The 115343-nt window shown below is 70.3% G+C and carries 98 protein-coding genes, 3 rRNA genes and 2 pseudogenes (2 of these 103 only partly in view); 82 read left to right on the top strand and 21 right to left on the bottom strand.

Annotation, left to right across the window (positions count from 1 at the left end):
• The 43 genes from rplA to truA all read left to right on the top strand — a co-directional run.
• On the top strand, positions 1–299 hold the 3' end of the coding sequence (gene rplA / locus HDA32_RS24655) for a 50S ribosomal protein L1 (protein ID WP_179645448.1). 400 nt of this gene lie to the left of the window's left edge; only the last 299 of its 699 coding nucleotides appear in the window; its start codon lies beyond the left edge, outside the window; the stop codon is at positions 297–299.
• A gap of 248 nt (positions 300–547) precedes the next feature.
• A complete protein-coding gene (locus HDA32_RS24650; RefSeq protein ID WP_246334474.1) occupies positions 548–1315 on the top strand; it encodes an SCO4651 family lipoprotein in 768 nt (255 codons plus the stop codon).
• A 329-nt stretch (positions 1316–1644) separates the two neighbouring features.
• Positions 1645–2166, top strand: coding sequence for a 50S ribosomal protein L10 (gene rplJ / locus HDA32_RS24645; RefSeq protein WP_179645447.1), 522 nt, complete (start codon positions 1645–1647; stop codon positions 2164–2166).
• A gap of 102 nt (positions 2167–2268) precedes the next feature.
• Positions 2269–2655, top strand: coding sequence for a 50S ribosomal protein L7/L12 (gene rplL, locus HDA32_RS24640; RefSeq protein ID WP_179645446.1), 387 nt, complete (start codon positions 2269–2271; stop codon positions 2653–2655).
• 768 nt (positions 2656–3423) lie between these two features.
• Positions 3424–6891, top strand: a complete 3468-nt coding sequence (gene rpoB / locus HDA32_RS24635) for a DNA-directed RNA polymerase subunit beta (protein WP_179645445.1) — start codon at positions 3424–3426, stop codon at positions 6889–6891.
• Positions 6892–6922: 31 nt separating this feature from the next.
• Positions 6923–10798 (top strand): DNA-directed RNA polymerase subunit beta', encoded by a 3876-nt coding sequence (locus HDA32_RS24630; protein WP_179645444.1) that lies wholly within the window; start codon positions 6923–6925, stop codon positions 10796–10798.
• Positions 10799–10954: 156 nt separating this feature from the next.
• Complete coding sequence (locus HDA32_RS24625; protein WP_179645443.1) at positions 10955–14209, top strand: hypothetical protein; 3255 nt, start codon at positions 10955–10957, stop codon at positions 14207–14209.
• 1039 nt (positions 14210–15248) lie between these two features.
• Complete coding sequence (gene rpsL, locus HDA32_RS24620; RefSeq protein WP_179645442.1) at positions 15249–15620, top strand: 30S ribosomal protein S12; 372 nt, start codon at positions 15249–15251, stop codon at positions 15618–15620.
• Positions 15621–15622: 2 nt separating this feature from the next.
• Entirely contained in the window at positions 15623–16093 is a 471-nt protein-coding gene (gene rpsG / locus HDA32_RS24615) for a 30S ribosomal protein S7 (RefSeq protein ID WP_179645441.1), read from the top strand.
• A 46-nt stretch (positions 16094–16139) separates the two neighbouring features.
• On the top strand, positions 16140–18254 hold the full coding sequence (gene fusA / locus HDA32_RS24610; RefSeq protein WP_179645440.1) for an elongation factor G: 2115 nt from the start codon (positions 16140–16142) through the stop codon (positions 18252–18254).
• A gap of 48 nt (positions 18255–18302) precedes the next feature.
• Entirely contained in the window at positions 18303–19496 is a 1194-nt protein-coding gene (gene tuf / locus HDA32_RS24605; protein ID WP_179645439.1) for an elongation factor Tu, read from the top strand.
• 221 nt (positions 19497–19717) lie between these two features.
• Positions 19718–20026: a 30S ribosomal protein S10 gene (gene rpsJ / locus HDA32_RS24600; protein WP_014908366.1), complete on the top strand. Its 309-nt coding sequence runs from the start codon at positions 19718–19720 to the stop codon at positions 20024–20026.
• Positions 20027–20039: 13 nt separating this feature from the next.
• Positions 20040–20690, top strand: a complete 651-nt coding sequence (rplC, locus tag HDA32_RS24595; protein WP_179645438.1) for a 50S ribosomal protein L3 — start codon at positions 20040–20042, stop codon at positions 20688–20690.
• A gap of 3 nt (positions 20691–20693) precedes the next feature.
• Positions 20694–21365, top strand: a complete 672-nt coding sequence (gene rplD, locus HDA32_RS24590; RefSeq protein WP_179645437.1) for a 50S ribosomal protein L4 — start codon at positions 20694–20696, stop codon at positions 21363–21365.
• Entirely contained in the window at positions 21362–21652 is a 291-nt protein-coding gene (gene rplW / locus HDA32_RS24585; protein ID WP_179645436.1) for a 50S ribosomal protein L23, read from the top strand. The genes rplD and rplW overlap by 4 nt, the downstream gene beginning before the upstream one ends.
• Before the next feature lie 55 nt (positions 21653–21707).
• A complete protein-coding gene (rplB, locus tag HDA32_RS24580) occupies positions 21708–22541 on the top strand; it encodes a 50S ribosomal protein L2 (protein ID WP_179645435.1) in 834 nt (277 codons plus the stop codon).
• Between the two features lie 12 nt (positions 22542–22553).
• On the top strand, positions 22554–22832 hold the full coding sequence (gene rpsS, locus HDA32_RS24575) for a 30S ribosomal protein S19 (protein WP_179645434.1): 279 nt from the start codon (positions 22554–22556) through the stop codon (positions 22830–22832).
• 68 nt (positions 22833–22900) lie between these two features.
• Positions 22901–23281 carry a 50S ribosomal protein L22 gene (rplV, locus tag HDA32_RS24570; RefSeq protein WP_179646930.1) on the top strand — a complete coding sequence of 127 codons (381 nt, stop codon included), beginning with the start codon at positions 22901–22903 and terminating at the stop codon, positions 23279–23281.
• Entirely contained in the window at positions 23281–24135 is an 855-nt protein-coding gene (gene rpsC, locus HDA32_RS24565) for a 30S ribosomal protein S3 (RefSeq protein WP_179645433.1), read from the top strand. Before rplV ends, rpsC begins: the two co-directional genes overlap by 1 nt.
• A 3-nt stretch (positions 24136–24138) precedes the next feature.
• On the top strand, positions 24139–24555 hold the full coding sequence (rplP, locus tag HDA32_RS24560; protein ID WP_179645432.1) for a 50S ribosomal protein L16: 417 nt from the start codon (positions 24139–24141) through the stop codon (positions 24553–24555).
• Positions 24555–24809, top strand: coding sequence for a 50S ribosomal protein L29 (rpmC, locus tag HDA32_RS24555; protein WP_179645431.1), 255 nt, complete (start codon positions 24555–24557; stop codon positions 24807–24809). Before rplP ends, rpmC begins: the two co-directional genes overlap by 1 nt.
• A complete protein-coding gene (gene rpsQ / locus HDA32_RS24550) occupies positions 24806–25090 on the top strand; it encodes a 30S ribosomal protein S17 (RefSeq protein ID WP_179645430.1) in 285 nt (94 codons plus the stop codon). Before rpmC ends, rpsQ begins: the two co-directional genes overlap by 4 nt.
• Positions 25091–25189: 99 nt before the next feature.
• Complete coding sequence (gene rplN, locus HDA32_RS24545) at positions 25190–25558, top strand: 50S ribosomal protein L14 (RefSeq protein ID WP_179645429.1); 369 nt, start codon at positions 25190–25192, stop codon at positions 25556–25558.
• A gap of 3 nt (positions 25559–25561) precedes the next feature.
• Entirely contained in the window at positions 25562–25867 is a 306-nt protein-coding gene (gene rplX, locus HDA32_RS24540; protein ID WP_179645428.1) for a 50S ribosomal protein L24, read from the top strand.
• On the top strand, positions 25867–26436 hold the full coding sequence (rplE, locus tag HDA32_RS24535; protein ID WP_179645427.1) for a 50S ribosomal protein L5: 570 nt from the start codon (positions 25867–25869) through the stop codon (positions 26434–26436). The genes rplX and rplE overlap by 1 nt, the downstream gene beginning before the upstream one ends.
• Positions 26437–26448: 12 nt before the next feature.
• The gene (locus HDA32_RS24530) at positions 26449–26634 is read left to right on the top strand and encodes a type Z 30S ribosomal protein S14 (protein WP_067964592.1); all 186 of its coding nucleotides are present in this window, start codon (positions 26449–26451) and stop codon (positions 26632–26634) included.
• 350 nt (positions 26635–26984) lie between these two features.
• Positions 26985–27383 carry a 30S ribosomal protein S8 gene (gene rpsH, locus HDA32_RS24525; RefSeq protein ID WP_179645426.1) on the top strand — a complete coding sequence of 133 codons (399 nt, stop codon included), beginning with the start codon at positions 26985–26987 and terminating at the stop codon, positions 27381–27383.
• A gap of 16 nt (positions 27384–27399) precedes the next feature.
• Positions 27400–27936 carry a 50S ribosomal protein L6 gene (gene rplF / locus HDA32_RS24520; protein ID WP_179645425.1) on the top strand — a complete coding sequence of 179 codons (537 nt, stop codon included), beginning with the start codon at positions 27400–27402 and terminating at the stop codon, positions 27934–27936.
• Between the two features lie 2 nt (positions 27937–27938).
• Positions 27939–28325 (top strand): 50S ribosomal protein L18, encoded by a 387-nt coding sequence (rplR, locus tag HDA32_RS24515; RefSeq protein WP_281370410.1) that lies wholly within the window; start codon positions 27939–27941, stop codon positions 28323–28325.
• A gap of 51 nt (positions 28326–28376) precedes the next feature.
• Positions 28377–28979, top strand: coding sequence for a 30S ribosomal protein S5 (rpsE, locus tag HDA32_RS24510; RefSeq protein ID WP_179645424.1), 603 nt, complete (start codon positions 28377–28379; stop codon positions 28977–28979).
• A gap of 4 nt (positions 28980–28983) precedes the next feature.
• Entirely contained in the window at positions 28984–29169 is a 186-nt protein-coding gene (gene rpmD / locus HDA32_RS24505; protein ID WP_179645423.1) for a 50S ribosomal protein L30, read from the top strand.
• Complete coding sequence (gene rplO, locus HDA32_RS24500; protein WP_179645422.1) at positions 29166–29630, top strand: 50S ribosomal protein L15; 465 nt, start codon at positions 29166–29168, stop codon at positions 29628–29630. The genes rpmD and rplO overlap by 4 nt, the downstream gene beginning before the upstream one ends.
• Before the next feature lie 301 nt (positions 29631–29931).
• Complete coding sequence (gene secY / locus HDA32_RS24495) at positions 29932–31248, top strand: preprotein translocase subunit SecY (protein WP_179645421.1); 1317 nt, start codon at positions 29932–29934, stop codon at positions 31246–31248.
• Positions 31248–31895, top strand: coding sequence for an adenylate kinase (locus HDA32_RS24490; RefSeq protein ID WP_179645420.1), 648 nt, complete (start codon positions 31248–31250; stop codon positions 31893–31895). Before secY ends, HDA32_RS24490 begins: the two co-directional genes overlap by 1 nt.
• Positions 31895–32722 carry a type I methionyl aminopeptidase gene (gene map, locus HDA32_RS24485; RefSeq protein WP_179645419.1) on the top strand — a complete coding sequence of 276 codons (828 nt, stop codon included), beginning with the start codon at positions 31895–31897 and terminating at the stop codon, positions 32720–32722. Before HDA32_RS24490 ends, map begins: the two co-directional genes overlap by 1 nt.
• 88 nt (positions 32723–32810) lie before the next feature.
• A complete protein-coding gene (locus HDA32_RS24480; RefSeq protein WP_312863315.1) occupies positions 32811–33269 on the top strand; it encodes a DUF1707 SHOCT-like domain-containing protein in 459 nt (152 codons plus the stop codon).
• A gap of 252 nt (positions 33270–33521) precedes the next feature.
• Positions 33522–33743, top strand: a complete 222-nt coding sequence (gene infA / locus HDA32_RS24475; protein ID WP_017593374.1) for a translation initiation factor IF-1 — start codon at positions 33522–33524, stop codon at positions 33741–33743.
• 60 nt (positions 33744–33803) lie between these two features.
• Positions 33804–33917: a 50S ribosomal protein L36 gene (gene rpmJ, locus HDA32_RS24470; protein WP_013156136.1), complete on the top strand. Its 114-nt coding sequence runs from the start codon at positions 33804–33806 to the stop codon at positions 33915–33917.
• 197 nt (positions 33918–34114) lie between these two features.
• On the top strand, positions 34115–34495 hold the full coding sequence (rpsM, locus tag HDA32_RS24465) for a 30S ribosomal protein S13 (protein ID WP_179645418.1): 381 nt from the start codon (positions 34115–34117) through the stop codon (positions 34493–34495).
• Positions 34496–34563: 68 nt separating this feature from the next.
• A complete protein-coding gene (rpsK, locus tag HDA32_RS24460) occupies positions 34564–34968 on the top strand; it encodes a 30S ribosomal protein S11 (protein WP_179645417.1) in 405 nt (134 codons plus the stop codon).
• 155 nt (positions 34969–35123) lie between these two features.
• Positions 35124–36143, top strand: coding sequence for a DNA-directed RNA polymerase subunit alpha (locus HDA32_RS24455; RefSeq protein WP_179645416.1), 1020 nt, complete (start codon positions 35124–35126; stop codon positions 36141–36143).
• Between the two features lie 115 nt (positions 36144–36258).
• Positions 36259–36843 (top strand): 50S ribosomal protein L17, encoded by a 585-nt coding sequence (rplQ, locus tag HDA32_RS24450; protein ID WP_179645415.1) that lies wholly within the window; start codon positions 36259–36261, stop codon positions 36841–36843.
• A gap of 112 nt (positions 36844–36955) precedes the next feature.
• On the top strand, positions 36956–37786 hold the full coding sequence (truA, locus tag HDA32_RS24445) for a tRNA pseudouridine(38-40) synthase TruA (RefSeq protein ID WP_179645414.1): 831 nt from the start codon (positions 36956–36958) through the stop codon (positions 37784–37786).
• A 725-nt stretch (positions 37787–38511) separates the two neighbouring features.
• On the opposite strand, the gene HDA32_RS24440 is transcribed toward truA, so the two are convergent.
• Positions 38512–39642 carry a hypothetical protein gene (locus HDA32_RS24440; RefSeq protein WP_218882585.1) on the bottom strand — a complete coding sequence of 377 codons (1131 nt, stop codon included), beginning with the start codon at positions 39640–39642 and terminating at the stop codon, positions 38512–38514.
• Positions 39643–41726: 2084 nt separating this feature from the next.
• Between HDA32_RS24440 and rplM the strand changes: the two genes are divergently transcribed.
• The 3 genes from rplM (at position 41727) to glmM (ending at position 44362) form a co-directional block, all read left to right on the top strand.
• A complete protein-coding gene (gene rplM / locus HDA32_RS24435) occupies positions 41727–42176 on the top strand; it encodes a 50S ribosomal protein L13 (RefSeq protein WP_179645413.1) in 450 nt (149 codons plus the stop codon).
• A gap of 35 nt (positions 42177–42211) precedes the next feature.
• Positions 42212–42727, top strand: coding sequence for a 30S ribosomal protein S9 (gene rpsI / locus HDA32_RS24430; RefSeq protein ID WP_179645412.1), 516 nt, complete (start codon positions 42212–42214; stop codon positions 42725–42727).
• A gap of 291 nt (positions 42728–43018) precedes the next feature.
• Positions 43019–44362 (top strand): phosphoglucosamine mutase, encoded by a 1344-nt coding sequence (gene glmM, locus HDA32_RS24425; RefSeq protein ID WP_179645411.1) that lies wholly within the window; start codon positions 43019–43021, stop codon positions 44360–44362.
• Positions 44363–44456: 94 nt separating this feature from the next.
• Here glmM and glmS read toward each other — a convergent pair whose 3' ends face one another.
• Positions 44457–46310: a glutamine--fructose-6-phosphate transaminase (isomerizing) gene (glmS, locus tag HDA32_RS24420; protein WP_179645410.1), complete on the bottom strand. Its 1854-nt coding sequence runs from the start codon at positions 46308–46310 to the stop codon at positions 44457–44459.
• A 322-nt stretch (positions 46311–46632) separates the two neighbouring features.
• Here glmS and coaA point away from each other — a divergent pair, with 322 nt between their 5' ends.
• Entirely contained in the window at positions 46633–47538 is a 906-nt protein-coding gene (coaA, locus tag HDA32_RS24415) for a type I pantothenate kinase (RefSeq protein WP_312863442.1), read from the top strand.
• Positions 47539–47575: 37 nt separating this feature from the next.
• Here the strand turns inward: coaA and HDA32_RS24410 are convergent, their stop codons facing one another.
• Positions 47576–48085: a DUF4913 domain-containing protein gene (locus HDA32_RS24410; protein ID WP_179645408.1), complete on the bottom strand. Its 510-nt coding sequence runs from the start codon at positions 48083–48085 to the stop codon at positions 47576–47578.
• A gap of 300 nt (positions 48086–48385) precedes the next feature.
• Here HDA32_RS24410 and HDA32_RS24405 point away from each other — a divergent pair, with 300 nt between their 5' ends.
• On the top strand, positions 48386–48757 hold the full coding sequence (locus tag HDA32_RS24405; RefSeq protein ID WP_179645407.1) for a VOC family protein: 372 nt from the start codon (positions 48386–48388) through the stop codon (positions 48755–48757).
• Between the two features lie 294 nt (positions 48758–49051).
• Positions 49052–50542: an NAD(P)H-hydrate dehydratase gene (locus HDA32_RS24400; protein ID WP_179645406.1), complete on the top strand. Its 1491-nt coding sequence runs from the start codon at positions 49052–49054 to the stop codon at positions 50540–50542.
• 241 nt (positions 50543–50783) lie between these two features.
• Here the strand turns inward: HDA32_RS24400 and HDA32_RS24395 are convergent, their stop codons facing one another.
• A complete protein-coding gene (locus HDA32_RS24395; protein WP_179645405.1) occupies positions 50784–51287 on the bottom strand; it encodes an NUDIX domain-containing protein in 504 nt (167 codons plus the stop codon).
• 487 nt (positions 51288–51774) lie between these two features.
• On the opposite strand from HDA32_RS24395, the gene HDA32_RS24390 reads away from it, so the two are divergent.
• The 8 genes and pseudogenes from HDA32_RS24390 (at position 51775) to tsaD (ending at position 58509) form a co-directional block, all read left to right on the top strand.
• Positions 51775–53976, top strand: coding sequence for a PrsW family glutamic-type intramembrane protease (locus tag HDA32_RS24390; RefSeq protein ID WP_179645404.1), 2202 nt, complete (start codon positions 51775–51777; stop codon positions 53974–53976).
• A 120-nt stretch (positions 53977–54096) separates the two neighbouring features.
• Positions 54097–55272, top strand: coding sequence for an alanine racemase (alr, locus tag HDA32_RS24385; RefSeq protein ID WP_179645403.1), 1176 nt, complete (start codon positions 54097–54099; stop codon positions 55270–55272).
• Positions 55265–55411, top strand: coding sequence for a hypothetical protein (locus tag HDA32_RS31010; protein WP_246334473.1), 147 nt, complete (start codon positions 55265–55267; stop codon positions 55409–55411). Before alr ends, HDA32_RS31010 begins: the two co-directional genes overlap by 8 nt.
• Positions 55348–55713, top strand: a pseudogene (locus HDA32_RS24380) (alpha/beta fold hydrolase); the annotation flags it as partial. The gene HDA32_RS31010 and the pseudogene HDA32_RS24380, both read left to right, overlap by 64 nt.
• Positions 55714–55752: 39 nt before the next feature.
• Positions 55753–56238 carry a tRNA (adenosine(37)-N6)-threonylcarbamoyltransferase complex ATPase subunit type 1 TsaE gene (gene tsaE / locus HDA32_RS24375; protein ID WP_179645402.1) on the top strand — a complete coding sequence of 162 codons (486 nt, stop codon included), beginning with the start codon at positions 55753–55755 and terminating at the stop codon, positions 56236–56238.
• An 11-nt stretch (positions 56239–56249) separates the two neighbouring features.
• The gene (gene tsaB / locus HDA32_RS24370) at positions 56250–56924 is read left to right on the top strand and encodes a tRNA (adenosine(37)-N6)-threonylcarbamoyltransferase complex dimerization subunit type 1 TsaB (RefSeq protein ID WP_179645401.1); all 675 of its coding nucleotides are present in this window, start codon (positions 56250–56252) and stop codon (positions 56922–56924) included.
• 17 nt (positions 56925–56941) lie between these two features.
• A complete protein-coding gene (gene rimI, locus HDA32_RS24365) occupies positions 56942–57472 on the top strand; it encodes a ribosomal protein S18-alanine N-acetyltransferase (protein ID WP_179646926.1) in 531 nt (176 codons plus the stop codon).
• Positions 57469–58509, top strand: a complete 1041-nt coding sequence (tsaD, locus tag HDA32_RS24360) for a tRNA (adenosine(37)-N6)-threonylcarbamoyltransferase complex transferase subunit TsaD (RefSeq protein ID WP_179645400.1) — start codon at positions 57469–57471, stop codon at positions 58507–58509. Before rimI ends, tsaD begins: the two co-directional genes overlap by 4 nt.
• Positions 58510–58641: 132 nt before the next feature.
• Here the strand turns inward: tsaD and HDA32_RS31575 are convergent, their stop codons facing one another.
• The gene (locus tag HDA32_RS31575) at positions 58642–58773 is read right to left on the bottom strand and encodes a hypothetical protein (protein ID WP_281370409.1); all 132 of its coding nucleotides are present in this window, start codon (positions 58771–58773) and stop codon (positions 58642–58644) included.
• A 27-nt stretch (positions 58774–58800) separates the two neighbouring features.
• On the opposite strand from HDA32_RS31575, the gene HDA32_RS24355 reads away from it, so the two are divergent.
• Positions 58801–59871: a trans-sulfuration enzyme family protein gene (locus HDA32_RS24355; protein ID WP_246334472.1), complete on the top strand. Its 1071-nt coding sequence runs from the start codon at positions 58801–58803 to the stop codon at positions 59869–59871.
• A gap of 548 nt (positions 59872–60419) precedes the next feature.
• Here the strand turns inward: HDA32_RS24355 and HDA32_RS24350 are convergent.
• Positions 60420–62648: a coiled-coil domain-containing protein gene (locus tag HDA32_RS24350; RefSeq protein WP_179645399.1), complete on the bottom strand. Its 2229-nt coding sequence runs from the start codon at positions 62646–62648 to the stop codon at positions 60420–60422.
• 410 nt (positions 62649–63058) lie between these two features.
• Positions 63059–64369: a class I SAM-dependent methyltransferase gene (locus HDA32_RS24345; protein WP_179645398.1), complete on the bottom strand. Its 1311-nt coding sequence runs from the start codon at positions 64367–64369 to the stop codon at positions 63059–63061.
• 192 nt (positions 64370–64561) lie between these two features.
• Here HDA32_RS24345 and groES point away from each other — a divergent pair, with 192 nt between their 5' ends.
• The 3 genes from groES (at position 64562) to HDA32_RS24330 (ending at position 67399) form a co-directional block, all read left to right on the top strand.
• Positions 64562–64879 (top strand): co-chaperone GroES, encoded by a 318-nt coding sequence (gene groES / locus HDA32_RS24340; protein WP_179645397.1) that lies wholly within the window; start codon positions 64562–64564, stop codon positions 64877–64879.
• A gap of 95 nt (positions 64880–64974) precedes the next feature.
• Positions 64975–66588: a chaperonin GroEL gene (gene groL, locus HDA32_RS24335; protein WP_179645396.1), complete on the top strand. Its 1614-nt coding sequence runs from the start codon at positions 64975–64977 to the stop codon at positions 66586–66588.
• Positions 66589–66775: 187 nt separating this feature from the next.
• Positions 66776–67399: a sigma-70 family RNA polymerase sigma factor gene (locus HDA32_RS24330; RefSeq protein WP_312863314.1), complete on the top strand. Its 624-nt coding sequence runs from the start codon at positions 66776–66778 to the stop codon at positions 67397–67399.
• A gap of 140 nt (positions 67400–67539) precedes the next feature.
• Here the strand turns inward: HDA32_RS24330 and HDA32_RS24325 are convergent, their stop codons facing one another.
• Positions 67540–68877, bottom strand: a complete 1338-nt coding sequence (locus HDA32_RS24325; protein WP_179641472.1) for an IS4 family transposase — start codon at positions 68875–68877, stop codon at positions 67540–67542.
• Between the two features lie 657 nt (positions 68878–69534).
• Between HDA32_RS24325 and HDA32_RS24320 the strand changes: the two genes are divergently transcribed.
• The 5 genes from HDA32_RS24320 to HDA32_RS24300 all read left to right on the top strand — a co-directional run bounded on the left by HDA32_RS24320 (position 69535) and on the right by HDA32_RS24300 (position 77194).
• Positions 69535–70968, top strand: a complete 1434-nt coding sequence (locus HDA32_RS24320) for a PQQ-dependent sugar dehydrogenase (protein ID WP_218882583.1) — start codon at positions 69535–69537, stop codon at positions 70966–70968.
• 329 nt (positions 70969–71297) lie between these two features.
• On the top strand, positions 71298–72791 hold the full coding sequence (guaB, locus tag HDA32_RS24315; protein WP_179645393.1) for an IMP dehydrogenase: 1494 nt from the start codon (positions 71298–71300) through the stop codon (positions 72789–72791).
• Between the two features lie 110 nt (positions 72792–72901).
• Positions 72902–74014, top strand: a complete 1113-nt coding sequence (locus tag HDA32_RS24310) for a GuaB3 family IMP dehydrogenase-related protein (RefSeq protein ID WP_179645392.1) — start codon at positions 72902–72904, stop codon at positions 74012–74014.
• A gap of 422 nt (positions 74015–74436) precedes the next feature.
• The gene (locus HDA32_RS24305; RefSeq protein WP_312863313.1) at positions 74437–75324 is read left to right on the top strand and encodes a lytic transglycosylase domain-containing protein; all 888 of its coding nucleotides are present in this window, start codon (positions 74437–74439) and stop codon (positions 75322–75324) included.
• Positions 75325–75469: 145 nt separating this feature from the next.
• Positions 75470–77194, top strand: a complete 1725-nt coding sequence (locus HDA32_RS24300) for a glycerol-3-phosphate dehydrogenase/oxidase (RefSeq protein WP_179645391.1) — start codon at positions 75470–75472, stop codon at positions 77192–77194.
• 397 nt (positions 77195–77591) lie between these two features.
• Here the strand turns inward: HDA32_RS24300 and HDA32_RS24295 are convergent, their stop codons facing one another.
• Together HDA32_RS24295 and HDA32_RS24290 are read right to left on the bottom strand one after the other, a co-directional pair.
• On the bottom strand, positions 77592–78791 hold the full coding sequence (locus HDA32_RS24295) for a glycosyltransferase family 4 protein (protein ID WP_179645390.1): 1200 nt from the start codon (positions 78789–78791) through the stop codon (positions 77592–77594).
• A gap of 3 nt (positions 78792–78794) precedes the next feature.
• Entirely contained in the window at positions 78795–79652 is an 858-nt protein-coding gene (locus HDA32_RS24290) for a hypothetical protein (protein WP_179645389.1), read from the bottom strand.
• Positions 79653–79969: 317 nt separating this feature from the next.
• On the opposite strand from HDA32_RS24290, the pseudogene HDA32_RS32130 reads away from it, so the two are divergent.
• From HDA32_RS32130 to HDA32_RS24265, 5 genes and pseudogenes are all read left to right on the top strand, one after another.
• A pseudogene (locus HDA32_RS32130) lies at positions 79970–80425 on the top strand (RHS repeat-associated core domain-containing protein); the annotation flags it as partial.
• Positions 80426–80821: 396 nt separating this feature from the next.
• Positions 80822–81121, top strand: a complete 300-nt coding sequence (locus tag HDA32_RS24280) for an excisionase family DNA-binding protein (protein WP_179645388.1) — start codon at positions 80822–80824, stop codon at positions 81119–81121.
• Between the two features lie 175 nt (positions 81122–81296).
• Complete coding sequence (locus HDA32_RS24275; RefSeq protein ID WP_179645387.1) at positions 81297–82838, top strand: 3' terminal RNA ribose 2'-O-methyltransferase Hen1; 1542 nt, start codon at positions 81297–81299, stop codon at positions 82836–82838.
• Positions 82835–85411, top strand: a complete 2577-nt coding sequence (locus HDA32_RS24270) for a polynucleotide kinase-phosphatase (RefSeq protein WP_179645386.1) — start codon at positions 82835–82837, stop codon at positions 85409–85411. Before HDA32_RS24275 ends, HDA32_RS24270 begins: the two co-directional genes overlap by 4 nt.
• Positions 85412–85573: 162 nt before the next feature.
• The gene (locus HDA32_RS24265; RefSeq protein WP_179645385.1) at positions 85574–86197 is read left to right on the top strand and encodes a Uma2 family endonuclease; all 624 of its coding nucleotides are present in this window, start codon (positions 85574–85576) and stop codon (positions 86195–86197) included.
• A gap of 62 nt (positions 86198–86259) precedes the next feature.
• Here the strand turns inward: HDA32_RS24265 and HDA32_RS24260 are convergent, their stop codons facing one another.
• Positions 86260–87021 (bottom strand): class I SAM-dependent methyltransferase, encoded by a 762-nt coding sequence (locus HDA32_RS24260; protein WP_179645384.1) that lies wholly within the window; start codon positions 87019–87021, stop codon positions 86260–86262.
• A gap of 228 nt (positions 87022–87249) precedes the next feature.
• On the opposite strand from HDA32_RS24260, the gene galE reads away from it, so the two are divergent.
• Positions 87250–88263, top strand: coding sequence for a UDP-glucose 4-epimerase GalE (gene galE, locus HDA32_RS24255; RefSeq protein ID WP_179645383.1), 1014 nt, complete (start codon positions 87250–87252; stop codon positions 88261–88263).
• Positions 88264–88339: 76 nt separating this feature from the next.
• Here galE and HDA32_RS24250 read toward each other — a convergent pair whose 3' ends face one another.
• A complete protein-coding gene (locus tag HDA32_RS24250; protein ID WP_179645382.1) occupies positions 88340–89614 on the bottom strand; it encodes an FAD-dependent oxidoreductase in 1275 nt (424 codons plus the stop codon).
• A 241-nt stretch (positions 89615–89855) separates the two neighbouring features.
• On the opposite strand from HDA32_RS24250, the gene HDA32_RS24245 reads away from it, so the two are divergent.
• Together HDA32_RS24245 and guaA are read left to right on the top strand one after the other, a co-directional pair.
• A complete protein-coding gene (locus HDA32_RS24245) occupies positions 89856–91430 on the top strand; it encodes a succinic semialdehyde dehydrogenase (RefSeq protein WP_179645381.1) in 1575 nt (524 codons plus the stop codon).
• A 192-nt stretch (positions 91431–91622) separates the two neighbouring features.
• Complete coding sequence (gene guaA, locus HDA32_RS24240) at positions 91623–93209, top strand: glutamine-hydrolyzing GMP synthase (protein ID WP_179645380.1); 1587 nt, start codon at positions 91623–91625, stop codon at positions 93207–93209.
• 92 nt (positions 93210–93301) lie between these two features.
• On the opposite strand, the gene HDA32_RS24235 is transcribed toward guaA, so the two are convergent.
• The 6 genes from HDA32_RS24235 to HDA32_RS24210 all read right to left on the bottom strand — a co-directional run bounded on the left by HDA32_RS24235 (position 93302) and on the right by HDA32_RS24210 (position 99961).
• Positions 93302–94096 carry an SRPBCC family protein gene (locus HDA32_RS24235; protein WP_179645379.1) on the bottom strand — a complete coding sequence of 265 codons (795 nt, stop codon included), beginning with the start codon at positions 94094–94096 and terminating at the stop codon, positions 93302–93304.
• Between the two features lie 144 nt (positions 94097–94240).
• A complete protein-coding gene (locus tag HDA32_RS24230; RefSeq protein ID WP_179645378.1) occupies positions 94241–95092 on the bottom strand; it encodes an FAD binding domain-containing protein in 852 nt (283 codons plus the stop codon).
• Positions 95089–97548, bottom strand: a complete 2460-nt coding sequence (locus tag HDA32_RS24225) for a xanthine dehydrogenase family protein molybdopterin-binding subunit (RefSeq protein WP_179645377.1) — start codon at positions 97546–97548, stop codon at positions 95089–95091. The genes HDA32_RS24230 and HDA32_RS24225 overlap by 4 nt, the downstream gene beginning before the upstream one ends.
• Positions 97545–98117: a (2Fe-2S)-binding protein gene (locus HDA32_RS24220; RefSeq protein WP_179645376.1), complete on the bottom strand. Its 573-nt coding sequence runs from the start codon at positions 98115–98117 to the stop codon at positions 97545–97547. Before HDA32_RS24220 ends, HDA32_RS24225 begins: the two co-directional genes overlap by 4 nt.
• A gap of 205 nt (positions 98118–98322) precedes the next feature.
• On the bottom strand, positions 98323–98517 hold the full coding sequence (locus HDA32_RS24215) for a hypothetical protein (protein WP_179645375.1): 195 nt from the start codon (positions 98515–98517) through the stop codon (positions 98323–98325).
• Complete coding sequence (locus HDA32_RS24210) at positions 98504–99961, bottom strand: PspC domain-containing protein (RefSeq protein ID WP_179645374.1); 1458 nt, start codon at positions 99959–99961, stop codon at positions 98504–98506. The genes HDA32_RS24215 and HDA32_RS24210 overlap by 14 nt, the downstream gene beginning before the upstream one ends.
• 193 nt (positions 99962–100154) lie before the next feature.
• Between HDA32_RS24210 and HDA32_RS24205 the strand changes: the two genes are divergently transcribed.
• Both HDA32_RS24205 and HDA32_RS24200 read left to right on the top strand, forming a co-directional pair.
• The gene (locus tag HDA32_RS24205; protein WP_179645373.1) at positions 100155–101360 is read left to right on the top strand and encodes an ATP-binding protein; all 1206 of its coding nucleotides are present in this window, start codon (positions 100155–100157) and stop codon (positions 101358–101360) included.
• Between the two features lie 43 nt (positions 101361–101403).
• Positions 101404–102135: a response regulator gene (locus HDA32_RS24200; RefSeq protein ID WP_312863312.1), complete on the top strand. Its 732-nt coding sequence runs from the start codon at positions 101404–101406 to the stop codon at positions 102133–102135.
• Between the two features lie 352 nt (positions 102136–102487).
• Here HDA32_RS24200 and HDA32_RS24195 read toward each other — a convergent pair whose 3' ends face one another.
• Positions 102488–103420: a nucleoside hydrolase gene (locus tag HDA32_RS24195; protein WP_179645372.1), complete on the bottom strand. Its 933-nt coding sequence runs from the start codon at positions 103418–103420 to the stop codon at positions 102488–102490.
• Between the two features lie 101 nt (positions 103421–103521).
• Between HDA32_RS24195 and pcrA the strand changes: the two genes are divergently transcribed.
• From pcrA to rrf, 4 genes are all read left to right on the top strand, one after another.
• Positions 103522–105825 carry a DNA helicase PcrA gene (pcrA, locus tag HDA32_RS24190; RefSeq protein WP_179645371.1) on the top strand — a complete coding sequence of 768 codons (2304 nt, stop codon included), beginning with the start codon at positions 103522–103524 and terminating at the stop codon, positions 105823–105825.
• 716 nt (positions 105826–106541) lie between these two features.
• Positions 106542–108076: ribosomal RNA gene (locus tag HDA32_RS24185) — 16S ribosomal RNA — on the top strand.
• 316 nt (positions 108077–108392) lie between these two features.
• Positions 108393–111474: ribosomal RNA gene (locus tag HDA32_RS24180) — 23S ribosomal RNA — on the top strand.
• 134 nt (positions 111475–111608) lie between these two features.
• Positions 111609–111727 (top strand): 5S ribosomal RNA (gene rrf / locus HDA32_RS24175).
• The 16S, 23S and 5S rRNA genes sit together here, the layout of an rRNA operon.
• A 913-nt stretch (positions 111728–112640) precedes the next feature.
• Here rrf and HDA32_RS24170 read toward each other — a convergent pair.
• Entirely contained in the window at positions 112641–112928 is a 288-nt protein-coding gene (locus tag HDA32_RS24170) for a hypothetical protein (protein ID WP_179645370.1), read from the bottom strand.
• 137 nt (positions 112929–113065) lie between these two features.
• On the opposite strand from HDA32_RS24170, the gene icmB reads away from it, so the two are divergent.
• Complete coding sequence (gene icmB, locus HDA32_RS24165; protein ID WP_179645369.1) at positions 113066–113476, top strand: coenzyme B12-dependent isobutyryl CoA mutase small subunit; 411 nt, start codon at positions 113066–113068, stop codon at positions 113474–113476.
• Positions 113477–113537: 61 nt separating this feature from the next.
• On the opposite strand, the gene HDA32_RS24160 is transcribed toward icmB, so the two are convergent.
• The gene (locus HDA32_RS24160) at positions 113538–114410 is read right to left on the bottom strand and encodes an NmrA family NAD(P)-binding protein (RefSeq protein WP_312863311.1); all 873 of its coding nucleotides are present in this window, start codon (positions 114408–114410) and stop codon (positions 113538–113540) included.
• A gap of 224 nt (positions 114411–114634) precedes the next feature.
• On the opposite strand from HDA32_RS24160, the gene HDA32_RS24155 reads away from it, so the two are divergent.
• Positions 114635–115343, top strand: the 5' portion of a protein-coding gene (locus HDA32_RS24155) for a TSUP family transporter (protein ID WP_179645368.1). It continues 80 nt past the right edge of the window; 709 of the gene's 789 nt are visible here — the first part of the coding sequence; its start codon is at positions 114635–114637; the stop codon falls past the right edge of the window.

The following is a 115343-nucleotide window of genomic DNA, read 5'->3' as shown; positions in this document are numbered from 1 at the left end:
GCCTCATGCCCAACCCCAAGACCGGCACCGTCACCCCCGACGTCGCCAAGGCCGTCAGCGACATCAAGGGCGGCAAGATCGAGTTCCGGGTCGACCGGCACGGCAACCTGCACTTCATCATCGGCAAGGCCTCCTTCGGCGAGCAGCAGCTCATCGAGAACTACCAGGCCGCCCTGGACGAGGTGCTGCGGCTCAAGCCGTCGGCCGCCAAGGGCCGCTACGTCAAGAAGGCCACGCTGACCACCACGATGGGCCCCGGCATCCCGGTGGACCCGAACGCGGCGCGCGCCGTCGCCTAGTCGGCGCGTCCGCGGCGCCGCGGCGCGGCGATCGAGGGCAGCGGGGGCGCCCCGGCTCGGAGGATCCGAGCCGGGGCGCCCTTTTTCGCGCCCGCGCCCTCCATGCGGCCTCCATGCATGCCCCCGCCCGCCGTCCACCCGGCCCGATCCGGCGAAAAGCGGTGGAACCGTTGCCCGGGGCGACACGTCGCATGATTCGGGCAGGTCAACAGGCCGGTCACGAACGAGACGTCTTTGGAGTTTGATCGATGCTGCGAAAGTTCGCCGTCGCCGTCGCGGGCAGTGGTTTGGCAATGGTCGTCGCGGGGTGTTCGGCCCTCCCCGGCGCGGCGGGCGGTGCGAGCGTCACGGAGGTGCTCTCCAACCTGGTGAGCCAGACGCGCGAGGTCGAGAGCTACCGTGCCGAGATGACGACGTCGGGCAGCATGCAGGGGCAGGCCACCGAGATGACCCAGGAGATCACCTACTCCGGCACCCCCGAGCCCACCTACGAGATAACGATGGACCTCGGCACGAGCGGCACCAGCAGGGTGCTGATGCGCGGTGACGAGATCCTGGTGGAGGGCGACCCCTCCATGGGAGGCCCCGCGTGGCTGCGGTCGAGCGCGGCAGAGGGCACCCAGCAGCCCCAGGACCCGATGGCCGAACTGGAGAAGCTGCTCGCCGGCGAGGGCATCGAGGAGGCCGGATCCGAGGAGGTCAACGGCGTATCCACGACCAAGTACACCGGGACCTACAGCGTCGACCAGGCACTGGAGAACATCGACGACGCCGACGCCAAGGAGTCGGCGCAGCAGCTGTACTCCCAGTCGGGCGTCAGCGAGATGGCGTTCGAGGTGTGGGTGGACGACGAGGGCCTGCCGCGCAGGGTGAGCAGCGAGGCCGGTGACTTCACCAGCACCATGGACTTCCTGGAGTTCAACCAGCCCGTCGAGATCGAGTACCCGAGCGCGGACCAGATCGGCGACATGGACGACCTCATGGGCGACCTGGGCGACATGGGCGACATGAATTAGCGGCACCCGCTCCGGAAGCCGGCGAACGCATCCGGCGCGTTCGCCGGCCACCTGACCCCCGCACCGGTCCACCGGACCGTGCACGTCCCACTCACTCCCGGGCATCGGCTAACATTGGTAACTGCCGAAGACCGCCGGTCGTCACCCGTCGGGTGACCTAAGGTCCCATGCGAATGGGCGGCCCGCGCAGGTGTGGAGTGAGCTGCGATCACGCGTGCCCTCGTGCACGTGATCCCGTCGAGCCCCGTGCGCCTGCGCCGGGGCGTTTTTCATGCGCGCGCCCACTCGGATGGCTCCTTGGACCGGTGTTCACTGTTGGAAGGAGTCCCATGGCGAGGCCGGATAAGGCAGCCGCGGTCGCCGAGCTCAAGGAGGAATTCCAGAGCTCGGAGGGTGCCGTGCTGACCGAGTACCGTGGGCTCACTGTCGCGCAGGTCACCGAACTGCGCCGCAGCCTCGGCCAGAACGCGCGGTTCCGCGTCGTGAAGAACACGCTGACCAAGATCGCCGCCAACGAGGCCGGTCTGGACGAGCAGGTCCTGGACCTGTTCGAGGGCCCCTCCGCCATCACCTTCGTCAAGGGCGATGTGGTCGAGGCGGCCAAGGGTCTGCGTGACTTCGCCAGGGCGAACCCGCCGCTGGTGATCAAGGGCGGTGTGATCGACGGCAGGTCGATGACGCCGGAGGAGATCACCAGGCTGGCCGACCTTGAGTCCCGCGAGGTTCTGCTCTCGAAGCTGGCCGGTGCGCTGAAGGGCAAGCAGGGTCAGGCCGCTGCCCTGTTCCAGGCGCTGCCGTCCAAGACCGTGCGCCTGGCCCAGGCACTGCACGACAAGCGAGCGGAAGCCTAAGAACCCCAGAACCCCGCCGGCGCGCCGCGTGCGCCGGTGCCCGAAAGCCTCGGTGCGGCGCCAAGGGGCGGCCGCGCCGGAAGAGAAAGAGAGATCGCAACCATGGCGAAGCTCAGCACCGAAGAGCTGCTCGGCGCGTTCGAGGAGATGACCCTGCTGGAGCTCTCGGACTTCGTGAAGCAGTTCGAGGAGAAGTTCGACGTCACCGCCGCCGCCCCGGCCGCGGTCGTCGCCGCTCCGGGTGGTGGCGGCGGCGAGGCCGCCCCCGAGGAGGAGCAGAGCGAGTTCGACGTCGTCCTGGAGTCCGCCGGCGACAAGAAGATCCAGGTCATCAAGGAGGTCCGCAGCCTCACGAGCCTGGGTCTCAAGGAGGCCAAGGACCTGGTCGACAACGCTCCCAAGCCGCTGCTCGAGGGCGTCAACAAGGAGACCGCGGACAAGGCCAAGGAGGCCCTCGAGGGCGCCGGCGCCACCATCACCCTCAAGTAGTCGTCACCCGGCTGCGCGCGGGCGGTCGTCCCTTCGGGGGCGGCCGCCTCTTTGGGTTTTGACCTCGACCCCAGGATGGGACAGGCGCGCGGTCGGGCGATTCTCTCGCGTGGCCGCCGGGCCCGTGGACGGTAAATCGCCCTCACACGCGCGAAGCGCACGCCGACGTCGTCGGCACAGGCCGACACCATGGTTTCGGCCTGGCGATCACGGTGGCGGCGCGGGGGGCGCGGCGCCGGGGCGATCCTTTGAGGGGCCTTCGGCGCACGAGAGGATCGCCCGGTCACCGCGGATCCCTTCTATGGCCGAACTTCAAGACCCCCTGGAACCGGTGTTGGATCTCAAGGTCAGGATCAGAGGGAGGAGCTGTATGCGGGAAGGAACATCTTTCCCCGATGTCGACTGGCTCACACCTGTCCGGCCTGTGGGTCCTCTCACTGAGGGGGAATGGGGCGTTCTGTCGGATCTGGGCTTGACGGATCCGCCTGTTGGAGCGATGCTGCGTGGTGTCGTGACTGACTCCGAGGGTTGCTGTTGGACAGCGGTGTAGTATTCGGCTACACTGCCCTTTTGCGCTGCCCTTTGACGACTCCTGTGCCAGAGCCCGTACCTCGTGCCCGTTTTCTGCTTGAAATCCTGCTGGATCCGGGCCCCACGATACGTTCTCAGCCGTCGTGAAGAACCGTCCCTGTCTGTCGGTCCTTCAGAGTTCAGGGTCGTCCGGCGTGCGCGCGCATCAACCGCCACAAGCCTTCGGAAGGACCCCTGTTGGCAGCCTCGCGCAACGCCTCCGCTAACGCCCTTGGTCCGAACCGCGTTTCCTTCGCCCGCATTCAGGAACCACTCGAGGTCCCGAACCTTCTCGCCCTGCAGACCGAGTCCTTCGACTGGCTGCTCGGCAACGAGAAGTGGCGTGCCCGAGTCGAGGCGGCCCGTGACGCGGGCCGTAAGGACGTTCCGGAGCAGTCTGGCCTCGAAGAGATCTTCGAGGAGATCAGTCCCATCGAGGACTTCTCGGGCACGATGTCGCTGTCGTTCCGCGACCATCGCTTCGAGCCGCCCAAGTACTCCGAAGAGGAGTGCAAGGACAAGGACATGACCTACTCCGCCCCGATGTTCGTCACGGCGGAGTTCATCAACAACGAAACCGGTGAGATCAAGAGCCAGACGGTGTTCATGGGCGACTTCCCGCTCATGACCGCCAAAGGCACGTTCATCATCAACGGCACCGAGCGTGTCGTCGTGTCCCAGCTTGTCCGCTCTCCGGGCGTGTACTTCGACCGCCAGGTCGACAAGACCTCGGACAAGGACCTCTACGGGTGCAAGGTCATCCCGTCGCGGGGCGCCTGGCTGGAGTTCGAGGTCGACAAGCGCGACTTCGTCGGCGTCCGCATCGACCGCAAGCGCAAGCAGGGCGTCACCGTGCTGCTGAAGGCGCTGGGCTGGACCACCGACCAGATCCTGGAGCGCTTCGGCCAGTACGAGTCCATCCGCAACACGCTGGAGAAGGACCCCACGGCCGGCACCGACGACGCGCTGCTGGACATCTACCGCAAGCTGCGTCCGGGGGAGCCGCCCACGAAGGAGTCGGCCCAGACCCTGCTGGAGAACCTCTACTTCAACCCCAAGCGCTACGACCTCGCCAAGGTCGGCCGCTACAAGATCAACAAGAAGCTGGGGCTTGAGGCCGAGTTCAGCCAGGGCACGCTGACCGAGGAAGACATCGTCGCCACGATCGACTACCTCGTCCGGCTGCACGCCGGCGAGGAGGAGCTGGAGCGCCCGCAGGGCGCGTTCCCGATCGAGACCGACGACATCGACCACTTCGGCAACCGCCGCCTGCGCACCGTCGGCGAGCTCATCCAGAACCAGGTCCGCCTGGGCCTGGCCCGCATGGAGCGCGTCGTCCGCGAGCGGATGACCACGCAGGACGTCGAGGCCATCACGCCGCAGACGCTGATCAACATCCGGCCGGTCGTCGCCTCCATCAAGGAGTTCTTCGGCACCAGCCAGCTGTCGCAGTTCATGGACCAGACCAACCCCCTGGCGGGCCTGACCCACAAGCGGCGCCTCTCGGCGCTGGGTCCGGGCGGTCTGTCCCGTGAGCGCGCCGGCTTCGAGGTCCGCGACGTCCACCCGTCGCACTACGGCCGCATGTGCCCGATCGAGACCCCTGAAGGCCCCAACATCGGCCTGATCGGCTCGCTCGCCGCCTACGGCCGGGTCAACTCCTTCGGGTTCGTCGAGACCCCGTACCGCAGGGTCGACAACGGCATCCTGACCGACGAGATCTCCTACCTCACCGCCGACGAGGAGGACCGCTACGTCATCGCGCAGGCGAACACGCCCGTCAACCCCGACGGCACGTTCGCCGACGACCGCGTCCTGGTCCGCCGCAAGGGCGGGGAGTTCGAGGCCGTCGCCGTCGGCGAGGTCGACTACATGGACATCTCGCCGCGCCAGATGGTGTCGGTCGCGACGGCCATGATCCCGTTCCTGGAGCACGACGACGCCAACCGCGCGCTCATGGGCTCCAACATGCAGCGCCAGTCGGTGCCGCTGCTGCGCGCCGAGTCGCCGCTGGTCGGCACCGGCATGGAGTACCGCGCCGCGACCGACGCCGGCGACGTCATCCTGGCGGAGAAGGCCGGTGTCGTCGAGGACGTCACCGCCGACTACATCACCGTCATGGCCGACGACGGCACGCGCAAGACCTACCGCGTGGGCAAGTTCAGGCGCACCAACCAGGGCACCAGCTTCAACCAGCGCCCGATCATCGAGGAGGGCCAGCGGGTCGAGGCCGCGCAGGTCCTCGCCGACGGCCCCTGCACCGACAGCGGTGAGATGGCGCTGGGCAAGAACCTGCTCGTGGCCTACATGTCGTGGGAGGGCCACAACTACGAGGACGCCATCGTCCTCTCGCAGCGCGTCGTCCAGGACGACGTCCTCTCCTCGATCCACATCGAGGAGCACGAGGTCGACGCCCGCGACACCAAGCTGGGCCCGGAGGAGATCACCCGCGAGATCCCCAACGTCAGCGAGGAGGTCCTCGCCGACCTCGACGACCGCGGCATCATCCGCATCGGCGCGGAGGTCGTCGACGGCGACATCCTGGTCGGCAAGGTCACCCCGAAGGGCGAGACCGAGCTGACCCCCGAGGAGCGGCTGCTGCGCGCGATCTTCGGTGAGAAGGCGCGCGAGGTCCGCGACACCTCGCTGAAGGTGCCGCACGGCGAGTCCGGCAAGGTCATCGGCGTGCGCGTGTTCAGCCGCGAGGACGGCGACGAGCTGCCTCCGGGCGTCAACGAGCTGGTCCGCGTCTACGTGGCGCAGAAGCGCAAGATCACCGACGGCGACAAGCTCGCCGGCCGGCACGGCAACAAGGGCGTCATCGCCAAGATCCTCCCGCAGGAGGACATGCCGTTCATGGAGGACGGCACGCCGGTCGACATCGTGCTGAACCCGCTGGGCGTGCCCGGCCGCATGAACGTCGGCCAGATCATGGAGATCCACCTCGGCTGGCTGGCCAAGAACGGCTGGAAGATCGAGGGCGACGACGAGGACTGGAAGCGTTCCCTGCGCGGAATCGGCGTCGACGACGTCCCGCCGAACTCCAAGGTCGCCACGCCGGTCTTCGACGGCGCCTCCGAGCGGGAGCTCAGCGGCCTGCTGTCCTCGGTCCTGCCCGACGCCGACGGCGATCTGCTGATCAACGAGAACGGCAAGGCGCGCCTGTTCGACGGTCGTACCGGTGAGCCCTTCAAGGAGCCGATCGCGGTCGGCTACACCTACTTCCTGAAGCTGCACCACCTGGTGGACGACAAGATCCACGCGCGCTCCACCGGCCCGTACTCGATGATCACCCAGCAGCCGCTGGGCGGCAAGGCGCAGTTCGGCGGTCAGCGCTTCGGTGAGATGGAGGTCTGGGCTCTGGAGGCCTACGGCGCCGCCTACGCGCTGCAGGAGCTGCTCACCATCAAGTCCGACGACGTCCTGGGCCGGGTCAAGGTCTACGAGGCCATCGTCAAGGGCGAGAACATCCCCGAGCCGGGCATCCCCGAATCCTTCAAGGTGCTCATCAAGGAGATGCAGTCGCTCTGTCTGAACGTGGAAGTGCTTTCCAGCGATGGCATGTCCATCGAGATGCGCGACAGCGATGAGGACGTTTTCCGCGCGGCGGAAGAGCTCGGAATCGACCTGGGTCGGCGCGAGCCGAGCAGTGTCGAAGAGGTCTAATTCCGCGATCCAAGAGCAGGGGACGAATTAAGTGCTCGACGTCAACTTCTTCGACGAGCTGCGGATTGGCCTCGCCACGGCCGACGACATCCGTCAGTGGTCGCACGGCGAGGTCAAGAAGCCGGAAACCATCAACTACCGCACCCTCAAGCCGGAAAAGGACGGGCTCTTCTGCGAGAAGATCTTCGGTCCGACCCGCGACTGGGAGTGCTACTGCGGCAAGTACAAGCGGGTCCGCTTCAAGGGCATCATCTGCGAGCGCTGCGGCGTCGAGGTCACCCGGGCCAAGGTCCGGCGTGAGCGCATGGGCCACATCGAGCTCGCGGCGCCCGTGACCCACATCTGGTACTTCAAGGGTGTGCCCAGCCGCCTGGGGTACCTGCTCGACCTCGCCCCGAAGGATCTCGAGAAGATCATCTACTTCGCGGCCTACATGGTCACCTGGGTCGACACCGACGCCAGGGAGCGCGACCTCCAGTCCCTGGAGGCCCGCATCTCGGTGGAGCGCCAGCACCTGGAGCAGCGGCGCGACTCCAACGTCGAGGAGCGCCACCGCAGGCTGGAGACCGACCTCGCCGAGCTGGAGGAGCAGGGCGCCAAGGGCGACGCCCGCCGCAAGGTGCGCGAGAGCGCCGAGCGCGAGATGCGCCAGATCCGCGACCGCGCGCAGCGGGAGGTCGACCGCCTCGAAGAGGTCTGGAACCGCTTCAAGAACCTCAAGGTCCAGGACCTCGAGGGCGACGAGCTGCTCTACCGCGAGATGCGGGACCGCTTCGGCAAGTACTTCCGCGGCGGCATGGGCGCCCAGGCCATCCAGGAGCGCCTGGCCAACTTCGACCTCGACGCCGAGGCCGAGAAGCTGCGCGAGACGATCCGCAGCGGCAAGGGCCAGAAGAAGGCCCGCGCGCTGAAGCGGCTCAAGGTCGTCTCGGCGTTCCTCAACACCCGCAACAACCCCAACGGCATGGTCCTGGACTGCATCCCGGTGATCCCGCCGGACCTGCGCCCCATGGTCCAGCTGGACGGCGGCCGCTTCGCGACCTCCGACCTGAACGACCTGTACCGCCGGGTCATCAACCGCAACAACCGGCTCAAGCGCCTGCTCGACCTCGGTGCGCCCGAGATCATCGTCAACAACGAGAAGCGGATGCTGCAGGAGGCCGTCGACGCGCTGTTCGACAACGGCCGCCGCGGTCGGCCGGTCACCGGCCCGGGCAACCGCCCGCTGAAGTCGCTCTCGGACATGCTCAAGGGCAAGCAGGGCCGGTTCCGCCAGAACCTGCTCGGCAAGCGCGTCGACTACTCCGGCCGTTCGGTCATCGTCGTCGGTCCGCAGCTCAAGCTGCACCAGTGCGGCCTGCCCAAGCAGATGGCGCTGGAGCTGTTCAAGCCGTTCGTGATGAAGCGCCTGGTCGACCTGAACCACGCGCAGAACATCAAGAGCGCCAAGCGGATGGTCGAGCGTTCCCGCCCCGTGGTGTGGGACGTCCTCGAAGAGGTCATCACCGAGCACCCGGTGCTGCTCAACCGCGCGCCCACGCTGCACCGCCTGGGCATCCAGGCGTTCGAGCCGCAGCTGGTCGAGGGCAAGGCCATCCAGATCCACCCGCTCGTGTGCACCGCGTTCAACGCGGACTTCGACGGCGACCAGATGGCGGTCCACCTGCCGCTGTCGGCCGAGGCCCAGGCGGAGGCGCGCATCCTGATGCTCGCCACCAACAACATCCTGAAGCCCTCCGACGGCAAGCCGGTGACCATGCCCACCCAGGACATGATCATCGGGCTCTACTACCTGACCACCCTCAAGGAGGGTGCGCAGGGCGAGGGCCGCTCGTTCCGCACGCCGGCCGAGGCGATCATGGCCTACGACCTCGGTGACCTGGACCTGCAGGCACGGATCCACATGCGTCTCGACGGCGACGTTCCGCCGCCGAGCGACTGGGTCCGGCCGGAGGGCCACGAGCCGGGCGATCCCTACCGCCTGGAGACCACGCTCGGCCGGTACCTGTTCAACGAGGCCACCCCGGTGGACTACCCGTTCGTGAACTACCAGGTGGGCAAGAAGCAGGTGTCCGCCCTGGTGACCGAGCTGGCCGAGAAGTACGCCAAGGTTCAGGTCGCCACCACGCTGGACGCGCTGAAGGACGCCGGCTACCACTGGGCCACCCGGTCCGGCCTCACGATCGGCATCGGCGACGTCGTCGCCCCGCCGAACAAGCAGGTCATCCTGGACGGCTACGAGCGGCAGGCCGACAAGATCCAGCGGGAGTACGACCGCGGTCTGATCACCGACGACGAGCGTCGCCAGGAGCTGACCGAGATCTGGACCAAGGCCACCAACGAGGTCGCCCAGGAGATGGAGGACAACTTCCCCGCCGACAACCCGGTGTGGATGATGGTCAACTCCGGTGCCCGAGGCAACCCGATGCAGGTCCGCCAGATCGCCGGTATCCGCGGCCTGGTCTCCAACACCAAGGGCGAGACCATTCCGCGGCCGATCAAGTCCTCCTACCGCGAGGGCCTGTCCGTGCTGGAGTACTTCATCTCCACGCACGGTCAGCGCAAGGGCCTGGCCGACACCGCGCTGCGCACCGCCGACTCCGGGTACCTCACCCGCCGTCTGGTGGACGTGGCCCAGGACGTCATCGTCCGGGAGATCGACTGCCAGACCGACCGGTCGCTGTGGCACGAGATCGGTGAGAAGAACGCCGCCGGCGTCGTCGTGCGCAAGCACAACGTCGAGAACACCGGTTTCGGCCGCACCATCGCCGAGGACGTCGTGGTCGACGGCGAGGTCGTCATCCCGGCGCTGACCGACACCACCGAGGCCGTCATCGACCGGCTGATCGCGGCCGGGGTCGAGCGGGTGCGCGTGCGCAGCTCGCTCGTCTGCGAGGCCAAGATCGGGGTGTGCACCACCTGCTACGGCCGTTCGCTGGCCACCGGCAAGCCGGTCGACGTCGGTGAGGCCATCGGCATCATCGCGGCCCAGTCCATCGGTGAGCCCGGCACCCAGCTGACCATGCGGACCTTCCACATGGGCGGTTCCGCCGGTCAGGACATCACCCACGGTCTGCCGCGCGTCCAGGAGCTCTTCGAGGCCCGCATCCCCAAGGGTGTGGCCCCGATCAGCGAGGTCGACGGCCGGATCCGCATCGACGAGACCGAGAAGAGCCGCAAGATCGTCCTGATCCCGGACGACGGCTCCGACGAGATCGCCTACCCGGTGCCCATGCGGGCCCGCCTGCTGGTCAACGAGGGCGACCACGTCACCGTCGGCCAGCAGCTGATCCAGGGTGCGATCAACCCGCACGAGGTGCTGCGCATCCAGGGGCCGCGCGCGGTCCAGCAGCACCTGGTGTCGGAGGTCCAGGAGGTCTACAAGTCGCAGGGTGTCTCGATCCACGACAAGCACATCGAGATCATCGTGCGGCAGATGCTCAAGCGGGTGAACATCCTGGAGTCCGGCGACACCGAGCTGCTGCCGGGCGAGATGGTCGAGCGCCCGAAGTTCGAGGCGATCAACCGCCAGGTCGTGGCCGAGGGTGGCCAGCCGGCCGCCGGCCGCCCCGTCCTGCTGGGCATCACCAAGGCGTCGCTGGCCACCGAGTCGTGGCTGTCCGCGGCGTCCTTCCAGGAGACCACCCGGGTCCTCACCGAGAACGCCATCCACGGCAAGAGCGACCCGCTGCTCGGTCTCAAGGAGAACGTCATCATCGGTAAGCTCATCCCGGCCGGTACGGGCATGCCCCAGTACCGCAACGTCCGGGTCGAGCCCACCGAGGAGGCCAAGGCGTCGATGTACTCGGTCTCCTCCTACGAGGAGCCCAGCGAGTACACCTTCGGCCAGGGATCCGGTGAGGCGGTCCCGCTGGAGGAGTACGACTTCGGTCCCTATAACAGGTGACCTGAGAGACAACCGGTGAGATTGATTGGTTGATCTGGCGACGGCGGTAGTCCACTCCGGAAGGGGTGGCACTACCGCCGTTCGTCTTTACCCGTCGGCATACTCGGACGGGACGAGTTTGATGAGCGCCCACGCGCGGTCGGGAGATCGGACACAGTGACGGAACACGGGGGAGGGCCGTACGGGCCGTCGGACGAGGAACACGAGTCGCCGCAACGGAATTCGGGCTCGTGGTTCACGCCCACTGACGACCGGTATCGGACGCAGTCGCAGTATGAGGACCCGTACGACGAGGAGCAGCAGCGGGACGACCGAGACGACCTGATCCACAGCGGGTACCCGGGGCAGGGGGCGCGGTCCTCGGCCGCCGGCTCGCAGTTCCACCCCGGCGGCACGGGGGGCTACCCGAGCGCCACGGGGGGCTACCCGGGGCTGGGCTACGGCGGCGGTTCCCCGGGCATGGTCGAGCCGTACCCGTCGGCCCTCGGTGACCTCGGCTCGCAGCCGGGCACCGGTCTCGGCGGCGGCGCGGCCCCCGAGGCCGGTGCGGCGGACGACCGCCGCACCGGAAGCGGGAGCACGTCCACGGAGCCGCTGCCCCTGGGGCGGGAGGCGGCCGACGGCGCTCCCTTCGGCGGCGACCCCCTCGGCGGGCCCGGCGGGGACCGCACGCCGGGAGGCTCCGCGCACGGTCCGGCGCTCGCGGGGGAGACGCCGGGCGGGTTCGCGGGGGGATCCCCGGACCACGCGCCCGATCCGGTGCCGCCGTTCGCGTCGGGCTACTCCCCGGCAGCGGACGGCGCTCCGGCGGGTGACCCCTACGGCGGCGACCGGGCGCCGCTGGACGGCCCGCACCCGCCGCAGCCGTTCGGCGAGCCCGCAGGCCCGGGTTCCTCGCCGTGGTCCCGGCCGGGGACCGGCGTCCCGGACCGCCTCCAGGGCCCGGAGGCGCCGTCCGGCGCCGGGCACCCTCCGCTGGGCGAATCCCACGGCGGCGACCGTGCGCCCGAGGCCGCCCCGTCCCCGGGACGGTCCCCGAGCGAACCGGGCGTCCCCTACTCCGCGCCGTCCGGGGCGTCTTTTTCCACCCCCGCCCGGCAGGAGCCGACCGGGCCCTCCGACGACGAGCGCGAGAGCGTGTACCGCGTTCCGGCCGGCGGCCACCCCGTGGGCCCGCCGGCCGCCGGCGCCGACCCCGTCCGCGGGGTGCAGGCCGACAGCGGCGGCTACCCCGGTTGGGGAACGAGCGCCCGCGGCGCGGGCGCGGACCCGCTCGGGACCGCGGACGCGCCCGCCGGTGACCCGGCAGCGGCCCCCGCCCGTTCGGCCGGCGACCCGCTCGGCGACTACGCGCGCCCCTACACCCCCAAGGCCGAGGAGTTCGGCTCCCCGCGCGGCGCCGGCGACCCCCTCGACGGCGGACCGGCGCCATCGGATGACCGGTCCGCACCGGCCGGCGGCTCCGGCCTCGGTACCGACCTCGGCGCCGGGCAGGAGACCGGCAGCGGCAACACCTGGGCGTTCAGCCGGGACGATCCGCGACTGCCGGAGAGCGTGCGGGAGCTCGTGGAGAGCCGGAGCGAGCCCGTGGACGCCGAGGCGAAGCGCGGGAGGTCGCGCGACGGCTCACCCGAGCACACCACCCAGGTGGTGCGGCCGGAGGACCTCCGATCCTGGAGCGGCGGCGCCGACCCCGCCGGGCCCGCCACCGAACCGGCGGCCGACGACCCGCTGACCGCGATCGCCGCAGAGCAGGCGCGCGCGCGTGAGCCGGAGCAGGGAGCGGGGGAGGAGTGGCGGCACCGCCCGCACCTCTCGCCCCACCTCCCCGACCCGGGCGAGGGCACCGGCGAGATGCCCGTCATCGGCGGCGGCCCGGACGCGTCCGAGGGGCCGTTCGGACGCGGCGATTACGACGAACTCGGTTACGGCGCCCGGCCCGACCGCGGCTACGACGAGCTGGGTCCGGACGACCGCGGCCGTGACGGGCTCGGCTACGGCGCCCGGCCCGGTCCGGACCGTGACGGGCTCGGTTACGGCGCCCGGCCCGACCGCGGCTACGACGAGTTGGGCTCGGACGACCGCGGCCGTGATGAGCCGGATCACGTCGCCCGGTCCGATCGGGACTACGGCGGGCCGGGTCCGGACGATCTCGGCCGTGACGGGCTCGGTTACGGCGCCCGCTCCGACCGCGGCTACGACGAGTTGGGCTCGGACGACCGCGGCCGTGATGAGCCGGGCCACGTCGCCCGGTCCGATCGGGACTACGGCGGGCCGGGTCCGGACGATCTCGGCCGTGACGGGCTCGGCTACGGCGCCCGCTCCGATCGCGGCTACGACGAGTTGGGCTCGGACGACCGCGGTCACAACGGGTCCGGCCATGACGACCGCCACGGCCGTGCGGCCGGGTGGGACGGCGACGAGCTCGGCCGTCGGCGGGACCGCGGAGGTGAACCGGCCTATGACGAGCTCGGCTACACCGGAGCCCCGGCGCCCTCCGACGAGCCGGGCCGGGACGGCCCCGGTTACGGCGGGCGCGTCGGCGATCCGGGGCAGGAGGAGTGGCGGAGTCCTTCGGCCTTCTCCGGCGAGGGCACCCAGGTCATGTCCGCCATCGGCGGCGATCCGGGGGCGGCAGGTGAGGCGCCGGGCCGCGACCGCCACGACGAGCCGGGTCCGGACGACCGCGGTTACGGCGGGCCGGGCCGCGATGCCCGGTCCGACCGCGGCTACGACGAACTCGGCGGCTACGACGACCGGTCCGCTCACGGCCACGACGAGCTCGGCTATGACGACCGCCCGAATCGGGTGGTCGAGCCGGGGTACGGCGAGCGCTTCGACGGCGACCTCGGCGGGGGCTACGGCAGCGAGTACAGCGAGTACACCGGTGAGCGACCGGTGCCGGAGGGCGACTACGGCTTCGACGGCCACCGCGACCGCGTGGCCGAGGACGGCTTCGACGACCACGACGAGCACGACGGCTACGACGACTACGGTGACGACTACGGTTACGGCGACTCGCCGGCCCGGCAGGAGTCCCGCGGGCGCCGCGGCCGGTCCGGGCGCGACCGCGTGGCCGAGGAGTTCCCGGGCTTCGGCGACCGCCCGCTGGGCGGTTCCCCCGGCGACGAGTACCCGGGCTACGACAACATCGACCACTGGCCCGACACCGACGGCCTGGCGACCACCACGCTGTGGCTCGGCATCGCGTCGCTGATCCCGGTGATCGGCCTGTTCACCGCGGTCACCGCCCTGGTCCTGGGCCCGAAGGCCAGGCGCAGCATCCAGCGCTCCCGGGGTGAGCTGGACGGTCTGCACCTGGTGAAGGGCGGCACGATCGCGGCGTGGATCGGCATCGCGCTGTTCGTCGTCGAGATCGCGGTCTTCGCCGGGCTCTCACTCGCCGGCTGACGAGGACCCCGGTCCCCGCATCCCGCGGCCCGCCACGGCAGAACGCCCGTGGCGGGCCGCAGTGCGTCTGAGAGGGGAAGGGATCAGCCACTGGGGGGTTGTGAACCTCAGCCGAAGGAGGGATCCGCGGTGACCGGGCGACGGTGCACGCCACCCCCAACCTCAGGGGGTCGTGAAGCCTCAGCCGAAGGTGGGATCCGCGGTGACCGGGCGATCCTCTCGCGCGGCCGAAGGCCCATCAAGGGATCGCACCGGCGCCGCGCCGCCCACGCCGCCACCGTGCGTGCCAGGCCGCAACCGGGGTTTCGGTGCGCGCCCACGGCGGCGGGCCGCCGCGCCCGCTCGCCTCGGCCACCGAGGGCGTGAAACACCGGCCACAGGGGGTTGAACCCCAACCCAAAGACTGAACGCACACCGCCGCCCTTGGGCGCCGGGCCGAAACCGCGGCGTCGGTCTGTGCCCATGGTGTCGGCGTGCGCTTCGCGCGCGGGAGGGCGATTTCCGTCTATGGGCCTTCGGCCACGCGAGAGCATCGCCCACCCGCGCACCATCCCTCCTGAGGCGGGCCTTCACGACCCCCTGGGATGAAGGCACAGATTTCCTGGGCCAGGTGCCGACCGTGGTGATGACGACCCTCACGACGGTGGTATGGGAAAATCAACGCGAGCACTCTTGACGAGCCGTACACTGGATGACAGACCTACGGCAGCATGCGGCTGCGAAGTACGGGTACCCGACGCGACCACCGTCGTTTTGACCAGGTAGTCGCCGTTCGGTACTCTTTAACTTCGTGCCCGTGAGTCAGCGGGTCACACGTGTGCGCTTTATGGTTGCTCCTCATGAGCGGGTGGCGGACGAAGCGGCGCGTGATACCTCCTCCCAGACATTCGACCGCGAGGTCGGGCGTTATCGGTCCCGTCATGCTCGGGACAGAGCGCGACACGCCCGGATACGTGGGTCGGGGGAGAACGGGAAATCCAGCAGGTCAATAGCGAAACGGCTAAGAACCGGCGTAGGTCACGAGGAAGACGGAGACGCGGTGCCCACCATCCAGCAGCTGGTCCGTAAGGGCCGTCAGAACAAGGTCGCGAAGAGCAAGACCCCGGCGCTGAAGGGGAGTCCGCAGCGTCGCGGCGTGTGCACGCGTGTCTACACCACCACGCCCAAGAAGCCGAACTCCGCGCTGCGCAAGGTCGCCCGTGTTCGTCTGAGCAACCGGATCGAGGTCACGGCCTACATCCCCGGTGTCGGTCACAACCTGCAGGAGCACTCCATCGTGCTGGTTCGCGGTGGCCGTGTGAAGGACCTGCCCGGCGTTCGCTACAAGGTCGTCCGGGGTTCGCTCGACACCCAGGGCGTCCGCAACCGCAAGCAGGCGCGCAGCCGCTACGGCGCTAAGAAGGAGAAGTAAGCATGCCGCGCAAGGGACCGGCGCCAAAGCGTCAGCTGATCACCGACCCGGTCTATGGTTCGCCGCTGGTCACCGCACTGATCAACAAGGTGCTGCTGGACGGCAAGCGCTCCATCGCCCAGAGCATCGTCTACGACGCCCTCGAGGGCGCTCGGGAGAAGACCGGCCAGGACCCGCTCGTGATCCTGAAGCGCGGGCTCGACAACGTGAAGCCCGCCCTTGAGGTGCGCAGCCGCCGCGTCGGTGGCGCCACCTACCAGGTGCCGGTCGAGGTCCGTTCGTCGCGCAGCACCACGCTCGCCCTGCGCTGGCTGGTGCAGTACTCGCGCCAGCGCCGCGAGAAGACCATGACCGAGCGCCTCATGAACGAGCTGGTCGACGCCAGCAACGGTCTGGGCGCCAGCGTCAAGCGTCGCGAGGACACCCACAAGATGGCGGAGTCGAACAAGGCCTTCGCCCACTACCGCTGGTAATCCCCGCGGCTTCATCGATACGAGAGACCGAGAGAAGACGAGCCAAATGGCTACCACTGCTCTTGACCTTGCCAAGGTCCGCAACATCGGGATCATGGCGCACATCGACGCGGGCAAGACCACGACGACTGAGCGGATCCTCTTCTACACCGGTGTGAACTACAAGCTCGGTGAGGTCCACGATGGCGCTGCCACCATGGACTGGATGAAGGAGGAGCAGGAGCGCGGCATCACCATCACCTCTGCCGCGACCACCACTCACTGGAACGACAACACGATCAACATCATCGACACGCCCGGCCACGTCGACTTCACGGTCGAGGTCGAGCGGTCGCTGCGCGTCCTCGACGGCGCGGTCGCGGTGTTCGACGGCAAGGAGGGCGTGGAGCCCCAGTCGGAGCAGGTGTGGCGCCAGGCCGACCGCTACAACGTGCCGCGGATCTGCTTCGTCAACAAGATGGACAAGATCGGCGCCGAGTTCCAGCGCTGCGTCGACATGATCACCGACCGGCTGGGCGCCAACCCGCTGCCCATCCAGATGCCGATCGGTGCCGAGTCCGACTTCAAGGGCGTCATCGACCTCGTCCGCATGAAGGCCTACGTCTGGAGCGACGAGGCCGCCAAGGGCGAGATGTACGAGACGATCGAGATCCCGGACACCCACGCCGAGGCCGCTCGCGAGGGCCACGACAAGCTGATCGAGATCCTGGCCGAGGCCGACGACGAGATCATGGAGCTCTACCTGGAGGGCCAGGAGCCCACCGTGGAGCAGATCGTCCCGGCCATCCGCCGCGCCACGATCGCCGGCACCGCCATCCCGGTGGTGTGCGGAACCGCGTTCAAGAACAAGGGCGTACAGCCCCTGCTCGACGCGGTCGTCGCCTACCTGCCCTCGCCGCTGGACGTCGAGAACATCGTCGGCCACGACCCCAAGGACGAGACCGAGGAGACCAAGCTCGAGCGCAAGCCGAGCGAGGAGGAGCCCTTCTCCGCCCTGGTCTTCAAGATCATGAGCGACCCGCACCTGGGCAAGCTGTCCTACCTGCGCGTCTACTCCGGCGTGCTGGAGGCCGGCACGCAGGTGCTGAACAGCCTGAAGGGCCGCAAGGAGCGCATCGGCAAGATCTACCGGATGCACGCCAACAAGCGCGAGGAGATCGCGCGGGTCGGCGCCGGTGACATCGTCGCCGTCATGGGTCTCAAGGACACCACGACCGGTGAGACGCTGTGCGACTCCTCGTCGCCGATCGTCCTGGAGTCGATGACGTTCCCGGCTCCGGTCATCGAGGTGGCCATCGAGCCGAAGACGAAGAGCGACCAGGAGAAGCTGGGCATCGCGATCCAGCGGCTCGCCGAGGAGGACCCGTCCTTCCGGGTCGCCACCGACGAGGAGACCGGGCAGACGGTCATCTCCGGCATGGGCGAGCTCCACCTCGACGTGCTGGTGCACCGCATGCGCGACGAGTTCAAGGTCGAGGCGAACATCGGTAAGCCGCAGGTGGCCTACCGCGAGACCGTTCGCAAGAAGATCGAGAAGGTCGAGTACACCCACAAGAAGCAGACGGGTGGCTCCGGCCAGTTCGGCCGCGTCATCATCGACCTCGAGCCGCTCGTGGTCGACGGCGACGGCGACAGCGCCGGTTACGAGTTCGTCAACAACATCACCGGTGGCCGCATCCCGCGGGAGTACATCCCGTCGGTGGACGCCGGCTGCCAGGAGGCCGCCGAGTTCGGCGTCCTCGCGGGCTACCCGCTGGTGGGTGTCAAGGTGACGCTGCAGGACGGCGCCTACCACGACGTCGACTCCTCCGAGCTCGCCTTCAAGGTCGCCGGTTCGATGGCCTTCAAGGACGCCGCGCGCAGGGCCGGCCCGGTTCTCCTTGAGCCGGTCATGGCGGTCGAGGTCACCACGCCCGAGGACTACATGGGCGATGTGATCGGCGACCTGAACAGCCGGCGGGGCCAGATCCAGAGCATGGAGGAGCGCTCCGGGGCCAGGATCATCAAGGCCCAGGTGCCCCTGTCGGAAATGTTCGGCTACGTGGGCGACCTGCGCAGCCGTACGCAGGGTCGAGCGCAGTACACGATGGTGTTCGACTCCTACGCGGAGGTCCCGTCCAACGTCTCCCAGGAGATCGTGGCGAAGGCCCGCGGCGAATAACCGCGTAACCAGTTCAGCTAGCAAACTCGTACGTCTAGGAGAAATCCAGTGGCGAAGGCCAAGTTCGAGCGGACCAAGCCGCACGTAAACATCGGCACCATCGGTCACATTGACCACGGCAAGACCACGCTCACCGCGGCGATCACCAAGGTGCTGCACGACGCGTACCCGGAACTGAACCCGTACACGCCCTTCGAGGACATCGACAAGGCCCCCGAGGAGCGCGAGCGCGGCATCACCATCTCGATCGCGCACGTCGAGTACCAGACCGAGGCCCGTCACTACGCCCACGTCGACTGCCCGGGTCACGCGGACTACGTGAAGAACATGATCACCGGTGCCGCCCAGATGGACGGCGCGATCCTGGTGGTCGCGGCCACCGACGGCCCGATGCCGCAGACCAAGGAGCACGTCCTCCTGGCCCGCCAGGTCGGCGTCCCCTACATCTGCGTCGCCCTGAACAAGGCCGACATGGTGGACGACGAGGAGATCTTCGAGCTCGTCGAGCTTGAGGTGCGCGAGCTCCTCAGCGAGTACGAGTTCCCCGGTGACGACGTTCCGGTCACCAAGGTCTCCGCGCTCAAGGCCCTTGAGGGCGACGCGGAGTGGGGCAACGCCGTTCTCGAGCTCATGAAGAGCGTCGACGAGAACATCCCGAACCCGCAGCGTGACATCGACAAGCCGTTCCTGATGCCGATCGAGGACGTCTTCTCGATCACCGGTCGCGGCACGGTCGTCACCGGCCGCATCGAGCGCGGTGTCATCAACGTCAACGAGACCGTTGACATCGTCGGCATCAAGGAAGAGAAGCAGACCACCACGGTCACCGGTGTCGAGATGTTCCGCAAGCTGCTCGACCAGGGCCAGGCCGGCGACAACGTCGGTCTGCTCCTGCGCGGCACCAAGCGCGAGGACGTCGAGCGCGGCCAGGTCATCATCAAGCCGGGCACGACCACCCCGCACACCGAGTTCGAGGCGCAGGTCGTCATCCTGTCCAAGGACGAGGGTGGCCGCCACACGCCGTTCTTCAACAACTACCGGCCGCAGTTCTACTTCCGCACCACGGACGTCACCGGCGTCGTCACGCTGCCCGAGGGCACCGAGATGGTCATGCCGGGCGACAACACCGAGATGAGCGTCCAGCTGATCCAGCCGGTCGCCATGGAGGAGGGCCTGCAGTTCGCCATCCGCGAGGGTGGCCGGACCGTCGGCGCGGGCCGCGTCACCAAGGTCACCAAGTAGCACGACCGTATGTGGGCGGTCGAGCCCCCGCGGCTCGGCCGCCCACACCATGAACGACGTCATCGGGCTCTGTAGCGGTGATGCACCTTCAGGGGACAGCCCTGTAGCAGTTTCTCAGGTGAATAGAGCCTCAAGCGAAAAGGGCAGCCCCGGAAGGGCACAGGGCCGGATCACGGCACCGTGCCTCTACGGACACTGAAGCGAAGGACGATAAGGCCACCATGGCGGGACAGAAGATCCGCATTCGGCTCAAGGCCTATGACCACGAGGTCATCGACAGCTCGGCGAAGAAGATCGTCGAAACTGTGACGCGGACCGGCGCGCAGGTCGCTGGCCCGGTGCCGTTGCCGACGGAAAAGAACGTTTACTGCGTCATCCGTTCGCCGCACAAGTACAAGGACTCGCGCGAGCACTTCGAGATGCGCACACACAAGCGGCTGATCGACATCATCGACCCGACGCCGAAGACCGTCGACTCGCTGATGCGTCTCGACCTGCCGGCCGGTGTCGACATCGAGATCAAGCTTTAAGGGACGCACAGACATGGCCACCAAGCAGATCAAGGGAGTTCTGGGCGAGAAGCTCGGCATGACCCAGGTCTTCGACGACGCGGGCAAGATCGTGCCCGTGACGGTCCTGAAGGCCGGTCCGTGCGTCGTGACTCGCGTCCGCACTCCGGAGACCGACGGCTACTCCGCCGTCCAGCTCGGCTACGGGCAGATCAACCCGCGCAAGGTCAACAAGCCGCTGGGTGACTACCTCCGCAAGCACGAGCTCACCCCGCGCCGGCACTACGTCGAGGTCCGCACCACCGACGCCAGCGAGTACACGCTGGGCCAGGAGCTGACCGCCGAGGCGTTCGAGATCGGCCAGCTGGTCGACGTCACCGGCAAGAGCAAGGGCAAGGGCTTCGCCGGTGTCATGAAGCGCCACGGCTTCCACGGCCTCAGCGCTTCGCACGGCACCCAGCGCAAGCACCGTTCGCCGGGTTCCATCGGCGGCTGCGCCACGCCCGGGCGCGTGTTCAAGGGCGTCCGGATGGCCGGTCGCATGGGCAACGTGCGCAAGACCATCCAGAACCTCACCGTGCACTCGGTGGACGCCGAGAAGGGCCTCATTCTGGTCAAGGGTGCGGTTCCCGGCCCCAACGGCGGGCTGGTGCTCGTCCGCACCGCCGCGAAGGGGGACAAGTAAGTCATGGCGACGATCGAGGTCAAGAACCCCGACGGCGCGGCCGGCCGGAGCGTCGAGCTCCCGGGTGAGATCTTTGGCCAGCAGGTCAACATCCCACTGATCCACCAGGTCGTTGTCGCGCAGGAGGCCGCGGCCCGCCAGGGCACGCACTCCACCAAGACCCGCGGCGAGGTGCGCGGCGGCGGTCGCAAGCCGTACCGCCAGAAGGGCACCGGTCGCGCCCGGCAGGGCTCCATCCGCGCCCCGCAGTTCACCGGCGGCGGCACGGTGCACGGCCCCAAGCCGCGCGACTACAGCCAGCGGACGCCCAAGAAGATGAAGGCCGCCGCTCTGCGCGGGGCCCTCTCCGACCGGGCCAACCACGGTCGCGTGCACGTCATCAGCGAGTTCCTCGCCGAGGACGTCACCGCCAAGCGCACCCAGACCGCTCTGAAGGCGCTGCGCCAGGTCACCGACTCCGACAAGGTGCTGGTGGTCCTCGCGCACGAGGACGAGCACAACCGGACCGCGCTGCGGAACCTGCCCGAGGCGCACATCCTCGACGCCGACCAGGTCAACACCTACGACGTCCTGTACGCGGACGACATCGTGTTCACCGAGGCCGGCTACGAGGAGTTCCTGGCCCACGTCCAGGGCGCCCCGCGGGCCGCGGCGTCTCAGGAGGGCGAGCAGTGAGGATCCCCGACCCTCGGGACATCATCATCGAGCCGGTGATTTCCGAGAAGAGCTACGGCCTGATCGACCAGAACAAGTACACGTTCATCGTTCGGCCCGACGCCAACAAGACGCAGATCAAGATGGCGGTGGAGCAGATCTTCGACGTGAAGGTCGCCAACGTCAACACGGTCAACCGTCAGGGCAAGCGCAAGCGCACGCGGTTCGGGTACGGCAAGCGCCCCGACACCAAGCGCGCGATCGTGAGCCTGCGCGAGGGCAGCCGGATCGACATCTTCGGCGTCTGATCCACTCGCTCGACCGCTTCAACTCAAGCAACACGTAAAGGAATGCGCGAAGAAGATGGGCATTCGTAAGTACAAGCCGACGACACCGGGTCGCCGCGGTTCCAGCGTGAGCGACTTCGTCGAGGTCACGCGTTCGACCCCGGAGAAGTCCCTGGTGCGTCCGCTGCACTCCAAGGGCGGGCGGAACGGCCACGGCCGCGTCACCGCCCGCCACCAGGGCGGCGGACACAAGCGGGCCTACCGCGTCATCGACTTCCGTCGCCACGACAAGGACGGCGTCCCCGCGAAGGTCGCGCACATCGAGTACGACCCGAACCGCACCGCGCGCATCGCGCTGCTGCACTACGTGGACGGCGAGAAGCGCTACATCCTGGCGCCCGCCGGCCTCAAGCAGGGCGACCGCGTCGAGAACGGCTCCCAGGCCGACATCAAGCCGGGCAACTGCCTCCCGCTGCGCCACATCCCCACGGGTACGTTCGTGCACGCGGTCGAGCTGAAGCCGGGCGGTGGCGCCAAGCTGGGCCGTTCCGCGGGTTCGCAGATCCAGCTGCTCGCCAAGGAGGGCGCCTACGCCACGCTGCGGATGCCCTCCGGTGAGATGCGCCAGGTCGAGATCACCTGCCGCGCCACGGTCGGGCAGGTCGGCAACGCCGAGCAGTCCAACATCAACTGGGGCAAGGCCGGCCGCATGCGGTGGAAGGGCAAGCGCCCGACCGTCCGCGGCGTCGCCATGAACCCGGTCGACCACCCGCTCGGCGGTGGTGAGGGCAAGAGCTCGGGCGGTCGCCACCCGGTCAGCCCGTGGGGCAAGCCCGAGGGCCGCACCCGTAAGCCGAACAAGGGCAGCGACCGGCTCATCGTGCGTCGGCGTAGCAAGAAGAAGCGGTAAGGAGCACGTCTGATGCCACGTAGCCTTAAGAAGGGTCCCTTCATCGACCACCACCTGCTCAAGAAGGTGGAGGACCAGAACGAGAAGGGCAGCAAGAACGTCATCAAGACGTGGTCGCGCCGCTCCATGATCGTTCCCGAGATGATCGGGCACACGATCGCCGTGCACGACGGGCGCAAGCACGTTCCCGTGTTCGTGTCGGAGTCCATGGTCGGTCACAAGCTCGGTGAGTTCGCTCCCACGCGCACTTTCCGCAGCCACGTCAAGGAAGACCGCCGTAGCCGCCGCTAGCGGTTGCAACTAGTTAAGCCGTTTCCCCACGGTGCGTGGGGGTGATTTCCGTGAGCGAGGGAAAAGCGATGGAAACGAGGGCTCAAGCACGGTACACCCGTGTTACGCCCCGAAAGGCCCGCCGAGTGGTGGACCTTATTCGCGGGCTGCCCGCTGGCGAGGCACAGGCGGTGTTGAGGTTCGCTCCCCAGGCGGCGAGCGAACCAGTGGGCAAGGTGCTCGCGAGCGCCATCGCCAATGCCGAGCACAACAACAAATTGGATCGCGAGACGCTGGTGGTCAGCCGCGCGTGGGTGGACGAGGGTCCGACCCTGAAGCGGATCCGGCCGCGGGGCTTCGGCCGCGCCTTCCGGGTCACCAAGCGGACGAGCCACATCACGGTGGTCGTCGAGCCGCGCGAGACCGCGGCCGCGGGCACCTCGTCCAAGACGAAGGGAAGGACCCGATAGTGGGCCAGAAGGTCAACCCGCACGGGTTCCGGCTCGGGGTCACCACCGACTTCAAGAGCCGGTGGTATGCGGACAAGCTGTACAAGGACTACGTCAAGGAAGACGTGGCCATCCGCCGGATGCTGACCCGCGGCATGGAGCGCGCCGGGATCTCCAAGGTCGAGATCGAGCGCACCCGCGACCGCGTCCGCGTCGACATCCACACCGCCCGGCCGGGCATCGTCATCGGCCGCCGCGGTTCGGAGGCCGACCGCATCCGCGCCGACCTGGAGAAGCTGACCAAGAAGCAGGTTCAGCTCAACATCCTCGAGGTCAAGAACCCTGAGACCGACGCTCAGCTCGTCGCCCAGGGTGTCGCGGAGCAGCTGTCCAGCCGGGTCGCGTTCCGCCGTGCCATGCGCAAGGCCATGCAGAGTGCGACGAAGAGCGGGGCCAAGGGCATCCGCATCCAGTGCGGCGGCCGCCTCGGCGGCGCCGAGATGTCGCGCTCGGAGTTCTACCGCGAGGGCCGGGTCCCGCTGCACACGCTGCGCGCCGACATCGACTACGGCTTCTTCGAGGCCCGTACGACGTTCGGCCGCATCGGCGTGAAGGTGTGGATCTACAAGGGCGACGCGCCCGCCACCCGCGCCGAGCGCGAGGCGGCCCAGGCCGCGCAGCGCGCGCCGGGCGGCGGTGGCGGCGGCGGTCAGCGCCGTGAGCGTCCGCAGCGCCGTCGCCGCGGCGGCGGCCAGGGCGGCCCGGGGGCCAACGCCGGCGCCCAGAGCAACGCCCAGCAGTCCGACCAGCAGCCCGAGGCGAAGCCCGCCCCGCAGGTGCAGGCCGGGGAGAAGTCCGGGAACGAGGGGAGCTGACCGATGCTCATTCCCCGCAAGGTCAAGTACCGCAAGCAGCACCACCCGGACCTCTCCGGTCGCGCCAAGGGTGGTACGAAGATCAACTTCGGTGAGTACGGCATCCAGGCCCTGGAGCCCGCCTACGTCACCAACCGGCAGATCGAGTCGGCGCGTATCGCGATGACCCGGCACATCCGCCGCGGCGGCAAGGTCTGGATCAACATCTTCCCGGACCGCCCGCTGACCAAGAAGCCCGCCGAGACCCGCATGGGCTCCGGCAAGGGCTCCCCGGAATGGTGGGTCGCCCCGGTCAAGCCCGGACGCGTGATGTTCGAGCTGTCCGGGGTTCCGGAGCCCATCGCGAAGGAGGCCTTGCGCCGCGCGATGCACAAGCTCCCGATGAAGTGCAAGTTCGTGAAGCGGGAGGTGTGGGAGTAATGGCGAAGTCCCTGACCGCCCAGGAGCTGCGCGACCAGTCCCTGGAGGACCTGGTCGGCAAGCTCAAGGAGGCCAAGGAAGAGCTGTTCAACCTCCGCTTCCAGGCCGCCACCGGGCAGCTGGACAACAGCAGTCGGCTGCGCACCGTCAAGCGTGAGATCGCTCGGATCTACACGGTCATGCGGGAGCACGAACTCGGCATCATGCCGTTGGCCGGCGAGTCGGCTGAGAAGACGAAGGAAGCAGCCGAATGAGCGAAGAGAAGGCCGTGACCCGCGACCACGAGCGCAACTACCGCAAGGTGCGCGAGGGCTACGTCGTCAGCGACAAGATGGACAAGACCGTCGTTGTCGAGGTGGAGGACCGCGTCAAGCACGCGCTCTACGGCAAGGTCATCCGCCGTACCACGAAGTACAAGGCCCACGACGAGGCGAACTCCGCCGGCATCGGGGACCGGGTCCGCCTGATGGAGACCCGCCCGCTGTCCGCGACCAAGCGCTGGCGCGTCGTGGAGATCCTGGAGAAGGCTAAGTAACCCCCGTCCGGCGGCCGATTCGTGGAGATCGGCCGCCGAGGGGTGAGACCACCTAGCAAGCGCGGGAAGTGAACTCGCGCGCATATATCAGGAGCAGACGTGATTCAGCAGGAGTCGCGACTCAAGATCGCCGACAACACGGGTGCCAAGGAGATCTTGACCATCCGCGTTCTCGGCGGCTCGGGTCGGCGCTACGCGGGCATCGGCGACACCATCGTGGCGACGGTGAAGGACGCTCTTCCCAACGCCGGCGTGAAGAAGGGCGATGTCGTCAAGGCCGTTATCGTGCGCACCACCAAGGAGCGCCGCCGGCCCGACGGCTCCTACATCCGCTTCGATGAGAACGCCGCCGTGCTCATCAAGGACGGTGGGGACCCGCGAGGCACCCGCATCTTCGGCCCGGTCGGCCGTGAGCTGCGGGACAAGAAGTTCATGCGCATCATCTCGCTAGCGCCGGAGGTGCTCTAGGCGATGAAGATCAAATCAGGCGACGAGGTCATCGTCATCGCCGGCAAGGACAGGGGTGCCACCGGGAAGGTCCTCAGGGCCCTTCCCCGGGAGCAGCGTGTCGTCGTCGAGGGCGTCAACCTCATCAAGAAGCACAAGAAGGCCAATCAGGCGGGCGGCCAGCAGGGTGAGGTCGTCACCCAGGAGGCTGCGATCCACGTGAGCAACGTGGCGATCGTCGAGGACGGCAAGGCCACGCGCGTCGGTTACCGCTTCGAGGAAGACGGAACCAAGGTTCGGATCTCCCGCCGCACCGGTAAGGACATCTGATGACGGTTACGACTGAAGCCCCCGCGCTGCCGCGCCTCAAGGAGAAGTACCGCTCCGAGATCATCCAGGGTCTGCGCGACGAGTTCGACATCAAGAACATCATGCAGGTCCCCGGCCTGACCAAGATCGTGGTCAACATGGGTGTCGGTGAGGCCGCGCGCGACGCGAAGCTGATCCAGGGCGCGATCGCAGACCTGTCGGCGATCACGGGCCAGAAGCCCAAGGTGAACCGGGCGAAGAACTCCATCGCGCAGTTCAAGCTGCGCGAGGGCCAGCCGATCGGCGCCAGCGTCACGCTGCGCGGCGACCGGATGTGGGAGTTCCTCGACCGCCTGCTCTCCCTGGCGCTGCCCCGCATCCGCGACTTCCGCGGGCTCTCCCCGAAGCAGTTCGACGGCCGTGGCAACTACACCTTCGGTCTGACCGAGCAGGTCATGTTCCACGAGGTCGACCCGGACAAGGTCGACCGCCAGCGCGGCATGGACATCACGGTCGTCACCACGGCGACCAACGACGACGAAGGCCGTAGCCTGCTCAAGCGGCTCGGCTTCCCGTTCAAGGAAGCCTAGGGGTGACGACGGATGGCTAAGAAGGCACTGATCGCGAAGGCGAACCGGAAGCAGAAGTTCGAGGTTCGCGCGTATACTCGTTGCTCGCGGTGCGGCCGCCCGCGCGCCGTCTTCCGGAAGTTCGGCCTGTGCCGCATCTGCTTCCGCGAGATGGCGCACCGGGGCGAGCTCCCGGGCATCACCAAGTCCAGCTGGTAGAGAGTCTCGAGCACGGAGGCCGAGGGGGTCGGCTGCCGCAGTGCGGTAGCGCCGGCGGCACGCTCACACCTGAGCCATAGCCGCACCCCCTCATCCGTGACTCCGGAATCGGGGCTTCTCTGACAGGCTGCCCCGCCGTGGCGACGCGGCGGGCTGCTCGAAGCGGACGGCGGGGCACCGTCGTCCGCGCATGCGACAACCAACCGACGGGGCACGGCGGCCGGAGCGATCCGGCGCGGTGCCCATGACCACGCCGCAGGTCCTAGAGGAACCTCCGCTTCAGCGGGGGAACAGGCTCAAAGGGAAAGTCTGTCCTTGGGGAAACCCCGGCGAGGAAGGGCCAATCGGCCATGACGATGACCGACCCGATCGCAGACATGCTCACGCGTCTGCGCAACGCGAATTCGGCGTATCACGACACCGTGACCATGCCGTATTCCAAGATCAAGGCGCACATCGCCGAGATCCTCCAGCAGGAGGGCTACGTCCAGGGCTGGCGCTCTGAGGACGCCACCGTCGGCCAGAGCCTCGTGGTGGACCTGAAGTACGGGCCCACGCGTGAGCGCTCCATCGCCGGCATCCGCCGCGTCTCAAAGCCGGGCCTGCGGGTCTACGCGAGGAAGGACAACCTTCCGCGCGTCCTGGGCGGCCTCGGCGTGGCCATCATTTCGACGTCCGGCGGCCTGATGACGGACAAGCAGGCCAAGAAGAACGGCGTGGGCGGCGAAGTCCTCGCCTACGTCTGGTAGAGGGAGAGATTTCAGCATGTCGCGTATTGGCCGACTGCCGATCTCGGTCCCGAAGGGCGTCGAAGTCTCGATTGACGGGCAAGACGTCAAAGTCACGGGGCCGAAGGGCGAACTGAGCCACACCGTCGCCGAGCCGATCACCATCGCGCAGGAGGACGGCCAGATCAAGGTGGCGCGTCCGGACGACAAGCCCGAGAACCGCTCGCTGCACGGCCTGACCCGTGCGCTGATCGCGAACCTGATCGAGGGCGTCTCCAACGGCTACAGCAAGACCCTCGAGATCCACGGCGTGGGCTACAGGGTCCAGGCCAGGGGCTCCAACCTGGAGTTCTCCCTGGGCTACAGCCACCCCGTCGTCGTCGAGCCGCCGGAGGGCATCAGCTTCCGGGTGGAGAAGCCGACCCAGCTCGTCGTCGAGGGCATCGACAAGCAGCTCGTGGGCCAGGTGGCCGCCAACATCCGGGGCCTGCGCAAGCCCGACCCGTACAAGGCCAAGGGCGTGCGCTACCAGGGTGAGTACATCCGCCGCAAGGCCGGAAAGGCTGGTAAGTAGGCATGGCGAAGAGCACGACGCTGGTCCGCAGGGGCACGGCTTCGCGCGCGGCTTCCCGTGCGCGGCGGCACCTGCGGGTCCGCAAGAAGATCTCGGGTACCTCCGTGCGTCCGCGCCTGGTCGTCACCCGCTCCTCCAAGCACATGGTCGCCCAGATCGTGGACGACACCAAGGGCATGACCCTGGTGTCGGCCTCCACGATGGACGCGAGCATCCGTGGCGGCGAGGGCAAGAAGACCGAGAAGTCGCAGAAGGCGGGCGAGCTGCTCGCGCAGCGCGCCAAGGACGCCGGCATCACGGCCGTCGTCTTCGACCGCGGCGGCTACCGGTACCACGGCCGCATCGCAGCGCTGGCCGACGGCGCGCGTGCCGGCGGGCTGGAGTTCTAAGATCATGACTCCTGCCAAGAGCATTTTCATCGACGGGAAGAGGAACCACTGATGGCTGCAGCTCCGCGGCGCGGCGCCGGTGGCGAGCGGCGTGACCGCCGTGACGATCGCCGCGGCGGCGCCGCAGACAAGGGTGTCTCCTACATCGAGCGCGTGGTGAAGATCAACCGCGTGGCCAAGGTCGTCAAGGGCGGCCGGCGCTTCAGCTTCACCGCCCTGGTCGTCGTCGGCGACGGCAACGGCATGGTCGGTGTCGGCTACGGCAAGGCCAAGGAAGTCCCCGCGGCGATCGCCAAGGGTGTCGAAGAGGCCAAGAAGAACTTCTTCAAGGTCCCCCGGGTCCAGGGCACCATCGTGCACCAGGTCCAGGGCGAGGACGCCGCCGGCGTCGTCCTCCTGCGTCCGGCCGCCCCCGGTACCGGTGTCATCGCCGGTGGCCCGGTGCGCGCCGTGCTGGAGTGCGCCGGCATCCACGACGTCCTCAGCAAGTCGCTCGGATCGGCCAACCCGATCAACATCGTGCACGCGACGGTCGCGGCCCTCAAGGGCCTGAGCCGTCCGGAAGAGATCGCGGCCCGCCGCGGCCTGCCGATCGAGGACGTCGCTCCGGCCGCCATGCTGCGTGCCCGCGCGGAAGCGAAGGCGGGGGCCTGAGACCATGGCGAATCTGAAGATCACGCAGGTCCGCTCCAAGATCGGCGGCAAGCAGAAGCAGCGTGACAGCCTGCAGGCGCTGGGTCTTGGACGGATCGGCAAGTCCGTTGTCCGTGCAGACCGTCCCGAGGTTCGCGGCCAGATCAACATCGTTGCGCACCTCGTCACTGTCGAGGAGGTCGGCGAATGAACGACTACTCCCCCGACGAGCTGCTCAAGCTCCACCACCTGCGTCCGGCCCCCGGCTCCAACAAGGCCAAGATCCGCAAGGGTCGCGGCGAGGCGTCCAAGGGCAAGACCGCCGGTCGTGGTACCAAGGGCACGAAGGCTCGTTCCACCGTTCCCGTCGGCTTCGAGGGTGGCCAGATGCCCCTCATCCGCCGGGTCCCGAAGCTCAAGGGCTTCAGCAACGCCAGGTTCAAGACGACCTACCAGGTCGTCAACCTGGACAAGCTCGGCGAGCTCTACCCCGAGGGCGGCGAGGTCACCGTTGAGGGCCTGGTCGCCAAGGGCGCGGTTCGCAAGAACCAGCTCGTGAAGGTGCTCGGCACCGGCGAGATCTCGGTGGCCGTCCAGGTGAGCGCGAACGCGTTCTCCACCTCGGCCAAGGAGAAGATCGCAGCGGCCGGTGGCAGCACGACCGAGCTGTAGGAACACTCCTATTCGCTGTGTTCACGGGGCGTCTGCTGGGAACACCCACGAGATTGGGGAACCAGCGGGCGCCCCTGTGCGCTTTACTGGGTGGGGTGCGATCCGGCCGGAGGCCGCACAGATTGTGTGCCCTCGGTCACGCACCACCCGACCGATGGCTGTTAAAGTGCCATCTGCTTAACCGCTCAACCCGACTTCCGGGTCCAGGGCCCGACCGGCTCTGGGCTGACGCTCACGACGATCCAGGATCGGCCGCGATGTCTCGAATCGGTTCCGCCGCCGAAGCCTCGCAGGAGGAGACGTGCTAGGTGCGTTCGTCCGTGCGTTCCGCACGCCTGACCTGCGTAACAAGCTGCTGTTTACGCTGTTCATCCTGACCATTTTCCGGCTCGGGTCGGTGATCCCGGCTCCGGGCATCAACTCCGCGGCCATCAAGGACCAGATGGAGGCGGTCCAGGCCGCCGACACGTCCGGTGTGTACGCGCTCGTCAACCTGTTCAGCGGCGGCGCACTGCTGCAGCTCGCCGTGTTCGCGCTGGGCGTCATGCCCTACATCACCGCGAGCATCATCCTGAACCTGCTCACGGTGGTCATCCCGCGGCTCGAGGCGCTGAAGAAGGAGGGCCAGGCGGGGCAGACCAAGATCACGCAGTACACGCGCTACCTGACGGTCGCCCTCGCGGTCCTCCAGTCGACCAGCATCATCGCCATGGCGCGCACCGGGCAGCTGTTCCAGGGCGCGATCCCGGTCTCGTCCTACATGCCCAACCAGGACCTGCTGACCCTCGTCACGATCGTCTTCGTGATGACCGCCGGCACCTGCGTCATCATGTGGTTCGGCGAGCTCATCACCGAGCGCGGCGTCGGCAACGGCATGTCGCTGCTGATCTTCACCCAGATCATCGCGATGTTCCCGTCCTCCATGATGCGCATCTGGGAGGAGCAGGGCCCCTGGATCTTCTCGATCATCTGCGTGGCCGGCCTGGTGCTCATCGCCGGCGTGGTCTTCGTCGAGCAGGCCCAGCGCCGCATCCCGGTGCAGTACGCCAAGCGCATGGTGGGCCGGCGGATGTACGGGGGCAGCTCCACCTACATCCCGCTGAAGGTCAACCAGGCCGGTGTCATCCCGGTCATCTTCGCCTCCTCGCTGCTGTACCTGCCGCAGTTGGCGATCGGCCTGCTGGGCCAGGACTCCGGCAACCCGGTGGTGAGCTTCCTCTCCACCTACTTCAACCCCACGGGTACGCACCCGGTCTACATGGCCACGTTCTTCGCCCTCATCGTCGGGTTCGCCTTCTTCTACGTGGCCATCACCTTCAACCCCACTGAAGTCGCCGACAACATGAAGAAGTACGGTGGTTTCATCCCGGGCATCCGTCCGGGGCGTCCGACCGCCGAGTACCTCGACTACGTGCTGACTCGGCTGACGACCCCCGGCGCGCTCTACCTGGGTGTGATCGCTCTACTGCCGATGCTGGCGCTCGGAGCCTCCGGTGCGTCGCAGAACTTCCCGTTCGGCGGGACGAGCATCCTGATCATGGTCGGTGTCGGGCTGGACACGGTGAAGCAGATCGAGAGTCACCTCCAGCAGAGGAACTACGAAGGTTTTCTGCGATAGTGCGTGCCGTATTGGTGGGACCCCCGGGGGCCGGTAAAGGCACCCAGGCCCAAATCTTGGCGTCAGAGTTGTCGATTCCGAAGGTGTCCACCGGTGACATCTTCCGTGCCAACGTCAGCGGTGGCACAGAGCTGGGTAAGCGGGCCAAGGCCTACATGGACCGCGGTGACCTCGTCCCCGACGAGGTCACCAACGCGATGGTCCGGGACCGCCTGGCGGAGGACGACGCGCAGGGCGGTTTCCTGCTCGACGGCTTCCCGCGCAACGTCGCGCAGGCCGAGACCCTCAACAAGATGCTCGACGACATGGGCCGGCGCCTCGACGTGGTGCTGGAGCTCAAGGTCGATGAGGAAGAGGTCGTGAAGCGGCTCTCGGGCCGCCGGACCTGCCGCAACTGCGGCCACGTCCAGCACGTGGTGTTCGACCCGCCCAAGACCGAGGGCGTCTGCGACGTCTGCGGCGGCGAGCTGTTCCAGCGTGACGACGACCGGGAGGAGACGATCCGGCACCGCCTGGACGTCTACCGGGAGCAGACCGCTCCGCTGGTGTCGTTCTACGCCGACGAGGGCCGCCTCGTGACGATCGAGGCCACCGGTTCGGTCGAGGAAGTCACGGAGCGGGCGCTGGCCGCCCTCCGAGCCGACTGATGTTTCGTAAGAGGCGGAGCACGGTGCAGCTCAAGACGGCGGCCGAGATCGCGAAGATGAGGGAGGCGGGCCGGATCGTGGCCCGCACCCTCGACTCCCTGCGCGCGGCGGTGCGCCCCGGCGTGACGACGCTGGACCTCGACGCCATCGCCGAGCGCAGCATCCGCGACGCCGGGGCCGTGCCCTCCTTCAAGGGCTACCACGGCTTTCCCGGGTCGATCTGCGCCTCGGTGAACGAGGAGGTCGTGCACGGGATCCCGCGCGACACCAAGGTGCTGGGCGAGGGCGACCTGATCTCCATCGACTGCGGCGCCATCCTCGACGGCTGGCACGGCGACTCCGCGATCACGGTCGCGGTCGGCGAGGTCTCCGAGGCCGAGCGCACCGCGATGGAGGTGTGCGAGGAGGCGATGTGGCGGGGCGTCGCCGCGATGCGCCCGGGCAACCACCTCGGCGACATCGGGCACGCCATCGGCGGCTACATCGACTCCCGCGGCCGCTACGGCAACGTGCAGGAGTACGGCGGCCACGGCATCGGCACCGAGATGCACATGGACCCGCACGTCCTCAACTACGGCAGGCCCGGAGAGGGCATGAAGCTGGTCGAGGGCATGTGCCTGGCCATCGAGCCGATGGTCAACCTCGGCACCCGGCGCGTGGTCCAGTTGGACGACGGCTGGACCGTCGTCACCCGCGACGCCAGGCGGTCGACGCACTTCGAGCACTCGGTCGCGATCACGGCCGACGGCCCGCTGGTGCTCACCGCCCGCGAGGAGAACCGGAGCAGGCTCGCCGACCTGGGCTTCCCCGACCCGGGCTTCGAGTAGCGCCGGTCGGGACGCGTTCCCACGGGGGCTTTCGAGGAGTCCATCGCCACTAAGCTGTCCTTCGACGGGCGCTCGATGAGGGTGGTGTGTGACCGTGTCCGAGTTCTCCCCTGAGGTCAGGGCCTCCGACGCCGACCGCGACCGCGTCGCCAAGCTCCTTCAGGACCACTTCGCCCACGGGCGTCTCGACAGCGACGAGTTCAACGGCCGGCTCGAAACCGCCTACCACGCCCGGACGCTGGCGGAGCTGTCCCGCCTCACCGAGGACCTCCCCGAACGCGATCTCGCCGACCTGCCCCGCCCGGCCGCCCGGCGGCCGGAGCGCGGGGGGAGCGGGGGAATGCTGAGCGACCCCGCGTTGTTGATCCCGTGGCTGGTCTGGGGCTGCGCCAACACCCTCTGCCTGGCCATCTGGCTGGTCCTCTTCCTCAGCGGCGGCGGCACCTCCTACCCGTGGTTCCTGTGGGTGGCCGGCCCCTGGGGGATCGTGCTGCTCTTCATCACGATCGGGGTCGTCGCGATCAGGCGCGGCGACTCGCGGGCGTAGCTCTCGAGCGGCGCGGCGTCAACAGCACTCGTCCGGAGACGGTAGACTTGAGAAGCCCACACGAGGGCTGTTGGGTCGATCACGGTCACACTGCCTCTATTCGCGCCTGTTCGTCGCGTTCGCGTATGCTAATGCAGTTGACCTGAACTTTTCAGTGTTTGATTTCGCAACCGGGAGCGGTTTTCCACTCGGAAGGATCCGTCTCCCGTGTTCCCCGCGCACGCGCGGGGGTGATTCAGAAGCGTGGAGGACATGGCAAAGAAAGACGGCGCCATCGAGATCGAGGGCTCCGTTATCGAGTCCCTACCCAACGCTATGTTCCGAGTGGAGCTCGACAACGGGCATAAGGTCCTTGCCCACATCAGCGGCAAGATGCGCATGCACTACATCCGCATCCTTCCCGACGACCGCGTCGTCGTGGAGCTGAGCCCGTACGACCTCACGCGCGGGCGCATCGTTTATCGCTACAAGTAGCCCCACCACTCGCGGCCGGCCCTCGGGACGGTCCGGTGGTGCCATGAGTCCGGAGCCACCATGAAGGTCAAGCCGAGCGTCAAGAAGATCTGCGCGAAGTGCCGAGTGATCCGCCGCAACGGCCGGATCATGGTCATCTGCTCTGACCCGCGGCACAAGCAGCGTCAGGGCTAGTCCAGCTTCTTGACGGTTGCCCGTCGCGCGGCCGCTCCCGCGGGCCCGCGCGGCATTCGTTTTCAATCCCGTTCCGATTCCCTGGGCGCGACAGCCGAGGGGAGAACCCCCGGTCGGAGGCCGGGGCCTCGTCGATTGGGCGACGAGAGGAAGGCGACGGGACAGACCTCCGCACAAGTACGAAGGAGATCGCCCAGATGGCACGCCTCGCCGGCGTCGACCTCCCCCGCGAGAAGCGGGTGGAGATCGCTCTCACCTACGTTTTCGGGATCGGCCGCACCCGCGCCGTCGAGACCCTCCAGAACACCGGGGTCAGCCCCGACACCCGCGTCCACCAGTTGAGCGACGACGACCTGGTCAAGCTCCGCGACTGGATCGACGCCAACTACCGGGTCGAGGGCGACCTCCGCCGCGAGGTGGCCGCCGACATCCGCCGCAAGATGGAGATCGGCAGCTACCAGGGCATCCGGCACCGCCGGGGCCTTCCCGTGCACGGTCAGCGCACGCAGACCAACGCGCGCACCCGCAAGGGCAAGAAGAAGACCGTGGCCGGCAAGAAGAAGGTCGGCAAGAAGTAGTCCGTCCGGACGCAACCGCTCGTGTCCGGCAGAAGTCAACGGACCGATGATCTTGGGAGTTTTCAGGAATGCCGCCTAAGGGCCGTCAGGGCGCCGCGCGTAAGGTGCGCCGCAAGGAAAAGAAGAACATTGTCCACGGGCACGCTCACATCAAGAGCACGTTCAACAACACGATCGTGAGCATCACCGACCCGACCGGTGCGGTGATCTCGTGGGCGAGCTCCGGGCAGGTCGGGTTCAAGGGTTCGCGCAAGTCGACCCCGTTCGCCGCGCAGATGGCCGCCGAGGCCGCCGCGCGCCGCGCCCAGGAGCACGGTGTGCGCAAGGTCGACGTCTTCGTCAAGGGCCCCGGCTCCGGCCGCGAGACCGCCATCCGCTCGCTCCAGGCCACCGGCCTGGAGGTGGGCTCCATCCAGGACGTCACGCCGGTTCCGCACAACGGCTGCCGTCCGCCGAAGCGTCGCCGCGTCTGAGTCCGGGTACATACCCATCTGACTCTTCGCAGCACTGCTCCCGCGGGCCGGTCCCGACGGCCCGGCCCGCGGGGAGCGGGTAAGGGGCCCCGCGACCGCGGGGCCGTCCAGTGACCGTCAAATAGCGGGCGGTCGTGGGAAAGGAAACACGGATCATGCTGATCGCTCAGCGTCCAACTCTGACCGAGGAGTCGATCTCCGAGTTCCGGTCCAAGTTCGTCATCGAACCGCTGGAGCCGGGCTTCGGTTACACGATCGGCAACTCGCTGCGCCGAACCCTGCTGTCCTCCATCCCCGGTGCCGCTGTCACCAGCATCCGCATCGAGGGCGTCGAGCACGAGTTCACCACCGTGCCCGGGGTCAAGGAGGACGTCACCGAGATCATCCTGAACCTCAAGGGCCTCGTCGTCAGCTCCGAGCACGACGAGCCGGTTCTGATGTACCTGCGCAAGCAGGGCCCGGGGGTCGTCACGGCGGCCGACATCGCTCCGCCGGCCGGTGTCGAGGTGCACAACCCCGACCTGCACATCGCGACCCTGAACAGCAAGGGCAAGCTGGAGATGGAGCTGACGGTCGAGCGCGGTCGCGGTTACGTCTCGGCGACGCAGAACAAGCAGCCGGGGCAGGAGATCGGGCGCATCCCGATCGACTCGATCTACTCGCCGGTGCTGCGGGTCACCTACAAGGTCGAGGCGACCCGTGTCGAGCAGCGGACCGACTTCGACCGGCTCATCCTGGACGTCGAGACCAAGCCCTCCATCCGCGCGCGCGACGCGGTGGCGAGCGCCGGCAAGACCCTGGTCGAGCTGTTCGGTCTGGCCCGCGAGCTCAACGTCGACGCCGAGGGCATCGACATGGGCCCGTCCCCGACGGACGCCGCCCTGGCCGCGGACCTGGCCCTGCCGATCGAGGACCTGAACCTCACGGTCCGTTCCTACAACTGCCTCAAGCGCGAGGGCATCCACAGCGTGGGTGAACTCGTCGCCCGCTCCGAGCAGGACCTCCTCGATATAAGGAATTTCGGCGCGAAGTCCATCGAAGAGGTCAAGCAGAAGCTGATCGACATGGGGCTGTCGCTGAAGGACTCCCCGCCCGGATTCGACCCCACCAGCGCGGCCGACTCCTACGGTTCCGACGAGGACGACCAGTCCTACGTCGAGACCGAGCAGTACTAAGAGGCGGCGCGGGCCGGAAACGGGTCGAACGACCGGCCCGCGCCCCCTCTCACGATCGCCCCAGGTCCACGGCCGAGTGAGGACCGAGGACCCGCACCACTAGGAGAACGACACCATGCCCACGCCAACGAAGGGGCCTCGCCTGGGTTCCGGCCCGGCTCATGAGCGGCTCATGCTGGCGAACCTGGCGACCTCGCTGTTCCAGCACGGTCGCATCAAGACCACGGAGGCCAAGGCCAAGCGCCTGCGTCCGTACGCGGAGAAGCTCATCACGCTGGGCAAGCGCGGCGACCTGCACGCGCGTCGGCTGGTGCTGAGCAAGATCGCCGACAAGAGCGTCGTCCACGAGCTCTTCACGGAGATCGGCCCGCGCTACGAGAACCGCAACGGCGGCTACCTCCGCATCACCAAGATCGGTCCGCGCAAGGGCGACAACGCGCCCATGGCCGTGATCGAGCTGGTCGAGGCGCTGCCGACCGGCGCGGCGAGCACCCGCAAGGCCGCCCCCGCGGAGACGGCCCCGGCCGCCGCCGCGTCCGGCGACCAGGGCGCCGAGGAGACTCCGGCCGCGGCCGAGGCCGGCAAGCAGCCGGCGGAGGGCAGCACCTCCGAGCAGACGGCTCAGTCGGATGAGACCTCGCAGGCCGAGGGTGAGCCCGCGTCCGAGGACAAGACCGAGGACAAGACCGAGGAGAAGTAAGGACCGCGCGTCCTTGCCCCTCGAACATCGGCTGCCCGGTTCCCGCAAGGGAGCCGGGCATTCGTCATGATCGGGGGCCGGGATACCGGGGGATCGAGGGATCGAGGAGCAGATGAGCGACGAGGGGCTGGTCCGGCTGCGACTGGACGTCTCCTACGACGGCACGGACTTCTCCGGCTGGGCCGAGCAGCCGGGGCGGCGCACGGTGCAGGGCGAGCTCCAGGCCGCGCTGGCGCGCGTGCTGCGGCTGTCAGAGGCCCGGCTGACCGTGGCCGGCCGGACGGACGCCGGCGTGCACGCCAGGGGCCAGGTGGCGCACCTGGACGTCGAGGAGGGGCTGTGGGCGGCCGAGGGGGAGCGGCTGCTGCGCAGGCTCGCCGGAGTGCTGCCCCCCGACGTCCGGGTGCGCGCGGTGCGCCCGGCCCCCGAAGGCTTCGACGCGCGCTTCTCCCCGCTGTTCCGCCGCTACGTCTACCGGGTGAGCGACGCGCCCGGCGGGGTCGAGCCGCTGCGCCGCCGCGACGTGCTCTGGCACCGGCGGGAGCTCGACCCGGACCGGATGAACGCCGCGGCGGCCAGGCTGGTCGGCGAGCACGACTTCGCGGCGTTCTGCCGCAGGCGCGAGGGGGCGACCACGATCCGGGAGCTGCTGCGCCTGGAGTGGATCAGGGAGGGCGAGCACCTCTACGCCGGCACCGTGCAGGCCGACGCGTTCTGCCACAACATGGTCCGCGCCCTGGTCGGGGCCCTGCTCGCGGTCGGTGACGGCCGCCGCGGCCCGGACTGGCCGCGCGAGGTCCTCTTCGCGGGGGTGCGCGACTCCGCGGTCCACGTGGTCCCGCCCCACGGCCTGAGCCTGGAGGAGATCCGCTACCCTCCCGACGCCGAACTGGCCGAACGCGCCCGCTCCACTCGAAGAGTCCGCACCCTCCCGGGCACGTGACCGGTCGGGTTCATGCCTGGTCTGGCCCCGGCGGGTTGTAAGGCCTGGTCCTCGCTCGGAGCGGCGTGCCCGCCTCAAGCGGCGCCCATTCCAAGTGGCGCGCCCACCCCAGGAGGTGCGCCCGCCCCAGAGGGTCGTGAAGGCCCGCTCCAGGGGGTCGTGAAGGCCGGCCCCAGGAGGGATGGCGTGCGGGTGGGCGATGCTCTCGCGTGGCCGAAGGCCCGTGGACGCAAAATCGCCCACCCGCGCGCGAAGCGCACGCCGACACCATGGGTACAGGCCGACACCGCGGTTTCGACCCGGCGCACAGAGTGGCGGTGTGCGTTCAGTCTTTGGGTGGGGGTTCAAACTCCTGTGGCCGGTGTCTCACGCCCTCGGTGGCCGAGGCGAGCGGGCACGGCGGCCCGTTTCTTCACCGCGCGCCGAAACCGCGGTCGCGTCCTGGCGCCCACGGTGGCGGCGTGGGCGGCGCGGCGCCGGGGCGATCCCTTGATGGGCCTTCGGCCGCGCGAGAGGATCGCCCGGTCACCGCGGATCCCTCCTTGGGCTGGGGCTTCACGACCCCCTGGGGCCGGGGGCGGCGCGTACTGTCGTCCGGTCACCGCGGGTCCCAGTTGCGGCCGGGATCGCATCAAGCCTCCCTGTGGCCGGGGAGGCTCAGGACCGCCCGGACACGGCGCCGCCCCGGTGCCTTTCGGTACCGGGGCGGCGTGTCCGCCGCGGGGTCAGCCGGTCGCGCGTTCGCCCAGGGGGACGAGTGGCACGTTGACGAACTCCTCGCTGATGGCGGCCAGCTCCGGGGTCTCGCCCTCCGGTAGGCGGCCGTCGCTGTTGGCGGCGAGGGTGAAGACGAGGTAGCGCCCCCAGGACGCCCCGGTGGCGTGCCCCCCGGCGATGTCGAGGCGCTCGGCGCCGCTGTCCTCCTTGCCGGGCAGGCCGGCGAACCACTGCGTGGCCGCGAGGTCCTGCCCCTCCTGGGCGGCCCCGGCCTGGTCGGCGTCGGCCATCGCCGCCACGCCGACGGTCACCGCGCGGGAACCGTCCTCGTTGACGTAGGACGCCCGCACGATCTGGCGGCACCCGTTGTCGTTGAGCACCTGGCCGTAGTCGCCGTGCGCGGCGGTCTCGCACTTGTCGGTGTCGTCGGTCTGGACCTGGGTGAACGTCTCCCCGGCCACCTCGATGCTCTGCACGGAGAACAGTTCGTCGATCCCCAGGGGCTCGGAGTCGGTGGACTCGTCGGAGACCTTCGCGACGTCGTACTCGGAGGCCGCCAGGCCCGCGTCGGGGCCGGAGCCCGTCGCGAAGAAGAACGCGCCGCCGCCACCGAGGAGCAGCAGGACCGCGAAGCCCGCCGCCAGCAGCAGCGTCCTGGTGCGGCCGCTCCGGCGGGGACGATCGTCGTAGTCGTCGTAGCCCGACAGGTCGATCTCCGCGGTGCTGTTGTCACCGCCGCCGCCGCCACCGCCGCCACCGCCGCCACCACCGCGCGGTGCCTCGTCCCGGAACATCGGGCGGCCGCCGAAGACGTCCGCCACGGGCGGGACCGCCTGGGTGGCGCCGACCGGTTCGCCGCCCACGGGCGGGATGGCCTGCGTCGCGCCGTCATCGGGCACCGCGTTGATGTGCTGGGTGGATTCCGCGGCGTCCGAGGGGAACGCCGGCTCGGCCCCCGGCGCCTCGGGCGCGCCGCCGTTCGGGGGGATGAGCCTGCCCTGCAGCGGGGGGTGCCCGGGTGCCTGGCCGTGCCAGGCGGGGCGCTGCTGGGGTTGCTGCGGGCCCGGCTGCTGGGGGCCGGGTTGCTGGGGGCCGGATTGGGGGCCGGGTTGCTGCGGGCCGGATTGGGGGCCTGGCATGGGGTGCTGTCCGCCGGTGGGCGGGTTGGCGCCGGGGGGTGGCCCCTGCGGTGGTCCTTGCGGAGGCTGCTGCGCGCCCGTGGGCGGCCCCTGCCGGGGTCGCTGCTGGGGGGCGGGGCCCTGCGGTCCGCGGGGGCCCGGTTGACCCTGTGGTCCCGGCTGCGGTGGCTGCTGCGGGCCCGAGGCCGGTCCGGGGCCGGCGAGGGCCGGGAGTCCGGCGCCGGGCGGACGGCCGGGCTGCTGCGGGCCCTGCGGCGGTCGAGGTGCCCCCTGTGGCGGCTGAGGCGGCCTCTGCGGGCCGGAGGCGCCGGGGCCTCCCATCGGGGCGCCCGTACCCGGATGGGGCTGCTGCGCGCCCGTGGGCGGCCCCTGCGGCGGACGCGGCGCGCCGGGGGCCTGCGGTCCCTGCTGTTCCGGGAAGCCCTGCTGCGGCGGTTGCCCGGGTGCTCGGCCGTGCCAGGCGGGGCGCTGCTGGGGTTGCTGCGGGCCCGGCTGCTGGGGGCCGGGTTGCTGGGGGCCGGATTGGGGGCCGGGTTGCTGCGGGCCGGATTGGGGGCCTGGCATGGGGTGCTGTCCGCCGGTGGGCGGGTTGGCGCCGGGGGGTGGCCCCTGCGGTGGTCCTTGCGGAGGCTGCTGCGCGCCCGTGGGCGGCCCCTGCCGGGGTCGCTGCTGGGGGGCGGGGCCCTGCGGTCCGCGGGGGCCCGGTTGACCCTGTGGTCCCGGCTGCGGTGGCTGCTGCGGACCCGGGGCGGAGCCGGGGGGCGGGCCCTGCGGAGGGCGCTGCGCGCCCGAAGGGGCGTTCCACCCGCCGCCGCCCTGCCGGGGACCCGACGGCGCGGGGGGCGGGGAATCGGGCTGGAGCACATCGCCCCAGGGAGGGACGCCCTGCTGCTGAGGAGTCGGCCGCGGAGCCCGCGCGGTCTCCTCCGCCGACTCCTGGTTCGCGGGCGCTGGAGGCTGCTGCGGCTGCCCGGTCTGGCCGGGGCCGCCGTCGTGTGGCTCGTTCGGATGCGGTGCGATGGGAGAACTCCGGAGGCTGTCCTTGGGCGGCAGTTGCGATTCTCCTGCGAGTCCCCTCCGGCCGGGGCGGTCCGCCGGTTCCGGGAAGAACCGGTCCGCGCCCCTGGGAGAGGGCGGCAGGTCGTCCGGGGAGGCCGGGGACGGGGGAGAAGGCGATCGATCGGGCGCTGCCCTGGTTCCCCGCGATCGTCCTTCGGTCCGTTGCCTCCGTGGGGGGCGCTCGGGACCGTTGTCCCGGTGCCGACTCCGTGGGGGGTCGCCGGGCTCCGGGGGTGCGCCGTCCTCGTGCTCGGGCGGCGGCGGGACCGCTTGCCCCGGCACGCGGGCTCCGACCGCGTACGGCGGCGGTGGCAGCGTGAACAGCGGCCAGTCGGCGCCGTCGAAGTCTTCCACGTCACGGGTCACGGTGCTTCCTCGACGTCGTCGTGCCGGACGAGACCCGAAAGGGGCTCACCGGACCGCCGGCCCGGACCACCCGGCCCGCGTGGCACGGCGATGAACACGCGCTATGCTTCCAGTCGGACTCTAGCGCCCGGCTTGCCGAAAGTGGGAGGCATGACGCCGATCTCCTCCCTTCCGGGTGCGGTGAACCCTTTGCGACTCTAGCGTCCGGTTCGCCGTGATCGGGAGGGTGTGAGGGCAATCTCCTGATCTCTCACCTCCGGGCCCGGTGATCCCTTACCGCGGCGGCGATGCAGGTCCGGCCCGCGCCGTCGTCTCCGGGCCGTATCGGTGATATGGCCGAAGCACTCGCACGACAAGGCATAATGAGAGTGGAGTAATCACGGATCGCGGTGCGACCGCCGGTCGGCCCATGGCGCCGAGCAGTATGATCATGGGCCGTTTTGACCTGTGGCGCATTCGGTCGATATGATTCTCCGTCGTTGTGCGTTGAGTTTGCCGTGGGCTCCCATATCTTCTCATTGGGTGCCGACCACGCATCACCGTCTGCGCACCCAACCACCGGGCGAGCCCACGCAACGGGCGGCCCGGTCCAGTAATACGAGTTCCCCATCTCCGTCCGCGGGGATGGACCCCGCCGACTGAGACGAAGGCTTACGATCGTGCGCACATTCAGCCCTAAGCCCAGCGATGTCCAGCGTCAGTGGCACGTCATCGACGCCAGCGATGTCGTCCTCGGGCGGCTGGCCAGCCACGTCGCCACGCTGCTCCGAGGCAAGAACAAGCCGTACTACGCGCCCCACATCGACACCGGCGACTTCGTGATCGTCGTGAATGCCGACAAGGTGGCGCTGACCGGCAAGAAGCTGGAGCAGAAGCGGGCCTACCGGCACTCCGGTTACCCCGGCGGTCTGCGTTCCGTCGCCTACAGCGAGTTGATCGCCAAGAACCCCGAGCGGGCCATCGAGAAGGCCGTGAAGGGCATGCTGCCGAAGAACTCCCTTGGCCGCCAGATGGCCAAGAAGCTCAAGGTGTACGCCGGCCCGGAGCACCCGCACCAGGCCCAGCAGCCGGTGCCGTTCGAAATCACCAAGATCGAGCAGCCGGCCTAGGCGTTCGCGAGACTGAAGGAAGTACGAGGAGAACCGTGGTCGAGCCCACCGGTATCGAAGACGTCGCCACCCAGGACTTCGAGGACAATCCCGAAGAGTTCCCGGCTGAGTACACCAGCGAGACGCCGGACGCGCCCGGCGGAGGGTACGTCCCCACTGCCGCCGGCCCCGGTGCGGGCACCGGCCGCCGCAAGAAGGCCATCGCCCGTGTCCGGATCACCCCTGGTGCCGGTGAGTGGAAGATCAACGGCAAGCCGCTCGAGGACTACTTCCCGGACAAGGTCCACCAGCAGCTGATCAAGGAGCCGCTGGTCGCCCTGGGTTTCGAGGAGGCCTACGACGTCTTCGCGCGTCTGCACGGCGGCGGCCCCAGCGGCCAGGCCGGTGCGCTGCGCCACGGCCTGGCCCGCGCGCTGGCCGGCCTGGACGTCGAGAACAACCGTCCGACCCTGAAGAAGGCCGGCTACCTCACCCGTGACGACCGCGAGGTCGAGCGGAAGAAGGCCGGTCTCAAGAAGGCCCGCAAGGCCCCGCAGTACTCCAAGCGGTAAGCGGAGCGTCCGCTCCACCGCCTGGCTTCGCCGGCCGATGCGCATCGGCCCGCGGCTACGGCCCGCCGGCCACCCGTTCGACCCGAACGGGTGGCCAGTGCGGGCCATCGCTGTTTTCGGTGCTGACCGCACCGCTTTCCCGGGGTGTACTCGTCTTCCGGGCACATCCGCGTCGGTTCCGCACCGCCTGGTCCCGTGCCCGGCCGTTGCGGTCCCGTTGTTGCTGTCTCCCTGGCCGCTGCTGTTGGGCTTGGCCGGTTTTCCGCTGAAACTCAAAGGGGCGATTGATTCGTGGCTCGGCTGTTTGGTACTGACGGAGTCCGGGGGGTCGCCGGGCGCGACCTCACCGCCTCACTGGCACTGGACCTCTCCATCGCAGCGGCGCAGGTGCTGGCCGACGACGACGAGCGCGTCGGCCCGCGCCCGCTGGCGGTCGTCGGCCGCGATCCGCGTGCGTCCGGCGAATTCCTGGAGGCCGCCGTGGTCGCGGGTCTGGCCAGCGCCGGTGTCGACGCGGTCCGGCTCGGGGTGCTGCCCACCCCGGCCGTCGCCCACCTCACCGACGAAATGGGCGCGGACTTCGGCGTGATGCTCTCGGCCAGCCACAACCCGGCGCCGGACAACGGCATCAAGTTCTTCGCCAGGGGCGGGCACAAGCTGCCCGACGCGGTGGAGGACGAGATCGAGTCGCGGCTCGGCCAGCCCACCGCGCACGCCGTGGGCGCCGACGTCGGCCGCGTGAGCGAGGCGACCGACGGAGCCGAGCGCTACGTCCGGCACGTGGTGGCGTCGCTGCCGCAGCGCCTGGACGGCCTCAAGGTCGTCGTGGACTGCGCCAACGGCGCGGCCCACGAGGTGGCCCCCGAGGCGCTGCGCCGCGCCGGCGCCGAGGTCGTCGCGATCGGGGACCAGCCCAACGGCCTCAACATCAACGAGGGGTGCGGCTCCACCCACCTGGACGCGCTGCGGGACGCCGTGCGCGAGCACGGCGCCGACGCCGGCCTCGCCCACGACGGCGACGCCGACCGCTGCCTCGCCGTGGCCGCCGACGGCAGCGTCGTCGACGGCGACCAGATCCTCTCCGTCCTGGCCCTGGAGCTGCAGGAGTCGGGCCACCTCGCCGACGACACGCTGGTCGTGACCGTGATGTCCAACCTGGGCCTGAAACTGGCCATGAAGCAGGCCGGCATCAAGGTCGTCGAGACCCCGGTGGGCGACCGCTACGTGCTGGAGGCGATGCGCGCCGGCTCCTACTCGCTGGGCGGCGAGCAGTCCGGGCACGTGGTGCTGCTGGAGCACGCGAGCACCGGCGACGGCCTGCTGACCGGCCTGCACCTGCTCGCGGCGGTGAGCCGGCGCGGTCTGGCGCTGTCCGAGCTGGCCAAGACCATGACGCGGCTGCCGCAGGTCCTGGTGAACGTGCGCGGAGTGGACAAGAGCCGCGCGAAGACCTCCGTCGAGATCGCCGAGGCGGTATCCGCGGCGGAGGCGGACCTGGGCGACTCCGGCCGGGTGCTGATCCGGCCGAGCGGCACCGAGCCGATGGTGCGCGTCATGGTGGAGGCGACCGCGGAGGCCCACGCCAGTGAGGTCGCCGATCGCCTGGCCGCCGTGGTGAAGAGCGCGCTGGGGTAGCCGGGCCGACGGCTCCGAGCGGCCTCCGCCGCCCGTGACGTGAGGAGGGGGCCGGGTCCGCGCGGACCCGGCCCCCTCCTCACATCGGTCGCGACTACTCCACTGTGACGCTCTTGGCGAGGTTGCGCGGCTGGTCCACGTCGTTGCCCTTGGCCAGCGCCAGCTCGCAGGCGAAGACCTGCAGCGGCACGGTCGCCACGATCGGCTGCAGCAGCGTCGGCACCGCGGGCAGCTCGACCAGTTCGTCGGCGAACGGCCGCACGGCGTCGTCGCCCTCCTCGGCGATCACGATGGTGCGGGCGCCCCGGGCGCGGATCTCCTGGATGTTGGAGACGATCTTGTCGTGCAGCACGCCGCGGCCCTCGCGGGACGGCACCACGACCACGACCGGCAGGCCGTCCTCGATCAGCGCGATCGGGCCGTGCTTGAGCTCGCCGGCGGCGAACGCCTCGGCGTGCATGTAGGCGAGCTCCTTGAGCTTGAGCGCGCCCTCCATGGCCACCGGGTAGCCCACGTGCCGGCCGAGGAACAGCACCGTCTCGGCGTCCTTGAGGGAGCGGGCGAGGCCGCGCACCGACTCGACCGTGTCGAGCACCTTCTCCACCTGCTCCGGCATGCGCGCCAACTGCTCGATGATCGCGTTGATCTCGTCACCGAACTTCAGGCTGCGCACCTGCGCCAGGTACAGGCCGATCAGGTAGCAGGCGACCAGTTGGGTCAGGAACGTCTTGGTGGCCGCGACGCCGACCTCGGGGCCGGCGTGGGTGTAGAGCACGCCGTCGGACTCGCGCGGGATCGTGGAGCCGTTGACGTTGCAGATGGCCAGCACCCTGGCGCGCTGCTCGCGGGCGTAGCGCACGGCCATCAGGGTGTCCATGCTCTCACCGGACTGCGAGATCGCGATGACCAGCGTCTGGCGGTTCAGGATCGGGTCGCGGTAGCGGAACTCGCTGGCGACCTCGGCCTCGCACGGGATGCGGCACCAGTGCTCGATCGAGTACTTGGCGATCAGCCCCGCGTGGTAGGAGGTGCCGCACGCGATGAGCACGATCTTCTCGATGTCGCGCAGGTCGGACGGTGCCAGGCGCATCTCGTCCAGGGTGAGGGTGCCGTCGACGCCGAGGCGGCCCAGGAGCGTGTCGGCCACCGCGCGCGGCTGCTCGACGATCTCCTTGAGCATGAAGTAGTCGTAGCCGCCCTTCTCGGCGGCCGAGGCGTCCCAGTCGACGTGGTACTCGCGCACCGGCACGGTGTTGCCGTCGTAGTCGGTGACGGTCACCGAGTCGCGGCGCAGTTCGACGACCTGGTCCTGGCCGAGCTCGACGGCGTCGCGGGTGTGGGCGATGAACGCGGCGACGTCGCTGGCGAGGAAGTTCTCGCCCTTCCCCCGGCCGACGACCAGCGGCGAGTTGCGGCGGGCCGCGACGACCAGGTCGGGGTTGTCCACCGACATGGCGACCAGGGTGAACGCGCCCTCCAGGCGGGTGCAGACCGACCGCATCGCCGCGGCGAGGTCGTGGTCGCCCCGGTTCTTGAGCTCGCTGCTCAGCAGGTGCGCCGTGACCTCGGTGTCGGTCTCGGAGCCGAACTTGCAGCCGAGCTCCTCCAGTTCCAGGCGGAGTGCGGCGAAGTTCTCGATGATGCCGTTGTGGATGACCGCCACCCGGTTGTCGTTGTCGACGTGGGGGTGGGCGTTGATGTCGGTGGGGGCACCGTGCGTGGCCCAACGGGTGTGCCCGATGCCGATGCCGTCGGCGGAGCGCGGGGTGTGCTCCAGCGCCGCACGGAGATTGGCGAGCTTGCCGGCCCGCTTCTCGGTCTCGAGCCTGCCGCCGTTCAGAACGGCGACGCCCGCGGAGTCGTATCCGCGGTACTCAAGCCTCGCGAGGCCGTCGACGACGACCTCCAGCGCCGGTTTCGGCCCGACGTAGCCAACGATTCCGCACATGAGCGTCAGCGTAACCAATGAATGGGGGTTCCCCGACCGTCCCGAGACTGGTCCATTCAGGATTTTCGCAGGTAGCGGTATAGACCAGATGGTAAAGAGCGGTCTGCTCCCGCACGTCACGGACACGGGGGGCCGTCGAGAGGTCCCCGGGGGTTCGGGCGTGTCCGCCGAAAAAAATCCTCGCCGGGCCGGCCGGGGCCGCAGAGGCGGCGACGACGCCGCCACGGCCACCGCGGAGGGCGGTTGGTCGGCCACTTCCGGCCCTCGTCTAGTGTGGGCAACCGTGTCACATCCGACGAAGAACGGCTTCTCGACGCCGTACGTGGAGCTCGACCGCCCGGCCTGGGCGGCGCTGCGCGCAGCGACGCCGCTGTCGCTGACAGAGGCGGAGCTGGAGATCCTGCGCGGGAGAGCCGACCCCACGTCGCTGGACGACGTCCGCGACATCTACCTGCCGCTGTCCCGGCTGCTGAACCTCTACGTCAAGGCGACGCGGCAGCGGCACGGCGCCGTCCGCAGCTTCCTCGGCGACACCGAGCGGCCCATGCCCTTCGTCATCGGCGTGGCCGGCAGTGTCGCGGTCGGCAAGTCCACCACCGCCCGGCTGCTGCGCACGCTGCTCGCCCAGTGGCCGGACCATCCCAACGTCGAGCTGGTGAGCACCGACAACTTCCTGCAGCCCAACGCGCTGCTGGAGGCCCGGGGGATCATGAACCGCAAGGGCTTCCCCGAGAGCTACGACCGGCGGGCGCTGGTGCGGTTCGTCTCGGAGATGAAGGCCGGCACCGCGCGCTACGACATCCCGATCTACTCCCACCTCGCCTACGACATCGTGCCCGGCGCCGTGCAGACCGTCCACCGGCCCGACATCCTCATCGTCGAGGGCATCAACGTGCTCCAGCCGCCGCCCGTCGGCCGGCTCGCCGTGGCCGACTTCTTCGACTTCTCCATCTACGTCGACGCCAAGGTCGAACACATCCGCTCGTGGTACCTGGACCGGTTCCTGGAGCTGCGCCGGACCGCGTTCGAGGATCCGCGCTCCTACTTCCACTCGATGGCCACGAGCGTCGACGAGGAGCAGGCCCGCGCGTTCGCCATGAACACGTGGCGCACCATCAACGAGGTCAACCTGGTCGAGAACATCGTGCCGACCCGGCCCAGGGCCACGCTCGTGCTGCACAAGGGCGAGGACCACCAGGTGCGTCGCGTGCGGCTGCGCAAGACCTGACCGGGGCCGCTCCGGTCGGCGGAGCGCCCCGCGGGGGTCAGGCCGGCCGGGAGCGGCGCCGCTCCACGTGGCCGGCCGGCGTCAGGCACTTGGCGAAGGGACCGGTGGCGGAGCGGAGGCGCTCCAGCGCGGGGTCCAGGTGGTCGCGGTGCCACAGCCCGGGACCGGAGGGGCCGGCTTCAGCGGTGTCGGTGAGTTCGGCGTAGGCCAGGCGCAGCGCGTGCAGTCGGCCGACGGCCTCGTGGTGCTCCCACCAGACCGGGCACCAGTCGGAGTCGGGGCCGATGTAGACCGGCACGAGGAAGTCGTCCACCCAGGCGACCAGCGCGGCCAGTTCGCTGCGGTAGGCGTCCCTGGACATGTTGAAGATGAACGGCGTCGCGGCCCCGGACTCCTCCTGCTCCTGCTGCGTGCCGGCGGCGAGGTCGGTGAGCTGCGTCTGCAGCCTGATGACGTCCGCGCCGAGCTTGTGCATGGCGTTCTGGAGGAGCGAGACCCGGTCGGTGAGGCCGGCATCGGCCGCGATGCGGTCGTCGGTGTAGGTCATGGGGAGGTTCCCGTGCTGCTGTTCGATGCCTGAAATCTGGTTTTTGGGACGGAGAAAGTAAATCAGGGCCGGAGGGGCGCCGGAATTCGACGCGGCGGGAAAGGAGAAACGGACTTTCCCCGACCGTACGCGACGTTCGCGTGGAGCGGCGCTGTGCCGCCCGCGCCTCGGCGGTCGCCGGGGGTTCGGCCAGGTCGACTGACATCGGTTGTCAGGTGGGATGCGGAGCATGGGTGGCGCCCGCCGGATGGGCGGCGGGCGCCGACGATGCGCACGATCCGACCGAAAGGCAGTGTCACCATGACCGCCACCGCAACCCTCGCCATGCTCAACCTCGACTGCGCGGACCCGAGCGCGCTCGCCGGGTTCTACGGCGCGGTCCTGGACTGGAAGGTGGTCCACAGCGAGGAGGAGTACGCGATGGTCTCGGGGGAGGGGACCTCGATCGGGTTCGGCCGGATCGAGGGCTACCGGCCGCCGGAGTGGCCGGACACCTCGGCCGCCAAGCGGTTCCACCTGGACATGCACGTGGACGACCTGGACGCGGCCGAGGAGAGGTGCGTCGCACTCGGCGCCACCAGGCCCGCCTTCCAGCCCGGGGGCGACCGGTGGCGGGTCCTGCTCGACCCGGCCGGCCACCCGTTCTGCGTGTGCATCAGGCCGGGAGAGTAGCGGGAGCGGCCGAGCCGCCCGGTGGTTTCCGGTGGTGGTTGCGGCGGGGTGGTCGATGGCTGCCCTCCAGCCCCTGCCGAGCCGCTGCGGCAACCCTTGAAACCACCAACGTTCTCAGGACCCGCAAGGTCGAGATCGGCGAAGCCTGGTCCACAAGGCCGCACAGCGGACCTCGGTAACTCCGAAGGCAGACGGCCCCGCCCGCGGTGGCATGGTCCTCGTTGCCGCCAGTGGACTGGTGTAAGCATTGACGCGGCAGCGAAGCACGGCACGGCGGAGTGGCGAGGAGACCGCATGCGTTACGCACACACGGTGGGCACCGTTCGCGAGGCCGAGGGCGCGCTCATGGCGCGGCTGCCGGACGGCGCGCTCATGCGCAGGGCCGCCGCGGGGCTGGCCACGGTGTGCGCGCGGGTGCTGCCCGGGGTGTACGGATCGCGCGTGGTGCTGCTCGTCGGCAGCGGGGACAACGGCGGCGACGCGCTGTACGCCGGGGCCGCGCTCGCGCGCCGGGGCGCGGGGGTGCGGGCGCTCCTGGCCGGGTCCCGCGTGCACGAGGGCGGGCTGGCGGCGCTGCGGGCGGCCGGCGGCCGGGCCCAGGAGGTGTCCGGCGCCGACGCGGCCGCCGCCGACGCGGCCGGGGCCGAGATCGCGGCGGCCGACCTCATCATCGACGGGCTCGTGGGCATCGGCGGTACCGGCGGCCTGCGCGAACCGCACGCCGCGCTCGCGGACCGCGCCGGAGCGGCCGGCGCGACGGTCGTCGCCGTCGACCTGCCCAGCGGCATCGACGCCGACACCGGGGCCGTCGACGGTCCCGCCGTGCGCGCCGACATCACCGTCACCTTCGGCACCCACAAGCCCGGTCTGTTCGCCGCCCCCGGCGCCGAGCGCGCCGGCGTGGTGGAGTTCGTCGACATCGGGCTGGCCCCGGAACTGCCGGAGCCCCGGGCGCAGTCCCCGCAGGCCGACGACATCGCCGCGCTGCTGCCCCGCCCGGGGGCCGAGTCCGACAAGTACCGCCGCGGCGTCCTCGCCGTGGCCTCCGGCAGCGACCGCTACCGGGGTGCCGCCGTGCTCTGCGTCGGGGGGGCGCTGCGCGGCGGCGTCGGGATGGTCCGCTACGTCGGCCAGGAGGTGGCGGCGGCCGAGGTGCTGAACCGCTGGCCCGAGGCCGTCGTCTCGGTCCTCGACCCGACCGATCCTGCGGGCAGCCTGCCCCGTCGCGTGGCGGCGTGGGTGGTCGGCCCCGGCCGCGGACTGCACCCGGCCGCCGTCGTGGAACTGGAGACCGTCCTCGGCGCCGATCTGCCGGTGCTGCTCGACGCCGACGCCATCACCCTGCTCGCCAAGCGCCCCCACCTGGTCAGTGAGCGGGCGGCGCCCACTCTGCTGACCCCGCACGCGGGTGAGCTGGCCCGGCTGCTGCCCGGCACCGAGCGCGCCGACATCGAGGCCCGCCGCCTCGACCACGCCGCCCGCGCCGCCGACGCCTACGGCTGCACGGTCCTGCTGAAGGGTTCCACCACGGTCATCGCCGAGCCGGGCCGGCCGGCGGTCGTCAACCCCACCGGCACTCCGCTGCTGGCCACGGCCGGGACCGGCGACGTGCTGGCGGGTTTCATCGGCGCCCTGCTGGCCGCCGGCCTGCCCCCGAGGGACGCCGCCACGTGCGGGGCCTACGTGCACGGCCTCGCCGCCCGCCTCGCCCACGGAGGCGCGGCCATCTCGGCCTCCGACCTCGTCGACGCCGTCCCCGCCGCACTGCGCGCGGTGCTCGGCTGAAAGCCCCGCCCCTCGGCCGGTTCCCGAGTTCGCGTGCCCGCTTCAACTTGGGTTTCAACCTCGGCCCCGGGACGGAGTGGGCGCGCGAGTGGGCCCCTCCACCTTGACTCCAGGGGGTCGTGAAGGCCGACCCCAGGAGGGAGGGCGCGCGGGTGGGCCCCCTCCACTTCGACCCCCTGAGGGCGGGGGCGGCGTGCACCGTCGCCCGGTCACCGCGGGCTTGCGTCCTTGGGCTGGGGTTTCACGACCCCCGATGGCCGAGGTCAGAACTCAAGGTCAAACCCAGCGCCACGATGTCGGCGACGAATGTATGGGTGGGGTCGTTACGGTCGGCGAGCAGGTCGAGCTGGTCGTCGCCGACCCAGGCGAACTCGGTGTGCCTGTCCCATTCCAGGGCGGGAGCGTCCAGGTCGCCCTCGACCCGGACCAGGTAGTCGACCTCGAAGCGCTCGATCCCGTCGTCCGGCGTCCACACCAGGCTGCCGAGGTCGGCGACGACCTCGGTGAGCGCCCAGCCGGTCTCCTCGGCGATCTCGCGGCCCAGCGCCTCCAGGACGGTCTCGCCGGCCTCGACGTGCCCGCCGACGATGTCCCAGGAATCGGGGAAGATCCGCCGGTGCGGCGCGCGGCGCTGCGCGAAGGCCCGGCCCCGGCCGTCGGTGATCACGGCTCCCACGACCCAGCGCCTGCCCTCGTCGACCGGCGGGATCTCGATTCCGGTGCCGACGCGCACCTCCGCGGCCATGCCGGTCCACTCCCCTCGCGGCTCGCGACGCCAACTCCACGGCGCAGCCCTGCCGGGCGCCGTGGTCCGTCGATCCGCCACACTACTCCGCAAGGGGTTCTGGACGCCCGCGCGGCCGTCGCCGGTACCGCCGTCCACGACATTCCCGGCACCGATCACAGGGCCGTGTCCGCCGAACTGCGGCTCCCCGCGGCCTGATTCCCGGGAAACCCCGCCGATCTGGGAGTTGTGCGCTCCAAAACCGCCGATTCGGGTTGCGCGGCTTCGGGACCGGTGGATAAATCACCGGGCGGCACTCGGAAGAGCAGGCAGAACGCGGGGGAACGGCGCAGAGGCGAGGCGAAGGGGCCGAGCGGCTTATTTCCGGCCGAATCGCCGCGATAGCGTAGGCATTCCCCCGGACATGACCGGTCCGCTCGAAAAGCGGACGCGAGCGGCCAGGGCGACCAGGGAATTCACCGATAGCGGACACGAGAAAACGAGGGTCATGGACGAACAGGCCATGCTCACGCGCGATCTCGTATTGCGCCTGTGCGCCAATGCCACGGAGCTCGACCAGGGCTGGATCGACGCGGACCGCAAGGTCGTCGCCCCCTTCACGGCGTCGCGCGACACCGCCCTGATCGACGCGATCATCGCCGGGGGCCGTGCGCTGGGCGTGGACCGGCTGCTGATCTGCCGGACCAGGGCCGAGCACGCCTACGAGCCGGTGACCGAAGTACCGGCCGATGTCGGGTCCCTCGTGGGCGTGATCCGGGGCTGGGGCAACGAGCCGACCGATTTCCTCGTGGCCGTCGAGGACCTCTCCGCCGCGGTGCTGGTGACCGCCGGCGAGCTCACCGTCGCGGCCGGCCCCGACGACTTCGTGCGCGAGTTCGTGGGCGCCGACATCGCGCGGGCCCGCGCCGACTTCGCCGACGAGGCCCGCGACGAGCGCGACGCCGACCTGGTGCGCGCCGCGCACCGCTACGGCTGCCTGGAGCAGGGCGGCAAGCACGCCCGCGGAGCGCGCGGACCGGGACCGGACCTGGCCGAGCGCGTCACCGCCCGGGCCGAGTCCGCCCGGACCGGCAGCCCGCGCGCGGTCGCGGCGCTGCGGGCGCTGCGCGGCGCGTGGGGCTGGGCCATGGTCCTGGTGCTCATCCTGGCCATGGTGTTCGTGCCGGGGGTGCCCGGCGCCGCGCCGGTCGTCCTCGCCATGCTGTGGCTGCTCGCCCAGCTCGCGTGGCTGGCCCGCTCCCGGACGCTGAGCTACGCGACGCTGGTGCGGATGCTCGCCCTCGGCGCGCTGGCGGCCTGGCCGATCGCGCTGGCCGAACTGGCGATCGCCGGTGCGGTCGGGCTGCCGGCCGACGGCCTCTACGCCTACGCCTACGTCGCGGTCCCGGTGGAGGAGATCGGCAAGCTCGCCCCGCTGCTGCTGTTCTGGCTCGTGGCCCGCCGCCGCTTCAAGCGGTTCGCCGCGGTGGACCACCTGCTGCTCGCCGCCGCGTCCGGGGCCGGCTTCCACCTGGCCGAGCAGGCCGTCCGGGCGGTGGTCCTCGCCGACGTCACCGACGTCCTGGCCCCGCAGATCGGCCTGCTCACGCTGCTGCCCGGCTGGATCGACGTGCCGAGCGCGGCCGTCCGCTTCTCCGGACACGCCGTCACCACGGGCCTGGTCGGCGGGGCGATCGGCCTGGCCGTGGTGGGCCGTCGGCAGTACGGCGCGTGGCTGTGGATCCTGCCCCCGCTCGCGCTGGGGGCCGCGGCCCTGGAGCACCTCAGTTTCAACGCCGCGCTGGTCGGCCTCGACCCCACCCCCCTCACCGCGTTCGTGTTCACCCTCTACGGCAGCGGCGTCGCGACGCGCTGGCTGCTGCTCCTGCTGCTCGTGCTCGCCGTGATCATGGACTACCGCCTGGCCCGCCTCGCCGCGGGCCTCACGCCGCGGCTGCCCGGCCGCGCCTCGCTGGCCGGACTGACCCGCTGGGCGCACGGCCGCGCCGTGCGGGTCCGGGTCCGAGTGCCCGGAGACATCGCCCCGGTGTTCCGCCGCTTCGCCCTGGCGTGGGCGCGCATCCCGGCGACCCTGGCCGAGACGGCGGCGACGATCCTGCACGAGTTCGCGGTGGCGGCCGTGGCCGCCAGCCGAGGGCCCGCGACGCTGTGCCGCACGTGGCGCTTCCTGCGTCGGCGCCGGGAGTTCGCGATGGGCGCGGCCAGGGCCGAGGGCCGTCCGTGGCGCCGGGTGCCCTCGCGCGGCGTCCTGAGCGAGACGGAGAACCGGCTCGCCACCGCGCTGGGCGTCGGCCCGAAGGCCGCCGCGGCCATGGCGGTGGCGCCGGTGGCGGTGCCGGTCGCGTCGATGGCCGCGCATCCGCTGATCACGGGGGCGGCGCCGCACACCGGCGGGGCCTACGCGGCGATGAGCGTGCGCGCCCTCACCGACTGGTTCGGCGCGCTGCCGGCCGACACCCGGCCGTGGGTCTGGGCCGGCGCGGTGGCGTTGACGAGTCTGCTGGTCAGCGGCTGGGGCCTGCCACGGGCGCATCCGAGCCTCCGGCACTTCCTGCGCGACCCGCGCGGCACCGTCGCCGGTTTCCTCGGCGCGCTCGCCCCCGGCCAGATTCCCTACGCCGTCGTCGGCCTGGCCGGCCTGGCCCTGCCCAAGAGCATCGACCGACTGCTGAAGCCCGGCCGGTCGTGACTTTGCGGGCCCGGACCGCCCGCGGTCCCGGATGTGTTGTTCGGACAGGTCGGCGAATCGGAGGGACTCCGCTCGGCGTGTGACTCGGGCCGCTCCTGCGCGCGTGCCAGACTTGAAGCCATGTCCCCTTTCGCCGAAGCCAGGGTCGACCTGGACGTGATCAGCGCGAACGTGGCCGCGTTGCGCGAGCGGGCGCCCGGTTCCCACGTCATGGGCGTCGTCAAGGCCGACGGCTACGGGCACGGCATCCTGCCGGCCGCGCGGGCCGCGCTGGCCGGAGGCGCCACCTGGCTGGGCACGGCGTTCGTCGAGGAGGCCCTCGTGCTGCGCAGAGCCGGCATCCGGGTGCCCGTCCTCGCCTGGATCATCCCGCCGGGCGCGCCCCTGGCCGCGGCGATCGCCGCGGACATCGACATCGGCGTCAGCTCCCGGTGGGTCGTCGACGAGCTGGTCACCGCGGCCGAGGAGGCGGGTCGGCCGGCCCGCGTACACCTCAAGGCCGACACCGGCCTGAACCGGGGCGGGATCACCGCGGGCGAGTGGCCCGCGGTCGTGGAGGCCGCAGCCCGCGCCGAAGCAGCGGGACTGCTGCGGGTCACCGGTCTGTTCTCGCACTTCGCCTGCGCCGATGAGCCCGGTCACCCCTCCATCGCGGCGCAGTTGGGCGCCTTCCATGAGGCGTTGGAGCACGCGGACAAGGCCGGACTGCGCCCCGAGGTGCGCCACCTGGCCAACTCCGCGGCCACCCTCACCCTGCCCGAAGCCCACTTCGACCTGGTCCGCCCCGGCATCGCGAGCTACGGATTCAGCCCGATCCCCGGCCTCCCCGGCACCGGGCTGCGCCCGGCCATGACGCTCAGCGCGGGGATCGCGGTCGTCAAGCGGGTGCCCGAGGGCAGCGGCGTGTCCTACGGGCACCGCTACGTCACCGACCGGCCCACCACGCTGGCGCTCGTGCCGCTGGGGTACGGCGACGGGGTGCCCAGGGCGGCCACCAACGTCGGCCCGGTGTTCGTCGGGGGCAGGCGGCGGACGGTCTCCGGCACCGTCTGCATGGACCAGTTCGTCGTGGACGTCGGCGACGACGCGGTCGAACCGGGCGAGCCCGCCGTGCTGTTCGGTCCGGGCGACGACGGCGAGCCGACCGCGCAGGACTGGGCCGACGTCCTGGGCACCATCTCCTACGAGATCGTCACGTGCGTGGGCCAGCGGGTGCCGCGCACCTACCTGGGGGCGCAGGCCGCCGACCCGGACGCGGGGGAGGGGACCGCGCTCGTGGAAGGGGCGGGTGCGTGAGCAGGCTCCCCGGGAGCGCCGCGGCCTCGCCGACCACGGCCGCCGGGTCGTTCGCGAGCTGTCGTTCCTGCTCTCGCGGGTGCTCGGGTTCGGCACCGGCGGGGTCGCCCCGCCGTCGCCGACCAGCTCGGCACGGTGATCCGGCAGGCCTCCGCCGTCGTCGCCACCGAGTTCCGGCCGGCGCTCGACGCCCACGACGGGTCCGAGGGGCGCAAGGTGCTCCGGGATGTGCCTACCCTGGTGTTGTGCGGTGACCGGGACCGCATGACGCCCATCGAGCACGGCGAGAACATCACCGAGGCGCTGCCCGACGCCGACTTCGTCCGCGTTCCGGGCGCAGGGCACCTCGTGACCATGGAGCGCCCCGACGCCGTCAACGGCGCGCTGCGGACGCTGCTGGAACGTGCGGGCGTCCCGGGAGCGCGCGACGACGCGGCCTGATCGCCGAAGCGCCCCTCCACCGAGATGATGCTGCGAGCCATGACCGAATCCACCGACACCCTCACCACAACGACCGTCACCGCGGCCACCGACGCCGAGATGCGCGCCCTGGGCCGCCGGATCGCCGCCGAGGTGCGCCCCGGCGACCTGCTGATCCTGTCCGGCCCGCTGGGGGCGGGCAAGACCACGCTCACCCAGGGCCTGGGCGAGGGGCTGAACGTGCGCGGCCCCGTCACCTCGCCCACCTTCGTGATCTCGCGCGTGCACCCCTCGCTCGGCGGCGGTCCGGCCCTGGTGCACGTCGACGCCTACCGGCTCGGCGGCGCGGCCGAGCTCGACGACCTCGACCTCGACGCAGGCCTCGACGACTCCGTGACCATCGTGGAGTGGGGCGAGGGCGTCGCCGAGGAGCTCTCCGAGACGCGCCTGGAGATCACCATCGACCGGCTGCCCGACGACACCCGCACCGTCCGCCTGACCGGCGTGGGGCCGCGCTGGTCCGATGCGGTGCCGAACGCGCAATAGGCTGGTTGACCGTGCTGCTTCTGGCTTTCGACACCGCGACCCCCGCGGTCACCGCCGCGGTCTGCGAACCCGACGGCGCCGACGTGCGGGTGCGCGCGAGCGCGTCCTCCGTGGACGCCCGCCGCCACGGTGAACTGCTGACCCCCGGCATCCAGGGCGTGCTGGAACGCGCGGGGGCGACGTTCGCCGACCTCACCCACGTGGCCGTCGGCATCGGACCCGGCCCCTACACCGGCCTGCGGGTCGGTCTGGCCACCGCCCACGCGCTCGCCGAGGCGCTCGGCGTCGCCTGCCACGGCGTCGCCACGCTCGACGCGATCGCGTTCGCCTCAGGGCGCTCGGGCCCGTTCATCGCGGCCAGCGACGCCCGCCGCAAGGAGGTCTTCTGGGCCCGCTACGACGACGCCGTCACCCGGGTCGGGGAGATCGCGGTGGACCGGCCCGCCGAGGTCGACACCGGCGGGCTGCCCGTGATCGGCCACGGCGCCAGGATGTACGCCGAGGCGTTCGGCCAGGAGGAGGCCGCGGCCGAACCGCTGTACCCCTCGGCCGCCGCGCTCGGTGAGCTCGCCGTGCGCCGGCTGCTGGCCGGCGCGGAACTGCCCGAGCCCAGGCCCCTCTACCTGCGCCGCCCCGACGCCCAGGTCCCGGGCGCGCCGAAGAAGGTGCGCCAGTGGCAGGTGTGAACCACCGGCTGCGCCCGATGCGGCGGATCGACGTCGACCCCGTCATGGCGCTGGAGCGCGCGCTGTTCGCCGAGGACGCCTGGAGCGAGGCGATGCTGCGCGACGAGATGTCCCGGTCCAGCCGGCACTACCTGGTCGCCGAGGCGGTGCCGCCCGAGGGGACGGCGCGGGCGGAGGAGCCCGACGGGGCGGCCGCCGCGCCGATCATCGGCTACGCGGGGCTGCGCGCGGTCCCGCCCGAAGGCGACGTGCAGACCATCGCGGTCGCGCGCTCCGCCTGGGGGAGCGGGGTCGGCACCGCGCTGCTGACCGAACTGCTCGCCGAGGCCGCGCGCCGCGAGGTCACCGACGTGTTCCTGGAGGTGCGCTCGGACAATCCGCGCGCCCGGGAGCTGTACCGCCGGTTCGGGTTCGTCGAGATCGGCGTGCGGCGCGGGTACTACAAGGACGCCGACGCGATCGTGATGCGGCGGTCCCATCCCGCCGGCTCCGGCGCGGCGGAGGGCTCGGAAGGCGTGGACGAGGACCCGGAGAAGAAGACGCGATGAGTGACAACGGACTCCCCCTGATCATGGGGATCGAGAGCTCCTGCGACGAGACCGGCGTCGGCCTGGTCCGCGGGTGCGAACTGCTGTCCGACGAGGTGGCCTCCAGCGTCGAGGCGCATGCGCGCTTCGGCGGCGTGGTGCCCGAGGTCGCCAGCCGGGCCCACCTGGAGGCGATGACGCCGACCGTGCGGCGGGCGCTGGACCGCGCCGGGGTCAAGCTCTCCGACGTGGACGCCATCGCCGTGACGGCCGGTCCCGGGCTCGCGGGCGCGCTGCTGGTGGGCGTGTCGGCGGCCAAGGCCTACGCGCTGGCGCTGGACAAGCCGCTGTACGGCGTGAACCACCTGGTCGGCCACGTTGCGGTGGACCAGTTGGAGCACGGCCCGCTGCCCAAGCCGGCGGTGGCGCTGCTGGTGTCGGGCGGGCACACGTCGCTGCTGCTGGTCCGCGACCTGGCGACCGACGTCCAGGCGCTCGGCGACACCGTCGACGACGCCGCGGGCGAGGCCTACGACAAGGTGGCGCGGCTGCTTGATCTGCCCTACCCCGGCGGCCCGCCGATCGACCGCGCCGCCCGCGAGGGCGACCCCGAGGCCATCCGCTTTCCGCGCGGCAAGTGGGGCGACGGCAGCTACGACTTCTCCTTCTCGGGGCTGAAGACCGCGGTCGCGCGCTGGGTGGAGGACGCCGAGCGCCGCGGCCTGCCGCTGTCGGTGTCCGACATCGCCGCCGGATTCCAGGAGTCGGTCGTCGACGTGCTGACCCGCAAGGCCGTGGACGCCTGCCTCGACCACGGCGTGCGGCACCTGGTGATCAGCGGGGGCGTCGCCGCGAACTCCAGGCTGCGGGCCCTGGCCGAGGAGCGCTGTGCGGCGGCGGGCATCGAACTGCGGGTCCCCCGGCCGCGCCTGTGCACCGACAACGGTGCGATGATCGCGGCGCTGGGCGCCGAGGTCGTCGCCGCCGGCCTCCCGCCCTCCTCCCTGAACCTCGCCACCGACACCTCCCTCCCGGTGACCAGCCCCCTGGCTGTCTGAACGCGCTCCGACCGCCTGGCCGGGCTCGCGGTGGGGGAGCCGGCGAGCCGGTCCGCGGTGATCGGTGACCGGAGCCGGTGTGGGTCCAATGCCCGATGTATTGGCTCTGCCCCGGGGCGAGCGAGGGAACGATCATGAAGACATGACATCGAACGACGCGCGGACCCCCGCCAGCGGACTCCACCCGACCTCCAGGACCGTCCACACGCGCATCCCCCGGTCGAGGGCAGCAGTCCGCTCGGCGTCCCGCTGTACCAGGCCCACACGTTCTCCTTCACCGACGCCGACGCCATGGCATCGGCCTTCGAGGGGCCGGACGGCCCCTTCGTCTACGCCCGGTACGGGAACCCGACCGTGCGCGCTTTGGAGAACGCGGTCGCCGACCTGGAGGGAGGCGCCGGGGCGCTGGCCGTCGGGTCCGGAATGGGCGCGATCACCTCCACCCTGTGGGCGCTGCTGCGGCCGGGCGACCACGTCGTGGCGCAGAACTGCCTCTACGGCGGGACCCAGGGGGTCCTCGGCGATCTGCGGGAGCGCTGGGGCGTCGATGTGACGCCGGTCGCGGCCGGCGACCCGGAGCAGGTGCGCGCGGCCATCAGGCCGAACACCCGCGTGCTGTTCCTGGAGACCATCGTCAACCCGACCGGTGAGGTGGTGGACCTCCCGCGGCTCGCGGCGATGGCGCGGGAGGCGGGGGTCACCACGGTCGTCGACAACACGTTCGCGACGCCGCTGCTGTGCCGCCCGATCGAGCACGGGGCCGACGTCGTCGTCCATTCGGCGACGAAGTACCTGGGCGGGCACTCCGACGTCATCGGCGGTCTCATGGTGTTCGCCGACGCGGCGACCCGCCTGGCGGTGCAGGAGCGGACGGCGGAGTTCGGCGCGGTGCTCGACCCCTTCGCCGCCTGGCTGATCGTGCGCGGGCTCCAGACGCTGGGGGTGCGCGTGCCGCGCCAGTGCGCCAGTGCCCAGGTACTGGCCGAGCGGCTGGCCGGGCACTCCGCGGTCGCGGCGGTGCACTACCCGGGCCTGCCCGACCACCCCGGGCACGGCGACGCGCGCAGGCTGCTGTCCGGCGGATTCGGCGGGGTGCTCTCCTTCGAGCTGGCCGGGGGACTGCGTGCGGGCCGGGCGTTCGTCGGCGCGGTACGGCTCGCCTCGCTGGCGCCGTCACTCGGTGACGTCAAGACCCTGGTCATGCACCCGGCCAGCACGTCGCACCGGCAGTTGAGCGCCGAACGGCTGGCGCAGGCCGGCATCGCCGAAGGGCTGATCCGGGTCAGCGTCGGCATCGAGGACGTCGAGGACCTCTGGGCCGACATCGAGCAGGCCCTGAAAGCGGCCGAGAGGCACCACTGAGGTTCGCGGAGTCGGCGGGCCTGGGGGAGCGGCGGTGAACGTGCGGACCAGGTCTGCTGTGCGGCCTCGCCGCCGTCCGGGCGGTCGGGCGGTGGGTGGCCTTGAGGGGGAAGCGGCGTCAACGGCGGCAGAGGGGGCGGGACGGCGCGGATGCCATCCCGCCGCGCCTCCCCCGGCGGTGATCCTGCTCCCATGGTCATGTCGGGCTCGGTGGTTTCAAGGGGTGTCGCAACGGCTGCGTGGTGTCGGAGACCGTGGCCGCGGGCTTTCCGTGCACCAACGGTGACCTGGAGGGCCGCCGTCAGCGCGCCGGCGGACGCTTCGCGCCTGACAACAGCCCCCACCAGGCCCGCAGCGGCTCAGCAGAGCCTGAAGGGCCTGAAGGGCCTGGAGGGCAACCATCGCCCACCCCGCTGCGACCACCACCGGAAACCGCCGGGCCGACCCCGACCGCAGGAGCAGGATCACTTCCAGAAACCCGATAAACCAGCAGGGGGCCGGTCCGCTTCCGCGGGCCGGCCCCCTCTCTCGGAAGGCGACGGGTGGGGTTACTCGTCGTCCTCGTCGTCCTCGATGAGGCGGCGCTTCTTCTTGCCGTCGCGGCCGGGGCGCAGCAGCGCCTCGGCGAGGGCGAGCATGGTCTCCTCCAGCGCGGCCAGGCGCTTGGTGATGTCGTCGTGCGACGTCTCCACGGCCTCGCTGATGGTCTCCTCGAACTCGTGCCGGTCGGGACGGCTCCGCAGCTCGCCCATCAGCGGGTCGAGTGAATCGCCGAGCTTCCTGTCGATCGAGTCGAACCGGTCGGAGTGGTCGACGAGCGGGCGGTCCACCAGCTCGCTGAGGCGGCGGTGCACCTCGCTGACCTCCATGGAGGCCGGCAACTGGCCGAGGCGCTGGTTGAGCGCCTCCAGCCGGTCGTCGATGGCCTCCAGCCGCCCGTCGACGCCGTCGAACTGGCCGTGCACGCCCTCGAACTTGCCCTCGACGCCGTTGACCCGGCCGTCGAGGCCGTCCAGTCGGCCGTTGAGGCCGTCCAGGCGTCCGTCGACACCGTCGATCTTGCCCTCGACCCCTTCGAAGCTGCCCTCGAAGTGCCCCTCGAAGGTGTCGAACCGGTCGCTGAGCCGGCCAAGACCGTGCTCGAACTTGCCGGTGAGCGCGTCGTGCTGGCCGTCGACCTTGTCGGTGAGGGAGTTCAGGTGCGCGTCGACCTTGCCGGACAGCTCCCGGCCCTGCTGCTCCACACGGCCCTCGACGGACTCGCGGTGTTCCTCGAACAGCTCGACGAGCGCGGTGTGCTGCTCGTCGGTCTTGGCCGTCAGCGACCGGGCGCTCTCGTCCACGCTTGCCCGCAGCTCGCTGATCTGCGCGTCGCTCTTCTCCGCCAGGCCGGAGACGGCGTTGTTGGCCTCGGCGACGGCCCCGGTGACCTCGGCGATGGCCGCGCCGGTCGCCGCGTGCCGCTCCTCGGCCGCGGCCCGCAGGTTCTCGGCCGTCTCGGTCAGCCTGCCCGTGAGGACCTCGTGCTGCTGGTCGTCGCGCTCGCGCAGCTCCGCGTACTGGGCCTCCAACCGTTCGTGCAGTTCGGACTGGTGCTTGCGCAGTTGCGAACGCACCTCGCTGAGCTGTCCCTCGGTCGAGTTGGCCAGCTTGACGATGGCGCTGTTGGCGTCGGCGACGGCGGCGGTGGCCTCGGCGTGGTTCTCCTCGGCCTGGGTGGTGAGCAGCTCCATCCCCTGGGTGAGCCTGCCGCTCAGGGCCTCGTGCTGTTCGTCGGCCTTGCCGGTGAGGGTCTGGACGCCCTCGTCCAGCTTGGCGGTGACGGCGGCCTGCTGCTCGTCGGCCTTGCCGGTGAGGGTCTGGACGCTCTCGTCCAGCTTGGCGGTGACGGCCGTCTGCTGCTCGTCGGCCTTGCCGGTGAGGGTCTGGACGCCCTCGTCCACCTTGGCGGCGATGGCGGTCCGCTGGTCGTCGAGCCTGCCGCTCAGGGCCTCGTGCTGTTCGTCGGCCTTGCCCAGCGCCGCCTCGTGCTGCTCGCGCATCCGGGACTCCAGCGCGGCGTGCCGCTCGGTGATCGCCCGGTCCAGCGACTCCCGGCCCTCGGTGACGGCGCGCTCCAGGGTCTCGCGCCCCTCGGTGACCGCGGCCGTGAGCGCCTCGTGGTGCTCGCCGGCCAGTTCGCGGGCCGCCTCGTGCTGCTGTTCGAGGCGCTCGGCGACGGTGTTCACCGCGCTCTCCATCGTGGCCGCGCGGGTGCTCAGCGACTCAAGGGCCTCGTCGATGCGGTCGAAGCGGGCGTCCACGCCCGCGGTGAGCGCCTCCACCCGCTCGCTGAGGTCGTCGATCTGGCCCGCGGTGCGCAGGGCCGTCTCGGCGACGCTCTGCAGCCTGTTCATCGCGGTTTCGAGGTTGCCGGCGACGCCCTTGACGTCCGCGCGCAGCGCGGGCATCTCCGCGAGCGGCTTGACCCGCTCTCCGACCTGTTCGATGTGCTCGGCGAGTGTCTCGGCCCACTCCGGCGGCCGGGCGGACAGCTCGTCGACGCGGGACTGGACCGCGGTGACGGCCTCGGCCAGCGTGGCGAACTCGCGCTCCCGGAACTCGCGCAGCAGCCATTCCATGCCCTCGAGGCGCTGGCGCATCTCCTCGGTAACCGCACCCTGCGATTTCTGCTCGGAGATGTGGTCCTGCGCGGCCCGGGAGAGCAGCTCCCGCATTCGGTCGGAGATCCCGGTCTGACCTCCCGCGTTGAGGAAGTTGTGGTTGGTCTGTTCCACCGAGGTGCTCCTTTTGATATGGCGCCTCCCATCCTGTTCGACCTCGGATGGGCGGTGTTCTCGAAGAAGTCTGGCAAGGTGCGCGGCCGGAGGAAAGGTGAGCTACATCCACTTCGGCGCCACGTGTGGCGATGCCGTGCCTACCGGCTGTAGGTGGATTGGCCATGAGAAGGCCCCGCGCGGTTGGTGTCGCACCGGCCGGACCCGAAGAGCCGCCAGACGGATCCACGAGATGGGGGGAAGAATCCAGCGCGGCCCAGTTTAACGACACGCTCCCCGGATGCCCCAAGAGAGGGCCGAAGATGCGGGGTTTTCTGCGAACCGCCGAGAACCGCCGCGGGCGTCTGAAACCGCGGTCTCCCGAGAGCGCGGCCGCGCAGGGCGCGTTCGGAGGGTCCGGCCCGCTTCGGTCAGTGCGGGGCGCTGACCTCGGCACATAGCAGGCAGACGGGGCGCTCCCCGATGCGCGTGAGCACCAGAACGGCCGAGCCGGGCCCGGAGAGCCGCAGATCCCGGCGGAGTTTCTGCACGTCCACGGCCGATCCGCGTTTCTTAATCGTTACGTTGCCGACGCGCCGTTCGCGCAGGACCGCCCGCAGCCGCTTCAGGGAGAAGGGCATGACGTCGGTGACCTCGTAGGCCCGGCACAGCGGGGTCGGCACCAGCCGGTCGCCGGTGATGTAGGCGATGTTGGGGTCGAGCAGCGCCCCGTCCACGGCCGCGGCGGCCTCGGCCACCAGGTGCGCGCGGATCACCGCGCCGTCGGGCTCGTAGAGGTAGCGCCCCGGCGCCGCGACGGGGGGATCGCCCAGGCCGGGATCGGCGACCACGGTGGTCCGCTCCGGATCGGCCTGCGCGCCCCCGGTCCGCAGCAGGGTGGCGCGGCGTGCGGGCCGGCCCGGGATCTCGGGCGGGTCCGAGGGGAGCGGGGCCTCCGCCGGCGCCCCGAACCACAGCGCGGCCTCCTTCACCTCCCCGTCCACCGAGATCCACTCGGCGACCGCTTCGTCGGGGACCAGCTCGTGGGGGATGCCGGGCGCGGCCTTGACGCACGCGGCCGGCGCCCCCTGAGCCAGTTCCATGACCGCCGTCCAGGTCGGCGTGTAGGCGTCCGGGTTGAACACCCGTCCCCGCCGCCCCCTGCGGGCCGGGTCGCAGAACACCGCCGCGTAGTCGCCCGGCGAGGCCTGCGTCGCGTCGCCCAGGCGCACACCGGCCAGGGCGGTCAGCCCCAGCGACTCGATGTTGGCCCCGGCGACCGCGACGGTGAGGGGGTCGAGGTCCACGCCCTCCACGGTCAGGCCCTCCCCGGCCATGGCGGCGAGGTCCGCGCCGATGCCGCAACCCAGGTCGCCCACTGGTGCGGAGACGTCGGCGCGGACTCCCGCGGCGAGGCGGCGGGCGCGGTAGCGGGCGACCGGGAGGCGCGTGGCCTGCTCCAGCCCGTTGGGGGTGAAGTAGAGGCGTTCGGCCAGGGCGTCGAACTTCTCCCGCGCCCGGCCGCGCAGACGCGCCTGGGTCAGGGCCGCATTGACCAGGTCCGGAATGGGTATGCCGAGTCCGGAGAAGTCGTCATCACAGCGTGATGCGAGGTCGTGGCGCAGCCGGGTGGCGGCCTTGAGGGGGTCGGCGTCGATCTCGGCCGCGTCCAATCCGTCGAGCAGTCGCCGGCCGGCCGGCGTGAGCAGTGCGCGGAAGGCCGCGATTTGCCCGGTAGTCACCCTCGTGTTCCCCCGTGACCTGTTGTTTGACGAGCCCGATGTGCCCGGCTAATGTTCCATCCTGGCACTCTCAGAGGTAGAGTGCTAATCGCGACGAGGCCGGTCTGGCACCCGCGACGACAGGCCGCCGTGGTCGCCCCTTTACCAGCATGCCGTTTTGAAATCATCGAGCCTGAAGGGGGAGGTCACACCGTGTCGACCGCCACCGAGAGCAAGACCGTGCTGAAGCCGCTTGAGGACCGCGTCGTCGTCAAGCAGCTCGAGGCCGAGCAGACCACCGCCTCCGGCCTGGTCATCCCGGACACCGCCAAGGAGAAGCCGCAGGAGGGCGAGGTCCTCGCTGTGGGCCCGGGCCGCTGGGACGACGAGGGCGAGAACCGCATCCCGCTGGACGTCAAGGTCGGCGACGTCGTGCTGTACAGCAAGTACGGCGGCACCGAGGTCAAGTACAACAACGAGGACTACCTCGTCCTCTCCGCCCGCGACCTGCTCGCGGTCGTCGAGAAGTAGGCCTTCCACGCCTCTTGTCGTCCCCCGCCCCGGCCGGCTCTTCGCCGGGCGGGGCGGATCTGTTCTTTCGTACTTGACCGAAGGACCGAGGAAGCATGCCGAAAATCCTGGAATTCGAGGACGACGCGCGGCGCTCGCTCGAGCGCGGCGTCGACCACCTCGCCAACGCCGTCAAGGTCACGCTCGGCCCGCGGGGCCGCAACGTGGTCATCGACAAGAAGTTCGGCGCCCCCACCATCACCAACGACGGCGTGACCGTCGCGCGTGAGATCGAGCTGGACGACCCCTACGAGAACCTGGGGGCCCAGCTCGTCAAGGAGGTCGCCACCAAGACCAACGACGCCGCCGGTGACGGCACCACCACCGCCACCGTCCTGGCCCAGGCGCTCGTGCACGAGGGCCTGCGCAGCGTCGCCGCCGGCGCGTCCCCGATGTCCTTGAAGAAGGGCATCGACGCCGCCGCCCAGAAGGTGGCCGAGACCCTGGTCGACCAGGCCCGCGAGGTCGGGGAGCGCGAGGACATCGCCTACGTGGCGACCAACTCCGCGCAGGACCAGCAGATCGGCGATCTCATCGCCGAGGCCTTCGACAAGGTCGGCAAGGACGGTGTCATCACCGTCGAGGAGGCGCCGACCTTCGGCATGGACCTCGACTTCACCGAGGGCATGCAGTTCGACAAGGGCTACGTCTCGCCCTACTTCGTCACCGACGGCGACCGCCAGGAGGCGGTGCTGGAGGACGCCCTGATCCTGATCAACCAGGGCAAGATCTCCAGCCTCAACGAGCTGCTGCCGCTGCTGGAGAAGGTCGTCCAGACCAAGAAGCCGCTGCTCATCATCGCCGAGGACATCGAGGGCGACGCGCTGGGCGCGCTCGTGCTCAACAAGATCCGCGGCGCCCTCAACGTCGCCGCGGTCAAGGCCCCCGGCTTCGGCGAGCGCCGCAAGGCGATGCTGCAGGACATCGCGACCCTCACCGGCGGCCAGGTCATCGCCGAGGAGGTCGGCCTGACCCTGGAGAACGCCGACCTGGACGTGCTGGGCGGCGCCCGCCGCATCACGGTCACCAAGGACGCCACCACCATCGTGGACGGCGCCGGCGAGCAGACCGAGGTCAACGACCGGGTCAACCAGATCCGCAAGGAGATCGAGGTCAGCGACTCCGACTGGGACCGCGAGAAGCTGCAGGAGCGGCTGGCCAAGCTGGCCGGCGGCGTCAGCGTGCTGCGCGTCGGCGCGGCCACCGAGGTGGAGCTCAAGGAGAAGAAGCACCGCCTTGAGGACGCCATCTCCGCGACCCGCGCCGCCATCGAGGAGGGCATCATCGCCGGTGGCGGTTCCTCCCTGGTGCACGCCGCCAAGGCGCTGGACGGCCTGGAGCTGACCGGCGACGAGGCCACCGGCGCGGCGATCGTCCGCCGCGCGCTGGTCGAGCCGGCGCGCTGGATCGCGGTCAACGCCGGTGCCGAGGGCTACGTCGTCACCACCAAGACCGCCGAGCTGGAGTCCGGCCAGGGCTACAACGCGGTCAAGGGCGAGTACGGCGACCTGATGTCCCAGGGCATCATCGACCCGGTGAAGGTCACCCGCTCCGCGGTGCAGAACGCGGCCTCCATCGCCGGGATGCTGCTGACCACCGAGGCGCTCGTCGTCGACAAGCCCGAGGAAGAGGAGGCCGAGGCCGGCCACGGCCACGGTCACGGCCACTAGCGAAGACCGCGGGCGCGGCCGGCCGGCGCGGCCGGTCCGCATCCGCGGCGGTTGTGCGCACTATCATGCGTGCCCCGGATCACACTCCGGGGCACGCATGCTTTTGGGGACAAACGCCCTAAATGTGATCATTCTGTTGCCGTTAATCGTGACGTGTAAGTGTGTACGTGTGGGCATCATTCGATACGTGACGGATCCACGCGTCGCGGGGGGCGTGCTCGCGGAACGACCAAGTGCCCGGCCGAGAACGGATGACACGGAGCTGAACCACCTGACCTCGCTGGCCATCCAGGGGGACGACGGTGCGGTGGACTCGCTCATCAGAGAGGTCCACCCCATGGTGGTCCGCTACTGCAGGGCCCGCCTGGCCCGCGTCTCCGGCTACGCGCACACCTCCGACGACGTCGCGCAGGAGGTCTGCATCGCCCTCCTGGCGGCGCTGCCGCGCTACCGGGACATGGGACGGCCCTTCGTCTCCTTCGTCTTCGGGATCGCCGCGCACAAGGTCGCCGACGCCCTCAGGGTCTCCAGGCGCGTCGACGTGCCCACCGACTCCGTTCCGGACCGCCCCGACGACGGGCCCGGGCCGGAGGAGGCCGCGGTGCGCACCGCGGAGGCCGAGCGGGCCAGGGCGCTGCTGAGTGAACTTCCCGAGCAGCAGAGGCGGCTGCTCGTCATGCGCGTGATTGCGGGTCTATCTGCTGATGAGACGGGACATGTACTGGGAATGTCGGCCGGGGCGGTACGGGTTGCCCAGCACCGAGCTCTGGCTCGGCTTCGGGAGGTGGCCGTGGCGAACCGCCTCTTCTAGCCGCGCCCGCCACGCCCCGACGTTCCCTGGTCCCCGCGGCCGCCGCTGCCCCTCGCGCGTGCGCCCGGGCCCCTACTGTGCGGTGCCCCACTGGCCCAGGGGCCGCCGGGTCTAGACGCAATGCCGTTCAGTTAAGGAAGTCAGGGCTCTGTCAACACCGTGATGTCCACGGTGGCTTTGTAGGTAGTGCGGTCTACCCCGTTGGAGCGGGCGTGGTACTTCGAGATCGCGCGTTTGACCACCCGCGGCGCCGTCCGCAGACGCCGCTGGGGCAGCAGGTTCGCCAACACCTGCTGCCCGATCACCCCCCGCAGGTCGACCCGCTCGCCGGCGATGGTGTTCTCGGCCCGGACCAAGCAGTCCCGGGCGGCCTCGACCGCCACGGTGAAACTCGCTTGGAGCGGGCTGTGGCCGGTGGCGGTCACCGCGTCAGCGATCGCGTACCGCACCACCTGGTAGGTCGCCAGCAGCGCCCACACCTCCTGCTCCAGCCCTTCGGGGTCCTTGGCCCGCAGCACCCGGCGGCCGAGCAGGGAGGACTTCAGCTCACCGTAGGCGGTCTCGATCTCCCACCGCTGGTGGTACAGGGCCACCAGGTCGGTAGCCGGGTAGCGGTCGACGTCGACCAGGGTGGTGGCCAACCGGTAGCGGCCGGTGCTTTGGCCCTGGCCGGTGGCGATGGTGATCTGTGCCTCGATCAGCCGTAGCCGCCGCTTGCCGCGCATGACCAGCCAGGTCCCGTCCTTGAGTCGGCGTAGCCGTCGGGGGTTGCTGCCGGCGCTCATGCGCACGAGTATCTCGGCTCCGGTCGCGGTGAACTCTTCCAGCACGGTGGCGGCGTCAAAGCCGCGGTCGGCCAGGACCAGCCGGCCTGGGCCCATCGCCTGGCACAGGGCGGGCGCGTAGGCCGTCTCGCCGTGGCGGACGGGGCCGAACGTGGCTGCCAGGAGTGCGCGCGAGCCGGTCGCTACCAGGGCCAGCAGCCGTAGCTGGGGGTAGCCCGCCCCGGCCCAGCGGGTCGCTCCCTGGGAGCGGTGCACACTCCGGTTGGCTGCTGAGGCGGGCACGTCCAGCAGGGTGCCGTCGATGGCGCACACCAGCAGCCCTTTGAACCGGTGGGCGGTGTGGGTGGGGTCGGCCAGGAGGGTGAACAGGGCTTTGAGGGGTGCGGGGCCCAGGCGTTTGCGGGCGTAGAACAGCGCCGAGGCGGTGGGGCGGGGGGTCAGGTTCAGGCCGCTGGTGAGTTTGCGCCAGATCGCGGTCCAGCCCAAGGGGGCGAACAGTCCACCTGCCAGGAGCAGGTACACCACGACGCGGGCGGGCAGGAGACGGAGTCGCTGGTGGTGTCTGCCGCGCTCGGCGAGCACGGCGTCGACCATCTCGAAGGGCACGATCTGGGTGAGTTCTCCCAGGTGGCCGGGGGCGAAGACGCTGGGGGCGGAGCGGACTTCGCGGGTCGTGGCACAATGGTCGGGCAAGGGGTTCCCTGGTGACAGGCGTTGTGAGAGATGACTGTTCTACCAGGGAACCCCTTCTTCATGCTCCAGGGGGCAGGGGCCGGGGTTGACAAGGCACATCAGCCCCTAACTGAACGGCATTGGGTCTAGACGGTGATGGGAGAGGGCCGGCGCTGTTTCCAGGCCCTGCTGTGGTGAACGGGAGACCGTGGACCCCGGCGCCCGCCCAAGCGCATCGGCTTTCGCCATGGCCCGACCGGTCTTTCCGACGCTGCTTCAACGCAAAACGCCCAGTCAGTCCACCGGCGGGTCGCCATGCGAGACCGAGGCCGAGGAACCGCGGTAAAGGCGGAATGCGGTATCCACTGTGCCCGCCACCGCGAATCCATAACGCCACGGTCGTGAAAAAACCGCCCTGGCGGCCGTCACAGCCAACGGTTTACCCTCTAGACGCCAGAGTTCACTCTCAACACGAGTGGTACATCGGGGGATTCGCGTGTCGAGTGAGTGCAATCCGTATTCTCAGGAGAGAGAATGTCCCACCACCGATGGGCGTGGCGGTCATCCGCCGCCGCAGTGGCCGCCGTTTTCGGATTATTGACCCAGGTCAGTCCCGTGTCCGCCGCGGAAGCAGATTCTTCGGACGCGCCGCCGGCCGCTTCGGAAGCGCAACTCCCCTTGGACCGCCTGCAGGTCGCGAGCACGAACGTCGGCGCGGACCGTCTGGACCGCCCCACAGCGATCGCCGCACCGGACGACGGCAGCGGGCGGCTGTTCATCACGCAGAAGGAGACGGGCACGGTCCGCGTTTACCATCCCGATGACGGATTCTCCGCCGATCCTCTTCTCGATATCGGTGACCGGATCACCAGCGGAGGCAATGAGCAGGGGCTTCTTGGAATCGCCCCCTCACCGGATTTCGCGGAGAATCCCGAAATCTATGTCGCCTACACCAGTGCCGACGAAGGCACACTCACACTGTCGCGTTTCCCGATGGACCGTCCTGACCAGGCGGTCGTTCCCGCGGACAGCGAAGAGGTCCTGCTGACCGAGGAACACGCCGAATACACCAACCACAATGGCGGCGACGTCCAGTTCGGGCCTGACGGGTATCTCTACTGGAGCCTCGGCGATGGAGGCAACGCGGGCGACATCCTGAACAACGGCCAGAACCTCAGCACGCTGCTGGGCACGATCGTGCGCATCGACGTCGGTCGAGAGTGCGGCGATCTCGCCTACTGCGTCCCCGAGGACAACCCCTTCGTCTCCGTCCCCGACGCGAGGCCGGAGATCTGGGTCTACGGCCTGCGCAACCCCTGGAGGTTCTCGTTCGACCCGGAGAACGGCTCGATGTGGATCGCCGACGTCGGCCAGGGCATCCATGAGGAGGTCAACCACCTGTCGGCCGGTGAAGGCGGCGCGAACTTCGGCTGGCCCTGCCGCGAGGGCCCCGATGCCTACGACGAGGAGCGCTGCGATGCCGGCGGCGACTACGTCGACCCGGTCTTCTCCTACACGCATGAAGGCAGAGACTGCTCGGTGACCGGTGGCCTGGTCTACCGCGGCGAGGAGTTCGCCGACCTGGCCGGCGGCACCTACATCATGGCCGACTACTGCACCGGCAACACATGGGGCATTCGACCGAAGGGCGACGGGACCTACGCCACCGGGCACATCGGAACCCTGCCCATCCAGGTCACGACCTTCGGCGCCGACGCATCGGGCGAGTTCTACGTCGTCAACGACCTGCCCGGCCAGTTCTACCGGGTCTCCTTCGAGGCGCTGCCCCCTCCCGTCAACTGCGCGGTGGACTACACGGTGGACAGCGACTGGGGCAGCGGGTTCACCGCCACGGTCGTGGTCACCAACACCGGGGACGAGCCCATCGACGGCTGGGAGCTGGAGTGGGACTTCGCCGGCGACCAGCAGGTGACGAACCAGTGGCAGGCGGAGGTCGCCCAGGAGGGTTCCGCCGTTTCCGCGGCCAACCTCGAATGGAACAACGTGATCAGACCGGGCGACTCCCGGAGCTTCGGTTTCCACGCGAGCTTCACCGGCGACAACGCGGCGCCGGATGAGTTCACGCTGAACGGCTCGGTCTGCGAGGGCTGAGCCGGACACCGCCTCCGCTGATTCCGGTCATGTGTCCGGGCTGAGCGGCGAGCGGAGCGGAAGGAGACCGTGGCCGCCGCCGCGGCGGAACACCGCGGCGGCGGCCACGGCGTCCACTCGTCCATTCGGCCACGGGTCTCCTTCCGCACGTGTTGCCACGGCATCCGCGTCCGCACGTCCGCGCGGGCGTTCCCCCGCCCGGCGCGCGGCCGTGCTGTGACGCTGCCCACCGAAGGGGGCCTGACCGGCCCGGACTTCGGATCGTGGCCGCGCGGGTGCCGTGAGGGGTCCTAGGATGAAACGGCACGCGCGAGTGGTTGGAAGGTGTCATGACGCTCAATCCATCGGGGGCCGCCGAGAAGGTGCTGCCGCCCGGGCTCACCTATGACGACGTCCTACTGGTGCCGGCCTATTCGGACCTGCAGCCGGGCGAGGCCGACACGGCGACCCGGCTGACGCGCAACATCAGGCTGCGCATCCCGCTGGTGTCGGCGGCGATGGACACCGTGACCGAGGCGCGCATGGCCGTGGCGATGGCCCGGCAGGGCGGCGTCGGCGTGCTGCACCGCAACCTCTCCGTCGAGGGCCAGGCCGCCCAGGTCGACCTGGTCAAGCGTTCCGAGGCCGGCATGGTCACCGACCCCGTCACCTGCGGCCCCGACGACACGCTCGCCGACGTCGAGGCGCTCAGCGCCCACTACCGCATCTCCGGTGCCCCGGTCACCGACGCCGAGGGCCGGCTGGTCGGCATCGTGACCAACCGCGACATGCGCTTCGAGAGCGACCGCGGCCGCAGGGTGCGCGACGTCATGACCCCGATGCCGCTGGTCACCGCGCCCGTCGGGGTCTCGCGCGAGGACGCCTACCGGCTGCTGCGCGAGAACAAGGTCGAGAAGCTGCCGCTGGTCGACGGGCAGGACCGGCTGCGCGGGCTGATCACCGTCAAGGACTTCATCAAGAGCGAGCAGTACCCCGACGCCACCAAGGACGCCGACGGCCGGCTCGTGGTCGGCGCGGCGGTCGGCGTGGGGCCCGACTCCGAGCAGCGCGCGCACGCCCTCGTCGAGGCCGGGGCCGACTTCGTCGTCGTCGACACCGCGCACGGGCACTCCACCGGCGTCATCGAGATGGTCTCCAAGCTCAAGGCCAACACCCGGGCCGACATCGTCGCGGGCAACATCGCCACCCGCGCCGCCGCGCAGGCGCTGATCGAGGCCGGGGCCGACGCCGTCAAGGTCGGCGTGGGCCCGGGCTCCATCTGCACCACCCGCGTCGTCGCGGGCGTCGGCGCGCCGCAGGTCACCGCCGTCCTGGAGGCGGCCAAGGCCGCGGGCCCGGCCGGCGTCCCGGTCATCGCCGACGGCGGCCTGCAGTACTCCGGCGACATCGCCAAGGCGATCGTGGCCGGCGCGAGCACGGTGATGCTCGGCAGCCTGCTCGCCGGCGTCGAGGAGAGCCCCGGCGAGCTCATCTTCATCAACGGCAAGCAGTTCAAGTCCTACCGGGGCATGGGCTCGCTCGGCGCGATGCGCGGGCGCTCCTTCTCCAAGGACCGCTACTCCCAGGCCGACGTCGCCACCGAGGAGAAGCTGATCCCCGAGGGCATCGAGGGCCAGGTTCCCTACCGCGGTCCGCTGTCGGCGGTGGCGCACCAGCTCACCGGAGGTCTGCGCCAGTCCATGTGGTACGCGGGCGTGCGCGTCGTCGACGACCTGCGCGAGCGCGGCCAGTTGATGCAGATCACCTCGGCCGGGCTCAAGGAGAGCCACCCGCACGACATCCAGATGACCGTCGAGGCGCCGAACTACGACGGCCGCCGCTAGCGGCCCTCCCCGCAGTCCCGCCCGCACCTTCGGTGAGCGGGGGCGCTGCTCAGGGGTAAACTCGCGGCGGCGGTACGCGCCGGTGGCAAGCACGAGAGGGGATCGAAGCGTTGGCTCAGGTTGAGATCGGGCTGGGCAAGAACGGGCGGCGGGCCTATGAGCTCGACGAGATCGGGATCGTGCCCGCCCGCCGCACGCGCGACCCCGAAGAGGTGTCCATCACGTGGCAGATCGACGCCTACCGGTTCGAGACGCCGCTGGTCGTCAGCCCGATGGACAGCGTGGTCTCGCCGAAGACCGCCGTCGCGATCGGCGAGCTGGGCGGCCTGGGCGTGCTCGACCTGGAGGGGCTGTGGACCCGCTACGAGGATCCCGAGTCGCTGCTGGCCGAGATCAACGAGCTCGATGACGCCGCGGCCACCCTGCGGCTGCAGGAGATCTACGCCGCTCCGATCCAGGAGGAGCTGATCGGCCGGCGCATCGAGGAGATCCGGCGGGCCGGCGTGGTCACCGCCGCGCGGCTGTCGCCGCAGCGCACCGCGCAGTACCACAAGGCAGTCATCGACGCCGGTGTGGACATCTTCGTCATCCGCGGCACCACCGTCTCGGCCGAGCACGTCTCCGGCCGCGCCGAGCCGCTCAACCTCAAGCAGTTCATCTACGACCTCGACGTCCCGGTCGTCGTCGGCGGCTGCGCCACCTACACCGCGGCCCTGCACCTGATGCGCACCGGCGCGGCCGGAGTGCTGGTCGGCTTCGGCGGCGGCTCCGGCCACACCACCCGCAGTGTGCTGGGCGTCGCCGTGCCCATGGCCAGCGCCATCGGTGACGTCGCCGCGGCCAGGCGCGACTACCTCGACGAGTCCGGCGGCCGCTACGTGCACGTCATCGCCGACGGCGGCATGACCCACAGCGGCGACATCGCCAAGGCCCTGGCCTGCGGCGCCGACGCCGTCATGGTCGGTTCCCCGCTGGCCCGCGCCGAGGAGGCCCCGGGCCGCGGCCACCACTGGGGCAGCGAGGCGCACCACCATGAGCTTCCGCGCGGGGAGCGCCTCAACGTCGGCACGATCGGCACCCTGTCGTCGATCCTGCACGGCCCGGCCTCCACCAGCGACGGCTCGATGAACCTGATGGGCGCGCTGCGCCGCACCATGGCGACCTCCGGCTACTCCGACCTCAAGGAGTTCCAGCGGGTCGAGGTCGTCGTCGCACCGCACTAGCCTCTTCTGCCGTCCTTGACCGCAGGGGGTTCGGGCCTCGACCATGGGCCCGCGGTGAACGGGCGGTCCCGCCGTGTGGCCGTAGGCCCGTTTCGGCGGGGTGTCCGGCTCCGCGCGAAGCACATCGGATGTTTTGCGGTCCAGGCCGAAACCGTGGTTTCGGTGTGTGCCCAAGGCGACAGGTCTGCTTCACGCACGGATGCGTGGTTCACTCGATGGGCCTTCGGCCACACGAGGGGGCCGCGATTCCTTCCCGGGGCCGGGGTCGCAACCCCCTGAGGCCAAGGCCCGAATCCGAGATCCGCGAAGAACGCGACGGCGCACGGGTCTGTGCCGGCCCGGCCCCGTCCAGTAGGTTGTTCCCCGGTCGACCGTGTCCGCCCTCTCCGCGCCGAGTGCCCCCGTCACGAGTTGAGGTGTCCGTGACCGTCTCTCCCCCTGCCGACGACATGGAGCGAGGCCCCGGAAGCGCTCCGGATGACAAGATCCCCTCCGCCCCCTGGCGACCCGTGGTCATGGCGGGCGCAGCGGTGCTGGCCACGGTCGGCGTGACGGGCGGAATCCTTGGCGCGGTCGCCGGCGTGGCGGATCCGGCGGCCCCCCAGGCCCTGCCGCCCGGCCCGCGGGAGAAGGGCGGGCTGATCGACACGGTGCCCGGCTCCACGGAGGAAGCCTCCGAGGCGGCAGGGGACCGGGCCGGCGGCCGGGGCGACACCCGCCCGTCACCGGACGGGACCGCCTACCTCACCGAGCCCGACCCGGAGTGGCTGGACCGGGTCTCGGCGGCGACCGGGATCCCGCGCCGCGGGCTCCAGGGCTACGCCGAAGCGCAACTGCACCTGATGGCCGAGCAGCCGGACTGCCGGATCTCCTGGCCCACGCTGGCCGCGGTCGGTTCGGTGGAGTCGCACCACGGCACCTACGCCGGCGGCGAGCTCGGCTCCGACGGGCGCACCAGCGTCGAGGTCATCGGCATCCCCCTCGACGGCTCCAACAACACCGTCGCCATCCGCGACACCGACGGCGGCGAGCTCGACGGCGACACCGAGTGGGACAGGGCGGTCGGCCCGATGCAGTTCATCCCGACGACCTGGGACATCTGGGCGGCCGACGCCAACGGGGACGGCACGGCCGACCCGCACAACATCGACGACGCCTCGCTGAGCGCGGCCCGCTACCTGTGCGCCGAGGGGCGCGACCTCACCACCTCCGACGGCTGGTGGTCGGCGATCCTGTCCTACAACGAGTCCGAGGACTACGCCGAGGAGGTCCTGGGCATCGCCAAGGACTACGCCTACGAGGCGGGCTGACCCAGCGCCGACCGCCGCGGCACCGGACGGTCTCCCCGACGCGCCGCCGATGCGTGAGGTACTCGTCACTCCGCGATATACCCTGATGGATCCGCACGAAATTGGGTAATCGGCTGGGTAGGTACCCGTCTCGGAAGGGCATGAGATGACGGCAGCGCGTATGGGGCCCGAAGAGCGCGCCGGCGCGCTCGCGCACATGGCGGAGAACGAGCTCGACGTCCTGGTGGTGGGCGGCGGCGTCGTCGGCGCCGGCGTTGCGCTGGACGCCGTGTCGCGCGGGCTGTCCGTGGGGCTGATCGAGGCCCGCGACTTCGCCGCGGGCACCTCCAGCAGGTCCAGCAAGCTGATCCACGGCGGCCTGCGCTACCTGGAGCAGTTGGACTTCGAGCTGGTCCGCGAGGCGCTGACGGAGCGCGGGCTGCTGCTGCAGCGCCTGGCCCCGCACCTGGTGCGGCCGGTTCCGTTCCTGTTCCCGTTCACCAAGCACTGGGAGCGCCCCTACATCGGCGCCGGGGTCGCGCTCTACGACACGCTGTCCATGACCATGGGTACCTCCCGCGGCCTGCCGCACCACCGGCACCTCACGCGCGGGGGAGCCATGCGGATCTTCCCGGCGCTGCGCCGCGACGCGTTCGTCGGGGCGGTGCAGTACTGGGACGCCCAGGTCGACGACGCCCGCTACGTCGTGACCCTGCTGCGCACGGCCGCCTCCTTCGGGGCGCGCATCGCCTCGCGCGTGCAGGCGGTCGGGTTCCTGCGCGAGGGCGAGCACGTCACCGGGGCGAAGGCGCAGGACCTGGAGTCCGGCGAGGAGTTCGAGATCCGGGCCAAGCAGGTGGTCAACGCCGCCGGCGTGTGGACCGACGACATCCAGGAGATGGTCGGCGGGCGCGGCCAGATCCACGTCAGCGCGTCCAAGGGGATCCATCTCGTCGTGCCGCGCGACCGGGTCCAGGCGTCGTCGGGTCTGATCCTGCGCACCGAGAAGAGCGTGCTGTTCGTCATCCCGTGGGGGCGGCACTGGATCATCGGCACCACCGACACCTCCTGGGACCTGGACAAGGCGCACCCCGCGGCCAGCCGCACCGACATCGACTACGTCCTCGACCACGTCAACCAGGTGCTGCGGGTGCCGTTGACCAGGGACGACGTTGAGGGCGTGTACGCGGGGCTGCGCCCGCTGCTGTCGGGGGAGTCCGACGAGACCTCCAAGCTGTCGCGGGAGCACACCGTCGCCCACCCCGTTCCGGGCCTGGTGCTGATCGCCGGCGGCAAGTACACCACCTACCGGGTCATGGCCAAGGACGCCGTCGACGCGGTCGCGCACGGGCTCGGCGGCGGCGTTCCGGAGTCGGTCACCGACAGGGTGCCGCTGGCCGGGGCCGACGGCTTCGCGGCGCTGTGGAACCAGCGCAGGAAGCTCGCCCGCGAGTCCGGCGTGCACGTGTCACGGGTCCAGCACCTGCTGCGCCGCTACGGGTCGATGGTCCACGAGGTCCTCGCGCTCATCGCCGAGCGCCCCGACCTGAAGGAGCCGCTGACCGGCGCCGACGACTACCTGCGCGCCGATGTCGTCTACGCGGTCCTCCACGAGGGCGCGCGCCACCTCGACGACGTGCTGTCGCGCCGCACGCACGTCTCGATCGAGACCTGGGACCGCGGCCTCGCGGTGGCCGAGGAGGCCGCCCGGCTGATGGCCGGGCCCCTGGGCTGGGACGACGAGCAGGTCAAGCGCGAGGCCGAGTACTACCGCAAACGCATCGAGGCCGAGCGCGCCGCCCAGGAGCAGGACAGCGACCACGAGGCCGACGCCGTCCAGCACGGCGCCCCCGACATCGTCCCCGAGACCCGCAGCATGAGGGTGAGCTGACCGGCGCCGATCTTGACCGTGAGTTTCAACCTCGACCACTGGGGGTTTTGAAGCCTCAACCACAGGAGGGATCCGCGGTGACCGGGCGATCCTCTCGTGTGGCCGTAGGCCCCCTACAGGGATCGCCCCGGCGCCGCGCAGCCCACGCCGCCTGCTTGGGCGCCGGGCCGAAACCGGGGTGTCGGTCTGTGCCCAGGGTGTCGGCGTGCGCTTCGCGCGTGGGAGGGCGATTTTCCGTCTATGGGGCCTTCGGCCACGCGAGAGAATCGCCCACCCGCGCGCCCTCACTCCTGGGGCCGACCTTCACGGTCCCCTGGGGTCGAGGTGGAGGGGACCCACCCGCGCGCCTACTTCATCCCGGGGCCGAGGTTGAAACCCAAGATCAAGATCGGCGAGGTCAGGACCAGGGCAGGAACCGGCGCAGACCGCCTGCCCTGCGCTTCTCGGCCACCAGCCGGGAGAGGTAGGCCTCCCAGCGTTCGGTGACGGAGTCGATGTGGAACGCGGCGGCCTTGTCCCGGGCGTTGCCGCCCAGACGGCGCCGCTCGTCGGCGTCCTCGACCAGGCGCAGCAGCCCGGCGGCGAGGGCGTCGACGTCCTGGTCGGCCACCAGCAGCCCGTCGTGCCCGTGCGTGATGAGTTCTCGGGGGCCGTAGGGGCAGTCGAAGCTGACGACCGGGACGCTGGCGGCGAAGGACTCCAGGATGGTCATCCCGAAGCCCTCCTGCCGCGAACTCACCGCGACGACGGACGCCTTGGCGAACTCCGAGGTGATGTCGGGGTTGCGCCCCATGAGGACGACGTTGTTGTTCAGGCCAAGGCGGTCGACGGCCGCGCGGATGCCGGCGCGCTCGATGCCGCGCCCGTAGATGCGCAACTGCCATTCCGGGTGCTTGTCGGCCACGGAGGCGAACGCCTCGACCAGCTTGGGGTACTGCTTGACCCAGATCAGCCGCCCGGCCGTGGCGATGATCGGGTTGGTCAGCCGGGATCGGGCGTGGAAGCCGTCGGGCAGCGGGTTGGGCATGGTGGTGACCCAGCCGCCGTCCTTGCCCAGGAAGTCGGTGTAGTCCCGCCGGTCGGAGTCGGTCAGCACGGTGAGGCCGTCGAGCCGGGTGTGGTGGGCGCGGATGTGCTCCTTGACGTCGTCGGGCTGCTGGCCGAGGTTGAGGTGCTCCTGGCCGATGCATACGGCCTTCTTCGGCCCCCACTGGGCGAGCAGGGAGTTCAGCCCGGGCCGCGTGGCGATGACGACGTCGCTGTCGAGCTTGGAGAGGTAATCGCGGAGAACGGCGTCGCTGTGGGCGTTGAAGAACGAGTGCAGGTTGTTCTCGCTGGCCGGGACGTTGCCGGACGGCTGGAGTTCGAGCTCGCGGGCTCGGGGGCCGGGGTCGGGGCGGTCGGCCCAGCTCCGGTTGTGGGCCAGGGAGCGCAGCCGGACCTCGGGGCTGATCTGGAAGAAGGGCTCATGGGCGTTCTGCGCCATGCTGACGATCTCGACGTCGTGCCGTTTGACCAGATTATTGGCCAGATTCGTGGTGGTGCGGATCGTGCCGCCCATGCCGTAGACGTTGCCGATGAGGAAGGTGATCTTCACGGGTCAGGCCACCTCGAAGTCCGACTCGTCGGCCTGGTCGGCACCGTCGTCGGTCGTCCCGTCGGATTCGCGGACGGCGAGGACGGTGAGGTTGTCCTTGTCGGTGTAGTAGGGCCGGAAGCGCAGGGGTGCGTCCGGGGTCTGCACCAGCACCCCGGGGTAGCCGATCCGGCCCTTCTTGCCGACGATGTCGTCGCTGTGGGAGCCCAGCCGCAGTTCGCGGTCCTGCCCGGGCAGCCGCAGCCACAGGTCCCACTCGTTGTGGTGGCGCCCGTGGTCGTGGGCCCGTGACAGCGGGGCCAGCGGGATCGTGCACAGGAACTCGCCGTCGCTCAACGTCACCGGAACGACGAGTTCGCCGTCCAGGTCGCGCTGCCGGGCCACCAGCTCCGCGCCGCCCGCCCCGTCCGGTGCCGCCGTGCGGGCGAGGCGACCCGACAGCGTCACCTGCTCCGATGCGGTGTCGACCCGGTCGACCTGGGCGTAGGGCTTCACGGAGCGCACGCGGATCCGCAGTCGGCCCGTCGCCGTCCGCACGGCCAGGAACTCCCGCTCGGCCGGGCGAGCGGCCTGCGCGCGCCGCTCGGCGGCGTCGTAGCAGGGGTCGGCGGTCAGGACCGGCCGCTGCGCGCCGTCGGCGCCGACCCAGCGCACCGCCCACGTCCCCGCGGCGACGCCGACCGGGCCGAGCTCGGCCCGCGCCCGTGTCCCCGCCACGCTGACCGGCAGCGACACCGGTTCGCAGGCGTCCTTGTTCTTACCGGTCGGGAGCAGGACCACCCGGGCGTCCCCGTCAGACGGGTCGAGCAACTCCAGCTCCAGTACGTCCCCGGCGACGACACGACTGACGTCAACCCGCATCGAACCCTCACCTTTCGCGGGCGCGCGTCGGCACCGACCACTCGTGCCCGCACGCCGCCCCTCCGTGGCGTTCCAACGGTCGAGGGTGACTTTACGTCACGATGCACGCTGGTCAGCGCACCGCGACCACCGATAAAGGAGAGAACGGCCCACAGTCGGCCAAAAGTCGTTTTCCACCTGATATGGAACTTTCAGGAAGTTCTCATGTTCCCAAGTGAGACCACATGAAGGAAACCTTTCGGTTTCCGCTCACGTTTCCAAAGTGATCTGTGCCACTATCGCCGCTGTGTGTTCTCCGCTGCCTTTATCCGCGTTCCGACGTGGACCTGGTGCTCACCGCCGGAGTCGACGGCTTCGCCCAGGTGCTGGTGGTGCATACGCCCGAGGCCGCGCAGAATCCTGATCTGGCCGAGCTGGAGCTGGCGCTGGGGACCGAGGGCGTGACGATGACCCAGGACGCCGGCGGCGAGGCCGAAGAGGGCGGCGGCACCGGCCAGATGGCCGTCGACGCCCACACCGGCGAGACGGTGCGGCGCCGCTTCACGGTGTTCGGCGCCGATCGGGGGTCCACGGGAGAGTGGCCCAGTGACAAGGGCTACGTCGGCGGCACGGTCGACGGCTCGACCGGCCTGACCCGGCTGGGCGCCCGCGCCTACGACACGACGATCGGCCGGTTCGTCTCGGTTGACCCGGTGATGAACCTGGACGATCCGCAGCAGATGCACGGCTACGCCAACGGCAACCCGGCGACCTGGAGCGACCCCTCGGGCCTGCTGCTGCCGGGCGGCTACACCAAAAAGCCCGACCCGCCGCGCGGGGTCAACGACATCACCCAGATCAAACAAGAGGCGATGTGGACCCGCCAGGGCAGAAACCTCGCCGAGATGCGCGCCGGCAACGGAAGGTACAACTACTCCCCGTACTACTACGCCTCCTACTACCCCTCCGGGAGCTGCTCATCCTCCCCCGGAGGAGGCTCCGACTACGGAGCGGTCAACCACGATCCCTACGCCGCCGTCGTCTCCGGCATCGCCCTCCTCGCCCGGCTCCCGGGCGTCGTCGGATAGCGGCCACGCACCATCGGGTCCGCCCTCCGGCAAGTAACGGGGGTGGATCCGATCGTCCCGGCATGAAAGCAAGAATGCAGCGTGCATGAAAGTGAGAATGCGGTGCCCTGTCTTCTGCGCGTTGCCGTCGTTCCGGTCGACCAGGAGCTGACCACCCGCGAAGCCGCTGGACTGCTCGGTGTGTCCCGGTCGGCGCTGATCAAGCTGCTGGACGACGGGGAGATCGGCTCCTCCCGCCCCGGTTCGAGTCGGCGGATACCGCTGCACGAGGTCGTGGCGTACAAGCGGCGCCGCAGCCACAAGCGCAGGACGCGGCTAGACGAGATGACGGCCGATGCCGTTGAGGCAGGCATCCACGGCATGCCTGCCCCCGGAGGAGAAGGCGTCGACAGCGAGCCGTGACCATCGACCGGGTCCTGGACCACCTCTCCAGCTCAGGCGCCGTTCGGTTCGCGGACGAAGCTCGTCGCCTTCGTAAGGCACCGCTCTTCTGTGCGGGCGCGGGCGATTGGGCGCGGTCGTCCACAGGGCGGGAAAATCGGTCGATAACCGGTCTCCGGTTCGTCAGACTTGAGCCGTGCTACTGACGATCTCCACCACGCACCGGCCGGCGACGGACCTCGGGTTCCTGCTGCACAAGCATCCCGACCGGGTGCAGCGGTTCGAGCAGTCCTACGGGACCGCGCACGTGTTCTACCCCGAGGCGGGGCCGGACGCGTGCACCGCCGCGCTGCTGCTGGAGGTCGACCCGCAGGCGCTGCTGCGGGCGCGGCGCGGGGCGAACAGCCCCGACTTCGCGCTCGCCCAGTACGTCAACGACCGCCCGTTCGCCGCGTCATCGCTGTTCGCCGTCGCGCTGGGCGACGTGTTCCGCTCCGCGCTCAAGGGCAGGTGCGCGGCGCGGCCCGAGCTGCCGGGGACGGCCCTGCCGCTGGTCCTGAAGCTGCCCGCAGTGCCGTGCCGGGGCGGAGCCGAACGGGCGCGGCGGATGTTCGAGCCGCTGGGCTGGGAGGTCGAGGCCGAACCCGTGCCGCTCGACCCGGGCCTGCCCGACTGGGGCGACTCCCGCTACGTCGCCCTCACCCTCACCGGTGAGCAGCGGCTGGCCGACGCGCTCAGCCACCTGTACGTGCTGCTGCCCGTCCTCGACGGCGCCAAGCACTACTGGGTCAGCGGCGAGGAGGTCGACAAGCTGCTGCGAGCGGCAGGAGAAACCGCGGCGCGGAGCGCCTCGATTGAGGGCGGTGGTGGGCGACGGGCGGGCTGGCTCAAGGACCATCCGGAACGCGACTTCATCACCCGGCGCTACCTCGCGCGGCGCGGGCGGCTGGTCCGCACCGCCATCGAGCGGTTGGCCGAGGTCGAGGACGTCGCGGAGGAGGCGGCGGAGGAAGGGGACACGGCGCAGGCCGCCGACCCGGTCAGCGAGGAGGCGGCCGGATGGGCCGGGACCAGCGGCTCCGCCGGATCGGTTGAGCCTGCCGACCCCGCCCCTCCCGCCGAAACCGACGAGCGCGGGCCCTCGCTGGCGGATCAGCGGGCCGGGGCGGTGCTGGCGGTCCTCAAGGCCGAGGGCGCCCGCAGGGTCGTCGACCTGGGGTGCGGCTCGGGCCGACTTCTCGGTCGGCTGCTCGACGACCCGGTGTTCGAACGCGTCACCGGCGTCGACGTGGCGGCGAACGCGGTCGAGTGGGCGCACCGGCGGCTGCGCACCGAGCGCATGCCCGAACGGCAGCGGCGACGGCTGGAGCTGTTCGTCGGCTCCCTCGTCTACCGCGACGCCCGGTTCTCCGGGCACGACGCGGCCGTGCTGATGGAGGTCGTCGAGCACGTCGACCCGTCGCGGCTGCCCGCCTTGGAGCGGGTCGTGTTCGGCCACGCCGCGCCGCGCACCGTCGTCGTCACGACCCCCAACGTCGAGTACAACGCGCGCTACGACGGCCTGGAGGAGGGCCGCCTCCGGCACGCCGACCACCGGTTCGAGTGGACCAGGGCGCGGTTCCGGGCCTGGGCCGACGGCGTCGCCGAGGAGTACGGCTACCGGGTGCGGTACCTGCCCGTGGGCCACGACGACCCCGGCCTGGGGCCGTCCACGCAGATGGGAGTGTTCACCCGATGACCGAGAAGCGCGTGCTCACCGTGCCGGAGACGGGTCTGGTGGTGCTCGTCGGCGTGTCGGGCTCGGGCAAGTCGACGTTCGCCGCCCGGCACTTCCGCCCCACCCAGGTGATCAGCTCCGACTTCTGCCGGGGCGTGGTCAGCGACGACACCGACGACCAGGGCGCCTCCGCCGACGCCTTCGCCCTCCTGCACCACATCGTGGCCACGCGGCTGCGGCGCGGCCTGCTGGCCGTCGTCGACGCCACCAACGTGCAGCGCGCCGTGCGCGGGCAGCTCCTGCGCATCGCCAAGGAGCACGACGTGCTGAGCACCGCGATCGTGCTCGACGTGCCCGAACGCCTGGCCCAGGAGCGCAACCGCGCCAGGACCGACCGCGACCTGCCCGCCCACGTGGTCCCGCGCCAGCGCCGGGACCTCCGGCGCGACCTGCGCAACCTCGGCAAGGAGGGCTTCCGCCGGGTGCACGTGCTGCGCGGCGAGGACGAGATCGACGCCGCGGCCGTCGAGCTGGAGAGGTCGTGGAACGACAGGCGCGAGCTCACCGGCCCGTTCGACGTCATCGGCGACGTGCACGGCTGCCGCGTCGAACTGGAGGAGCTGCTCACCGACCTCGGCTACGCGATCGAACGCGACGGCCTCGGCCGGGCCGTCGGCGCCCGCCACCCCGACCGCACCGCCGTGTTCGTCGGCGACCTGGTGGACCGCGGCCCCGACACCCCCGGCGTGCTGCGGCTGGTCATGGGCATGGTCGCCGACGGCGACGCGTTGTGCGTGTCCGGCAACCACGAGAACAAGCTGGTGCGGGCGCTCAAGGGGCGCAACGTGCGCGTGGGGCACGGCCTGGCCGAGTCCCTGGAACAGCTCGGCGCCGAGACCGAGGAGTTCCGGCAGGCGGTGCTGCGGTTCTGCGACGGCCTGATCAGCCACTACGTGCTCGACGGCGGCAAGCTGGTCGTCGCGCACGCCGGCCTGAAGGAGGCCTACCACGGACGGGCCTCGGGACGGGTGCGCTCCTTCGCGCTCTACGGCGAGACCACCGGCGAGACCGACGAGTACGGCCTGCCGGTGCGCTACCCGTGGGCGCAGGACTACCGGGGCCGCGCCGCGGTCGTCTACGGGCACACCCCCACGCCCAAGGCCGAATGGCTCAACAACACGATCTGCCTGGACACCGGGTGCGTGTTCGGCGGCCGGCTCACCGCGCTGCGCTATCCCGAACGGCTGATCGCCGACGTGCCGGCGCGGCAGGTCTGGTACGAACCGACCCGGCCGTTCCCCGGCGCCGCGGCCGGGCCGTCGGCCGGGTTCGCGCCCGAGTCCGGCGTGCCCGACATCGGCGACGTGCTCGTCGGCGCGGACGACCCCGGCGGCGGCGCGATCGAGACCGCGAACGGCCCGGTGCGGATCCGGCAGGAGAACGCGCTGGCGGCGCTGGAGGTGATGAGCCGCTTCGCCGTCGACCCCCGGTGGCTGCTGTACCTGCCGCCCACGATGGCGCCGACCCCGACCTCGGCCGACCCCGCGCTGCTGGAGCGCCCGGCCGAGGCGTTCGCCCACTACCGCGACGCCGGGATCGGCCGGGTCGTCTGCCAGGAGAAGCACATGGGGTCGCGCGCCGTCGCCGTGGTCTGCCGCGACGCCGCGGCGGCCGAGCGGCGGTTCGTGCCCGGGATCCTCGGCGCCGTCCACACCCGCACCGGGCGCCCGTTCTTCGCCGACCCGGACGTGGAGTCCGCGGTTCTGGCCGAGCTGCGCGCCGGGATCGGGGCGGCCGGGCTGTGGGAGGAGCTCGGCACCGACTGGCTGGCGCTGGACGGCGAGATGCTGCCGTGGTCGGCCAAGGCCGAAGGGCTGATCCGCGACCAGTACGCCTCCGTCGGCGCGGCCGGGCGGGCGGCGCTGCCCGCCGCGGGCGAGGCCCTGGCCGCGGCCGCCGGGCGCGGGCTCGACGTCGCGGATCTGGCGGAGCGCACGGCCCGGCGCGCCGACGGCGTCGAGGCGTTCAGCGCGGTCTACCGCCGCTACACCTGGCCCACCGACGGCCCGGCCGGACTGCGGTTCGCGCCGTTCGCGGTGCTGGCCGGGGAGGGCGCGGAGTTCACCGGCCGCGACCACCTGTGGCACATGGGCGTCGCCGAGCGGCTCGCCGAGCACGCCGGCATCGTGCTCACGACGCGCTACCTCGCCGTCGACGTCACCGACCCGGCCGCGACGGAGTCCGCGGCGGCCTGGTGGGGGCAGCTGGTGGCGGCCGGCGGCGAGGGCATGGTCGTCAAGCCGCTGTCCGGCGCGCGGGCCAGGGCCCGCAGGGGCCTGGCCCAGCCGGGGCTGAAGGTGCGCGGCCCGGAGTACCTGCGCATCATCTACGGCCCCGACTACCTGGAGCCCGGACGCATCGAGGCGCTGCGCGAGCGCCGGTTGGGCCGCAAGAACGGCCTGGCCCTGCGCGAACACCGGCTCGGCCTGGAGTCGCTGGCCCGCCACGCCGACGGCGAGTCCCTGTGGCGGGTACACCAGGCGGTCTTCGGCGTGCTCGCCCTGGAATCCGAACCGGTCGACCCCCGGCTGTGACCCCGGTCGCAGGGTGCAAGCTCCGCGGTGACTGGGCCACCCGCGCGCCATTACGTCCTGGGGCGGGATTCGCCGGATCGGCGGCTCGCGACACTAATGTGGGAAACGCCGGACAGCGGGTGTTCACCCTCTGCGGTTTCTCCTTCCAGGAGGTAGCGTGGCATGGGCATTGCGATCGCCGAGCGGGCCGTGGAGCCCGAGGTGACGGCCGAGGTTTCCTGGGAGCTGCTGCTGCGCGCTTGGCAGGAGCTCGACATCCCCGGAGGCTGGCGGGCGGAGATCCGTGGAGAGGACATCGTCGTGGTCCCGCCGCCGTCGAATGCGCATGGTCTGGTCGCGTCCAAGGTGCACTGGACGCTCAAGAAGATCGCGCCCGAGGGAGTGGAGGCGATCCAGAACGTCGGGGTGCGGATTCCGGCGCTGAGCAAGCTCTACATTCCGGATCTCGTGTTCATCGCGGAGTCGGACGTCTCCCTTGACCAGCCGGGTCTGGCATCGGCCAATCTCCTCCTCGTCGTGGAGATCACCTCCAGGGGCGACGCCGAGGACGACCGGGGCGACAAGCGCATGGCCTACGCCAAGGGCGAGGTCCCGCTGTACCTGCTGATCGATGCCTGGGACCGGTCCGGTCCCACGGTCACGCTGTTCTCCGAGCCGCGCAACGGCGACTACGACGGCGCGCAACGCGTGCCGTTCGGCAAGCCCATCGCCATCCCCGAGCCGTTCGGCGCCGAGCTGGAGACCGCGGACTTCCCGGTCCACCCCGGGGTGCCGAAGCACACCTGAGCCGTCCCGGGCCCGCCCCGCCGGATCAGGCCGGTGCCGCCACCGTGCCGGGGACGCCCTGCTCAGGCGGCCTCCGCCTCGGCCTCCGCCTCGGGCTCCTTCACGATGACGTGGCGCATGTGCCGCCAGTGCGGGTTGTCCTCGTAGACCTCGGAGGCGACCAGCCGGGCGCCGCAGGCGCGCGCCAGGGAGCGCGCCTCCGCACCGGGCATCGTGTGCATGCGCATCGCCGCGGGGAAGCCGAGCAGCGTGCGCTGGACGAACCGGATCACCGCGTGCGGCACGATCCGGGACAGCACGCCGACGGCCGTGGGCAGCGTGCGGTCGGGGATCCCGATCACCAGCGCCCCGCCCGGTCGCGCGACCCGGACCAGCTCCCGCAGGTAGTTCCGGGTCGGCGCCGGGGGCATGTGCTGCAGGACCAGGTTGGTGTAGACGAGGTCGAAGGAGCCCTCCTCCAGGCAGGTCAGGTCCGCCGCCGTGTTGTGGACGTAGCGCACCCGGCCGGTGCGGTCCAGCCTCCGGGCCGCCGCCAGCATCGGCTCGGAGATGTCGACGCCGACGACCTCGTCGAAGTGCGCGGTCAGCGCGGTGCTGAGCCGTCCGGCGCCGCAGCCGAAGTCCAGCGCGCGGCCCCGCTGCACCGTGACGCCCAGTTCTGCCAGCCAGGCCGCCGTGCCGTCGATCTCGGCGGCACCGGTCGCGAGGAACTCGGCCTCGTCCCAGCCGCCGTTGCGCTTGCCCCGGTCGGTGAGCACCGCCCACAGCGGGTCGCTGTCGCCCAGCGCCGTCCAGTCGCGGTGGATCTCGTCAAGTGCCGCCATCGTCCGTTCCCGTCCCTTTCGCCCGCACCGATTCCCGGCATGACGAATCTAGGGACGCGGCCCGCCGCACTCACTGGCCCTGGCTCCCCTGTTACCGGTGGTGCGGGCCATACCCGCGCGCCGCGCTCCCGCGTCCGCGGGCCGCCGCGCGGCAGGGAGCCGGGGCGCGCCTATCCTGGTGCCGACCCGCGCAGTCCGCGCGGTCCTCCCGGACTTCAGGCGTGATCCATGAACGTACTGCTCACCGGCGGTGCCGGCTACATCGGCACGCACACCGCCGTCGCGCTCATCGAGGCCGGCCACGACGTGGTCCTGCTCGACGCCCTGCACAACAGCCACGCGGAGGCCGTCCGCAGGGTCGAGCGCATCACCGGCCGTGACGTCGCCTTCCACGTGGGCGACTGCGCCGACCCCGCCTTCGTGGCGAAGGTCTTCGCCGAGCACCGGATCGACGCGGTGGTGCACTGCGCGGGGCTGAAGGCGGTGGGCGAGTCGACCGAGCAGCCGCTGCGCTACTACCGCAACAACATCGACGCGCTGCTGACGCTGTGCGAGGTGATGCAGGTCGCCGGGGTGCACCGGATGGTGTTCAGCTCCTCGGCGACCGTCTACGGCGATCCCGATCGGGTGCCCATCACCGAGGACATGCCGCTGCGCGCGGTCAACCCCTACGGCGCGACCAAGCTCTTCGCCGAGCAGATCCTCACCGACCTGGCCGCGGCCTCGCCCGAGTGGCACGTCATCTCGCTGCGCTACTTCAACCCGGTCGGCGCGCACGTCAGCGGCCTGATCGGGGAGGACCCCGGCGGCGTCCCCAACAACCTGTTCCCCTACATCGCGCAGGTCGCGGCGGGCCGGCGCGAGAAGGTGCTGGTCTACGGCGACGACTACGACACCCCCGACGGCACGGGAGTGCGCGACTACCTGCACGTCACCGACCTCGCGCTGGGACACGTGGCGGCGATCGAGCACCTCGGCGACGCGCCGGGCGCCCGCGCCTACAACCTGGGCAGCGGCGCGGGGACCTCGGTCCTGGAGGCGATCGCCGCGTTCGAGCGGGCCTCCGGGCGCGAGATCCCCCACGAGGTGGTGGCCCGCCGCCCCGGCGACATCGCCATCTGCTACGCCGACCCTTCTGCGGCCCGGCGCGACCTGGGCTGGAAGGCCGCCAGGACCGTGTGGGACGCCTGCGCCGACGCCTGGCGCTGGCAGTCGGCCAACCCCCGCGGTTTCGCCGGTTAGCGGAACCCGGGTCCTGGGGCGGGGCGGCCGGGACGCGGATTCCGCGTGTCGGCCGCCTCTGTGACCTCGGCCCCCTCTAGCCGACCGGCGCTGTCGGCTCGGCCGACCTCGCCGGGCGTTCCGGGGTGCGCACGTGCTCGGGAAGGATGCCGTGCATCATGATCCGGGCGATCACGTGCGACCACGCCGGAGTCCCGGCCACCATGGAGATCAGCGGCGGCAGCGACGGATCCGATCCCAGGGCGCGGCTGATGACCTGCTTCTGCACGATCCGCTGCACCGCCTGGGTGCCCACGGTCGGGATCCAGCGCCGCCGCTGCACGCGGGCGGGCAGGCGGGGGTTCAGGGTCTTGGTGAACCGCCCGGGGTCGGCCTGGGCCCGGTACAGCGGGTCGGCCAGCAGGTTGGCCGTCGCCACCGCGTCCTGCACCGCGAGGTTGATGCCGACGCCGCCGACGGGCGTCATCGTGTGCGCGGCGTCGCCGATGGCGAGCAGGCCCGGCCGGTGCCAACTGGTCAGCCGGTTCAGCCCGATCTTGAGGAACGCCACCTTCTCCCAGTCGTCGACCTCGCTCACCCGTTCGCCCAGGAAGGGGAGCACGTCGCGCAGGTTCTGCCGGAACCGCTCCAGCCCGGCGGCGCGGACCTCGTCGATGCCGCCCTTGGGGATGAGGTAGGCGATCTGCCAGTAGGAGCCGCGGTCGATGGCCGCGGCCATCGCGCCCGTTCCGATCCGGCCGTTGAGCCCTTCGGGGTCCTCGTCCGCGCGGGAGACCCGCAGCCACAGCGCGTCCATGGGCGCGCCCAGGTCGGCGGGGACCATCCCGGCGGCCTCGCGCAGCGTCGAGTGCCGCCCGTCGGCCGCGACGGTCAGCACGGCGCGCAGTTCGTGCTCGCCGTCGGCGTCGCGGTAGCGGATCCCGCGGACGGCGCCGTCCTGCTCGATCGGGCCGAGGGCCTCGGCGTTCATGCGCAGCGTGAAGTTGGGGTAGTGGTCGGCGTGGTCGGTGAGCAGGGTCAGGAAGTCCCACTGCGGGATCATCGCGATGTGCCGGTACCGGCCCGGCAGGTGGGCCAGGTCGGCGTTGACGATGGCCTGCTCGCCGGCGCCGATGGCGAGCCGGTCGATGTTGCGGTGCGGGATGCGCTCCAGCTCGTCGATCAGGCCCAGTTCGTCGAGGATCTGCAGTGTCGAGGGGTGGACGGTGTCGCCGCGGAAGTCGCGCAGGAAGTCGCCGTGCTTCTCCAGCACGACGACCTCGACCCCGGCCCGGGCGAGCAGCAGGCCGAGCATGATCCCGGCGGGCCCGCCGCCGGAGATGGCACAGGTGGTGGTCTCGGTTCGCGTCATTGCGATTCTCCTGTGGCTGCGGCGACTAATTCATCATCTAATGAAATACAACCTCGTGCCCGCCCCCGTGTCCAGGGAATGGTGTGAACCGGCCGGCCGCAGCGGTGTCTGATACGTCACAGTCCGCACGCAGGGCCAGGTGGGGACGGATCCGCCGAAGGGGTGGGGCGGCCGGACCTTCGAGGGAAATGCGGTTACTCGTGGGTAGCCAAAGTGGGGTGCGTCACTCTAAGCTGCCCGCATGGGTAACGCCACGAGTAGCCACGCCGAAACCAAGACGCTCGCCCCCACGCTGGTCAGCCGGCTGACCCGGCACGTCGTGAGCGCGTCGGGGGACACCACCACGACGACGGCGCCGTTCACCGGCAAGCCACTCGCGGAACTCCCCGTCAGCTCGGCCTCCGACGTCGCCGAGGCGTTCGAGCGCGCACGCGAGGCGCAGCGCTCGTGGGCCGCGATGTCCCCGCGCGACCGCGTCGCGCCGTTCCTGCGCTTCCACGACATCGTCCTCGACCGGCAGAGCGAGATCCTCGACATCATCCAGTGGGAGACCGGCAAGGCCCGCCGGCACGCCTTCGAAGAGGTCTACGACGCCGCGGCCGGCACGCTCTACTACGCCCGCCAGGCCCCCCGGCTGCTCCGGCGCAGGCGCAGCATCGGCGCGGTGCCCGGCGCCACCCGCACCTACGCCCACCACCAGCCCAAGGGCGCCGTCACCGTCATCACCCCGTGGAACTACCCGATCGCACTGCCGGTCGGCGACGCGGTCCCCGCGCTGCTCGCGGGCAACGCCGTCGTCGCCAAGCCCGACACCCAGACCGCGCTGAGCGCGCTGTGGGCCATCGACGTGGCCGTGGAGGCCGGGCTTCCCGAAGGGCTGTGGCTGCCGGTGCTCGGCGAACCCGCGGAGATCGGCGATCCGCTCATCGACGGCGCCGACTATGTCGCGTTCACCGGCTCCTCGGCCGTCGGCGCGAAGATCGCGCAGCGGGCGGCCGGGCGGCTGATCGGCTGCTCCGCCGAACTCGGCGGCAAGAACCCGATGATCGTCTGCGAGGACGCCGACCTCGACCGCACCGTCGAGGGCGCGGTGCGCGCCTGCTTCAGCAACGCAGGGCAGCTGTGCATCTCCATGGAGCGGGTGTACGTGCACGATGCGGTGTACGACGCGTTCACCGAGAAGTTCGCCGCCGCGGTGCGCGACATGGAGCTCAACTCCGCCCTCGACTTCAGCGCGGACATGGGCTCGCTCACCTACCAGCGCCAGCTCGACCGGGTGAGCGCGCACGTCGACGACGCGCGGCAGAAGGGCGCCACCGTCGTGGCCGGCGGCCGCCCCCGCCCCGAGATCGGTCCGCTGTTCTACGAGCCGACCGTGCTGGCCGACGTCGAGCCCACGATGCGGGCGTGCGCCGACGAGACGTTCGGCCCGGTCGTCTCGCTCTACCGCTTCAGCGACGAGAACGAGGCCGTCGAGCGCGCCAACGCCACCGACTACGGGCTCAACGCCAGCATCTGGACCCGCGACGTCAACCGCGGGCGGCGGCTCGCCGAGCGGGTCCGGGCCGGAACGGTCAACATCAACGAGGGCTACGGCGCGGCGTGGGCCAGCTACGGCGCCCCCATGGGCGGCATGAAGCGCTCCGGGCTGGGCCGTCGGCACGGCGCCGAGGGGCTGCTGCGCTACACCGAGGCCCAGACCGTCGCCAGCCAGCACTACGTCGGCCTGGGCGGCCCGCCCGGTATGGACGGCGAGACCCTCGCCAGGACCATGACGCTCGGAGCCAGGCTGATGAAGCGGTTCCGCATCCGCTGACCGGGGCTCTCCGCCCCCTCCCGCATCCGGCGAGGAGCGGGAGGCGCCCCCGCGCCCCCCGCGCCCGCGCGCTCCGGGGCATCGGCGCGCCGGGTCGGCTGTGAGCGGGTCGCCGACCGGACGTGCGAGGCCGTCGACCCGGAGGTTCTAGACTGGAGGCCAACCCGTACCCACCTGCTGGAAGGCCGTTACGTGTCCGTTGCCGGTGCTGCCGACAGCACGTTCGACACCGTCCTCGTCGTCGACTTCGGTGCGCAGTACGCGCAGCTGATCGCGCGGCGGGTGCGCGAGTGCCACGTCTACAGTGAGATCGTGCCCTCGACCATGCCGGTCGAGGAGATGCTCGCCAAGAACCCCAAGGCCATCATCCTGTCCGGCGGCCCCTCCTCGGTCTACGCCGACGGCGCTCCGCAGGCCCCGACCGGCCTGTTCGAGACCGGCGTGCCCACGTTCGGCATCTGCTACGGCTTCCAGGCCATGGTGCAGAACCTCGGCGGCACCGTCGCCAAGACCGGCCTGTCGGAGTTCGGCCGCACCCGGATCGACGTCGCCGACGACGCCGTCCTGTTCAAGGGGCTGCCGACCGCCCAGGCGGTGTGGATGTCGCACGGCGACTCGGTGTCGGAGGCCCCCGCGGGCTTCCGGGTCGTCGGCAGCACCGACGGCACCCCCGTCGCCGCCGTCGAGGACCCCGAGCGCGGGCTGTTCGGCGTGCAGTTCCACCCCGAGGTGCTGCACAGCGAGCACGGCCAGGCCGTCCTGCGGCACTTCCTCTACGAGGGCGCCGGGTGCCGTCCCACCTGGACGATGGTCAACATCGTCGACGAGCAGGTCGAGCGGATCCGCGCCGAGGTCGGCGCCAAGCGGGCCGTCTGCGGCCTGAGCGGCGGCGTCGACTCCGCCGTGGCCGGGGCCCTGGTCCAGCGCGCCATCGGCGACCAGCTCACCTGCGTCTTCGTCGATCACGGGCTGCTGCGCAAGGGCGAGGCCGAGCAGGTCGAGAAGGATTTCGTGGCCGCCACGGGCGCGGCGCTGAAGGTCGTCGACGCCCAGGACCGCTTCCTGGCGGCGCTGGCCGGGGTCTCCGACCCCGAGGAGAAGCGCAAGATCATCGGCCGGGAGTTCATCCGGGTCTTCGAGCGGGCCGCCCGCGAGGTCGTCGAGGAGGGCGGGGCCACCGGCGAAGAGGTGGAGTTCCTGGTCCAGGGCACGCTCTACCCCGACGTCGTCGAGTCCGGCGGCGGCACCGGCACCGCCAACATCAAGTCCCACCACAACGTCGGAGGGCTCCCCGAGGACCTCCAGTTCACGCTGGTCGAACCGCTGCGCGAGCTGTTCAAGGACGAGGTGCGCCGGGTCGGCGAGGAGCTCGGGCTGCCGGCCGAGATGGTGTGGCGCCAGCCGTTCCCAGGCCCCGGCCTGGGGATCCGCATCATCGGCGAGGTGACCCGCGAGCGCCTGGACGTGCTGCGCGAGGCCGACGCGATCGCCCGCGAGGAGCTGTCGCGCGCCGGGCTGGACCGCGACATCTGGCAGTGCCCGGTGGTGCTGCTCGCCGACGTCCGGTCCGTGGGCGTGCAGGGCGACGGCCGCACCTACGGCCACCCGGTCGTGCTGCGCCCGGTCAGCAGCGAGGACGCGATGACCGCCGACTGGTCGCGCGTGCCCTACGACGTGCTCGCCACGATCTCCAACCGCATCACCAACGAGGTCCGCGAGATCAACCGGGTCACCCTGGACGTCACCAGCAAGCCCCCGGGCACCATCGAGTGGGAGTAGGCCGGCGGCGTACCGCCGACGGACGGCCTTGACCGCCACGCACGCGCCCGCGCCGCCTGGTCGATGATGATCTGAGCGCTCTACTTCCGCTGTCAGCCCCTCCGCCCCTTCCTTCGGTGCTTCAGGATCTGCCTGAGCAGGAGCAGGAGGGCCGCGGCGAAGGCGATCGCCGGGAGGGCGCGCTTGAGGGCGGGGCCGCCGGCGATGTCGAGGAGATCGAGGGATTCGCCGTCCTCGCGGTGGCCGGCCGCGGGGGACCGCGGCGCCACGGGCGGGGGGCCGGGCGCGGGGCGAGGAGTGGGAACCGGGCCGGGGGCCTGCGCGTCCTGCGCGACGGGCACGGCCTCGGCCGCCTCCACGGCTCCGGCCTCACTCCCCTCGCCGCCCTTCGCGGCCTCCTCGCCGCTCTCCGCGGCTCCCGCGCCGCCTTCGGCGGTGTCGCGCTCCAGTTCGGCGGCGAGGTTCGCGGCGAATTTGTCGACCAGCTTCGCGCTGACGTCGGCCATCACGCCGCGCCCGAACTGCGCCACGCGCCCCGTGACGTTGAGGTCGGTCTGCACCGTCACCCGGGTGGCCGAGCCCTCCTCCCGCAGGGTGGCCGTGACGTCGGCCGACGCGGTGCCGGTCCCGCGCGCCTCCTTGCCGTTCGCCGTGATGCCGACGACGCGGGCCGCCTCGTCCTTGCCGGTGAAGCGGGCCTCACCGCGGTAGGTCACGGTGATCGGGCCGACCTTGACCTTGACCCGGCCGGTGAACGTGTCCCCCTCCACCGAGTCCAGCGTCGCGCCCGGCATGCACGGGGCGATCCGCTCGACGTCCAGTAGCACCGCCCACGCCCGCTCCACCGGGACGGGAACCGTGAACTCGTTGTTCAGTCGCGTGCTCATCGCTTGCGTCACCTCTCTCGTCCGGTCTCGTCCGGTCTCGTCCGGTCTCGTCCGGTCTCGTCCGAACCTGCCCGGGCCGACCCGGCGCCAACAGGAAAATCGTGGGCGCCCCGTTTCCGGGACGCCCACGTGCACCGATGCGGATCAGACCCCCGCGGCCTTGGCCAGGGCCCGCCCAGTCAGCACCCGGGCCAGGTGGCGGCGGTAGTCGGCCTGCCCGTTGACGTCGCTGGGCGGCTCGGTCTCGGCGTCGGCCCCGGCCGAAGCGTCGTGCAGCGCTTCGGCCTGCGCCGGTACGCCCGCCATCGCCGACTCCACGCCGTGGGCCCGCACGGGCGTGCTGCCCATGTTGGTCAGCCCCACCCGCGCCTCGGCGATCTCGCCGTCACCGCGCCGGACCGCCGCCGCGACGCCCACGATGGCCCACGACTGAGCGGTGCGGGTGAACTTCTCGTAGTGGAACGACCAGCCGTCCCACTTCGGAATCCGCACCGCCGTGAGCACGTCGTCGGGCTCCAGCGCGGTGGTCAGGTAGTCCACGAAGAACTCGGCGGCCGGGATCGAGCGCTGCCCGCCGGGCCCGGTCACCAGGAACTCGGCGTCCAGGGTGAGCGCGACCGCCGGCAGGTCGCCGGCCGGGTCGGCGTGCGACAGGGACCCGCCGAGCGTGCCGCGGTGCCGCACCGCCGGGTCGGCCACCGTGCCCGTGGCCTGCGCCAGGAGCGCGCAGTGCGCCTCGACCAGCGGGTCGCGCACCACCTCGTAGTGGGTCGTCATCGCCCCGATCCACAGGGACGGGCCCTCGTCGCGGATGCCGCGCAGCTCGTCCAGGCCGCCCAGGTCCACCACGACGTCGGGATAGGCCAGCCGGAAGCGCAGCAGCGGCATCAGGCTCTGCCCGCCGGCCAGCACCTTGGCCTCTTCGCTCTCGCCCAGCACCCGGACCGCCTCGGTGACGTCGCCCGGCTTCACGTACTCGAAGCGCGGAGGAATCACTGCGCACCTCCCTCGTCCTCGTCGTAGGCCGAAGCCCCGGGCGGCGCGCTCGCCCGCGAATCCGCGGGCAGGCTGGTCGGCGACCCGGCGACCGCGCCGCCGCCGGAGCCGGCCTCGGACAGGGCCCGCCACACCCGCTCCGGCGTGCACGGCATCCGCACGTCGTGCACGCCGAACGGCCGCAGCGCGTCGACGACCGCGTTGACCACGGCCGGCGTGGACGCGATCGTGCCGGCCTCGCCCACGCCCTTGACACCCAGCGGGTTCGTGGTCGCCGGCGTCTCGGTCCGGTCGGTCGTGAAGTCGGGCAGGTCCGCCGCCGACGGCAGCAGGTAGTCGGCCATCGTGGAGGTGACCAGGTTGCCGTCGGCGTCGTGGACGGCCTCCTCGTACAGCGCCTGGGCGATCCCCTGCGCCAGCCCCCCGTGCACCTGGCCCTCCACGATCAGCGGGTTGACCACCGCGCCGACGTCGTCGACGGCCACGTAGGACCTGATCCGCACGGCGCCGGTGGCGGTGTCGACCTCGACCGCGCACAGGTGGGTGCCGTGCGGGTAGGAGAAGTTCTCCGGGTCGAACGTGGAGTCGGCGTCCAGCGACGGCTCCACGCCGTCGGGCAGCGAGTGCGCCGCGAACGCCGCCAGCGCGACCTCCTGGATCGTCGCGGCGGGCTGCGAGGTGCCGCGCACGGTGAACGCGCCCCCGGAGAACTCCATGTCGCCCTCTGCCGCCTCCAGCATGTGCGCGGCGATCCGGCGGGCCTTGTCGACCACCCTGTCGCACGCCTCCACCACCGCGGTGCCGCCCACCACGAGCGAGCGCGAGCCGTAGGTGTCCATGCCCTTGGGCGCGACCTGGGTGTCGCCGTGCAGGACCTGGACGTCCTCGAACGGCACGCCCAGCCGGTCGGCGACGATCTGGCTCCACGCGGTCTCGTGGCCCTGCCCGTGCGGGGTCGAGCCGGTGACCACCTCGACCTTGCCGGTGGGCAGCATCCGCACCGAGGCGTGCTCCCACCCCCCGGCGCCGTAGGACAGCGAGCCCAGCACCCGCGACGGTGCCAGCCCGCACATCTCCGTGAACGTGGAGATGCCGATGCCCAACTGGACGGTGTCGCCGCGGTCGCGGCGGGCCCGCTGCTCGGCGCGCAGGCCGTCGTAGCCGAACAGCTCCATGGCGCGGTCGGTGGCCGCCTCGTAGTCGCCGGAGTCGTAGGTGAGCCCGGCGATGGTGGTGTAGGGGAACTCCTCACGGGCGATCCAGTTGCGCCGCCGCAGCTCCATCGGATCCATGTTCAGCTCGTGGGCGAGCTCGGTCATGATCCGCTCGATCGCGTAGGTGGCCTCGGGGCGGCCGGCGCCCCGGTAGGCGTCCGTCGGCGTCTTGGTCGTGAAGACCCCGGTGCAGCTGAAGGAGTAGGCGTCCATCTTGTAGATCGCCGGGAACATGAACGCGCCCAGGATCGGCACGCCCGGGGTCACCAGCATCAGGTAGGCGCCCATGTCGGCCAGCAGGTCGACCTTCAGGCCCCGGATCCGGCCGTCGGAGTCGGCGGCGATCGAGACGTCCTGGATCTGGTCGCGGCCGTGGTGCGTGGTCTGGAATCCCTCGGAGCGCGACTCCGTCCACTTCACCGGCTTGCCCAGCCGCTTGGCGAGCAGCAGCGCGAGGACCTCCTCGGCCGTCACCTGCAGCTTCGACCCGAACCCGCCGCCGACGTCGGGGGCGATGACCCGTAGCTTGTGCTCGGGGATGCCGGTCGTCATCGCCAGCATCACCCGCAGCACGTGCGGGATCTGGGTGGCCGACCACAGGGTGAACGCGTCGCCGTCGGGGCGGCACACCACCGCGCGCGGCTCCATCGCGGCGGGGATCAGCCGCTGCTGCCGGTAGCGGCGGGTCACCACGACGTCGGCGCCGGAGAACGCCCCCTCGACGTCGCCCGCCGAGAACGGCCAGGTGAACGACTTGTTCGTGCCCGCGGAGGCGTGCACCAGGTCGGCGCCCTCGGCGACGGCCTCCTCCATGTCCAGCACCACGGGCATCGGGTCGAAGTCGACCTCGATCGCCTCCAGGGCGTCGGCCGCGGCGTAGGCGTCGCGCGCCACCACGCAGGCCACGGCCTCGCCGACGTAGCGGACCTCCTCCACCGCCATGGGCGGGTGGTCGGGGACCACGATGTCGTCGGTGACCGGCCACGCGCACGGCAGGCTGCCCTGCTCGCCGGCGAAGTCGGCCCCGGTGAAGGCTGCGACCACGCCGGGCTGCTCGCGTGCGGCGGAGACGTCGACGTTCGTGATCCGGGCGTGCGCGAACGGGCTGCGCAGGAACGCCACGTGCAGCGTTCCGACCTGCTGGATGTTGTCGGTCCAGGTGGTCTGGCCGGTGATCAGCCGGGCGTCCTCCTTGCGGAGCCGCGCCTGCCCCAACTGCGGGGCGTCGGGTGTCATCGTCATGCCGCACCTCCTCGCGCGGCGGGCCGCAGCGGTTCGCCCTCGCCGGCCGCCTGCCGCGGCACCCCGGTCCCCGGCTCGGACACGAAACGCGGTGCGGTGCCGCTGGCCCGCATCTGCGCCGCGGCGTCGCGCACGGCGCGGACGATGTTGGCGTAGCCGGTGCACCGGCACAGGTTGCCTTCGAGTCCCTCCCTGATCTCCTCGTCGGAGGGGTCGGGGTTCTCCCGGAGCAGGTCGATCGTCGCAATGATCATCCCGGGCGTGCAGTAGCCGCATTGCAGGGCGTGGTTCTCGTGGAAGGAGCGCTGGACGGGGTGCCACTCGCCGTCGGAGGCGAGCCCCTCGACCGTGGTGACGTCGTGCCCGTCGGCCTGGGCGGCCAGGACCGAGCAGCTCTTCGCGGACAGCCCGTCCATCAGGACGGTGCACGCGCCGCAGTTGGACGTGTCGCACCCGATGGGGGTGCCGACCTTGCCCAGCCGTTCGCGCAGGTAGTGGGTGAGTAGTTGGCGGGCTTCGACCTGGTCGTCGTAGCGCACGCCGTCGACGGTCACGCGGATATGTGGCATAGGGCCATGACCTCCCGAAGCAGTGGCCTCAGAACTTCCGCAGAGGTACGGCCAACGTAAATGATCGACCTGCCGGATAACCAGGTCTGCTTTAAACGAAAATTGTTTTCATCCGGAGCTGGGGAACTTTTTGTGCCGCCATTGCGCGCGCGAAGGCGCGCGGGCGGGGCGCCCTCCCGCCCGCGCGCCACCGCGCGCGAAGGCCCTACGGCTGCCGGTCCCCGGACCGGGCGAGCGCGCGGGCCACGCCCGCGATCCCCAGGCCGATGGCGAGCACCGGCAGGATCCACACGGCGTCGAATCCCCAATCGCCCGTGCCGCTGACCACGAACACGACACCGAGGAGCACGAAGAGCAGTCCCGCGATCAGGGAGCCCCAGTCGGTTTTACGACGAGACACGCCGCACCTCCATATCGCCGCCGTAGGACGCCAAACTGACGATAAGAGTGGGCGGATTCTCGGACAATTCACTCTTTTCCCCAGCGGGTTCCCTTTCCGCGCCGGCGTCGGACCCGACCGGCTCCAGCGTCTCCCGCACGTCCAGCCGCGTGCCGGCCCGTGCTGTGTCGGCCACCCGGATCTCACCGAACGCCGCCGTCCCGTGGAAGACGACCCGCGCCGTGTCGGGCACCAGCACCTCGGTCCAACCGAAACGCACGTCGGCGTTGACGTTGACCCGCTGCCCCGGCTCCAGCGGCAGCCGGGTGAGGTCGAGTGCGGCCGCGCCGCCGGTGAGCTCGTAGCGCTGCTCGGCCTCGACGACGGTGGCCGGGCGCCACGTCGTGTCACCGAAGCGCAGGGCCGTCAGGTCGACGGTGGCGGCGGCCACCAGCAGCAGCGTCGCGAGTGTGCCGACGGCGATCAGCCCGCGCGGGTCGCCGATCCACGCGCCCGCGACCAGGGCCAGTCCGATGATCACGACGACGCTCCCCAGGTAGACGGGGCCGATCTCCGGTCCCACCAGGGTCGACAGCGAAAAGCCGCCGGTGAGGCCGAAGGCGATGCCGGTGGCGGCGAGAAGCATCCAGAACACGTGGACGATCAGCAGTCGGCCGTGCCTCCTGCGGCACGGCCCGCTGGACTTCGGCGTCTCCGGCCCGGCCGCGCGCGAGAGATCCACGGCGCCGCGCGCGGTCGGCTCCCCGTCGCCCCCGTCCCCGTTCCCGTCGTCGCCGTCCTCGCCTCCGGCCCGACCCCGCGCCCGCCCCGCGACCACGGCGAGGTCGATCGGCCCGCTCGGCGCGGCGGCCCATGGCTGCGCCGGGTTGTAGTACGCCGGGGCCGGTTCGGGGGCCGGCGCCGTCGGCGCGGGCTCCTTGGACTTCAGCCAACCGGGGAGGTCGCGCGCCGTCTGCTGCAGGTCCACCCCGCGGTTGTGGGCGGTGAGCGCGCCGAGGATCAGCGGGGTCGCCAGCACCAGCGTCCCCCAACTGAACCCGCCGACCAGGCTCAGCGCGGTCGCCGCGGCCAGCCCCACGGCCAGCAGCGTCAGCACGGCCCTGGCCGCCAGCCGGCGGTTCAGCAACTGCTCGATCATCGCCGGGCCGCCCCGGGAGTCGCGCATCATCATCCACGCGGCGATGTAGAGCCAGAGCCCGGTGCCGCCGGCGAGCGCGGTCATCGCGAACGTCGCGCGCCACACGACCGGGTCGATGCGCGTGTGGTCGCCGAGACCGGCGCACACCCCCGTGACCACGCCGGCCGCGTCGTTCTTGCGCAGCTCCCGCTCTTCCCGTTCCTCATGCTCCTCGGCGGCGCCCGCGGGCGGGGACGCCGAGGACGGCTCAGGCGCGGGCTCCCCCCGCTCCGGATCACCGTGAACCGGTTCGCGCTCCTCGCTCATGGCCGCTCACCGCGACTTCCCTTCGTGCTCACACCGTCCATCGTCGCTCCTCGCGCGTGCCGTTTCCCATCCGGGAGCACCCTGAGCACACCCTGACCCCGTTTTCGGGGAAGACGGGGACGCCCCCTGATGCGGCGGCGCGCGCGAGCGCGGCATGCTGGATGTGTGAGCGGAGGAAGGCGAGGGCGTTTTCGTGGCGGAGACGGCGACTGAGGCGCCGCGGCTGTACCGCGGGCGCGGCGACAGGCTGCTCGCCGGGGTCGGCTCCGGCCTGGCGCGGCACCTGGGCATCGACCCGGTGGTCACCCGCCTGGCGCTGCTCGCCCTGGCCATCGGCGGCATCGGCATCGCCGTCTACCTGGTGCTGGCCTTCTTCGTCCCGGTCCGTCCCGAGACCGAGGACGACGGTGTCGGCGACGGCGGCGACGCGCGCAGGAAGGGCCGCGACATCAGCCAACTGCTCGCCTACCTGGCGCTCGCCGCCGGCCTGGGCGTGCTGTTCCTGCTCTTCGGCGGCGTCTTCGACCCGCTGCTGTGGTTCCTCGTCTTCGGCACGCTCGGCGCGGCCATCCTGTGGCAGCAGGCCAACCCCGCCCAGCGCGACCAGTGGGTGAGCAGCACCGCCTTCCGCAGCCGCAAGAGCTGGGTCCGCACGGGTGCGGGCGTGCTGCTCGTCGTCACCGGCGTCCTGGGCTTCCTCGCGTTCCAGCAGCAGATGCACGAGGCCCGCGCCGGCCTCACCTTCGCCCTGACGATGCTCGCGGGCATCGCGCTGATCGCCGCACCGTGGATCATCGGCCTGGTCCGCGAGCGCGACCGGGAACGCAGGGAGCGCATCCGCAACCAGGAGCGCGCCGAACTCGCCGCGCACATCCACGACTCCGTGCTGCACACCCTCACCCTGATCCAGCGGCGCGCCGAGGACTCGCGCGAGGTGCAGCGGCTCGCCCGCGTGCAGGAACGGGCGCTGCGCAGTTGGCTCTACAAGCGGCCCGCCGACGCCGAGACCACCGTGACCCCGGCGCTGGAGCGGGTCGCGGCGGAGGTCGAGGAGGCCCATGGCGTGCCGATCGAGGTCGTGTGCGTCGGCGACTGCCCGATCGACGACGGGATCCGCGCCGCGCTCCAGGCCGCCCGCGAGGCCATGGTCAACGCCTCCAAGTACGCGGACGTGGACAGCGTCTCGGTGTTCGGCGAGGTCGAGCCGGAGGAGGTGCTCGTCTTCATCCGCGACCGGGGCGCGGGCTTCGACCTCGATTCGGTGCCGGCCGACCGCATGGGCGTGCGCGGCTCCATCATCGGCCGGATGCAGCGCCACGGCGGCGGCGCCCGCATCCGCACCGCGCCGGGAGAAGGAACCGAGGTGCAGTTGCGCATGCCCCGCAGCACGGCGGTGTGAAATGTGGCCGGGGTCGGGCAGCCGCACCACAGTCCGCCGCTCCGTGGGTAAGGTCCAAGGCGTGGCAGACGACAGTACATCTGACAGTGACGCTGTGAACGTGCGCGAAGGCGGCGCCGCGGTCGGGTTCGGCGACGGCGGCGTGCCCCGCGTCGTGATCGTGGACGACCACCGGCTGTTCCGCAGCGGCGTGCGCGGCGAACTCGGCGACGCGGTCGAGGTCGTCGGCGAGGCCGGTGACGTCGACAGCGCGGTGCACGTGATCGGCGAGCAGCAGCCCGACCTCGTCCTGCTCGACGTCCACCTGCCCGGTGGCGGCGGCGTCGAGGTGCTGCGGCGGGTGCTCGCCAGGCACTCGGAGATCCGGTTCCTCGCGCTGTCGGTGTCCGACGCCGCAGAGGACGTGATCGGCGTGGTCCGCGGCGGTGCGCGCGGCTACGTCACCAAGACCATCTCGGGCAAGGAGCTCGCCGACGCCATCGTCCGGGTCGCCGACGGCGACGCCGTGTTCTCCCCGCGCCTGGCCGGATTCGTCCTGGACGCGTTCGCCGCCACCGACGCCCCGCCGATGGATCCCGAGCTCGACCGCCTCACCCAGCGCGAACGCGAGGTCCTGCGCCTGATCGCCCGCGGCTACGCCTACAAGGAAGTGGCCAAGGAGCTCTTCATCTCGGTGAAGACGGTGGAGACCCACGTCTCGTCGGTGCTGCGCAAGCTCCAGCTCTCCAACCGCCACGAACTGAGCCGCTGGGCGACGGCGCGCAAGCTGGTGTAGTAGAGCACGACACTCGCCCGAGGGGGTTTTGAAGGCCCGCCCTGGAGGGGGTTCGTGCGGGTGCGGTTCTCTCGTGCGGCCGCAGGCCCGTTGAGGCGAACGCCGCACCCGTGCGCGAAGCGGAGCTGTTGCCTTGGGTGCGGGCCGACACCGGGGTTTCGGCCTGGAGTGCAGGACGTCCGATGTGTTTCGCGCGGAGCCGGGCGCCCCGGGGACACGGGCCTTCGGCCACACGGCGGGCCGCCCGTTCTCCGCGAGCCCTTATGGCTGAGATTCAAGACCCCCGGTGGTTGAGGGGAGCGGGCGCGGTCTCCCAACCACCGAGAGGCTTCGAAACCCTCTGATCAGCGCCTTAACGCAGCGCGTTGAGCATGCGCTTGAGGAACTCCTCGGAGTTCACCTGCGTCACCAGCGCGGCCTTGGGGCGGTCGTCGCTCAGGTCGGGGTTGGGACGCAGGTCGGCGACCGTGAGGCCGCGGGTGTGCTCGCCCTTCAGCTCCACCCGGACCGGGACCTCGACCGACTCGGTGACCAGCGCAGGGTCGGTGAGGATCGCCGCGGCCAGCGGGTCGTGCATCGCGCACGCGCGCTCGCCGAACACGTCGGTGTACCAGCCGACGTAGAAGTCCAGGAACCTCGACGACGAACGCGCGCGGTCGCTCTCCACCGCCGCCAGCTCGTCCAGCCACGGGCCCCGCGCCAGCGTCCGCATCGTGACGTCCAGCGCCACGAGCGTCAGGTCGAACCCGGCGGCCAGCACCACTTCCGCGGCCTCGGGGTCGTTGTTGACGTTGGCCTCGGCCCACGGGGTCACGTTGCCCGCCACCTGGACCGCGCCGCCCATGACCACGACCCTGCGCACCAGCTTCGGCAACTCCGGCTCCAGGCCCAGCGCCAGCGCCAGATTGGTCAGCGGGCCGACGGCCAGCACGTCGATCTCGCCGGGCGCCGAGCGGGCCAGCCGGACCAGCAGCTCGGCCGCCGACTCCTCCACGGCGGCGCCCCCCGGCTCCGGCGTCTTGACGTCGCCCAGCCCGTTGCGGCCGTGCACGCCCTCCGCCAGGTGCGGGGGCTGCACCAGCGGCCGGTTCGCGCCGCCGGCCACCGGGACACCGGGCTCGCCGTACAGCTCCAGCAGCCGCAGCGCGTTGTCCGTGGTGACGTCGACGGAGTTGTTCCCGTACACCGTGCCCACGCCGACGAGCTCGACGTCGGGCTGCGCCACCAGGTAGGCCAGCGCCAGCGCGTCGTCGATCCCCGGATCGCAGTCAACGAAGACCCGCACGTTTCCCCCATATGCCTGTTTCGTGTGAACGTTCCCAGCCTAGGACCTGCGCTCTCGTCCACCGCCCGCGGGCACCTCCGCGTTCCCCGTAGTCTGGTGGGGTGTTCTCCCAAGAGCTGCTCCTCGAAGGTCTGAACGTCCCCCAGCGCACCGCCGTGACGCACTCCGGCTCTCCGCTGCTGATCGTCGCCGGTGCCGGTTCGGGGAAGACCCGGGTGCTGACCCACCGGATCGCCTACCTGCTGGCCGAGGGCGGCGTGCGGCCCGGCGAGGTGCTCGCGATCACCTTCACCAACAAGGCCGCGGCCGAGATGAAGGAGCGCATCGAGAGCCTCCTCGGCGCGCGCGTCGCCAACAGCATGTGGGTGATGACCTTCCACTCCGCCTGCGTGCGCATCCTGCGCCGCGAGGCGAGCCGGCTGGGCTACCCGAGCAGCTTCACCATCTACGACTCCGCCGACTCCCAGCGGCTGATGCAGCTGGTCTGCCGGGAGCTGGACCTCGACCCCAAGCGCTTCCCGCCCAAGTCCTTCTCCGCGCAGATCTCCAACCTCAAGAACGAGCTCGTCGACTACGACACCTTCGCCGGCCGGGTCCAGACCGAGCAGGAGAAGAAGCTCGCCGAGGCCTACACGCTCTACCAGCAGCGGCTGCACCAGGCCGGCGCCATGGACTTCGACGACCTGATCATGGTCACGGTCAACCTGCTGCAGATGTTCCCCGATGTCGCCGAGCACTACCGGCGCAGGTTCCGCCACATCCTCGTCGACGAGTACCAGGACACCAACCACGCCCAGTACGAGCTGGTGCGCGAACTCGTCGGAACGGACGGGCCCGAGGCGGCGGTGCCCTCGGCCGAGCTGTGCGTCGTGGGCGACGCCGACCAGTCCATCTACGCCTTCCGCGGTGCGACGATCCGCAACATCATGGAGTTCGAGCGCGACTACCCGCAGGCCCGCACGGTCCTGCTGGAGCAGAACTACCGCTCCACCCAGAACATCCTCACGGCGGCCAACGCGGTGATCGAGCGCAACGCCGACCGCCGGCCGAAGAACCTGTGGTCGGAGCAGGGCGACGGCACGTCGATCGTCGGCTACGTCGCCGACAACGAGCACGACGAGGCGGCGTTCGTCGTCGGCGAGATCGACAAGCTCACCGACGACGGCGCGTGCGCGCCCGGCCAGGTCGCGGTGTTCTACCGGACCAACGCCCAGTCCCGGGTGTTCGAGGACGTGTTCATCCGGACCGGCCTGCCGTACAAGATCGTGGGCGGCGTGCGCTTCTACGAGCGCAAGGAGATCCGCGACGTCCTCGCCTACCTGCGGGTGCTGGCCAACCCCGAGGACACCGTCAGCCTGCGGCGCATCATCAACGTCCCCAAGCGCGGGATCGGCGACCGCGCGGAGGCCACGATCGAGCTGTTCGCCGCGCGGGAGCGGATCTCCTTCTCCCGGGCGCTGCGCCGCGCCGACGAGGCCCCGGGGATCGCCACCCGGTCGCTCAAGGCCGTCAAGGAGTTCACCGCGCTGCTGGAGGAGCTGGAGGAGCTCGTTCCCGACAGCAGCCCGGCCGAGATCGTCGAAGCGGTGTTGCAGCGCACCGGTTACCTCTCCGAGCTCGCCAACTCCAAGGACCTGCAGGACGAGAGCCGGGTGGAGAACCTGGAGGAGTTCGTGGAGGTCGCGCGCGAGTTCGAGAACGGGTTCACCGGGCCGCTGTGGGAGGACGACGACGAGGACGGCGAGGCGCCGGGGGAGTCCGGGGAGTCCGGCGGGGCCGACGCCGAACCGGGGGAGCCCACGCTGGTGGACTTCCTGGAGCAGGTCTCCCTGGTGGCCGACGCCGACCAGATTCCCGACGCCGACGAGCAGGGCGGCGTCGTCACCCTGATGACGCTGCACGCGGCCAAGGGGCTGGAGTTCCCCGTCGTGTTCCTGACCGGCATGGAGGACGGGGTGTTCCCGCACATGCGCACGCTCGGGGACCGGGTGGCGCTGGAGGAGGAGCGCAGGCTCGCCTACGTGGGCATCACGCGCGCGCGGGAGAGGCTGTACCTGAGCCGCTCGGCCGTGCGCAGCGCCTGGGGTACGCCTTCGTACAACCCGCCGTCGCGCTTCCTCGACGAGGTGCCGAAGGAGCTCGTCGACTGGCGCCGGTCGGAGTCCGGCATCGCGAGCGCGCCGGCGCGGCCGAGGATGGGCGCCATGGGCGGTCCGCCGCGCAAACCGGCGCGCGACGCCCCGACGCTGAGCCCCGGCGACAAGGTGACCCACGACTCGTTCGGCATGGGAACAGTGCTGCTGGTCGACGGCGTTGGGGACAGGACGAAGGCGCGGATCGACTTCGGTGCCGACATCGGCGAGAAGGACTTCCTGGTGAAGTTCGCGCCGATCGAGAGGCTGTGACGAGTTCGCCGGTCGGTGAGCACACGCGGTTTGACCTGCGTGGACACGGCCAGATGCGGTGAAGGGGCCCGAGCGTGCGGGCTCCGGGCCCGACCGGTGTTCCCGTCCGGTTCGTCAAGGGCCCGGACCTCCGCTAGAGTCTTCGACGTCGCCGAAAGCGCGGACCACCGGCCAACAGGCCAGGTCGGACGCTACGGCGGCGGCTTCCGGAGAAACCGCACGAAGCACTGCGGAGAGCGGGTACTCTGGTGAGGCCGAGCGAAACGAACGCGGGGATCACCGCGGGCGAGTCGGCCACCCCCACTCTGACGAGCCGGTCCGAGCACTCTCGGCCGCAAGGTAGAGTGGAACCACTCCAGAAAACGCCTCGGGTCTTGACTCGGACGGAATCCGGAGTAAGATTGAAGGGTTGGCCCAAACGGAGAGCCTCTGGTAGGCTCCCGGAGGGAAAACCCCGAAAACTTAAGCGGAAGCGCCGCTGCTGCTGAAGAGCGACTGGTTTGGTCGGCTTGTGTGTGGTGGGCGGTTGTTTTTTGAGAACTCAACAGCGCGATGTTTGTTTTTCTTTATAGCCATGTTTGTTTTGGCCCCGTGCATCGTCCGTTGGATGGTGTGGGGTTCCTTTGATTGGCCGACCCGTGGATGGGTTGGTTGGTCGGGGTTGTTCTCTTCGAGGTTTTCCTCCTGCCCTGGTCGGGGTGGGGGGTGTTTGGCCTTTGATGGAGAGTTTGATCCTGGCTCAGGACGAACGCTGGCGGCGTGCTTAACACATGCAAGTCGAGCGGTAAGGCCCTTCGGGGTACACGAGCGGCGAACGGGTGAGTAACACGTGAGTAACCTGCCCCTGACTTCGGGATAAGCCCGGGAAACCGGGTCTAATACCGGATACGACGCCGGCCTGCATGGGCTCGGTGTGGAAAGTTGTTTCGGTTGGGGATGGGCTCGCGGCCTATCAGCTTGTTGGTGGGGTGATGGCCTACCAAGGCGGTGACGGGTAGCCGGCCTGAGAGGGCGACCGGCCACACTGGGACTGAGACACGGCCCAGACTCCTGCGGGAGGCAGCAGTGGGGAATCTTGCGCAATGGGCGGAAGCCTGACGCAGCGACGCCGCGTGGGGGATGACGGCCTTCGGGTTGTAAACCTCTTTTACCACTCACGCAGGCATCCGGTTTTCCGGGTGTTGACGGTAGGTGGGGAATAAGGACCGGCTAACTACGTGCCAGCAGCCGCGGTAATACGTAGGGTCCGAGCGTTGTCCGGAATTATTGGGCGTAAAGAGCTCGTAGGCGGCTGGTCGCGTCTGCTGTGAAAGCCCGGGGCTTAACTTCGGGTGGGCAGTGGATACGGGCCGGCTTGAGGTAGGTAGGGGAGACTGGAATTCCTGGTGTAGCGGTGAAATGCGCAGATATCAGGAGGAACACCGGTGGCGAAGGCGGGTCTCTGGGCCTTACCTGACGCTGAGGAGCGAAAGCGTGGGGAGCGAACAGGATTAGATACCCTGGTAGTCCACGCCGTAAACGTTGGGCGCTAGGTGTGGGGACTTTCCACGGTCTCCGTGCCGTAGCTAACGCATTAAGCGCCCCGCCTGGGGAGTACGGCCGCAAGGCTAAAACTCAAAGGAATTGACGGGGGCCCGCACAAGCGGCGGAGCATGTTGCTTAATTCGACGCAACGCGAAGAACCTTACCAAGGTTTGACATCGCCCACGTACCCGTAGAGATGCGGGGTCATTTGGTTGGTGGGTGACAGGTGGTGCATGGCTGTCGTCAGCTCGTGTCGTGAGATGTTGGGTTAAGTCCCGCAACGAGCGCAACCCTTGTTCCATGTTGCCAGCACGTGGTGGTGGGGACTCATGGGAGACTGCCGGGGTCAACTCGGAGGAAGGTGGGGATGACGTCAAGTCATCATGCCCCTTATGTCTTGGGCTGCAAACATGCTACAATGGCCGGTACAGAGGGCGTGCGATGCCGTGAGGTGGAGCGAATCTCTTAAAGCCGGTCTCAGTTCGGATTGGGGTCTGCAACTCGACCCCATGAAGGTGGAGTCGCTAGTAATCGCGGATCAGCAACGCCGCGGTGAATACGTTCCCGGGCCTTGTACACACCGCCCGTCACGTCACGAAAGTCGGCAACACCCGAAACGTGTGGCCCAACCCCTTGCGGGAGGGAGTGCGTGAAGGTGGGGCTGGCGATTGGGACGAAGTCGTAACAAGGTAGCCGTACCGGAAGGTGCGGCTGGATCACCTCCTTTCTAAGGAGTCTGTGAGAGTCAGCCGTTTTTCCGACGTGGTTGACGGACTCGAGAGTGGACCCGATGTTCTGGCGTTTCTGCTGGAGGTCGTCGGGGTGGCGTGAAGGAGAACGAGCAGTCCCCTGGTCGTCTGGAAGGGCCGGGGGCGCGCTGTTGGGTGTCTGAGGAAGCAACCGCTGGTTGTTTTCCGCGGGTGCCATCCCATGCGAAGACGCTGGTTGTCCCGGGTTGTTTCGGGTTTGCCGGTTGTTTTAGCCGGGTGTGTGGTGTGTGTTTTGATTTGTGGATAGTGTGCGCGAGCATCTTGTATCTGTGGTGGCCAAGTTAGTGTGGCATACGGTGGATGCCTTGGCACCAGGCGCCGATGAAGGACGTGGGAGGCCGCGATAGTCCACGGGGAGTTGTCAACCGGGCGTTGATCCGTGGGTTTCCGAATGGGGTAACCTAGCCTGTTTCATAGCAGGTTGCCGCTGCCTGAATGTATAGGGTGGTTGGTGGTGACGCGGGGAAGTGAAACATCTCAGTACCCGTAGGAAGAGAAGACAATAGTGATTCCCTGAGTAGTGGTGAGCGAAAGGGGATGGTGGCTAAACCGTGCGCGTGTGAGACCCGGCAGGGGTTGCGTGTGCGGGGTTGTGGGATGCATCTGGCCTAGTCTGCCGGCTGGGCGCGGTGATGGTCGGGTTAGCTGAAGTCGTTGGGAAGCGACGCCGGAGTGGGTGAGAGTCCCGTAGGTGAAGGCCCGGTCTAGCCGTTGGTGTGGTCCCGAGTAGCGCGGAGCTCGAGGAATTCCGTGTGAATCTGGCAGGACCACCTGTCAAGCCTGAATACGTCCTGGTGACCGATAGTGCACGAGTACCGTGAGGGAAAGGTGAAAAGTGCCCCGGTGAGGGGTTGTGAAATAGTACCTGAAACCGTGTGCTGTCAAGCCGTCAGAGCCTTTCGGGGTGATGGCGTGCCTTTTGAAGAATGAGCCTGCGAGTCGTGGTGTGTGGCGAGGTTAACCCGGGTGGGGTAGCCGTAGCGAAAGCGAGTCTGAAGAGGGCGTGTGAGTCGCATGCTGTGGACCCGAAGCGGGGTGATCTACCCATGTCCAGGGTGAAGCGGAGGTAAGACTTCGTGGAGGCCCGAACCCACCAGGGTTGAAAACCTGGGGGATGAGGTGTGGGTAGGGGTGAAAGGCCAATCAAACTCCGTGATAGCTGGTTCTCCCCGAAATGCATTTAGGTGCAGCGTCGTGTGTTGCTTGCCGGAGGTAGAGCGACTGGTTGGCTGATGGGCCCGACAAGGTTACTGAGGTCAGCTAAACTCCGAATGCCGGTGAAGTTAGCGCGGCAGTGAGACTGCGGGGGATAAGCTTCGTAGTCGAGAGGGAAACAGCCCAGATCATCAGCTAAGGCCCCTAAGCGTGTGCTAAGTGGGAAAGGTTGTGGAGTTGCTGAGACAACCAGGAGGTTGGCTTAGAAGCAGCCATCCTTTAAAGAGTGCGTAATAGCTCACTGGTCAAGTGGTTCTGCGCCGATAATGTAGCGGGGCTGAAGTGCACCGCCGAAGCTGTGGATGCACACCGTTGGGTGTGTGTGGTAGGGGAGCGTCGTGCATGAGGTGAAGCCGCGGGGTGACCGTGTGGTGGATTGTGTGCGAGTGAGAATGCAGGCATGAGTAGCGAGACCGGCGTGGGAAACGCCGGCGCCGATTGACTAAGGGTTCCTGGGGCAGGTTAATCCGCCCAGGGTGAGTCGGGGCCTAAGGCGAGGCCGACAGGCGTAGTCGATGGATAACGGGTTGATATTCCCGTACCCGTTCACGTGCGCCCGTACCGGGGCCTCTGAGACTAACCACCACCGAAGCTGCTGGTGGCCTTCGGGCTTCTGGCGGTGGAGGCGTGGGGCCTGAGGGGGTAGTAGGTAAGTGATGGGGTGACGCAGGAGGGTAGCTCTACCGGGCGGTGGTTGTCCCGGGATAAGCGTGTAGCCCGGAGTGCAGGCAAATCCGTGCTCCGTTGTGGGTGAGGCGTGATGTCGAGGCGTTGAGCCGAAGTGAGTGATCCCATGCTGTCGAGAAAAGCCTCTAGCGAGTGCGTGGGCGGCCCGTACCCGAAACCGACGCAGGTGGTCAGGTCGAGTAGACCGAGGCGTTCGGGTGAACCATGGTTAAGGAACTCGGCAAATTGTCCCCGTAACTTTGGGAGAAGGGGAGCCCTGTCCGGTGAGCACACGTGCTGTGTGAGCTGGGTGGGGTCGCAGATAGCAGGGGGAAGCGACTGTTTACTAAAAACACAGGTCCGTGCGAAGTCGTAAGACGCGGTATACGGACTGACGCCTGCCCGGTGCCGGAACGTTAAGAGGACTGGTCAGCCCGTTTCGGCGGGTGACGCTGGGAATCTAAGCGCCGGTAAACGGCGGTGGTAACTATAACCATCCTAAGGTAGCGAAATTCCTTGTCGGGTAAGTTCCGACCTGCACGAATGGCGTAACGACTTCCCCGCTGTCTCAACCATGGGCCCGGTGAAATTGCACTACGAGTAAAGATGCTCGTTTCGCGCAGCAGGACGGAAAGACCCCGGGACCTTCACTATAGCTTGACATTGGTGTTTGGGATGGTTTGTGTAGGATAGGTGGGAGCCGGTGAAGCCGCCACGCTAGTGGGGGTGGAGGCGTTGGTGAAATACCACTCTGACTGTTTCGGGCATCTAACCTGGGACCGTGATCCGGTTCGGGGACAGTGTCTGGTGGGTAGTTTAACTGGGGCGGTTGCCTCCTAAAGGGTAACGGAGGCGCCCAAAGGTTCCCTCAGCCTGGTTGGCAATCAGGTGTTGAGTGTAAGTGCACAAGGGAGCTTGACTGTGAGACGGACGTGTCGAGCAGGTGCGAAAGCAGGGACTAGTGATCCGGCACCGGCGTGTGGAAGCGGTGTCGCTCAACGGCTAAAAGGTACCCCGGGGATAACAGGCTGATCTTCCCCAAGAGTCCATATCGACGGGATGGTTTGGCACCTCGATGTCGGCTCGTCGCATCCTGGGGCTGGAGTTGGTCCCAAGGGTTGGGCTGTTCGCCCATTAAAGCGGCACGCGAGCTGGGTTTAGAACGTCGTGAGACAGTTCGGTCCCTATCCGCTGCGCGCGTTGGAGACTTGAGAAGGGCTGTCCCTAGTACGAGAGGACCGGGACGGACGAACCTCTGGTGTGCCAGTTGTCCCGCCAGGGGCATGGCTGGTTGGCTACGTTCGGGAGGGATAACCGCTGAAAGCATCTAAGCGGGAAACCTGCTTCGAGATGAGGTCTCCTGCCACCGTGAGTGGGTAAGGCCTCCAGTAGACGACTGGGTTGATAGGCCGGGTGTGGAAGCACTGCGAGGTGTGGAGCTGACCGGTACTAATCGGCCGAGGGCTTGTCCACCGCAGATGACTGGATGCTCGCGCATGCTAGACGCACACACGAGACACGCACGTGTTTGATTTCTTCATATGGTTTCGCGCTTTTTTCCGCGTGGTCCTTGGGTTTCCCCGCGCTTTCGGGTGTGGGGGTGAGGGTTGCGGTGGTGATGGCGGGAGGGTCACACCCGGTCCCATTCCGAACCCGGTCGTTAAGCCTCCCAGCGCCGATGGTACTGCCTCCATGGTGTGGGGTGGGAGAGTAGGACGCCGCCGCATTTTCTTGCAGAGGGGGCGGGGTTGGCCAGATATCGTCTGGCCGGCCCCGCCCCCCTCTTTTTTTGTGCCCTTTTCCGGTGGGGTGGGGGTCTTGGCCGCGGGTGGGGTGCGCGGTGGTGGGGTGGTCCTCTTGCACGGTCGAAGGCCCGTAGACGGAAATCGCCCCTCCCGCACGCCCACTCCCTCCTGCGGTGGGCCTTCACGACCCCCCTGGGGTCGAGGCGGAAGGGGCCCACCCGCACGCCCACTCCATCCCGGGGCCGCGGTGAGGAGCGGATCAGCCCGCGAAGGTACCTCCGCGGCCCTCTCCGGCGATGAATTTGGACACGCCGTAACTCCAGGAACGCCGCCACGAGCGCCGCGGCGGTCGGCCCGTCCACGGCGTTGCGCACCTCGGGCCGCGAGAGCACCACCGTGCGGACGGAACCGTCGCGCTCGATCCGAACCGCCGACATCGCGCCTCCCGGAACCCGGCCCCAACACTCCACCGACCTGCCGCCCCACCGACACTACTGAGGTTTGCAGAAGTTGTGCGGGGTGGGATGGCGGGGAGGCTGCGGCGGGAGCGCGGCCCCTTTCCTCGGGCGGGATGCTTTATCGCCGCCGGTGGGCCGCGCCCCGCCGCCGAAGCAGACGGCAAAGGTGTGCGCGAACCCGCGCCACCGCTTCGGCCGGGAGGCGCGGCCCCACGCCGGGCTCACCGGTGAAGGACGCGCCAAGAGGGCCGCACTCTCCCGGCAACCTCCCGCAGAACCGTCCCTGCACCTAAAGGCCCACTCGACTTCTGCAAGCCTCAATAATGCGCCGCGCCACCGATTCGGAAAACGCCCGTTCACGGTGTCCGAGCGCCCATTCGCGGGGCCGGACGGGACGAGGCGCTCGGCGGGGCGTCGGGGAGCCGAGCCGGCCGCCGTCACGACTCGGCGTGTTTGGCGAGGTAGTCGAGGTAGAGGGGACGCAGCGCCTCGTGTAGGCCGCGGTCGCCGCCCTGTTCGGCGAGCAGTTCACTGAACAGGGCGGACGCCCGGGAGACGCCGGCCTCGCTGGCTTCGGGGCGGCCGGCCGCGGCCTCGGCCGCCGGGAGGCTGCTGATGAGCTCCCAGAAGAAGCCGACGTCCCACCGGTGCCGGGCGAGGGCCACCGCGCGCTCGCGCAGCTCCTCCGTTGTCAGTCGGTCCAGCGCATCAAGATCATCGGTCATGTCCTCCCACTACCCAGCACCCGGCGGCCTAGCCGGGAGGTGATCTGGGTTACGCTGCGGTGTGCACAAGGGTTCACACGTCTCATCCGCGCGCTTCCCACAAGGAAAGCGGCGGGTCGGCAATAAGAGGGGCTGACATGGGCGCGTCATCGACGGTACGGGTCGTCGTCGCCAAACCGGGGCTCGACGGTCATGATCGAGGGGTCAAGGTCGTGGCACGGGCATTGCGCGACGCCGGTGTCGAGGTCATCTACACCGGTCTGCGCCAGACCCCGGAGATGATCGTGAACGCAGCCCTGCAGGAGGACGCCGACGCGATCGGCCTGTCGATCCTCTCCGGTGCGCACATGACGCTGTTCTCCCGGGTCGTCGAACTGCTCCAGGAGAACGACGCCACCGACATCCAGGTGTTCGGCGGCGGCATCATCCCCGAGGCCGACATCCCCGAGCTGGAGCGGCTCGGCGTCGCCAAGATCTTCACGCCGGGCGCCACCACCTCGGAGATCACCGACTGGGTGCGCGCCAACATCGGCGGTGTCCGGGCCTGAACCGGCCCGGTTCGGTCCTGCTCACCCCGCCCCGACCCGGCCTCGACGCCGCCGAGCGCGGTCACTCCGCCGGACGGAAGTCGTCGGCGTGGTCGGCCGCCCACTGGGCGAACGTGCGCGCCGGTGTCCCGGTGACCTTCTCCACGGTGGAGGTGACCGGTTCCGATGCCGCGGCCATGTCGGCCTGCGCGTTGAGGATGCCGTCCACGACCTCGCCGGGCCAGCCCTGGGTGAGCATCTGCTCCCGCACCGCTTCCTGCGGGACCTCCTCGAAGCGCACCGGGCGGCCGATCGCCTCGCCGATGGTGTGCGCCTGCTCGGCCGTCGTCAGCGCCCGGGGCCCGGTCAGGGCGTACTTCGCTCCGCCGTGGCCGTTCTCGGTGAGCGCGCGGACCGCCACGGCCGCGATGTCGTGCTCGTGGATCAGCGGCCTGCTCGTCGAACCGAAGGGAGCGCGCACGACGCCCTCGGTACGGATCTGCTCCGTCCATTGCAGGGTGTTGGTCGCGAAGCCACCGGCCCGCAGGAAGGTCCACTCCAGCTCGGACTTCTCGAGCAGGCGTTCCATGTCGGCGTGGAACTGGTTGATCGGATCGCCCTGTTTCTCGGCGCCCTCGCGCACGCCCGTCGACGACAGGTAGACGACGTGGCGGGCGCCGCGCCCCGCGATCACGTCCAGGACTGCGGGCGCGTCCTCGGCCGTGAGGAAGGGCCATACCAGGAACACCGATTCGATCCCGTCCAGCGCCGCCTCCAGGGTGTCCGGGGCGGACAGGTCGCCGCGCACGACCTCGACGCCGTCCGGCAGCCCGGCGGAGGCGGGGTCGCGGGCCAGCGCACGGACGGCGGCGCCCGCGTCCCGCAACCGGGACACGACCTGCCGCCCGACGTTGCCGGTCGCTCCGATCACCAGGATCCTCTTCTGCTCCACCACGGGGGACTCCTCTTCGTCGTGCCATGGCCGGCGCCGCGCACCGGGATACGGGAAGGACCCTAGAACCTCAATCAACGTTGAGGTCAAGCCGTGTGCGGGCCGCCCGGCAGCGCCCCTGGCCGCGGTCGTCGAGCGGAGGATCGTTAGGCTGTGTGAAACGTGACGTCAAATGTCGTTTTCGCGGAGAATCTCCGCATCGTCGGGTCCGTGGCCGAGTAGCCCGGATGGACCCGGAGATCATCGGATTCCTGGTGCTCGCGGCCGCTGCCGCCGGTTGGGTCGACGCCGTTGTGGGCGGAGGCGGGCTGCTGCTCCTGCCCGCGCTCCTGGTGGCGTTCCCCAACGCGCACGTGGCGAGCCTGCTCGGCACCAACAAGCTGGCCGCGGTGTTCGGCACCTGCTCCGCGGCGCTCACCTACGCGCGCGGTGTGAAGCTGCACCGTCGGATCGTGTGGCCCGCCGCCGGGCTCGCCCTCCTCGGGGCGGGGACCGGCGCGGCGCTGGCCGGAGCGATCTCCTCCGACGCGCTGCGGCCGATCGTGATGGCGGTACTGCTGGTGGTCGCCGCCGTGGTGCTGTTCCGGCCCGCGCTGGGGGCCGTGGCCGAGCCCATGCTCCTGACGCCGCGCCGCATCGTCGCCGCCGTGCTGGTCGCCGGTGCCGGCGTCGGCTTCTACGACGGGATCATCGGCCCGGGGACCGGCACCTTTCTGATCATCGCGTTCACCGCGGTGTCGGGCATGGACTTCGTGGCCGCCTCGGCTTCGGCGAAGATCGTCAACACCGCCACCAACATCGGTGCGATCACCGTGTTCGCGATCAACGGCGACGTGCTGTGGCTGCTGGGCCTCGCGCTGGCTGTGTGCAACATCATGGGGGCGCAGATCGGGGCGCGCATGGCGCTGCGGCGCGGCACCGGTTTCGTCCGGGTCG

Source organism: Spinactinospora alkalitolerans (assembly GCF_013408795.1).
GTDB classification, from domain to species: domain Bacteria; phylum Actinomycetota; class Actinomycetes; order Streptosporangiales; family Streptosporangiaceae; genus Spinactinospora; species Spinactinospora alkalitolerans.
Note: the sequence above shows the minus strand (reverse complement) of the source record. Positions and strands in the feature narration are given on the sequence as shown.

Excerpts from the sequence above, each read along its gene's own strand:
- HDA32_RS24650 (WP_246334474.1), top strand. The coding sequence starts at position 548 with ATGCTGCGAAAGTTCGCCGTCGCCGTCGCGGGCAGTGGTTTGGCAATG.
- rplJ (WP_179645447.1), top strand. The coding sequence starts at position 1,645 with ATGGCGAGGCCGGATAAGGCAGCCGCGGTCGCCGAGCTCAAGGAGGAA.
- rplL (WP_179645446.1), top strand. The coding sequence starts at position 2,269 with ATGGCGAAGCTCAGCACCGAAGAGCTGCTCGGCGCGTTCGAGGAGATG.
- rpsG (WP_179645441.1), top strand. The coding sequence starts at position 15,623 with ATGCCGCGCAAGGGACCGGCGCCAAAGCGTCAGCTGATCACCGACCCG.
- fusA (WP_179645440.1), top strand. The coding sequence starts at position 16,140 with ATGGCTACCACTGCTCTTGACCTTGCCAAGGTCCGCAACATCGGGATC.
- rpsJ (WP_014908366.1), top strand. The coding sequence starts at position 19,718 with ATGGCGGGACAGAAGATCCGCATTCGGCTCAAGGCCTATGACCACGAG.
- rplC (WP_179645438.1), top strand. The coding sequence starts at position 20,040 with ATGGCCACCAAGCAGATCAAGGGAGTTCTGGGCGAGAAGCTCGGCATG.
- rplD (WP_179645437.1), top strand. The coding sequence starts at position 20,694 with ATGGCGACGATCGAGGTCAAGAACCCCGACGGCGCGGCCGGCCGGAGC.
- rplB (WP_179645435.1), top strand. The coding sequence starts at position 21,708 with ATGGGCATTCGTAAGTACAAGCCGACGACACCGGGTCGCCGCGGTTCC.
- rpsS (WP_179645434.1), top strand. The coding sequence starts at position 22,554 with ATGCCACGTAGCCTTAAGAAGGGTCCCTTCATCGACCACCACCTGCTC.
- rplV (WP_179646930.1), top strand. The coding sequence starts at position 22,901 with ATGGAAACGAGGGCTCAAGCACGGTACACCCGTGTTACGCCCCGAAAG.
- rplP (WP_179645432.1), top strand. The coding sequence starts at position 24,139 with ATGCTCATTCCCCGCAAGGTCAAGTACCGCAAGCAGCACCACCCGGAC.
- rpmC (WP_179645431.1), top strand. The coding sequence starts at position 24,555 with ATGGCGAAGTCCCTGACCGCCCAGGAGCTGCGCGACCAGTCCCTGGAG.
- rpsQ (WP_179645430.1), top strand. The coding sequence starts at position 24,806 with ATGAGCGAAGAGAAGGCCGTGACCCGCGACCACGAGCGCAACTACCGC.
- rplX (WP_179645428.1), top strand. The coding sequence starts at position 25,562 with ATGAAGATCAAATCAGGCGACGAGGTCATCGTCATCGCCGGCAAGGAC.
- rplE (WP_179645427.1), top strand. The coding sequence starts at position 25,867 with ATGACGGTTACGACTGAAGCCCCCGCGCTGCCGCGCCTCAAGGAGAAG.
- HDA32_RS24530 (WP_067964592.1), top strand. The coding sequence starts at position 26,449 with ATGGCTAAGAAGGCACTGATCGCGAAGGCGAACCGGAAGCAGAAGTTC.
- rpsH (WP_179645426.1), top strand. The coding sequence starts at position 26,985 with ATGACGATGACCGACCCGATCGCAGACATGCTCACGCGTCTGCGCAAC.
- rplF (WP_179645425.1), top strand. The coding sequence starts at position 27,400 with ATGTCGCGTATTGGCCGACTGCCGATCTCGGTCCCGAAGGGCGTCGAA.
- rplR (WP_281370410.1), top strand. The coding sequence starts at position 27,939 with ATGGCGAAGAGCACGACGCTGGTCCGCAGGGGCACGGCTTCGCGCGCG.
- rpsE (WP_179645424.1), top strand. The coding sequence starts at position 28,377 with ATGGCTGCAGCTCCGCGGCGCGGCGCCGGTGGCGAGCGGCGTGACCGC.
- rpmD (WP_179645423.1), top strand. The coding sequence starts at position 28,984 with ATGGCGAATCTGAAGATCACGCAGGTCCGCTCCAAGATCGGCGGCAAG.
- rplO (WP_179645422.1), top strand. The coding sequence starts at position 29,166 with ATGAACGACTACTCCCCCGACGAGCTGCTCAAGCTCCACCACCTGCGT.
- map (WP_179645419.1), top strand. The coding sequence starts at position 31,895 with ATGTTTCGTAAGAGGCGGAGCACGGTGCAGCTCAAGACGGCGGCCGAG.
- infA (WP_017593374.1), top strand. The coding sequence starts at position 33,522 with ATGGCAAAGAAAGACGGCGCCATCGAGATCGAGGGCTCCGTTATCGAG.
- rpmJ (WP_013156136.1), top strand. The coding sequence starts at position 33,804 with ATGAAGGTCAAGCCGAGCGTCAAGAAGATCTGCGCGAAGTGCCGAGTG.
- rpsM (WP_179645418.1), top strand. The coding sequence starts at position 34,115 with ATGGCACGCCTCGCCGGCGTCGACCTCCCCCGCGAGAAGCGGGTGGAG.
- rpsK (WP_179645417.1), top strand. The coding sequence starts at position 34,564 with ATGCCGCCTAAGGGCCGTCAGGGCGCCGCGCGTAAGGTGCGCCGCAAG.
- HDA32_RS24455 (WP_179645416.1), top strand. The coding sequence starts at position 35,124 with ATGCTGATCGCTCAGCGTCCAACTCTGACCGAGGAGTCGATCTCCGAG.
- rplQ (WP_179645415.1), top strand. The coding sequence starts at position 36,259 with ATGCCCACGCCAACGAAGGGGCCTCGCCTGGGTTCCGGCCCGGCTCAT.
- truA (WP_179645414.1), top strand. The coding sequence starts at position 36,956 with ATGAGCGACGAGGGGCTGGTCCGGCTGCGACTGGACGTCTCCTACGAC.
- HDA32_RS24440 (WP_218882585.1), bottom strand. The coding sequence starts at position 39,642 with ATGCCAGGCCCCCAATCCGGCCCGCAGCAACCCGGCCCCCAATCCGGC.
- glmS (WP_179645410.1), bottom strand. The coding sequence starts at position 46,310 with ATGTGCGGAATCGTTGGCTACGTCGGGCCGAAACCGGCGCTGGAGGTC.
- HDA32_RS24410 (WP_179645408.1), bottom strand. The coding sequence starts at position 48,085 with ATGACCTACACCGACGACCGCATCGCGGCCGATGCCGGCCTCACCGAC.
- HDA32_RS24405 (WP_179645407.1), top strand. The coding sequence starts at position 48,386 with ATGACCGCCACCGCAACCCTCGCCATGCTCAACCTCGACTGCGCGGAC.
- HDA32_RS24400 (WP_179645406.1), top strand. The coding sequence starts at position 49,052 with ATGCGTTACGCACACACGGTGGGCACCGTTCGCGAGGCCGAGGGCGCG.
- HDA32_RS24395 (WP_179645405.1), bottom strand. The coding sequence starts at position 51,287 with ATGGCCGCGGAGGTGCGCGTCGGCACCGGAATCGAGATCCCGCCGGTC.
- HDA32_RS24390 (WP_179645404.1), top strand. The coding sequence starts at position 51,775 with ATGGACGAACAGGCCATGCTCACGCGCGATCTCGTATTGCGCCTGTGC.
- alr (WP_179645403.1), top strand. The coding sequence starts at position 54,097 with ATGTCCCCTTTCGCCGAAGCCAGGGTCGACCTGGACGTGATCAGCGCG.
- tsaE (WP_179645402.1), top strand. The coding sequence starts at position 55,753 with ATGACCGAATCCACCGACACCCTCACCACAACGACCGTCACCGCGGCC.
- rimI (WP_179646926.1), top strand. The coding sequence starts at position 56,942 with ATGCGGCGGATCGACGTCGACCCCGTCATGGCGCTGGAGCGCGCGCTG.
- tsaD (WP_179645400.1), top strand. The coding sequence starts at position 57,469 with ATGAGTGACAACGGACTCCCCCTGATCATGGGGATCGAGAGCTCCTGC.
- HDA32_RS24355 (WP_246334472.1), top strand. The coding sequence starts at position 58,801 with ATGGCATCGGCCTTCGAGGGGCCGGACGGCCCCTTCGTCTACGCCCGG.
- groL (WP_179645396.1), top strand. The coding sequence starts at position 64,975 with ATGCCGAAAATCCTGGAATTCGAGGACGACGCGCGGCGCTCGCTCGAG.
- guaB (WP_179645393.1), top strand. The coding sequence starts at position 71,298 with ATGACGCTCAATCCATCGGGGGCCGCCGAGAAGGTGCTGCCGCCCGGG.
- HDA32_RS24300 (WP_179645391.1), top strand. The coding sequence starts at position 75,470 with ATGACGGCAGCGCGTATGGGGCCCGAAGAGCGCGCCGGCGCGCTCGCG.
- HDA32_RS24290 (WP_179645389.1), bottom strand. The coding sequence starts at position 79,652 with ATGCGGGTTGACGTCAGTCGTGTCGTCGCCGGGGACGTACTGGAGCTG.
- HDA32_RS24270 (WP_179645386.1), top strand. The coding sequence starts at position 82,835 with ATGACCGAGAAGCGCGTGCTCACCGTGCCGGAGACGGGTCTGGTGGTG.
- HDA32_RS24265 (WP_179645385.1), top strand. The coding sequence starts at position 85,574 with ATGGGCATTGCGATCGCCGAGCGGGCCGTGGAGCCCGAGGTGACGGCC.
- HDA32_RS24260 (WP_179645384.1), bottom strand. The coding sequence starts at position 87,021 with ATGGCGGCACTTGACGAGATCCACCGCGACTGGACGGCGCTGGGCGAC.
- galE (WP_179645383.1), top strand. The coding sequence starts at position 87,250 with ATGAACGTACTGCTCACCGGCGGTGCCGGCTACATCGGCACGCACACC.
- HDA32_RS24250 (WP_179645382.1), bottom strand. The coding sequence starts at position 89,614 with ATGACGCGAACCGAGACCACCACCTGTGCCATCTCCGGCGGCGGGCCC.
- HDA32_RS24245 (WP_179645381.1), top strand. The coding sequence starts at position 89,856 with ATGGGTAACGCCACGAGTAGCCACGCCGAAACCAAGACGCTCGCCCCC.
- HDA32_RS24235 (WP_179645379.1), bottom strand. The coding sequence starts at position 94,096 with ATGAGCACGCGACTGAACAACGAGTTCACGGTTCCCGTCCCGGTGGAG.
- HDA32_RS24225 (WP_179645377.1), bottom strand. The coding sequence starts at position 97,548 with ATGACGATGACACCCGACGCCCCGCAGTTGGGGCAGGCGCGGCTCCGC.
- HDA32_RS24220 (WP_179645376.1), bottom strand. The coding sequence starts at position 98,117 with ATGCCACATATCCGCGTGACCGTCGACGGCGTGCGCTACGACGACCAG.
- HDA32_RS24210 (WP_179645374.1), bottom strand. The coding sequence starts at position 99,961 with ATGAGCGAGGAGCGCGAACCGGTTCACGGTGATCCGGAGCGGGGGGAG.
- HDA32_RS24170 (WP_179645370.1), bottom strand. The coding sequence starts at position 112,928 with ATGACCGATGATCTTGATGCGCTGGACCGACTGACAACGGAGGAGCTG.
- icmB (WP_179645369.1), top strand. The coding sequence starts at position 113,066 with ATGGGCGCGTCATCGACGGTACGGGTCGTCGTCGCCAAACCGGGGCTC.